Source organism: Ascidiimonas aurantiaca, from assembly GCF_037646345.1.
GTDB classification, from domain to species: Bacteria; Bacteroidota; Bacteroidia; order Flavobacteriales; family Flavobacteriaceae; genus Ascidiimonas; species Ascidiimonas aurantiaca.
Genome location: NZ_JBBEWR010000002.1, coordinates 1 through 115,343 on the forward strand (window position 1 = coordinate 1; position 115,343 = coordinate 115,343).

A 115,343-nucleotide genomic window follows, 5' to 3' on the forward strand; every position below is an offset into this window, starting at 1 on the left:
TCCGGAAAGGTAAGTACTTTTATTAAGATGCAAAAAGATAGTTTCCCTGGGAAGTTTAAAGAAGTTAGTTAAGGGTTCTATGATCTTTTCCTGATCGAAGTTCTGTTGGCCGGATATTCCAAGACACGTAATGAAAGTAAAAAAAAGTGTAATAGCAATTTTTTTCATAATGCAAAAAAAGAATCTTAATTCATTAAATTTCCTCTTTCCCTGTTTTCAGTTTTATACAAGGGGTTTTATTAAAGAACAGAAATCGCCTTAACCCCAATTTTAGATATGAAAAAAGTACCTTAACAGTATAAACTTTCTCTAAGGAATCATATTTCCGGATGAAACACTAAGTGTTTTCACGGTTGAATAGAGACTTCCGTCATCTCCCATACCTTCTATAAAAAAGGTCATGTTTTTAATACCAATATTAGGAATGGTAAAAGAGGCTTCCCCTTTTTTATTAATGAGCACTTCGGGCAACCAGTATATTACCCCATACTCTTCAAAAACACGACTCTGATAACTCGTATATTTGGGAACATAATATTTTTTGTTTTGCTCAAACCCGTTTTTTACTTCATAAGTAAATACAGGTTCTTTCTTCTCGCCATCATGCGCAAAAGGAAGGATCTCATCGCGGTTAGTATATATTCTAATAACTCCGCCGGCACCTCTTACACCTTCAGAAGATCCTGATTTGTCAATAAAAATGCTGTGTATTTGTGAAGTGGGTAGATTATATAAAAAATTAGAGAATTCTTCCTGCCCAATTAACCGCATATCATCAAAATAAATAATAGGTCGGGCTCTTCCAGAATTTTCAGCTCCCAGGCTAAATGATTGGGTGAGCCTGTTCAATATATCTACACCCAACGGGCCAATAAATACTTCATAACCACGAGATTGAATAAGATCTGTTACTAACGGATATTGAAAAGCTACATTTTTTGTAACCCTTAAGAGCCGGTTTCTGTAAATTTTCGGAACAAAAACATCATCTTCGGGTTTTTTCTGCCACTCATCTTTGGTAATTACTACTTCTTCCAGGGCTATGGTATTATCCGGTAAAATAAATGTAGGTATCGTTTCCTTTTTTTCACCGGCCTTTGTTACGGGATTGCTGTACAGTCCTGAATATGCCCATGTATTTTTTAATCGGTCTTTTTGATTTTCAGATGTCAGATTTAAGTACATATTGGGCCGTACGAGATCTCCATTCTTTTTGGAAATGGAGAACGTTAACTTTTCTCCATTTTCGGGAAAAAAGTCCTTTATGGAAAATGTATTATTGGGAACAGAAAGGTCAACCGTCTGAGAGGAGTGATTTTTAGTAGCATGCATGAGTACCTGAGATTTGGCACCTATTTCCATATTCATACCGCCTTTTAGAAAGATACCTCTTTCAAAAATATATTTTTGTTTGGGGGGGCTGGTGGTAATTACATTCCAGTCATACTTACTCCAACCCTGTGTTAGTAACAGCAGATCGAGTTCATATAGTTTTTTTGGAGTGATATTCCTAAAATAATATACTGCATTTTCAATTACTCCTTTTACGTAAGGTTTCAGGTGAAAGGTACTGTAGATATTATCGCGATGCTGATAGGAGATCGTAGTTTCAGGTAATACGGATATACTAAGATTTTGTAGTACTTTAGGAGCTCCCGGTATTCTTGCTGAAAACCAGAGAGTATCTTTGTTTACCGATGCAATGTTTATATCTACCTGTTTAAAATTAACGGAACGGGCATTGAAAAAGAGCCTTTCCAGTATCGGCGCACCATTCTCATCAAGTAAGGTAAAAATATTCATGCCTTTGTGTAAGAGGTCTTTAGCAATGAGATAGGAGCTTTCCAGTTTGCCCTTTTCAAAAACAACATCAATCTTTCGTGCCAGTCCATCTCTGTGTATAATGAGATAAAAAGGTTTATTCTCTATTTTGGCATAGGTAGCTGCATTGGTACGGAAGGTAACAAACATATCATCGGTATCTTCACCCGTATAAGCGATATTGATGGTAATACCTTCTGCCTGTGGTAACGGTAGGGGATAGGTTTTTTCTTTTCCATCGTTAAATGTAAGGGTAGCATAATACCGGGTATTGGTTTCAGAAGTCAAATCAAATTTGCCATGGCCATAGGGTGAAGTGACGAAATCGGTAATAACATCTCCTTTGTTATTTTTAATAATACCCTTGTTTATGTTTACCCCCTGTCCCAGGTTATTAAGCACCTTAACGGCTAGGGTATTTTGAGTTCCTGCTATAAAATTTCCTCCTTCCGGCATAAACTGTACATCATATTGGGTCACCTTATTGTTGGCAGAAGGTAAGGGAGATTCATTTAATATGGTTATTTTCTGAATAAATGCTCCTTCCTCATTGAAATTTTTCATCCAGTTGGTGGAAGCTTTCATATAGTAGTCTCCGCTGGTAAGCGTTGAGTCTAAGGCAAAACTACCTTTTACATAGCCATTTTTGGCGAGAAAGAGTTTTTTATCGATTTGTATGCCCAGGCTGTCATAAAGCCCCACGTACACGTTGGAAGTCTCATAAAAAACAGTATCTTTTCTGCGATTGTAGATGTAACCTTTAAACCAAAGATCTTCTCCGGTAACATAGGTACTTTTATTAAGGTGCAAAAAAATAGTTTCTCTGGGGAGTTTAAAAAAACTGGTTAAGGGTTCTATGATCTTTTCCTTATCGAAGTTTTGTTGGCCATATACCCCAAAACATGTAATGAAGATAAGAAAGAAAATAACAGCAAATTTTTTCATAGTATAAATATACGGCTTACGTAGCTGTAAAATTGTTAATTTTTTTTTAATTCAAACAGAGTACTTTTGTTTTTAATGTAAATAATTTAGCTTTTGATTAAAAAGATTAATGTATTTTCTTTTTTTTGCTAAAAAAATAAGAATTTCTTCATAAAGGTATAGTTAGAGTTGGAAAGGTGCTTACAATAGATATATATGTACTTTTAAAACGTTTTTACGTATATTGACCATAAAAAAATGCTCCTGATAATCATGGTCATACTGCTAAGTCTGTTCTTGTCAGGTATTTTTTTGTTCTTTTTTCTGGAAGCAGTATATGCTAAAATATGGAGGAAACCTTTTTTAACATATACCCATATTTTTTTACAAACGCCACTTACCAGTGACATTGAATTTATTCACAAAAACTTTCCCTTTTATGAGAAGCTATCACCACGGAAACAAAAAATTTTTGGACACCGGCTGGTGAGGTTTATCAAGAGTAAAGAGTTTATAAGTAGAGGAGGGGTGCCTATAACACGAGAAATGAAGTTGCTTATTGGCGGTACGGCCATAATGCTCACTTTTGGTATGCGAAAGTACAGTATGCCCTCGGTTAAAAGATTTGTGATCTATCCATCGCAATATGAATCCGTTATAAGCCGTGCAGAGCATTTGGGAGAATTCAACCCGGGATTAAAAACAATTGCTTTTTCGTGGCGGGATTTTATGAACGGGCATAAAGTAGCCCATGACAATCTTAATTTGGGCATTCATGAAATGGCCCATGCACTTAGTTATGAAAGTTTAAGACTAAACCATATAAGCGCAGTGTTGTTTGCTGACGGTTTATATAAAATTGATATGTTGCTTAAAAATAATGCCTTTATATCACGTTTAGAACGATCATCATACCTAAGACCTTATGCACGTGTAAATAAATATGAATTCTTTGCAGTAGCCCTGGAACATTTTATTGAAACACCCTACGATTTTCACCAACAATACCCGGAACTTTACAGAATTCTGCATGAAATGCTTAATTATAAGTTTGAAAAACCACATTTTTCAGTATAACATTATTTGTAATATCAGGGTTTACAATAAAATAATTATGGTTATCACGTTTTGCTACATACTTAAATTTTAACAAAAAAATAGTAAAATATGAGGTTTTCCGTAATTTGGTATTCCATTTTAAGCCTTTTGATGAGGTTTTCCCGTATAAATCACACTAATACCAAAAAAGCTGTTTTTAAAGTAGGAAAAAAATGGCCAATAATTTAGCTTTGAAATAAGGTAAAGCGGACTTAAATACACATTAACAGAAATAAACGTGACCTCTACACTTTACATTCTGTTTCAGTGTTCATAAAATGCTTGGGGGCTTATAAAAGGGTTTATATTTGAACCCTATACTTCCTTATATTTATAATGTACACTGTCTAGTGGATTACCAGTTATCGCTGCCGGTAAATACATCCGGACGTTATGCAGAAAAATATGCCGGTTTTACAAATGAATAGGAAATGTTTACGATCCTAGGTCCTATCGGTTTTCGAGCTTTCCGATGGGGCTGATACTTCAGGGCATTCGTGTAATTACGGATGTCCTGATTTTTTATTTGAGCATCAGTTTTTTGCCTATGTCATTGATAATCAAACCGGCATGTATTCTTGAATTTTCAATGAACCATTTATGTGTATCCATACCTCCACAGATCACTCCTGCAAGATACATATTTTCTATATTGGTTTCCATAGTTTCAGGGTTATAGTGGGGATATTTCTTTCCATCGTTTGACAGATGTATGCCCGTGTTTTCAAGAAAACTGAAATCCGGCCTGTACCCTGTAAGAGCCAGTACAAAATCATTTTCAAGTACCGTATTTCCTTCCGGAGACTGAATATGTACTTTATCAGTTGCTATATGTGTTACGTGGCTTTTAAAGAACACTTTAATGCTCCCTTCGGCAATACGGTTTTCAATATCGGGCTTCACCCAATATTTTACCCGATCCCCAATACCCTCTGCCCGCACTACCATTGTTACCTGTGCTCCTTTTCTATAACATTCTAAAGCAGCATCTACGGCAGAATTACTGGCGCCTATAACGACCAGTTTACTATGAGCATAGTAATGAGGATCTTTATAGTAGTGCGATACTTTAGGAAGCTCTTCTCCAGGTATATTAAGTGTGTTGGGAATATCATAAAAGCCTGTGGCTATGATAACGTTGCGTGCCTTATAAGAATCTTTATGGGTGCATACTTCGAAGAGTTGTTCTTTTTTAGTAACAGATATGACTTTTTCAAAAAGCCTGACATGTATTTTGTGATCGCTGACAATCCTGCGGTAATACTCGAGAGCTTCTGCTCTTCTAGGCTTATTTTCTTTACTAATAAATGGGATATGGTCTATTTCCAACTTCTCTGAAGTTGAAAAGAATTGCATATTGGACGGGTAGTTAAAAAGGGAATTTACAATACATCCTTTTTCGATGATCACTGTATTGAGCCCTTTTTTTTGAGCCTCCAGGGCACAGGCAATACCAATAGGGCCACCACCTATAATGATCACATCAAATACCCTCATGGGGAAATCAGGCTTTTAAGCTCTGCTATGGTTTTATCAGGATATTCACTTTTAAAAACAAAACTTCCGGCCACCAGAACATCAGCGCCTTTTTCTGCCAGAGCTTCTGCATTGGCAGAGGTGACACCTCCATCGATCTCGATAAGTGTATTTGCTTTTTTCGCTCTTATTATTTCTCGTAACCGGGTTACTTTGTTATAGGTATTTTCTATAAAAGACTGTCCTCCAAACCCGGGATTAACGCTCATTACACATACCAGGTCAATATCGTTTATAATGTCTTCTAAAAGATGTGCGCTGGTATGGGGGTTTAACGCCACTCCAGCCTTCATTCCGGCTTTTTTAATAGCTTGCAGGGTACGGTGCAGGTGGGGGCAGGCTTCGTAATGCACAGTCAAGATGTTAGCTCCTAAACTGGCAAATGTATTGATATAACGATCAGGATCTACAATCATTAAATGCACATCAATGGTTTTTTGTGCGTGTTTGGTAATGGCTTCCAGTACGGGCATGCCAAATGATATATTGGGTACAAAAACTCCGTCCATAATATCAATGTGAAACCAGTCTGCCTGGCTGTGGTTTATCATTTCAATATCCCGTTGCAGATTTGCAAAATCGGCAGCAAGAATAGAAGGTGCTATAATTTTAGAATCCATTTTTGAGGAGTTGACAATTGCCCTGCAAAGATAGGAAAGCCGGAGCAGAACGTAAAAAGTAAATTAAATGGCTGGCAATTAGATTTTTAAATACAATATGTGAAAAACCCCGGTAATCAGCCGGGGTTCATTCATCAATCAAAAAACGAACAGTTATGATAAACTGTTGTAGTTGTAAATATTGTTAAGATATATTTCATGCAAAAATGACTTTCGCAAAATACGAAAAATAGTTCATATTACGTAATCTGGATAAAATTATCCGAGGTATGTTTTCAGTATTTTACTTCTTGAAGTGTGTTTTAACCTTCTAATGGCTTTTTCTTTAATCTGCCTTACACGTTCACGCGTAAGGTCAAAAGTTTCTCCTATTTCTTCCAGTGTCATAGGGTGTTGATCTCCCAGACCAAAATAGAGCCGTATCACATCTGCCTCTCTGGGCGTAAGTGTTTCCAGTGCTCTTTCTATTTCAGTTCTAAGTGATTCGTGTAACAATTCCCTATCTGGATTTGGCGATTCACCACTTCTTAAAACATCGTAAAGGTTAGAATCTTCTCCTTCTACCAAAGGTGCATCCATAGAAACATGACGCCCGGAGTTTTTCATAGATTCTTTTACGTCGTTTACGGTCATATCCAGTTCTTTCGCAATCTCCTCTGCAGAGGGAACACGCTCATGCGCCTGCTCAAGAAAGGCGTAGGTTTTATTGATCTTGTTAATAGAACCAATTTTATTAAGGGGAAGACGTACTATCCTTGATTGTTCTGCCAGTGCCTGAAGAATGGATTGACGTATCCACCATACGGCATACGAAATGAATTTAAAACCACGTGTCTCATCAAACCTTTGTGCTGCTTTGATAAGGCCCAGGTTGCCTTCATTAATAAGATCAGGCAGGGTTAAGCCTTGATTTTGGTATTGCTTGGCTACAGAAACTACAAATCGTAAATTAGCCTTGGTAAGTTTTTCCAGTGCTCTTTGGTCTCCGGCTTTTATCTTTTGTGCTAATTCTACTTCTTCATCTGCGGTAATTAAATCAACTTTTCCTATTTCCTGAAGATATTTATCTAAAGATGCAGTTTCTCTGTTGGTAACCTGCTTGGTAATTTTGAGTTGTCTCATGTATTATTTCTCCTTCAAATTATGTTTATCACAATTGCTATCATATATTTATACGTAGAGTGTAACCAAAATGTTACATAAAAACCAAATTATTTTTAAAAATTACCTGTAGGCTGGTTTTTTATTTTTCCAGAAGTATTCTTGTTTGAGAAAGTTTTTTTGAGTTAACTACTTGATCTATAAAGAAGTAAATTTCCTGCATTCTGTCAAAAGGTATTTTGAATATATTGTGGCCTGCTCCTTTAAAACTATAAAACAAAAAACTTTGATCAAGGTCTTCCAGTTTTTTTACAATGGTAGCCGAACCGTCCAGCATGATGTATCCCGGAGTATTTTGTTCACAATAATGATGAGGTGCAGAATCATAAGGCACCAGAGGGTCTGCGGTTCCGTGAAAGAATACACCGGGAACAGCATTTTCTTTGGTGATATAGCGTATATCTAAAAGTGCCCCGGCAAGGCTCACCACAACAGCAGGCTTTATATGGGCATATTTTTTATCGGCATTGACCACCTCACGATTATAGGCAGCGATAAGGATACCTTCTGCACCGGCACTGCTCCCGGCCAGAATGATACGTTGTTCATCAATTTGTAGTTTCTCTTTTTGGTTCACCAAAAACAAAAGTGCATCCAGAATATCTGTAGTAACGGCCCTGAAAGTTTCTATTTTTTCAGAAGCCGGGCAGTCACAGCTAAAGCTTTTTCCTTTTCTGGTAAGACGGTAGGACAATGAAGCAACGGCATACCCTCTGGAAGCGGTACTATATGCCAGTTTTACGATCTCCTTATGATCGCGCTTTCCAGATGAAAATCCGCCCCCGTGTACAAAAACAAATAGCGGTCTTTTTGAGAGAGTATCTTTAACCGGTTGATAAAAATCCAGGTCCAGTGAGATACCGTCTTTTTGTATATAACTCATGGTTTCTACATGAATATTTGAAAATACGGAATCTATATAGCGTTCCTGTGCCGATAAGAAGGTTACTGCTAAAAAGAACAGAATACTTATGAATTTTGTCATTTAAAAGTGTATTTATTACGAAAATAGCTATTATTCAAACTTTTGTTGTACAAAGAGTATAAAAAAAGCGCCTTTATACAGGGCGCTTTTACATAACATTTTACATACAGTTATTCTTTTCTTCTTCTATCATTGTTGCCTCCCCTGTGATCTTTGGGTTTGCGATCGCGATCATCCCTTTTGGGTCTGTCTTGATATGACTTTTCACTTCTGGGCGGTCTGGGAAGTAAAGCTTTTCTGGAAACTTTCGGTTTTTTGGTTCTGGGATCCAGACCAATATATTTCACATCAAGCACATCTCCAACTTTCATAACATCTGCAGCATTTTCGGTACGTTCCCATGCAATCTCAGAAACATGAAGAAGTGAATCTTTACCGGGTACAAACTCTACTACCGCACCAAAGTCCAGTACTTTAGTTACTTTAACGGAGTATGTTTCTCCTTCTGTGGGTTCAAAGGTATAGGCATCGATTGCGGCAATAGCTTTGTCAATACCTTCCTGATTTACTCCCAGGATCTCTACAATACCAAGGTTTCCTTCTTCTTCTATTACAATGGTGGTTTCGGTATCAGCCTGTAATGCCTGAATATTTTTGCCTCCCGGCCCAATAACGGCACCGATGTAATCTTTAGGGATCTCCACCTTAACAATTTTGGGAGCATAAGGTTTAACTGTTGAAGCGGGCTCTGCAATGGTTTCCACGAGCTTTTCAAGAATATGAAGCCGCCCGTCCCTTGCCTGATTTAGTGCTTTTTCCAGAATTTCATAAGAGAGTCCTTTGATCTTGATATCCATCTGGCATGCTGTAATCCCTTCCGATGTGCCTGTTACTTTGAAATCCATATCTCCAAGGTGGTCTTCATCTCCCAGTATGTCAGACAGAACTGCATAACGATCACCATCTGTTATAAGCCCCATGGCAATACCGGAAACGGGTTTTTTTAGTTGGACACCAGCATCCATTAAGGCCATGGTTCCTGCGCATACGGTGGCCATTGAGGAAGATCCGTTAGATTCCAGAACTTCTGAAACTACTCTCACGGTATATGGGCAGTCTTCAGGTATCATGTTTTTGAGGGCGCGTTGGGCGAGGTTTCCATGTCCAATTTCACGTCTTGAGGTACCCCGAATAGGGCGTGCCTCTCCTGTAGAAAAAGGAGGGAAGTTATAGTGTAAATAGAATTTCTCTTCTCCCTGATCGGTTGGTAAATCAATAACATTGGCTTCTCTGGAGGTACCTAAGGTAACGGTAGCCAGTGCCTGGGTTTCTCCTCTGGTAAAAATAGAGGAGCCATGAGTAGAAGGCAAATAGGCAACTTCACACCAGATGGGGCGTATATCGTTATTTTTACGCCCATCGAGACGTATATTTTCATCGAGAATCAGGTTTCGAACGGCTTCTTTCTGTGCTTTGTTGAAGTATTTTGAGACCAGATCTCTTTTTTCTTCCAGTTCTTCTTCCGTAAAGAGAGCTTCACACTCTTCTTTAAGAGTTGCAAACCTTTCTCCTCTTTCCTGCTTTGAAGTATCTTCATGAGCTATAGCATAACATTTGTTATAGGCAAGATCGTGTATTTTCTGCTCCATAACTTCATCTTCCAGCTCGCCTTCATAGGTACGTGTAGCTTTTTTGCCAACTTTGGCTACTAAACGTTCCTGGGCTTCGCACTGCTCTTTAATGGCTTTGTGGGCTATTGCTATTGCTTCTACCATTTCTTTTTCAGAGATCTCGTGCATTTCTCCTTCTACCATAGCAACAGAATCTGCAGAGGCGCCTACCATCATATCGATATCTGCTTCTGCCAATTGGGTTTTGCTCGGGTTTATAATAAACTCTCCGTTTACGCGGGCAACCCGTACTTCCGAAATGGGATATTCAAAAGGAATATCGGAAAGTGCAATACAGGTAGAAGCGGCCAGCCCTGCTAGGGCATCAGGCATCACGTCGTCATCATGAGACATAAGCTGTATCATTACCTGCGTTTCGGCGTGGTAGTCTTTCGGGAATAAAGGCCTTAAAACGCGATCTACCAGGCGCATGGTCAATACTTCAGAATCACTGGGCCTTGCTTCTCTTTTAAAGAACCCTCCCGGAAATCTTCCGGCGGCAGCAAACTTCTCCCTATAATCTACCGTTAAAGGTAAAAAATCAATGTCAGGTTTTGCTTCTCTTGCTGATACTACAGTAGCCAGCAGCATGGCGTCACCCATTTTTACTACAACTGAACCATCGGCCTGCTTTGCCAGTTTTCCCGTTTCCAGAGAGATGGTTCTTCCATCTCCCAAATCAATAATTTCTTGTGTTACTTCAGGAATCATAAAATATTTTAATTAATTAAACAAAGGGCGTTGTGTTGTGTGTTGCGGTGTTGTGTAATCCCAATGAAAAACTAATAGTATAAACTTTTTCAAAAGCTCTTACGCTTCATTATTGAACTACTGTTCAATTTTTTTTGGCAGTTGTACTGCTGTATGTTGTAAAAAAAAAGAGGCATGAAGCCTCTTTATATTATTTTCTAAGTCCCAGTTCCTTAACAATAGCACGGTATCTTTCAATATCCTTTTTCTTAAGGTAGTCCAGCAGGCTTCTTCTTTTACCTACCAGCTTTACCAAAGAGCGCTCTGTATTAAAATCTTTTCGATTGTTCTTAAGGTGTTCTGTAAGGTGGTTGATTCGAAAAGTAAACAGGGCTATCTGCCCTTCTGCAGACCCGGTGTTATTTTCAGCACCTCCGTGCTTTTTAAAAATGTCTTCTTTAATTTCTTTTGTAAGATACATGCCAATATTATTTAAATGATTTTTATGTATGTTGATAAATTTATATCAGGGCGCAAAGATAGAAATAATTTTAAGATATAGAATAAATATTTACCACTGGTTTAAACTTTCTGTAACTATGGAGGTCTTACTATCACAAACCTTAAAATTAACAATTATGAAATCGTTTTTAATAAGAAATGCCTTTTTATGTTTTTTAGGAATAGGCCTGATCACGGGCTGTAGTAATGAAGAACTTTCCCCGGATACTCAGCAGGCAATCTCTGAAGTTGATGTGGTAGCTATAGATGAATCTGAACAAATAGCCGAAGAGATACATATGATAATTGAAGATATCTATGCTACTGATGAAATATTGACACTCTCCAGGGAAAACTACCAATCAGATCATTTACCCGAATGTGTTACGGTAACTACAGGGGTAACAGAGACTACCCGGCAAAAGACTATAGATTTTGGAGAAGGGTGTGAATTGAGAAATGGTAATACGGTAAGTGGAAGTATTCTGTTTCTGTACTCTATAAATATGGAGCTTATGAGTAAAGAACTTTCTTTTGTTTTAAAGGATTTTACTTTTAACGGAGTACAGGTAGAAGGAGAAAGTACAGTGACCAGGGTACGTGACAACGGGAGTGGCAATCCGCAGTCTAATGTGCTTTCCAGTTTTACACTTACCTGGGAAAGTGGAGCAGAGGCTTCTCTGGCTCTGGAGCGAACCCGGGAATGGATAGAAGGTTACGGAAGCGGTTTTTGGGCTGACAATGTTTTCCTGATAACCGGAACAAGTGTATATACCAATCGTCTGGGAAATGTCTGGCAAAAAACGGTGGTAACCCCGTTACGCAGGGAGATGGCCTGCCGGTTTTTAGTTAGCGGCGAACTGAGGCTGTCACGAAACGAAAACAGCATGATGCTGGATTACGGTGACGGAACCTGTGATAATAAAGCACTGTTGACCCGCGTTGATGGAACTACTGAAGAGATTAATCTGAGGCGGTTTAACCGATAATTACATAAAAAAGCAGCCTTCAGGCTGCTTTTTTATGTAATATTAGGTGTTTTTAAATTACTTAATGGGGATACCTTCTATAGGAAGATCTCCGAGGTCACCGCCACCGCCGCCGCCGAAGCCACCACCTCCGCCGGAAGAAGGATAAGGAGGAACTACCGAGATGGTAGCGAATTTTACATTAATAGAAGAAACCTTGTCGGCCCACTTGTTAAAAATGCCTATAGGAATGCTTCTGAATTTCCAGTGTCCACGGTGCTCATCACCATAAGAATGACTGAGACTGTTAGCAAATGGAAGGGATATATACTTACAATGGGGAGTTTCTAACTCACATTTAAACTTCAATACTTTTCCTTTAAAATCTTTATGTTCATATAGTGCAACTTCATCATTGTTATAAATGTTTTGATACAATGTGTTAATGCCAATGGAACTCATAATGTCATTAAAACCCACAAGGGTAAGATCACGTAACTGATACCCCTGGGTAATGTTAAGTTTTTTACCCTGAAAGTGGTCATGCTCATATGCCAGTACATTATGGTTAAAAAGGGTTACATTAAATGAGGTACGGCCTACTGAGGCGGTTGCTTTTTGTTGCATACCATCAATGGAGTTGAATGCAAAGTAAGCATCGGCTTCTTCTTCCGAATCAAAAAAGTAGATATATTCTCCTGAAACTACGGTGGCTAAGTTTTCCACGGCTTCCAGGTTTTCAAGCTCTTTTGGAAATACTTCAGGTAATACCATATCACCATTCGCATCTGTAGTGGTGGGAATTACAAACTGTTTCCCTTTGTAATACACTGTTAGTGTGGTTTCTTCAATGGTATCTAAAGCAGATGCTTCTAACGGATCTAAAGTTTCTTCATTGCTGCAGGAAACCAGGAGAGCCAACGATAAAAACATAAAAAATACAGATAGACTTTTAATTTTTCTCATAATTAGTGTTTAATTAAGTTATGAGATAAATTTATTAAAAAAATGTTAAAAAACATTAATTAATTGATGGTATTTTCTTTCAAAAAAGAAAAGATTTTATTGTATTGATATAATAAGAAGTTTTTAATCAAATACCATTAGGATAAAAAAATGCATTTCAATTTTGAAATGCACTTGTCTAGATTGGTGATATAATGTTTTTAGGCACGTACAGGCCGGTTTTGAATTAGGTCGAGGTACAAATTTATTTTGTTCTTAAGATCTCTTCTGTGTACAATGAAATCCAGAAACCCTTTGTCCAGAACAAATTCTGACCGTTGAAAGCCTTGCGGTAATTCTTTTCCGGTAGCTTCTTTTACCACTCTGGGGCCGGCAAAGCCTATGAGTGCTCCGGGCTCGGCGATATTAATATCTCCCAGCATGGCATAGGAAGCAGTAGTACCTCCTGTAGTGGGATCTGTACATAACGAGATATAAGGTATGCCGGCTTCGGCCAGTTGGGCGAGTTTTGCAGAAGTTTTTGCCAACTGCATTAAAGAAAGGGCAGCCTCCATCATACGTGCCCCTCCTGACTTTGAGATCATAACAAATGGAATCTTGTTTTTAAGTGAATGATCAATAGCCCTTGCTATTTTTTCACCCACAACACTTCCCATAGAACCTCCAATAAATGCAAAGTCCATACAGGCTACTACCAGGTCCTTGCCTTTTGATTTTCCTACGGCGGTACGAACAGCATCCTTTAAACCGGTTTTCTCTTTGGCATCCCTGAGTCGGTCTGTATATTTTTTAGTATCTGTAAACTTCAAAGGGTCTTTTGAGGTAAGCCCGGCATTAAGTTCTTTAAATTTATTATCATCAAAAAGTATCTCAAAATACTCTTTGCTGCCAATTCGCACATGGTAATCATCTTCCGGACTTACATAAAAATTTCTTGCAAGCTCTTCAGCTTCTACTATTTTACCGGTAGGGGATTTGTACCACAATCCTTTGGGAGTGTCTTTTTTCTCTTCTGTAGAGGTTTGAATTCCTTTTTCTTTTCTCTTAAACCAGGTCATGTAATCTTGATTTAGTTTTTATGCTTCCGGCAATTCGGGGGAATTGAATAAAAGTTGTCCGAACGTTTGGAAAAAGTAATATTCGCTCTTTTCTTACAGGGTATTTACGTTATTAAGATCTTCGAAGGCTTTCTTTAAACGTTTTTTAAATGTTTCTTCACCTTCTCTCAGCCATTTCCTGGGGTCATAATGCTTTTTGTTGGGCTCATCTGCCCCATCTGGATTCCCTATTTGGGTCATGAGGTATGGTTTTTTTGATAACATATAATCTCTTATACCTTCAGTAAAAGCAAATTGAAGATCAGTGTCTATATTCATTTTTATAACTCCGTAGTCTATGGCTTCCCGTATCTCCTGTAGGGTTGAACCTGATCCACCGTGAAATACAAAATCCACAGGATTATGCGCAGTATTGTATTTGCGTTGAAGATGTTCCTGAGAATTCTTAAGTATTTTTGGGGTAAGTTTTACATTTCCGGGTTTATATACCCCATGTACATTTCCAAATGCGGCTGCTACGGTAAATTGATCACTTATTTTCATAAGTTCTTCATATGCATAGGCTACTTCTTCGGGTTGTGTATAGAGTTTGGAATTGTCTATATCGGTATTGTCAACCCCGTCTTCCTCACCTCCGGTAATACCCAGTTCTATTTCCAGAGTCATTCCCATTTTTTCCATACGCTCCAGATAGTTCTTACAGATGGAAATATTTTCTTCTATGGGTTCTTCTGAAAGATCAAGCATGTGAGAGCTAAAAAGCGGTTTTCCGGTCTGTTTGTAAAAAAGTTCACTGGCATCAAGAAGGCCATCTATCCAGGGCAGTAATTTTTTAGCGCAATGGTCTGTGTGTAATATTACCGTTGCACCATACGCTTCTGCTAGCTGATGTACGTGTCTGGCACCCGCTATAGCACCGGCTATGGCTGCTTTTTGATTTTCATTACTAAGTCCTTTACCTGCATTGAAATGGGCACCGCCGTTAGAGAATTGAATAATAACGGGAGCATTTAAAGAGGCAGTAGTCTCTAAAACGGAATTAATACTGTTAGACCCCACTACATTAACCGCGGGAAGGGCGAATTTTCCTTTTTTGGCATGAGCAAAAATTTCCTGAACTTCTCTACCGGTAGCTACGCCGGGCTTGATCGTATGACTCATATTGTATTTGGGTTAATTGACAGGCTACAAAAGTAATAAATTAAAATGCTTAAAAAGGATAATTTATTCCAATATTAAAAACGGCATTGGCAAAATTGTATTCCCTAAACCATCTTTTGCCTGCTTCGTTTGCCGGATTATGGGTTTTAAAACCGGTATCAAAACGAATTACAAAGAAATTAAAATCGTATCGTAGTCCAAAGCCGGTACCCAGTGCAAGTTCTTTAAGGGATGAAAAGTTCTCAAAAACAGCCGCTTCGTCTGTTACATTGTCAAAAGCATTCCAAATATTGCCGGCATCTGCAAACAGGGCCCCGTTAAGACTTCCAAAAAGATTGAAGCGATATTCCAGATTAAATGCAATTTTTAAATTAGCTTCATTAAAGTCATTAAAGTTCCTTGTAGTACCCGGCCCCAGGGCGTAGGCTTCCCAGGCGCGATTATCATTAGAACCACCCCCAAAATAACTCTGTGCAAAAGGTATGTTGTTAGCATTGCCAAATGGAATGGCGAGACCGAAAAAGCTACGCAGGGCAAGCACTTCTTTATTACTGATTTCCCAGTATTTTATATAATCAAATTCAGTTTTAAAATATTCGGAATACTGAACACCAAATACCAGGTTATTGCCATTTTCATCCTTATTAAAGTCAATTACTTCTGAAGCTACGGTGAGTAATGTTCCTGCTGATTCCAGTTTTAACCGGAATTGGGAAAAATTATTATCTTCAAAGTTTACCCGGTTATTTCTGGTGTGGGTAAAACTGGCCGCCAGGATAAGGTTGTTTTCTGTGAGTCTTTCCTGCCGTTCACTTATATTGATCACATTTCTGAAATTATCAGAACCTACAGGGATCTCGGGTACATTGTTATTGATAACGTCATCAATAAACTGATTGGTTTCCTGAGGGATCTGTAAATCCCCCTCCAAAGGATAATCTACTTCCCGGGCTATGGAATTCAATTGGTTATAGGTGTCTTCATAAACCCTGAAAAAATTATCAATATTCACATTTCGAATGAATTGTACATTTAGCAATTCGAGTATATTACGCTTATTTTGAGTCGGGTTCCATGTGTATCGCAAAGAGTTGTTAAAACTTTGTTTATCCAGACCAATATTAGTCTGGATACTGGTACCAACAGATATACGTGTTTCAGGCAGCATATATTTTGGAATGATCCCATCTGTTTTAAAAGGGAGGAAAATACGCGGGAAATTAAGCCGTATATCACCCCCTATTTCCGAGATGTTGAAAAAACGATCTTCTGCATTGTTGGCTTCTCTCGATGATCCTAAAGTGCCACGGGCAGCTAATTCAAGGGTTTCTGCCCCTCTAAATACATTCCTGCTAATAACCGATGTACTAAAAGACACCCCAAAATCCTGGATGTTTGAATGCGAAACATCCGTATTAAAACCTAACGAAAACCGGGGCCGTGCGGTTAGATAAATATTACTGTTAAGTTTATTATCAGTACTATCGGCATATACATATCCAATGTTAGGATATTTAAATGTACGCAAATTGGAGATCTGCTGCGTGGTAAAAGAGCGGTTCTGTTCTTTAAAAACATCACCTGGAGTAATAGCAACGGCATTGGTAATGGCTTCTGGCCGGTACTTCAACTTGTCTTTATAATATATTTTATACCCGTCGTGCTCAATATAACTCAGAGAGTCTTTATTATCGTTAAAATTATAATCGGCATAAATATTAACATCTTTTATGGTGTGTACTTTATATTCCGTTTCTACGAGAGACTCATCTACACGTTCCAGATAATTCTCTATGCGCAGAGTTACCGGCAATTTTCGATCGTTACTTCCCGGAGTACTATCAATTTTTACATCAAAAGTAATAGAGGTAGGCTGAAAACGATAAATACCTGAATTTGCAAAGATCTGTGTAAGACGGTTTCGCTCTGCCTCAAAATTAAAAAGATTAAACTGATCTCTCCTTTTTAACAGAGATTCTGCTTTGTGTAACTGGTACAGAGAGTCGAGATCTTTGGAGGCAATACTATGAGAAATAGTATCCAGGAAAAAAGGTTTACCGGTTTCTATACGATACTTAATTTCGGCTCTTTTTTCCTTCTTACCGGCAGTATCAATCTCATATTCCATAGAACTGTTCAGATAGCCGCGTCCATCATAATAGAGTTTAAGTCTTTTTAAAGATTTCTCTGCTCTCGATCTGTCCACAATTACCGGAGCTTCTCCTGTTTTTTTGATCCAGTTATTGATACCGGTTACCGAACGCTGCATCTCTTTTACCTGTTTACCTGAAATAAGGCTTTTCCATCTTTTTTCTCTTTTCGGTTTTCTGTGTAACCAGTTCTGAAAGGATGAATCAGGGTGCTGAGTAGCCAGGTTATAAATATGTAACCGCATTGGAATCCCTAAAACTTTATTATTGGGTTGCTGATAAAGAAGATTTTCCACTTCATCATTTTTCTCTTTATTCCCATTAATAACAATAGTGTTTCGGGTGAGCAACAATTCATTGTCCTGAACCCGTTTAATGGTATTGCAGGCACTAAGACCCACAATTAAAAAGATTACGGCTATTTTTGTAATTAGTTTTGTCAAGTTGTTTAAGGAGATTTTGAAAAAATCTGAATCAAAAATACATTATTTGAATGGTTAGCAAAAACCAGACCAGACTAATACGCAGTCTGGATCAAAAAAAGTACCGTAATAAATACGGATTGTTTGTGGCTGAAGGATTAAAAGTAATTGAAGAATTATTAAAATCCTCCATTAAACCTAAAGTATTATATACCACACAGAGTGATTTGTACACAAAAGTTACCTGCGAAGTATGTGTAATTACCGAAAAAGAACTTCAGAGTATAAGTTTTCTTTCAACGCCCAATACCGTACTGGGCCTTTTTGAAATACCCGTTCCTGAAAAACCTTTACCTCAGGGTTTGCAAGTAGCGCTAGATAGTGTGCGTGACCCGGGAAATTTAGGCACAATTATTCGCTTGTGCGACTGGTTTGGTGTAAATCATCTTATATGTAGTCTTGACACGGTGGATTGTTACAACCCTAAGGTGGTTCAGGCCACTATGGGTTCTCTTTCAAGAGTTCAGGTACAGTACACTTCTTTAGAGAGCTACCTGTCTTCCTCTTCCATTCCTGTTTTTTCTGCGGTTATGGAAGGAGCAAATGTATATACTGCCAGTTTACCCCATGAAGGTATTATAGTAATGGGAAATGAATCGAACGGGATCTCGCCGGAAATAGCCGGTTTGTGTGACCATCAATTAACTATTCCCCGTTTTGGCGATATGAAACAAACAGAAAGCCTTAACGTAGCAATGGCAACTGCTATTTTGTTAAGTGAGTTTAGAAGAGGTACTATTCAAAAGTGAAATTAATAAAAATGGCCCGTGTAAACATACCGTTAATGTTGGATGTCCATGGACTGTTGGGATCTGCATCTGGTACCAGTTCGTCATTAAAGGCAAACACCCCGCGAATAGAAGGTGAGAACTTGAAGTAGAACAGGTAAAAATCGATCCCGAAGCCCAATTCGTAATAGTAGGTAGATCGTTTCATACGAAAGTTTCCGTTACTATTATCATCCAGGCTGTCTTCATTGCTGCCCAGGTTGATGGAAGTAGATACCCCACCCACAATAAAAGGTTTAAAGTTCCCCAGCCGCTTGGTACTGGCTTTTATTAATAAAGGGAAGTGAATATAGGTAGAGCGTACTTCTCTGAAAAAGTCTCTTTGGTCTGTAAACCCTGGAAACCCGAGATCTCTTTGAGTATAATACAGGCCCGGTTCAAACCTAAGATCAAAATAATCATTAATACGTAGGTTTCCAATGAGCCCTACATTGAATCCTACCGTTTTCGATACCAGAACATCTCCGGTATTTTCATTGTAATCAAATTTAAAATCATATTGATTGAAGCCAAGAAAATATCCCCAATGTACCCTTTGTTTGTCAAAGTTTTCCAGATTAAGGATCGGATTTTCATTAAATTGACTATACACCGAAGTCACCAGGCCAAAGGCGGTAAGTATTGAAAAAAAGTATTTTTTCATGGGCATACGTTTCATGAGCTATTTTGATGCAACATATATGGTGGCTACCCCAAAAGTCTGAGGATGATCTTCCACACTTATAAACCCGATTTTACGTAAAATATTGTTGAAGTCCTCCCCACATGGAAAAACAGAAGCAGATTCTGATAAATAACGATAGGCAGATTTATCTCTGGAGAACATTTTACCAATGAGAGGCATTACAGTACCTGTATAAAGCCGATAACCCTGTTTGAATGGGGTTTTTTGAGGTACAGATGTTTCCAGTATCACCAATTTCCCCTTATCCTTAAGAACGCGTAAGATCTCAGACAAACCCTTTTCCAGAGTTTCAAAATTTCTCACTCCAAAAGCTACGGTTACCACATCAAACGTTTTATCATCAAAAGGCAGGTCTTCACTGTCGCCCACTACCATGTCAATCGTGCCCGACAGGTTTTTATCAGTTACCTTTTGCCGTCCTACCTCCAGCATGCCCTTTGAAATATCGAGGCCCACAATTTTCTTTGCTCCCGTGGCAACCATATGAATGGCAAGGTCTCCGGTACCTGTAGCAATATCCAGAATATTCTCTGGTTTTGAAGCGCTAACCATACGCACTACTTTCTTGCGCCAGTTTACATCAAAACCAAAAGATATAACACGGTTAAGCCCATCGTAATTCTCTGAAATAGTATCGAACATTTGTGTAACCTGTTCTTTTTTACCCAGATCAGAATCCTTGTACGGAGTAACATTTTTGGCCATTCTCTTAATTTTGAGCAAAGATACTATATTGAAACCGGTTTTAAATAGCATCTGTCTCAAACTTCTTTATGCAGTAATGTTTTAATTTTCACGTATATTTGCAATGCAAATAGTGCTTATTTCAGATGAAGATAATAATTGCGGGCGCCGGTGAGGTTGGATTTCATTTGGCAAAATTACTCTCCTACGAATCACAGGATATAACCCTTATCGATACTCATAAAGACAGTTTAGCCTATGCCGATACGCATTTGGATATAAAAGTATTGAAAGGAGATGCTACTTCCATAAGTATGCTTAAAGAGGCCAAAGTAGCCTCTTCAGACCTCGTCATAGGAGTAACCTCATCAGAAACCACCAATATCACTTTATGTGTACTGGCAAAGCAATTAGGCTGTAAACGAACTATTGCACGAATATCAAATACAGAGTTTATTGATAACAAAGAGCTGATCAAGTTTTCAGACCTGGGTATAGATGAGCTTATCTCTCCTGAAGAGCTCGCTGCAGAAGAGATACAGTTGTTGCTGGACCAGTCTGCTTTTAATGACAGCTATGAATTTGAAGATGGGGCCCTGATCATGGTAGGTACCCCTTTACAGCGAACCGCTCCTTTTGTAGGTAAATCGGTAAAAGAAGCCGCCAGGATATTTCCTGAACTTCATTTTATCCCTATAGCCATTCAGCGTTTTGGAACACAATACACATTAATACCCAGGGGTGACACAGTGTTTAAAGAAGGGGACCAGGCATATTTTATTACTTCGAGAGAAGGCGTAGATGACCTCTATAAACTTACGGGTAAAACACGTGAGGAAATCAAGAATGTGATGATCCTGGGGGGTAGTAAAATAGGATTTAAAACAGCCAGAGACCTTTGCTCCAATAAGTTTAAGGTAAAACTTATTGAAAAGGACAGAAATAAAGCATTTGATCTGGCAGATGAACTCCCTAATGCTTTGATCATTAATGGCGATGGCCGAAATGTAGAGTTACTGGAAGAAGAAAATCTCGAAGAGATGGACGCGTTTATATCAGTTACCGGTAATTCGGAAACCAATATTATGTCCTGCCTGGTAGCCAAATCAAAGAACATTAAAAAAACCATTGCCCTGGTAGAGAATATGGATTATTTTCAGTTGTCACATTCTATCGGTATTGATACGCTGATTAATAAAAAACTGCTCGCTGCCAATAATATATTTCGCTATATCAGGAGAGGAGAAGTTGTGGCGCTTACGCGACTTAACAATTTGAATGCAGAAATACTGGAGTTCATTGTAAAGCCTTCTTCTGCAGTTACCGGAAAACAGATACGGGATATTGATTTTCCGCGTTCTGCCATTATTGGAGGGGTTATTCGTGACGGGGAAGGGATTATAGCCTTAGGAGATTTTCTTATAAAAGCGGGAGACCGCGTAGTAGTTTGTAGCTTGCCCCGATCCATAACTAAAGTTGAAAAACTTTTTCTCTAGTTATGTTAAAACTAAACTCCAGGATCATTTTTCATATAATGGGACTTTTGCTCCTGTTTAACGGGGGGTTTATGCTGCTCGCTGCCCTGATAAGCGGTATTTACAATGATGGAGTTACCTTAGATATTTCCCTGGCAGGTATTGTAACCATATTCTCAGGAACACTCCTCATGTTCGTAACCCGGGAGCATGATAAAGAACTTAAAAAACGCGAAGGATACCTCATTGTTACCTTTGGGTGGATATGTATGTCACTTTCAGGCATGTTACCCTATTTGTTTTCAAAAGAGATACCAGATTTAACGAATGCCTTTTTTGAAACCATGTCTGGTTATACCACTACAGGTGCTTCCATTTTAAAAGATATAGAATCACTTCCTGAAGGGATACTTTTCTGGAGAAGTACCACGCATTGGATAGGAGGTATGGGTATTATAGTACTGGCCATAGCTATTTTACCCTTGTTAGGAATTGGGGGTATGCAGTTGTTTGCCGCCGAAGCACCTGGCCCCAGTGCCGATAAGCTACACCCGCGAATTACCGATACAGCCAAACGTTTATGGCTCATATATTTTGGATATACCCTGGCCGAAACTATTTTGTTAATGGTTGCCGGGATGTCTTTTTTTGATGCCATTAACCATTCAATGGCCACATTATCTACCGGTGGATTTTCAACCAAAAATGCGAGTATTGCCCATTGGAATGATCAGCCTATGATACAGTATATTATTATGCTGTTTATGTTCCTGGCGGGTACCAACTTCATCCTGAGCTATTTTGCTTTCAAAGGAAGGTTCCGTAAGGTCATTATGGATGATGAATTTACCTTTTTCGGAAGGTTTATTCTCGTTTTTGCCATTATTTGTGCACTGGTTATTTACTTTCAGGCAAATGTTCCGGTTTCTGAGTATCATCCGCAGGTATGGGGCAGATTGGAAAGTGCCGTTAGGCACGGTTTGTTCCAGACACTCGCTGTAATTACTACTACCGGTTTTGTTTCAGCTGATTATACAATGTGGACCCCTTTCCTTACAGTTGTATTTTTTGGTTTTATGTTTCTTGGAGGGTCTGCAGGATCTACTTCAGGAGGTGTCAAATTCGTAAGGCATTTGCTCATGATTCGCAATGGACTATCTGAGTTTAGAAGAACTTTACACCCTAATGCGGTAATTCCCGTACGGTACAACCGAAAATCAGTTTCCGGAGGTATTGTTTATAATGTTTTAGGGTTTTTTATAGTCTATATGCTTATGTTTATTATCGGAGCCCTTGTATTAGGGTTTATGGGGCTGGATTTTGAAACTGCGGTAGGTGGCGCAGCTTCTTCCCTGGGAAATGTAGGACCCGCTTTGGGAGACCTTGGGCCACTTGATAATTACAATGCATTGCCCGCTTCCGGAAAATGGTGGTGTGCCTTTTTAATGCTTTTAGGAAGGCTTGAACTTTTTACCGTACTTATTATTATCACCCCGTACTTTTGGAAAAAGATCTGATACCTGAAAAATCACCATCTGTTCTGCTTAAAGTGTAAACAGCAGGATATATTTCCGGCGAATTATGCTCTTAATTTCAACAACACTTAGATGCTGTTTTTTTATAACAAAAAAATCTTTTAATTAAGACAATGAAGAGGAATGACATATTTATAAAAACAGATATATTGTGTAGTAAAACATAAAAAAATGCTAAAATATCTGATTTTTAATAAAAAATTACTAATTTTAAAAGTCTTCAAGTCTTAATTTGCCCCGATTCGACTTATTTGAATCACCTTTTTTGCGAGTAACTAAGGAAATTTTAAATTTTATATAAAATGGAGGCAAATATTTTCAGCGGCAATAGTATTCTGGAGTGGTTCCTTAAGCTAGTTGTTTTTCTGCTTATTTCATTTCTATCTCTTGTGGTAGTTGCGGCAGTAATTAAATTGGTTGGGTTTATTGTATAAAACTACTTTCAAACCAGATATCGAAGTTTTATAAAAAGGAATGCAAAAGCATTCCCTTACCCGTTTATGCCTAGACGTAAATCCCCACGCAAAAAGGTTGTTATGAAATACTGCCTTAGGGATAGGTTAGAGTTGATGCTCTGTTAAGTCGGTCATTAATAGCCTTTCCTACCCCTTCTTCCGGTATCTTCTCGATAATAAGTATGTCAATTCCTGAATGATCCATTTCATGCATACTTTTATACAAATTTCGGGCAATCTCTTCAAGGCTACCGGTTTCAGAAAGAATGATTTCTTTAAATATTCCTTTTGTTCCAGGTTTATGCATCGCATAGATAATCCCGATCTTTTTGCCAGCATTGTGAGCTATAGCTCCTTTCACATCATTGGTAACGATTGTAGGTGTTCGCGGCGAATAGTGAGAAGTAAGCATGCCGGGGGCTTCCAGTGTTTTTATCCGTGCATCTGCAATTAAAGGCTTTTTGTTTAAAACTTTCTGTATCTCTTCTGCCGTTATACTTCCCGCTCTGTAAATTATGGGCCATTGGTTCTCATCCCATCCCAAAATAGTAGATTCAATACCTTTTTCACAAGGGCCACCATCTAAAATAAGAGGAATACGCTCTCCAAGTTGTTTTTCTACATGTTCCGGCAGGGTAGGACTTATATAACCAGATGGGTTTGCACTGGGGGCCGCTAACGGATATGATATTTTTTCGAGTAATTCTCTGGTAAGCGGGTGTGCAGGAATACGAACTGCAACCCTGGTATTTCCGGCGGTTATTATTTCCGGTACTTTACCGGTCTTGGGTACTAAGAGGGTAAGGGGCCCCGGCCAGAAAGCATTTGCCAGTTTAAGGGCATCATCATGTAAGGGCCCGGTATAAGGTACCATAGAAGGCAGATCCGGGAAATGAAGGATCAAAGGGTTGTTGGCAGGCCTGTTTTTGGCCTGAAAAATTTTTTGTATCGCTTTTACCTGCGTGCCATTAGCCGCGAGCCCATACACCGTTTCTGTTGGGATGGCTACCAGTTCATTAGTATTTAAAAAAGCAATTGCTTTTTTCAGATCCTTTGTAATCAGAGCCATGGCACAGTTTTAGCAATTGCAAAATTACAAACTTAAATCAAAGTTTTAGCTACAATTATACACTGAGCTAACACTCAAATGTACTAATCTGACTTTAAGTCTTCCAATATGGCATCTGCATCTCTCAATACATTCTGGTAACACCTCATCACCCAACGTGTAAAAAGAACAAACAACAGGATGCCCACCGGAATGAACCAAAGTAGTTTTTGATTGATCTCTAAGTCTTTTCCGAGGAGTATTTTTGCCATTACGGGAGCAAGGGTAAACATAAGTACAAAACCCAGATACATACTCAGCTTTTGGGCAAAAACAAATTGTTTTTTGCCTTTGGCAAATGCCAGTAAGGTTTCTTTATAGGTGAGCTTTAAAGGCGATATCCGTTTCATTCTTTTTATAGTAGTCAGAGACCATATTGGCAAAATGATAAGGATGCCTATAGAGACCATTGCCATAATGCGATAAGAAAGAGTGTCCAGTTTTGACAGGTTTGCCAACAAATAAAATCCTGCGACAAAACAAACTATGCTGCTCAAAACTTCGGGTATAGCGATCCTGCTTAAACGGTCTTTAAATTGTAACTGAGTCATTTTAAGGATCATTTCATTTGTTAATTGCTTTTGTTGTTCCAATTGTTCGGCCATTTCAGACCATACATTTTTCATCTCATCTAGCTCCATTTTACTTGTTTTTAATAATACGTGTCTTGAGTTTTTCTTTTATTCGCGATAAACGAGTTCCCACATTAGAAAGCGTTAGACCGGATATTTCGGCAATTTCTTTATAACTGCGGCCTTCCAGATACAGAAGTACCAATGCCTTTTCCAGATCATTTAATGTTTTAATACCAGCATACATTTGTTTCAAACGTTCTTCAAAAACCTGGTCGCAATGTTCTACCTGTTTTAGTATCAGTTCATTTACGGTTACTGAAGGGCCTCTTCTCTTTTGTTTTTTAAATTGTGTAATGGCCGTGTTTAGGGCTACTCTGTAGATCCAGGTACTTATTTTTGATTCATTTCTAAAAGAGTCAAAAGCTTTCCATAGTTGGTATATAATATCCTGATAAAGATCCTTTTGGTCATCTCTGTTGGAGGTGTAAATGGTAGTTACCTTAAAAATAAGTCCTTCATTTTCTTTTATGACTTTGGTAAACCTTTCTTTTTTGTCCATACGGATCCTGTTTTTCACATTAGTAGCTGTTTATAGTCAAAAATCACAAAAAACTAAAAAAAACATAGAAGGATATATAAGCTTACTGAGGTTACGACTTCATCATTCTTCTCAAAATATATCTGCAGTTAGTTAGATTATTGTTTAGTGTTTAAACAATATAATTATTTGGGTTTTGAGGAACAAAACCTGCGATATTCAATTATTATGATAACTTTGGAGTGTTATTTATAGATAATTATTTGTTTGCAATCATCTGAAAGGTAATATGTAATGATTCCGGAAAGCAAATACGCCATAAGTGAATATATGGCAAAGGAGCCTGATAATCTTCTTATTAAGAGTATATATAAGATGCATTGTGAGAGTGTGGATTATCATTTTTTCCTTCCGGATGGTTACCCTGAAATTATGCTTTCAAGTGCTCCGCTTTTAGTATTAAACGCAAATGGGATGGTACTAAAACCTGTGAATAGTCTTTTTTGGGGGCAAAACCGATTCTGTGGATGGCTTAAACCACGACAACCTTTCAGTGCGGTTGGGTTAAAATTTCAACCCTGGGTTTTGTCTAAAATATCCAAAAACACATCTTTTTTAGTAGATACCGTAAAAGATGCCAAAACTCTGTTTTCCTATCAATTTCTAAAGCAAATTGATAAAATAAATACGGTTAACTGGGAAATTGAAGATAACAAGGCCAATCTAATCAGCGTACTTTGTGAGATGTTTCAAGATCACTTTGGTGAAAACTATATGGTTAAGAGCAATTTCTGTTCTACCGTAGAACTATTAAAGAAAAAAGAAGGGAGTGCAAAAATACATGATATTCTTCCCGTGTACAGGCAATCTATACGTTCGCTCGAGGTAGATTTTCGAAAATATGTGGGCATTACTCCCAAAGAATTTCAACGTCTTATCCGGATCAGAAAAGCAGGCAGAGATCTCATAAATGGTAATGATATATTGGGAACCGCTTTAAAAGCGGGATATACTGATCATTCTCATTTTACACGAGATTTCAAAAGCTTTAGCTTAAAAACGCCAAAACAGTTTGTCAACGAAAAGGTAATTCTGCTTTCTGAAATATAACCACTGCGCTTTTTTACAATTTTTTAAATGTAATATTTAGTTCTTTTGTCAGTGTCAATTTCATCTATTCACTAACTATCACTGTCTGCATAGATATCTATAGCATTTGGGGAGATGAAAAATCTTTTTTCTGTAAATGAATAGGTAAGTATCTATTAATCTTAAGTTTCATTACAAGCGTTAAAGAATTAATTATTTACAACAGGCAAATTTTTTATGAAAAAAGCTTTTTGCATTACGGTATATATTTTGGGTATTCTGGGAGGATCGGCTCAAACTACAAAAGGATACTTATCCCGTATGGATGTTTTTAAGGAATTTTGCATGACGTTTCAGGAAAACTATGCATTTTCTGAAGAGAAAAATGTAAACTAGGATACGATTTTTAATGATAATAAGGATAGAATAACAGATAATACTACTGATGAAGAGCTATTTAAAATGATGGTCGAATTAGTAAAACCATTAAATGATGCTCATGTAAAGGTTGGAGTTCCGGTAGATATTAAAGTTGAAAATAAACTTACAGACGTTGAGAATAACTCAGATAGCGTATTATTAAGAGCATTGCAGCACATAAAAAAGTAAGCAACTTTTTGTTAGTAGCTGCACCTGAAATGTAGAATTAGAAGAGAGATAAATTTTTATACTGCGTTTAATAGCAGAAACAACTTAAAACGTACTTATGATGTATAAAGACCGGTATTATAATCATTTTACTGGTAAGGGTACCATTTTGCCACCTCAGTTTAGTAATAATGAGAACTACCTCATGCGTTTTATGGCACCACTATCAGATTATATCTATGAAGAGAATAACCTCACAGTTATTTATTTCAAAAAAGGAACGGGAGAGTTGCACTGGCATGACAAAAAAGTTTTTTTACAAGATGATAAGTTTGTCATTACCAATCCCGGAGAAGGCTGGGTATATCACAACCGGTCAGGAGATTATATAGATGTATTGAGCTTTGTTATGTGTGATAGTTTTAAAGAGGAATTCGATTTTTATTTGAAGTCCTCTTCAAAGCAATTGTTAGACACCCCCTTTGAAAGATACCGGGCAGATTCTTTTTTTCTGGAATGTCCGTTGAGTGCCAGATATTACACTTCCGGTAAATTACTACAGAATATTTATTTTGTGAGTGGTACAAAGAATTACCAATACCTCTCTCCTCAGGAAATCACTATAGAGGTTTTGCAGGCTTTGTGTAAGGACCAATTACGCGCCTATTCTAAAGCGCAAAAGATAGAGGTTGCTAAAAGTTCTACTAAAATGGAAACTTTTCGAAGACTGTTAGTTGCTTATGAGTATATACACGATAATTTTAACAGGAGTTTTAACCTGGAAGAATTATCTAGGCAATGTTGTCTTTCAAAATTCCATCTCTATAATTCATTTAAATGTGTTTACGGGAGAACCCCGCATCAGTATATTAACAGGGTAAGGCTCAATAAGGCAAGACATTATCTAAAAAACAAAGGCTTAACAGTGACAGAGGTTTCTGATGCTCTTGGATTTGCTGATATAGCCTCTTTTAGTAAGCTTTATAAAAAAATGTATGGCGAATCTCCTTCTGTTTTAAAATATAGGAACGCAGAAACTATAAAGAAGCTGAATTGAAAAAGTCTTTGTTTTATTTCTGAAAAAAATGATTTTTGGACAAATGTGCGCTACGAAGTGTCTGCAAATTTGTTTTCGGTAATCAGCTTAGAATTAAAATAATAGGCTGCAATATATCAATTCTGTATTGTGGTCTATTTATATAATAAGTAATGAACTTTGTAAACATTTGTCTTTAAAATTCACCTGAACCCCGCAATAAAAGCTGATCTTCAAATTACGTTTTTCCAAAAATGAACTTGTCGCTACAGATGGGTGCTTTATATCAAAACATCATTTTATGAATTTAGCAACGTCCTAAAACGGGTAAGGCTACAATGTCATCTAGCAAACTTTTCAAAAAAATATACGGCAGGCCCCTTTGGTATTGAAATGAAAATACGCAAGTTAAAAAATTAAGAAGAATATATGATAAATTGCTTATTTACAATTGTAGGGTGAAAATTTTAAAAATTGATTTTTTGACAATCTATCGATTCAGCGTATATATATCTTTGACCTGGTTTTGGGTTTTCCATATACAGGTGAACATATTTTTGCTCCCTCATCTTCCAAACATGAGAAGAAGTTTTTTGTGCAGTTTCAAAAACTAAAAACACATGGAAACCAATTCGAAATCGTACTTAGTAGTTTTCTAAATCTAAAAATGCTTTGTAATTATGAACAATGGTTTTTGATTGTAAAGGTAAATAGTGGTATGACATTAATTTTAGGAATTCTTCTTTTTTGTACTTTTTTTTAAGCTTTTAATGTACATGATGTATATGGAAGTAGGCTGAATCTAACACCCAAGGGATTGCCATTAACATCAATAAAAAGTAGAATTCCTTTTTTATCCGGTTGTTGAAAATACAAAACAAAATATGTGAAAGTGATCTGTATATTCCGTTGAAAACAAATACAAACATATCTGTTAAACGAAACCTGGGAATAGATGTTCTCAGAGGATTCTGTATTCTCGCGGTTATTCTTTTGCACCTGAACATTCAGGTGGATTTTAAGGAAACGTTTTTAGGAGCAATTTTGCCCCGACAATGGTTTAACCTTTTTTTCTGGAGCGGATTTTACGGGGTAGTGATCTTTTTTACACTATCGGGATATCTTATTACTAATTCAACTATACAAAAGTGGCATGTACTGGGTCAAATAAATATGAGAGGATTTTATATGATAAGGTTTGCCCGAATCATGCCACTTTTAGTTGTATTGTTACTGGTTCTTATTCTTTTACACCTCCTGGATATTCCGGGTTTTGTGATCAATGACAAACAAACTTCATTAGGAAGAGCTGTTTTTTCAGTACTTACCTTCCATATCAACTGGTTACAGATAGAAGTAGGGTATCTACCGGCTAATTGGGATGTTTTGTGGTCCATTTCTATTGAAGAAACATTCTATCTCTTTTTTCCGATACTATGCTTTTTTATTCGAAAAGAATGGCAGTTTATTGCTATAGTTTCTGTATTTCTGTTTATTTCCCCCTGGGCACGGGTTGCCCTGTTTCCCGAAAATGAACTGGGTGATCGCAACCATTTGGCATTTATAGACTCTATAGCTCTGGGGTGCATTACAGCAATTCTGGCACATAGAGTCCGGTTCTCAAAAATATACCGACTCCTTTTTTTAATAATAGGGAGTATATGTATGATTCTGGTACTTCTCTTTCGAGGGTGGGTGTACCGGTCCGGTCTTGTGGGTATAGGTTTAAATATTACATTACTTTCACTGGGAGTAAGCCTGGTAGTGCTCTGGATGCATAACAGACATATATCAGGTAAGGAAAAAGATCTGTGGATATTTAGAGGGATTGGGAAAATGGGAAGGCTCAGCTATGAAATATATTTAACACATATGTTTATTATTATAGGCCTTGTAGGCATATTTAAGAAACTAGGTTTATCAGGAGCCTGGACGTATATATTGTATGTGTCAGTTATTTTGGGATCATATTATTTTGCCAGACTCTTACATTTCCGATGTACTCAGCCGCTTAACCAATGGTTAAGGAATCGTTATCTAAAAAAATGGGAACTAGTTGATAAATTATGAGTTTGAGTACTGTCTTTTTGAGTATATGTCACAGAATTAAAAAAATAAGATGATAAAGCCAATAAAGTGTAAAATTATGGACAGTAAGGTAAATCGTATTTAAAAACAAAATAGCAGGCTTATTTCAATAGTTCGTTAGTTTGAGTGTGTTTATTTTTCAGCAAATTGGGTAGTCATTTTGATTACCCAGTTTGCATTTTATAGAAAAAATCAATTGTCCTGATTTAGGAAAAACAGTAAAAGTACTTAATCTATAAGTAGTTAAGAATATGGATGTTTTTTTCAAACAAAAATCATAATCTGTGTTTATGTACAGGACAATATATTTAATACGTATTTACTTGTTAATGATGTAAATTTAATAGATATCAGGAGAATTAATGTGTAGTTGATTAGGAGCGCCTGTAAATATTTAAGTATTTTAGGCCCCTGCAAAAAAGAATAAAATTTTATTTTAACCAAACTCATTTTAAAAAGGCATGAAAAAAACATTTTTCTTATCGATTTTATCGATATGCTCATTTTTTGCTTCGGCACAAATAAGCTTTAATACACCAGATGAAGGGGGAATTAACTCTTTTGTAACCATGAACAAGGATTATTCAGATGTGAAAGCCACTGGGTCTCCTTTCCTTGAAGATGATCTTTTTAAACCGGGAGTTGTTCTGATGAAAGGAAAAAAACAAATGGATGGAGAATTCAGGTTTAATGCATACAAAGGAGAACTTGAAATATCAAAAAGCGAAACCAAATATTCAGTAGTACTTAAAAGAAGTTATATCTCAGTAAAAATAGAAAATACTCTTTATCAATTACTACCTTATAAAGATATTCAGGGCAGGGTAAAAGTGGCGTATTTTAATCCTCAGAATGAAGGAATGGTTCAGTTACTTTTTAAGCCCGAGATTAAATTAAAAAGAGGAAGAACACCGCAAACAGGCTATGACAGATATGTACCTCCCAAATACATAGATGCCAGCAATTATTATATAAAAGTAGGTGATAAACCAGCTGTTAAAACCAGTCTAAAAAGAAAAAAGATTCTTAAGTTTTTAAAAGATCATGAAGATAAAGTATCAGGTTTTATAAAAGAAAACAGCCTGAACCTAAGAAAGAAGGAAGACATTGTTAAGGTGTTAAACTTTTATAATGAGCTTTAATAGTGGATTACTTTAGTTAATTAGGAAAAAGCGTATCTCCTTTTACGTTTATATTAAACATATATTATTTAAAGCACATAAGCAAAAAACCGCTTATGTGTTTTTTTTTGAAGATATGTAAAACTCCTGTATATGCCTTTTTTATTACTGGCTTTATCTTATAAAATCCTGTTTCATCATAAATTTTCATCATACATCATGAGTCAGAGATAGTTTTGAACAAAATATAAACTATGAGAAAAACAGTTTTGATTTTGTTCCTTTTCTTCACCTCCCTGATGTTTGCTCAGGAAAAAGAGTTTACCCTTAGTGGTTTTATAAAAGAAAAAAGCTCGGGAGAGCCCATGTTTGGTGTTAATGTATTAATTGGTAACACAGGTATTACCACCAATGAATATGGTTTTTTCTCATTATCTCTTCCTATGGGTTCTCATACTGTGACCATAAGCTATCTGGGCTTTAAAACACTGGTAAGAACGATCAGGCTTGAAGCTAATATAAAGGTAGAACTGGAACTGGAAGAAGAAGCTAATAAGCTGGAAGAGGTAGTGGTTACTTCAGAAATTGAAAGAAATACCGCTGGGATACAAACCAACGAGATGAGTGTGGTTTCCCTGAGATCAGAAACTATCAAAAAATTACCGGCTATTCTGGGAGAACCAGATGTTCTTAAATCCATTCAGTTATTACCGGGGGTTTCAAGTGTAAATGATGCGGCTAACGGATTTAATGTTAGAGGTGGCTCAGCTGATCAAAATTTAGTACTGCTTGATGAGTCCATCATATATAATGCCTCGCATTTGTTTGGTTTTTTTTCTGTTTTTAATACTAATGCGGTTAAAGATGTTAAGCTGTACAAAGGAGGTATTCCTTCTACCTACGGAGGAAGACTTTCATCAGTACTTGACATAAGACAAAGAGAGGGAAACAGTAAAGCATTTAACGGGCAGGCTGGTATTGGACTTATAGCAGGAAATATTCTTTTAGAGGGTCCTATTAATAAAAAGGACAGGGAACAGGGAAAAGGATCGTATATGTTGGCTGCAAGACGTTCCTGGGCAGATCTGTTTACATTCCTTTCTGATGAATTTAGTGATACCAAACTTTTTTTCTATGATCTCAACCTAAAAGTGAATTATGAATTGAATGAGAACAATCGTTTATACCTCTCAGGATATCTTGGACGTGATAATTTTGAGATAGAAGACTTTCTGGGAACCATTTGGGGAAATGCCTCAGGCACTTTACGCTGGACGAGTATTTTAAATGAAAAACTTTTTTTTCAGACCTCGGCTATATTCAGTAATTATGATTACAATCTAGATAATCTGCGTTCCGGTTCAGAATTTCGATGGAATTCAAACATTACTAACTTTAATTTAAAACCAAGACTTTCGTGGTTCATAAATGCTCGTAACACCATTCGTTTGGGAGGGGAAGGGATTTACTACCATTTCAGGCCCGGAAACATATCACCTCTTCAAGGGTCGGCCATAACCCGCCAGAAGTTTGCAGATAAATTTGCATTAGAAACAGCGGTCTATGCCGATGTCGAACAGAAAATAACTCCAAAACTTAGCCTGAGATATGGTTTGCGATGGTCTTCTTTTTATAGACTGGGTAAAGAAAATATTCGAGTGTACAAAGAAGGCAGGCCTCTTACCTATGATCCTGAACAGGATCAATACAACAACAATGCTGTTATTGATACAAGAGCTTTTGGTTCTGGAGATGTAATTGAACGTTTTCACGGCTTAGAGCCCCGTGCGACCATAAGATATCTCTTTAATAAAAGCAATTCAATAAAACTGGGATATAATCGTATGTATCAGTATTTGCACCTTATCTCTAATACTACGTCTGCTACTCCTTTGGATGTATGGGCTCCCAGCGGCCCTTTTTTAAAACCTCAAAGCCTTGATCAGATAGCTTTGGGGTACTTCCGGTCTTTTAAAAAGAAAACCTATGATTTTAATGTAGAGGTGTATTACAAAAGATTAAATAACGTTACTGATTTTATTGATGGTGCCGATCTTTTGTTTACTGAAAACATTGAAACCGAAGTGGTTCAGGGACAAGGAAGAGCTTATGGTTTGGAATTACAGATAAATAAAAACTTCGGAAAACTTACCGGTTGGCTAAGTTATACTCTTTCCAGAGCAGAGTCCAAAGTATTAGGGATAAATCAGGGAGCATATTACCCTGTAAATAATGATCAACGTCATGAACTTAATCTGGTGGGAATGTATGATTTGGGCGGACGTTGGGAGTTAAGCGGAAACTTCGTATTTGGCTCAGGAAGGCCCATTACGTATCCGAGTGCTCGTTATGAGCAAAAAGGTTTGGTAGTGGCAGACTACAATAGTCGTAATGACAACCGTTTACCTGCCTACCATCGTTTGGATATTGCGGCTACTTTAAAACCCAAACCTGATGCCCGATGGAACGGAACCTGGATATTTAGCATAGCCAATTTATACAACAGGCAAAATGCAGCGTCTATTTTCTTTAGAGAAGTTGGGGAGGTTAATGACCAGGAAGTGGCTACTGGCCGAACAGAAGCTATTAAACTATCTTATTTTGGAATTGTACCCAGTGTTACCTTTCAATTCAATTTTTAAACTTTAACTTATGAGAACTATTTATAATATTTATTTTATCATTTTAAAGATCTTGTTTTTTTGCATAATATTGAGTTGCGAAACTGATGTTACCGATGATATTACTATTAGAAGCAGTGAACCCCGCCTGGTAGTAGAAGGTGGTCTGGAACGTAACGTTCGTTTTCCCGATCGCCCACAACTGGTAAGATTGACAACTACCCGTAACTTTCTATCTAATGAGCCAAATCCGCCAGTAACAGATGCGGTCATTCTAATATCTGATGGTGATCAGGACTGGGAACTTGTGCACACCGGTGAAGGATACTACGAAGCTGCCGGTTTGCAACCAGAGCTTGATACAACATATACGATTACCATTTCATGGAATGGATCCGTTTACCAAGGAAGTGATACCTTGTCAGCGGTACCTTTGTTTGATCGTTTTTATTTTGAGTTTGAAGAGGAGACTTTGGTGACTGATGAGGGGTACTTTCTGCGTATTGACACTCAGGATTTTCAGGGAATAGCTAATTTTTATTATTATCGGGTCTTTAAAAATGGAGAGTATATTATTGTACCAGATCCGGGAAATTCTATCGTTTTGGTAGTTTCCGATGAGTTTTTTGACGGGCAATTGAGAGTAGGGGTAAACCCTAATGATGAAGTGAGTTTTGAACCAGGGGATCTTGCCGGAGCTCAACAGTTAGGCATATCAGAAGCGTATTACGATTTCCTTTTTCAGGTATTTGAACAGACCGGAAACTCGGGGGTTTCTTTTGTTGGGAATCCTCCGCCTGCGTCAATTAGAGGAAATATTATTAATTTAACGGATAGTAAAAACAGAGCTCTTGGCTTTTTTTATACGGCAGATGTAGAAGAACAAACCATTATGATTACCGAATAAACCATATGCACCAAAAAAATTGAAAAATAACAGGTTAAAAATATATTTTTTAGTTTCCTTTTTTACCAACGCACTTATTTCTATTGTAAAGTTATTATTGGATGAAAATTTATGGCTGGTGATTAAGGAAATGATCATCACTTTTCCTGTAATTTTTGGGTATTTGTGGCTCATATATTATCTGAGAAAAAAACTTATCCTTTTAAATGTGTTTCCTTCAATATCCGGAAAGCACTATTTACAGCGGTGGCTTATTTTTGGCGGGATAATTATTGTCAAAGCCTTTGTGTTAACTATTCCGTTGCGAATGGTTATTCTTTTTTTCTTTGCAGATGATAATGAGGATGCCCTTTTTGATCTTAGTTTTGCTGCATTGTACGCCGGTACCTTTCTCACTATTTTCTTTGTGTATCCGTTAGAATCGTCTATGGAAGAACAAATAGAAAAACAGCGAATGAAAGAAGAACTGGCAAAGTATGAATATGAAAAATCACTCGCCAAGTACCTGTCTCTCAAGAAACAGTTAAATCCGCATTTCCTGTTTAATAGTTTTAACAGTCTGGCCGGTTTAATTTCAGTAGCTCCAGGTAAAGCAGAGCGGTTTGTAGAAGAGTTATCCAATGTTTACCGATATACTTTAGATAAAAGTGATGAAATAGTGGTGCCGCTTCAGGAGGAACTACATTTAGCACTCTCCTATATGAATCTTCAAAAATACCGGCATGGTAATGCCATTCAGTTAAAACAAGAAGTCGATGCCTGTTATCTTACATGGCTTCTCCCACCCATGACGCTTGAACTCATTTTGGAAAATGCTATTAAGCATAATACGTTTGACCGTAAAAAGCCTTTGAAGATAAAAATGATAACCCGAGATCAAAATATAATCATTACAAATACATATTCGCCCAAATCCAAACCCATTGAAAAGGAATCTGTAGGTATCGGGCTAAAAAACTTAATAAGTCAATATTCTTTTATTTACGATCATATACCTGAGTTTACTATAAACAAATCTTTATATATTGCTAAAATTCCCCTTTTACCGCCTGAATCATGATTAAAGCAGTTATTGTTGAAGATGAAAATATTGCAGCAGAGCGCTTACAGCGCTTATTGCAGGTGTATACTGATCTTATTTACGTAGATGCTGTTATTCATACCTTAAAAGAAGCTATAAAATATTTTTCAAAGCATACCCCCGACCTTATTTTTCTGGATATTAATCTTACCGACGGTTCTGCTTTCGAAGTATTTAATCAGTGTAAGATCACTACACCAATAATATTTACTACAGCGTATTCTGAATTTGCTTTGAATGCATTCGAGCATTTTAGCATAGATTATCTGTTAAAACCAGTGACTGCTGAAAAGCTAGAAAGAAGTTTAGAGAAGTTCGGGTCTTTTCGGGATCTTCAGTTAACTGATTACAATGATTTATTAAAAGCTTTTAAAAAAGAATACCGAAAACGGTTTCTGGTGAAGTTAAACCATCAGTTATATACCATCCCTACCCAGGAGATCGCTTATTTTTATTCAGAAGATAAACTTACTTTTATACAATGTTGGAACGGGAAAAGATATCCTCTGGATGAAACTTTAAAAAACCTTGAGTTTTTAGTAGATCCTCATGCTTTTTTCCGCATTAATAAAAAATATCTTATCCATAGTACTGCTATAAAAGAAATGTATCATACTTCCAGGTCAAGAATCAAGATCATTTTAAAACCGGAACCTGAAGATACTAATGTAATGGTAGCTCTGGAAAAGTTTGGCAGATTTAAAAAGTGGTTATCAACATAAATAATGGAATAATACCTTAAAACGCTGGTTTTTATGGGTCTAGAAAGTTGTTATAGCTCCCATAAATCTACTTGTAAACCTTTGTGCTATCGTACTTACTATTTTTACTTTTCCATAATGAATTAGTCGTCGTTTTTTAATATGTTAGTGGTTTATTCAGACCATTTACCTGTATAAGGATCATATCCGCATTTGAGTGGTTTGCTAAAATCATTGATTGGTTCCTCCACATATGCCCTACAGTCTGTACATATATATCTAAATTCGCAATCTTTGCATACTTGTACTGTATCTTTGGTAACTTTCCAATATTTTTTAAACTGCTTGTGTGCCAATACCTCTTTGAGCGATAATTTGGAAATATTACCAAAAGTATCGGGCATTGAAGGGCAATTTCTTATTTCTCCATGACGGTCAACAGAAATTTTTCCATTTAAACATGAATTGTGGGTATGTGACTCGGTGAATGTTTTTATATTGATAGAAAAAAGAGCGGGGTCTATACATCCACAATCTTTCTCAGAGGTAATATGAGCAGCAGTGTGTATATAATATCCCAGTGATTTTAATTTTTCAATGTGTTTTCCTTTAGGGGAGTTATAAACAATTAAAGAATTAAGTCTTTTATACTTTTCAAATAATCTAAGATGTTCCCTTTCAAGAATCTTTTTGTTAAAAGGAATTAAAAGATCTATACCAATTGTATTCGATTTTATTTTTTCCAGATAATGGAGAATAGTATTAATATTATTATAAGTAATGTTTTTGTAATAACGGAGTTGAACGAATTTACATTGTAAATCACTAAGTTGCTTTAATGCATCTTCGACACTATAACTTGATTCATTGCTTATATCAAGAATGGCATTGGTAACTTCAAAAGGTTCTTTCCATTCCAGACTAAGATCAGGAAAAAGATCAGGGGTATCCGTATAAAAAGCAAACTCATTGTCAACCAGTACCTTGAAATAATCATCAATAATATCGTTATACTGATTTTTGTAAAATACTTTGATCTCCTCGATAGTTTTATGTTTGTGATCTTTCAAAATAGTATATAGGTCCATGGGTATGTAAACATAATTATGTCTTTGAAGATCACAAATAATACTTTTTGATGCTCCTTTTACCGGGACACAACTAGCATATAGAATACAGAATTTATTATCCATTTCAGAACCTCAAAATTTTAGATATTGGCCTGTAAAACTCCTGTTTGTTTATATGGGTACTTTCATAGTTGGACGCAGACATACCTTTGGTAGATGTTAATTTTGCCTTGCTTAGTATTTGTGCATTTTGAAAAGTTATAGGAAAACTTTTCTTTACTTTATGAAAACTAAGTTTTTTCATCAGCTAAAAATTTGGCTATTTTTTCTTCAATATAATAGTTACAGTTGGCAGAAACCCAGTGAAATTGGCCCATAGGGTTTATTTCCAGAAAATAATACTCGTTCTGAGGAGTTACTATCAGGTCAATAGAGCCGGTGTTCATATCTGTCCGATCCATAAAACACCATATTTTTTTTTCAATACTTTTAGGAAGTAAAACAGGCACACACCTATTAGGTTTTTGTCGATTATAGTTTCGATAATCTATTTGGGTTTTTTTATCATTCTGTGAAAATATGGCCATAGAGAACAATTGCTTACCTATAACAAACACTCGAACTTCATACTGCTTTGCTATGAAATTCTGAACATAAATAGGAATAAAAGTTTTGTTGAGCTTTGCAATCATCTGTGAACTTACAATTTTCACGCCGGTAGAAACAAAGTGTTTATTTCTTGTTTTAATATCTATCGGTGCCCGCAGATCTTTAGTAATAATTTTTTTATACTTGTTGTAAAAGGCCTGCAAAGCCCCTTTATCCGATGTAATCAGGGAAGCGGGAATTTTTAACCCTACTTCTTTTGCTATCTCCAGATTGATAAGTTTATTGTTGGTATGTATTTCCTGATCAAGTGAACCAATGTAATTGTCTTTTAGCTTCTTTTTCAAATGATCTTCCAGGTAAGAATTGTAAACACTCAATTCTTTGTTGAAATAATTAAGAAAAACAGATCGGTTTGAGAAATTTTGAAATAGAGTATCAGGTATAAAATTTGCTCCACCTCTGCGTTGCCATATTTTCGAAGCATTTTGGAACACTGAAGTATTAGAAAAAGATGCTTGTATTTTTGAAGTACTGTTTACAAAAGTATCATCATTAATTCTTATGAATTTTTTTTTCTTGCTTATAAGCCATTCGGTTACAAGATCGGTTACAAGATCGGTTTTCTCTGAAATAATGTATATCATGGCTCTGGAAATCAGGTGCCCGAAACAGTTTTGTATTCCAGGCACCTAATTAAAATACTGTTAGAGATAGATTACCCGGTCGAGGTCTTTGTCGTATTTGTCCAGCCCTCGATTTCCATTACCATCTACCCATGTGGTATCTTCTGTACCCGCAATTGGGCTAGTATTTGTACCACCAAAAATAAGATCTTGATCTTCGATCTCGAATTTCTTAAACTTTTCCATGTTATTTGATTTTGTTAAGTTTAATTATTCCTACTCTATTTAAGGATTTTCGGCTACTCCTATTATAAACTGTATTTAAACATGTATAGAGTGATACTGCTGAAAGTATTAATTATCAGCACTATAGCTTTACAAACTATACAGTTCGTTTTTAGTGAGACTTTTTTAGGAGATTAACCGTAATAATGTTGATTACTACGGATGTAAATTGTGCGCGATTTTAAATTCTTTAATAACCTCAGCCGAATCTAACATGATCCCGGCATGGGTGCCAAAAATTTGTTTATTGGTCTTTCGCCAATGGTATCTGTCTGCCAGGAGTTTAAATGCCTGATTATCTATTTCTTTATTTTTAAAAGCCTCGGCTATCACAGGAAACCATTTCTCTAAAAAACATATATCTTCAGTATGTTCGATAATGATACTGGCATAATTACAATATTTTTCACCTACCAGTGATTTTCCCGGATAACCATAAGTGTTAAATATTTGTTTTAACTCCTGAGTGTTTTTCTCGTCCAGTATCCGTTGTTTTTCAATCTTATTCGGATCATTCAAAAAGGAGGCATGCGATCTGTAAAACTGATCTTGTTTCATGAGGGTTATCAGTTTCGTTATGACTTTAAAGTTTTTAGAAGTATCCTGATTAATTGTATAATATTCTGGAGAATTACGAGAACTTGCCGGGATCTCTTTTGGAAGGTTGTATCCTTTAATAATAGTTAGATATTCCTGTCCTAATACTTGATAAAAGACGGTATTCTCTATACCGTTATAAGCTTCGATAAAGTAATTGGTAATATTCATGAATTTTTGGGTATTCATTTCTTTACTCTTTTCGAGATTATAGCGAATGAGAGTTTTGTCATTTCCCAGTAAGGAGTAAGCCATAGCCAGGTTCCAATGGTCTGCATAGGTAGTATCTTTGGTTTTTGACAAAATATCAAGTGTGTTTTCAAGGATAGTTTCACCTTTTCTTCTCGATTGCTCCGCAGTTAGAGGATTTTGTGCCATAAGGATGCTGAGATTAAGAAATACAATGACGGCCAGTGACAGCTTCATAATAGTTTTGAGTTGGTTAGTAATAAAAAACTTATGAATTATTTGTGGACAGTGTATGGCAGTATAAGCCGGTCAAGATCGGTGTCATATTTATCTACAGGAAGTGGAGTAATAATGGCAGTTGGGATTAAGTCTCCTCCTGAAATAAGATGTAGATGCGCAGGGGGTAGTTGTTTCAGTTTTTTCATGACACGAATATTATAAGTTGTAAACTATTATTTTCAAATTGCTGTAAAGAAAAGTAAATAACTATAGTTTACTGATTGTTTCTTCCTGTAAATGTAAGAAAAAAATTAACTTTTAGAAATAAAATTGTAGATTTTGTTTCTTTTTTTAGTTTTTAAATATTTGATTTTAATGTGTTTATTGTTTTTTAAACAAAATATGAGAGGTATATTAAAAAGGATATGCTTTTAAAAATTATAGTTTTTACAAGCGTGTATAGTTTTTATTGAGGAGTGCGGATTTACAGATGACTTTTCCATGCGTTTTATATTCCAGATAAAAATAATGGTGATGTACCTAACTATACATTATTCTAAAAAAGAATCTTCTTTATTTAAATGTAACGGTACGTATTTTTGAATGATATAAGGGGTTATTTCTTTTAGTGTTTTTCCATAAACAGGGTGCAGTCCCGGTGCGGTAAAATACTCTATTTCTCCTTCTTTATTTTTGTAGTACCAAATCAAAGCCTGGTTGGTATCTTGGGTAAAAAAAGTGGTTGTCATAGTTACGTTTACTTTTTTAAAGTTGTCCAGTTTGGCTTTATTAAGAGGTTCTATTTTGGTACCGTACTTTGAAAAAGGCACTAAGCTACATGCCACTTTTTCATAGTGTGTATTTGCCCAGGTCATACAGTATTTTTCTGTTTGTGAGGTGGTCTCTGGCTCCTTTATAATTGCCTTGTAAATTTTAGTTCCGGCAATAGTAAAAATCAGGATTAATAAAACAGTTATGATCTTTGATTTGAATATTTTTAGTAAAGGAGTGTGTTTCTCTTTTTTTAATGATTTTATACTGGCATGTTGAACTGCACCGGGAGAATCCTTATTTTTGTCTGGGTTATTGGTAATATAGTCTTCATAACTCTCATACCCCAGATATTTACAGAACAAATTAACACTTTCTGACAGAGGGGCACCGGTGTCTTTCCCGTCAATATACCGGTCATAAGCTCTTTCCAGGGTTTTGTAGCTTAAACTAATTTCTTGTTCTATATGACGGGCCAGTGCATATTTGGAATCTGAGACGCACCTGCTTTTTGACGTTTCAAACATCTTTTTGACGATTTCTCCAATTCTCTTTTCATCCATAATTTGAAAACACACAGATTTCACACTTGAAAAATAATAATAAGTATTTGATAATCAAATATTTATTTCGTGTCCAAAACATGTCTAATACAAGTCGGGCCCATGTCTGTAATTTTATTTTGAATACGCATTTACTTTGTGCCAAGATTGATTTAGTTGTGTGTTGCTAACATAGCTTTTCTAGAAAAATCTTTCTTACGGAAATCTGTAATGTAGATAGTGTTCAGCCCGGTGGAAAGTAGCTGGTACTGTCACTTACAATTTTCACTTTCCAAAAAGCAAGGAGTACTCCAAACACTTGCGGGTGATTGATAAAACGCCGGAAGAATTCCGTGCAATCGCCCTATTGTTTAATCATAAAATTTTAGAGACATGAAAAAAGTTATCGTAACACTTACGATATTGGTTTTTAGTACTTACTTATTTTCTTGTGAGAATGAAACCGTTACAGACATTGATTCTTTATATCAAACCCGCTCAACGGAAGGTGACGACGGACAAGTTAAACCGCCACCTCCGCCTCCGCCTCCGGCTGGAGTAGGAAGTTAGTTGAAAATAGACTCTTTAAATTTGAGCCATGTTTTAATACATGGCTCTTTTTTCAATATATTTAATACAAAAAAATAATTGTTTTGAAGAGCGTTTTTATTCTTGCTTTCATAAGTATATTCCTATCCTGCAAAACTGAAGAAAAAAAATGGGTTCCTAAGTTTGAAAAGGTTAAGGATAGCGCTCTTTTTTATTATAATATTTCTACCGATACAGAACTTTCTGTAAACCAGCGCTTAGACGCCATAAACAAATCTTTTCTTTTTGTTAAAGAGATCGATCAGGATACTCTTTTTTCCAAAGTACTGTATCAGAAAAATTTAATATATTTTTCTTTAGCACAATATGATAGTCTCAAAAGATTAAATGATGTTTTAGTACATCATGCCATACAGGCAGAAGATTGGCTAATTTTGGGAAGGCAATATTATTTAATGGCTCGTTATTTTGATGATGTTCTACATCTTCCGGATAGTGCATTCCATTACTATACCTTTTCTAAAAGTTATTATAATCAGTATGGAGAAAGAAGTTGGGTAGGCATTAACCTTCTGTGTATGGGGTTAATTCAGCAAAATCAAAATGACTATTTTGGAAGTAAAGAAACCATCACAGAAGCCTTAACATATCTTGATCCCTCAAGAGACTATAGGTCTATAGCATCTTGCTACAATGCATTAGCCACTAACCATAGAAAACTTTTAAATTATTCAGATGCTATAAAGTATTACAAGAAAGCAATTAAAGTAGCTCATGGTAAAACAGATACGCTTATTTACCAAAATAACATGGCTGCTACTTATATAGACAGTGGGGAGTATAGTAAGGCTATTACCATATTAAGAAGCGTTGCACAAGATTCTATACTCAGACAAAATCAGAAAGAATATGCAAGAGTTCTGGATAACCTGGCTTATGCCCAGTGGCTTTTTGGAGAAGAAATAGCAGCTAAAGCTTTCTTAATCCCTCTGTATTTGCGTAAACAAAAAAACGATAAGCGTGGTTTAATAGCCAGTTATACTCATCTGGGAGAATTTTATAGTAAAAAAAAGTCAAAAAAAGCCATTTCTTATTTTGATTCAGTAATTAAGTTATCTAAAAAACTAAAAATACCGCGTGCAGAAAAAGATGCTATTAAACACCTCGTAGCGATACAGCCTCAAAGCCTTAAACTGCGTGATCGTTACATATACTTACAAGATAGTCTTTACGCTCAGGAATTAAAAGTAAAAACCCAGTTTGCCAAGTTCAAGTATGACGATAAGTTAAAACAAGAAGCTATACTGCGTTTACAAAAAGAAAATGCAGAAAAAGAATTAGAACTTGCTCAACAGCGTAATCAGAAAATAGTTTCTTATTCTGGTTGGGGGCTGCTTTTTATGACGTTTGGTTTTGCAACCTTTTTTTTTATTCAACGAACCAGGCGTTTAGAGCAGAAAAACAGAACTGCAAAACTGGAAGCGACTTTTGAAACAGAAGAAGCCTTATCCAGAAGGCTTCATGATGATTTTGGCGGAAAGTTAAATCATACCATGTTATTACTTCAAAACAATACAGCTACTTCCAAAGTACTTGATGTAGTGGAGGAGCTATACAATCAGAGTAGGGATTTTGCCAGAGAAATAAATGATGTAGATACGGGGCCTAATTTTAAAAATCTGCTTTTTGGGATGCTCTCTGCCTACAGTAAAGATATAAAGTTAATCGCTACCGGTAGTACAACAATTCATTGGGATAACATATCAGCTATAACCAAGAAAACACTTTACAGAGTATTACACGAATTAATGAAGAATATGCAAAAACACAGTAAAGCTACCCTGGTTAGTATAGACTTCAAGCAGAGCAAGAAACTGCTTAAAATTGAGTATTCAGATGATGGGGTGGGAGCCTCAGAAGAAAGTTTGTACTACCGAAACGGACTGTGGAATACGGAAAAGCGTATTGAGGCAATAGATGGAACCATTACTTTTGATACTGAAAAAGAAAATGGTTTTAGGGTTCAAATAGAAGTGCCTACGTAAAAACATCATGCTATGTTCAAAAAAATATTGATAGCCGAAGACTTTCAGGACACGAATAAAGGTATTGTAGAAGCCTTAAGAAAAAGGTTGCATATTCAAAATATACAGGAAGAACTTTATTGCGATAAAGCCTTTAACAGGTTTAAATTAGCATCTAAAACCAAAGAACCTTTTGATTTACTAATAACCGATTTATTTTTTAAAGAAAGCTATATGAAACGTAAGCTCACCTCGGGTAAGGCACTTATAAAAGCTATCCGGAGCATTACCCCTCATATAAAGGTAATTGTCAATTCTATGATCGATGATCCTGCACAAATTAATTTGTTGTTTGCCGAACAAAAAATAAACGGCTACGTATGTAAAGGGCGTAACAGCCTTACCGAATTAGTGCATGCCATAGAAAATGTACACCAAAATAAAACATACATGTCTCCTCAAATCAGTTTAAGTACAACGACCAATGTTCTTGAACTGGATCCATATGACCTAATGATCTTAAAAGAGCTCGCAGAAGGACTCACCAAAAAAGAGATATCAAAAAAGTTCAAAAAGCAAAACATCACTCCCAATAGTGAAAGTACTATTGATAAAAAAGTGGGTAAACTATTCGATGCTTTTGGAGCAAAAAACACACATCATTTAATTGCCAAGCTTATACGAGATGGTAAAATTTGATTAACTTTTACTTTATCCATATATCTTTTCAATAAAAAAATAAATCCCTTACAGATATCTGTAAGGGATTGGCTTTTTATAGGCTTAAGTTTGAAAAATAAACATATCTCGAAATTAAAAATACTCTTTAAAAACATTATGGAAAAATATTATGTAAGTAAAAACAAGCAAGACAATGGTGACCATGAAGTGCATAAAGAAACATGTGACTGGTTACCCAAAGTTGAAAACAGAATTTACCTGGGTTGGCATTCATACTGTGTAAGTGCAGTAAATGAGGCAAAAAAATACTATTCTCAGGTTAATGGATGTTACTACTGTTCGATTAATTGCCATAATTCATAAAACCATAGTCGCATCATATCATTCATTGCGAACTTAAAACATATGCAATTATCGGGTAAACAGGAGATAGAACATGAATATTCACAACTGAAAACAATTTACAATGAACACGTTTATTACCTTTTTGGGAGTTTTATTTTTTTTCTTAAACGAAATTATTACCATAGAAACCAGGGTTTACATTTGTAATGGTAAAGGGAGTAAACGTTACCATTATACCAAATCGTGTCGCGGACTGGCACGTTGCTCTACAGCAATAGACCAGGTAACCTTATCCAAAGCCAAAGAAATGAGACGTACCCTATGCGGCTGGGAGGATTAGAAACAGACTGTAATTATCTTTCAAACACGCCTGCCGGTATTCAGACCTCATAAATTGAACACTACTTATTCGGGTTTAGTTAAATAACAGCTAAATCATAATCCAATTTGCCCGACTTATTTAAAACTGAATTTTAAAAATACGGGTAGGTGATCTGATAATTTTCGGGATTTCTCAAGTCTGTCGCAGAATCGAACAAAATCTATAATTCCTCCTTCTACCTTTTCAATATTGTCAGAGTAAAAAATATTGTCTATGGGGTAATTTAAATAATCTTCTCGTTGACAGGTTCTTTTTAAAGTTGTTTTTTGGTTTGAAACTGCAGGCTTATAGCCATGATCTTTTAAAAAGTCGAACACGGTATTTTTTTCATCTACATTAAAATCACCTGCTAAAAGTAAGGGCGTTTTCAAAGAGCCTATTATAAAATGACTTAAAACTTTTATCTCGCTTTCGGGATTTTGATCATAGCGGCGAGAATGATAATTCAAGATAGTAAGCCTCTTTGTATAAATGTAAAAATCCAGTAAAAAAGGTTCTCTGTCTATCTGTTCTTCTAATTCCGAAAGCAACCAGCCTCTGTTTTTGATCTTAATGTATTTTGTTTTCCAGATAAAGGCATAACGTTCTGTTTTATATTTAGGGCTCCTGGTGGGGTTACTAACAACATAATCCCATTTGTTTCCTTTTCTGTTTAAAATATCAGTGAGTTTTGCAACGGCTTGTGCACCGCCATATCCTGATACTACTTCCTGAATGGCCAGGATATCAACATCTTTAACAATATCAGCTATTTGTTCCAGTTCTTCATTATTTTTTGATTTCCCAAAATCACGAATGTTCCATGATGCTAAAACAATAGTATCCGATTGAGAGAAAGCATTAAAACAGAAAAGCAGAAAAAATAATGTGAATCTTTTTTTAAGCATTAAAGTACACTTTATAGAGAGCTTGCAAAATACTCAAAAAGAGTAATGTTTTTTTACAGATATCTGCAATGAAGAATATTGTTTAAACAAAAAAGCGAGCTTTAAGTTTGCTAGCTTTTACATTTAGTTTTCAAATTTTGGATTTAGCGGAGTCGGAGGGATTGATATATACCTTTTTCCGTTGAACCAATATTGCAAATGAGAGACCACAAAGCATACGCTTTTGCTTTGTATTTTGTCACATTCCATAAACGGTATTTTTGGCTTATTCTAAAATAAAAAACCACGCTTTTAAGCGTGGTTTCCCAAGTGTTGTGGAGTCGGAGGGATTCGAACCCTCGTCCAAACAAGCAATTAAATAGCTTTCTACATGCTTAGTTCCCGTTTTATTTTCAACGTATAGCTGACCGGCAACCGCCTACTATACGCCTAGCTTCTTAAGGTTTGAAATGTGGCCGAAGCAACTACATTTCTATGTTGACTTTTATGGTGTCTCCAAACCGATCGCCGTCAACAAGGGCTATCAGGAGACATCCAGCTTTCCCGCCTTGCGGGACGAGGCCAGGACCTACTATAATTCAGTCAATTAGGCAGCTAGAGCGTAGTTATTCTCGCCATTTAAAAGTGTGAAACAGATATTTACGAGCATTAGCTTCATAGCTCGACATGCTTACTATTCAATTCGACTCGCTGTCAAAACCAGTCGACCCCATATTTTTAAGAACGTTTTTCTCTCGTTTTTTGCGAAGGGCAAATTTACAATAAAAATTAATTAAAAACCTTTGCAAGCCACTTCTACAACTGTTACATTTGAAACAAAATCTATACCAAACTGTTAATAAATGAAATTTGGAATCATTAAAGAACGCAAAACCCCGCCAGATCGCAGAGCAGTATTGTCTCCGGAAGCCTGTCAGGAAGTCATGAAGCAATTTCCTCGGGCAACTTTTAAAGTAGAACCTTCACCTTTACGGGTATTTAAAGATGAAGCATATACTGCCGCAGGTGTTGAAGTATCTCATGATCTCTCTGATTGTGATGTTTTATTAGGTGTAAAAGAAGTACCTGTAGAAGCACTTATTCCAAATAAAAAATACTTTTTCTTCTCACATACCATAAAAAAACAACCGTATAACAGAAAGTTGTTACAGGCTGTTTTGGAAAAGAATATTGAATTGTATGATCATGAACTCATCACAGATCAAAAAGGGCAGCGTTTGGTGGCTTTTGGAAGGTATGCGGGCATAGTAGGTGCCTATAACGGCATACGTGCCTATGGGCTTAAAACAAATCAGTTTACCCTGCCAAAAGCAGAAACGCTTCCAAATCAGCAGGCACTTGTAAATGCTCTGAGAAATATAACGTTGCCCCCCATACGTATTGTTTTAACCGGAAAGGGCAGGGTAGGGAATGGTGCCCGGGAAATGCTGGAAGGTATGAGTGTTAAAGAAGTAGATGTTCAAACATATTTTACCGGTACTTTTGAAGAAGCCATATATTGCCAGATCGATGTGCAGGAATATAACAGCCCACTTAACGGGCTCCATTTTGATAAAATGGATTTTTACAAAGACCCTACGGCGTATGTCTCTGATTTTATGAAATTTGCCGTAGTAAGTGATCTGTTCATTGCAGGACACTTTTACGGTGACGGCGCGCCTTTTCTTTTTACACGTGAAGATGCGCGTTCCCCCGCATTCAAAATAAAAGTAGTAGCAGACATTAGTTGTGATATTGACGGTCCCGTAGCTTCTACTATCAGAGCATCCACCATTGCAGATCCCATTTACGGTTATGATCCCTATACCGAAAAAGAAGTAGATTATTTAGCTCCCCATGCCATAGCCGTTATGGCAGTAGATAACCTTCCCTGTGAACTTCCCGCAGATGCGAGTGAAGGTTTTGGTGAAAGCTTTGTAAAGTATGTTATTCCTGCTTTTTTTAACCAGGATAAAGATGGTATTCTGCACCGGGCACGAATGACCCTAGATGGAAAGCTCACCGAAAAATATCAGTATCTGCAGGAGTATGTCTCAGGAGAGTAACCTTTTTGAAACCTAGAGTTTAATGAGTGATTTACAAATCTTTATAAATCAGATAATTTTCAAACAGGACGCCTTTTTTAGATTTTTGTTGCTTTTCGGTAATGAGATATCCGTTTTTCAGAAAAAATGGCAAAGCCGTAATACTTACATCTGACCGAATGATGGCAGATCTGTTATTCCTGGCTCTCTCTTCAATTTTCATAAGAAGTTTTTGGGCAATACCCTTTCTCTGAAAATCTTTATGCACAAAAAGTCCGTCAAAATAATCATTTCCGGCTAAAAATGCGAAGCCTGCCAGCCTTTCCCCATAAAAAGCGAGCGAAAAATAGTCATCACGTATTCTACTCAGCCATTTTTCGCGATCACTGGCACCGGAGGCCCATACTTTAATTTGTTCCGGCGTGTAATCTTTTTTGTTAATGTGCGTAATGGTTTCTTTAAAAAGTTCAACGATCAAGTTGAGGTCCTTTGGTGTGGCAAGCCGAAAGGATATATCCATTACAAACGGGTAATGGTTTTGCGAATGGCACTAAGGTTTCCAAGCAGTTTTTCAAGGTGATCTATGTGTAGCATATTAGCACCATCACTTTTAGCACTAGAAGGATCATAATGCGTTTCCATAAAAAGACCGTCTGCACCTACCGCTATTCCTGCTCTTGCAATAGTTTCGATCATGTCAGGACGACCTCCCGTAACACCGGAAGACTGATTGGGTTGCTGCAAGGAGTGGGTGACATCGAGTATAGTAGGGGCATATTCCTTCATAGCAGGAATACCTCTAAAATCCACAATAAGGTCCTGATACCCAAACATGGTGCCTCTGTCTGTAATCATTACCTGTTCATTTTGGCAATCCAGTACTTTCTGAACAGCGTGTTTCATACTTTCCGGACTCATAAATTGGCCTTTTTTAAGATTGACCACTTTACCGGTTTTGGCGGCGGCCACTACCAGGTCGGTTTGCCGTACCAGAAAAGCCGGTATCTGGAGTACATCTACAAATTCAGCAGCTTTTTTGGCATCATCTACTTCATGAATATCGGTAACCGTGGGTACTTTAAACGTTTCTGAAACTTTTCGGAGTATCTTTAGCGCCTTCTCGTCACCTATTCCCGTAAAAGAATCAATACGGCTTCGGTTGGCTTTTTTAAAACTGCCCTTAAAAATAAAAGGTATCTGTAATGCATCAGTAATGGTGAGAATGCGTTCAGCTATTTTCATAGCCATTTCTTCACCTTCTATAGCACAGGGCCCGGCAAGAAGAAAAAACTGATTGGCATCAGTATGTTTTATGTGGGGGATAAGTTCCAGTTGCATCGCTGAATTTTTCCGGCAAATATACATTTTTATTTCTCAGCATACTAAATGGCAAAATCCTTATTACACTAAAAGGCTCTGCTATTAAGAGGTTATAAACCAATTGCTTATCATGTTTTAAAAAAACAGGAAAAGCTGCTTTCTTCAGCTAAATAAATACTACCTTTGCACGCTTTAAAAACACTAGGTATGTCATCTATTAGAAATATTGCCATTATAGCACACGTTGATCACGGGAAGACCACATTGGTGGATAAAATTCTGCATCATTGTGAATTATTCCGCGAAAATCAGGAAACAGGAGAGCTTATTCTGGATAATAACGACCTTGAAAGAGAAAGGGGAATTACCATTCTCTCCAAAAATGTATCAGTACGATTTAAAGATACTAAGATCAATATTATCGATACTCCCGGACACGCCGATTTTGGCGGTGAAGTAGAACGTGTTCTCAATATGGCAGATGGAGTTTTACTGCTGGTAGATGCTTTTGAAGGGCCCATGCCGCAAACCCGTTTTGTATTGCAAAAAGCGATATCCATGAAATTAAAACCCATTGTGGTTATCAATAAAGTGGATAAGGAAAATTGTACCCCAGAGGAAGTGTATGAAGCGGTTTTCGACCTTATGTTTGAACTGGGAGCTGAGGAGTGGCAGCTTGATTTTCCGGTAGTTTACGGAAGTGCCAAACACAACTGGATGAGTGAAGACTGGAAGAAGCCCACCAATTCTATTGAACCGCTACTGGATATGGTGGTAGAGCATATACCCGAACCCAAAACAGAGGAAGGATCTTTACAAATGCTTATAACCTCACTGGATTATTCATCCTATACCGGAAGAATAGCCATTGGAAGACTACAAAGAGGAGTACTTACCCCGGGAATGAGTGTGTCTCTTGTTAAACGCGATGGCAGTATTGCCCGTTCCAGAATAAAAGAACTCCATGTTTTTGACGGCCTAGGAAGGAAAAAGGCCGAAAAAGTACATGCAGGAGATATCTGTGCCATTGCAGGGCTGGAAGGTTTTGAGATTGGAGATACCATTGCCGATATTGAAAATCCTGAAGGACTTCCTACCATAGCTATTGATGAGCCTACTATGAGTATGCTTTTTACCATTAACGATTCGCCGTTTTTTGGGAAAGATGGCAAGTATGTTACCTCAAGACACGTAAAAGAACGTTTGCAGAAGGAACTGGAAAAAAACCTGGCACTACGCGTTGAAGAAACCGATAGTGCCGATAAATTCATGGTGTTTGGAAGAGGGGTATTGCACCTTTCGGTTTTAATAGAAACTATGCGCAGAGAAGGCTATGAGTTACAGATTGGCCAGCCTCAGGTGATCATAAAAGAAATAGAAGGTAAAAAATGTGAACCGGTAGAAGAACTTGCTATAGACCTTCCTGAAGAAGTAAGTGGTAAAGCCGTTGAAATGGTGACCCAACGTAAGGGCGAAATGTTGAGTATGGAGCCCAAAGGAGAACGTATGCTAATGAAATTCCATATTCCTTCACGAGGTATTATTGGTTTACGTAACCAACTGTTAACCGCTACAGCAGGAGAAGCGATCATGAACCATCGTTTTCTTGAATACCAACCTTATAAAGGAGATATTCCGGGAAGAATAAACGGATCCCTGATCTCTATGGAAAAAGGAACTGCCATCCCGTATTCTTTAGATAAACTGCAGGAACGAGGAAAGTTTTTTATACACCCGGGCGAAGAGATCTATACCGGCCAGGTAATTGGAGAAAATACCAGAGGAGATGATATGGTGGTAAATGTTACCAAAACCAAAAAACTCACTAACATACGTTCTGCCGGTGCCGATGATAAAGTGAAACTGGCACCACCTATTAAGTTTTCACTGGAAGAAGCATTGGAATATATTCAGAAAGATGAGTATGTAGAGGTAACTCCCAAATCCCTGCGGTTACGAAAAATATATTTAGATGAGAACGAACGTAAGCGTAAGGAAAAATCTTTTTAGTAACGCGATACACACAATAAAAAGTAAAACAAAAAAGGCAGTAATTTTTCTATACTGCCTTTTTTGTTTTACTTTTTAAAGGGTTTCTACAAAGCCGGTTCTTCTTTTTTTACAAGCTTCATCCCAACGGGATCTTTACCAAATTCATATAAAAAACCATTCAAAATAAAATTGTTTTCCGTTTTGAGCTCAAGCGTTCCTTTTGAGTCTCTAAAAGCCTTAAATACATCGCTGTAACTTTTCAATTCCACTTCAAACTTTAAAAATCGGTCATCTATAAACAGGCCGGCTCCGGTAATTTGCCCTACCAGGCGTTCATTTTCAAGATAATCAATGCGAACGATTATCTTTTCCCCGTCTAAAGTAAGATGGCCTTCTCCCATACCTACATTATTGATATAAAACTTATAGACACCGGTAATATTGGAAGCAGTGAGTATTTGGTTGTGAAAATTGTAAATATTCGCGTAGCGCTTTTTCAGGCTGTCTTTTTCTCTTCGGTAATCCGGCAGTTTGTTTACACAATAGAAGGCACTGTCCAGCACCTTATTTCCAAAACTGGCCGTTTTACCCAGAGTGTATTCATTAAGTGCCCAGCGCTCATATAACCTTGCCAGATGAATATAGCGGTTCTTACTTTGGTCTGCTTTGGCCAATTGCAGGTGTGCCACAGTGTACTCTCTTGCTTTACCGGGATTAAAAACAGGAGAGGAGCGTTCCATATATATTCTTTTCAGGCTGTTGAGTGCATGCACTTTTATTTCGGCTGCTTCCGTGTTGGCCAGAACATGCTCAAATAGCTGTGCGGCTTCTTCTTTCTCATTAAGCATTTCCCGGTTTCGTGCTATATGAATAAGTACATCAGGTTCAAGATTGAGCAGCTCTTCGGGAGAGGCCAGTGTATAAACCCGGTCTAGAAGTACCCGGGCATTCGTTTTAAAAATTAACATGGCATTGGCGGTTTCCGCTTCCAGTGCTTCCGGATGAAAAGCTACCTGCTTATATATTTTTTCTTCATTAATAAGGGTGGTAATGTGCATTCGTACCGAGTCTAGGCGCGCTTCCAGCACTTCTTCGGGGGTAGGAGGAGGGAGCTCTTCTGATGTTTCACGATTTTTATTCAGACTAATAACAAGGGCCGTAATACTCAACCCCAATGCTAACGCTATAGGAAGATATTTAATACTATTCTCCGTGAGCTTTTTTTGAGTGTTTTTTGGGACTTTCATAGAGTGCTAATATACTAAATACCGGTTTTTTATATTTTTTGAAACAGAAGCTTTTTGAGAAAAATAACCGAAAAAACAATTTTAGTGGTAATATTGCTACTAAAAGTAATATGGATTTTCTTGGCATTTCAGGCACAGAATGGGTAGGGTACCTGGCTACGGCAGGTGTGCTCATTTCATTTTTAATGAAAGATATTGTACGATTACGAACCCTCAATATGGTAGGGTGTTTTTTCTGGGTTTTGTATGGGTTTATGCTAGATATTGCCTGGCCGGTGATCATTACCAATACCGCTATTTTCTGTATTAATGCATACTATCTGTACAAAGCCGGAAAAAAAGGTTTTCGGTCAAAAACCCAAAACCCTTAAATACTTTTTTGTACTACTTCAAACACTTTACTGCCATCGCATTTTAGTGTTTTTGAGGGAAATTTGAGTAAAAGAGCATAATCGTGTGTAGCCATCAGTATGGTACGCCCTGTTTTGTTAATTTCCTGTAGTACACGCATAACTTCCACACTGGTCTGAGGATCCAGATTTCCCGTAGGCTCGTCAGCCAAAATTAGCTCCGGATCATTCAATAAGGCCCGGGCAATAGCTACTCGCTGCTGCTCTCCTCCCGATAATTGGTGCGGGAACTTAAACCCCTTGGTTTTCATACCTACTTTAGAAAGTACTTCCTCAATTTTGAAATTCATTTTTTCAGGGTCTTTCCACCCGGTAGCTTTCAGTACAAACTTAAGATTTTCATTTACGGTCCGGTCAGGAAGCAGTTTAAAATCCTGAAAAACAATCCCCAGCTTTCTTCTTAAAAAAGGAATGTCTTTTTCTTTGAGTGTTCGCAGGTCAAAACCCACAATAGCACCCGATCCCTGAGTAAGCGGCAGATCTCCGTACAGGGTTTTCATAAAACTACTTTTTCCACTACCCGTTTTCCCAATTAAATAAACAAACTCGCCTTTTTTTACGTTTAGGTTTATTTCACTTAGTACAAGGTTCTCTTTCTGGAAAATGGCAACATCTCTGAGTTCTAATATCGTGTGGTCCATTCAACAATAATATAGATACAAAAGTAATAACAAAAAAAAGCTTTTAAAATTATAGTAAACTTCAAGTTATTAATCATTTTCAACAATTGTATAATTATTAGAAAAAGCCATCGTTATAGTATATGGTAAATCATCTAATTTTGATCTAACAATTTCATTTGACATGTATCGTACGCTAGTTGTGTTTTTTACTGTGCTCATTGGGAGCATTTCTCAGCTCCATGCCCAACAATCACAAGTATATACTCATTACAAAAAAGATTTTCAGGAAGCGCTGCAACTGTATAATAACAAACAATACCAGGCTGCACAAAGCATTTTTACTAAGGTAAAAACAGAAACCGAAGACTATGAAACCCGAGCAGACTGTGCTTATTACATAGCCAATTCAGCTATTCGTCTTAACCAGTTAGGAGCCGATAAGCTTATGGAGAGCTTTGTTACCGATTATCCTACCAGTACCAAGCGTAATACTGCCTTTATTGATGTAGCTGATTATTATTTTGACAATGGGAAATACGCCTATGCACTCAAGTGGTACGATAAGGTAGAAGATCAAAACATGAGCCGAAAAGAGAGAGAACAGTTTAACTTCAAAAAAGCCTATGCTCTTTTTACCGCCCGAAAGTATAAAGATGCCGAGAAATACTTTAACAAAGTACTCGAGAGTGCCGAGTTTGGTCCTCAGGCCAAATATTATTTGGGGTATATGGCCTATCAAAAAGATAATTACAAAACAGCAAGCACTTACTTTGATCAAATCACCAATGAAAAGGAATTTAATGAAAAACTCAGCTATTATCAGGCTGACATGAATTTTAAACTGGGCAATTTTGAAAAAGCCATCGCTATGGCCAAAGAACAAATGCCCAAAGCAGACCGTAAAGAAAAGTCAGAGTTAAACAAGATTATTGGCGAAAGCTATTTCAATCTTGAACAATATGAAGCGGCCATTCCCTATTTAAAAGAGTACAAAGGAAAACAGGGTCGCTGGAACAATACAGATTTTTACCTTCTCGGGTACGCCTATTATCAACAAGGCGATTATGAAAATGCCATAAACCAGTTTAACAAAATTGTAGATGGTACCAATGCGGTTTCGCAAAATGCATATTACCATTTGGCAGAGTGCTACCTGAAAACCGATAAGAAACAGCAGGCGTTGAATGCTTTTCGCAATGCTTCTCAAATGGATTTTGATCTGCAGATACAAAAAGATGCCTCTCTTAATTATGCCCGCTTGAGTTATGATATCGGGAACCCCTACACAAGTGTACCTCAGGTGCTGACTTCCTTTCTTGAAAAATATGCTGATTCTCCTTATGTACGTGAGATAGAAGAATTACTGATAGATTCTTACATCACTTCCAAAAATTATGAAGCGGCTTTAGAGGTATTGCGAACCAATAAAAATTATACCAGCGGGGAGGCGTATCAAAAAGTTGCTTTTTACAGAGGCCTTGAGCTTTATACAGAAGGGAACTATAGGGAAGCGGCTAATTTCCTGGAGAAATCTCTTGAGCAGCCCAGAGACCCCGTTTTTGCCGCACGCGCTATCTACTGGAAAGCCGAGAGCGACTATCTTCTTAATAACTTTGAGGAGGCCCTTATAGGGTTCAAACAGTTTAAAACCAACAGTACCGCTCCGCAAACCGAAGAATTCAAACATTTGGAATACAACCTTGCCTATACCTATTTCAAACAAAAAAACTATGCTGAGGCGATAACGTACTTTAAGGATTTTACATCAAAGAATGATGCCGTAGATCAGGTAATGTTAAATGATGCCCATTTGCGCCTTGGTGACAGTTATTTTGTTTCTGCACAATACTGGCCCGCAATGGAATCGTATGACAAAGCCATTGCCATGAATGGCCCCGATACTGATTACGCAGCTTTTCAAAAAGCGATTAGTTACGGTTTTGTAGATCGTAACCAGAAAAAAACAGAAGCACTAAGCAGTTTTATACGTGATTATCCAAGATCAACACTGCGGGACGATGCCCTGTATGAGTTGGGGAATGCATATATCACAGCAAACAATATTAATGAAGGCATGGAGGTGTTTGACCAACTGTTAGCATCTTACAAAAAGAGTTCCTATGTGCCAAAAGTATTGTTGCGACAGGGCCTTACTCATTATAATAAGGGTGATAATGCCAGGGCACTGGTTAAGTTTAAAACTGTAGTAAGAGACTTTCCCAGCACTACCGAAGCAGTACAGGCAGTATCTACCGCAAAACTTATTTATTTGGATGAAGGGCGGGTAAACGAGTACGCTTCCTGGGTCAGGAACCTGGATTTTGTAGAGGTTTCAGATGCCGAGCTGGATAACGCATCTTACGAAGCAGCACAGAAACAGTTTGCACAAAACAAAACAGAAGCCGCGATCAAATCTTTTGAGAGTTATTTAAAACAATTCCCAAATGGTTTGCACGTACTTGAAGCCAATTTTTATCTTGCTCAAAGTTATTACGGCAAAGGAGAAAAAGATACCTCAATCGGGTATTACAGCTATGTTGCATCTAAAGAACGTAATGAATATACAGAGCAGGCACTGGCACGTCTTAGCGAGTTATATATAACAAATAACAACTACACGGCAGCCATACCTGTATTGGAAAGGCTGGAGGTTGAAGCCGATTTTCCCCAGAATGTCATGTTTGCGCAATCCAATCTTATGAAAATAAATTATGAGCTAAAGAATTATGCGCAAACCGTTGCCTATGCCGAAAAAGTACTTGCCAATAACAAGATAAACGACCGTATTCGCAGTGACGCACGAATTATGATCGCCCGTTCGGCTATCAGTACCGGTGATGAGGGCAAAGCCCGTAAAGCCTATACCGAAGTACAAAAAACAGCTACAGGAGCCCTAATGGCCGAAGCGCTGTATTACGACGCATATTTTAAAAATAAGGATCAGGATTACGAAGCGTCCAATATATCGGTACAAAAACTGGCAAAAGAATACTCAGGCTATAAAGAATATGGTGCAAGAGGGCTTATTCTAATGGCCCGTAACTTTTATGCGCTGGATGATGCTTTTCAGGCCACCTATATTCTGAATAGCGTAATTGAAAATTTTACAGAGTATCCTGATATAGTAGAGGAAGCAAAAACAGAACTCGCCAAAATCAAAACAGAAGAAGCAAAACGCAATGCCTCGGTAAACCCCGATGGTAATGAATAGCCCATTCAAAAATAACATTGATCAAAGAACAATTCATAAATCATTCACATTCATGCAAAGGCAATTCTTATTTTTATTAATACTGTTTATGGGGGCTTTCACTTCCGTGTTCAGTCAGGACGATAAGAAAAAAGAAATAGGTACAGAGGTAGTTAACGTAGTAAAACCTTATACTCCCAGTGTTTCAGATGCATTTAAAGTAAAACAATTACCTGTGCTGAACGATTCAGTCACTACTGTGAAAAAACAAATAAAATACAGTATTTTTTCAGTACCCGTAGCATCTACGTTTATTCCTGCCAAAGCAAAACCCAATCAGGTAAAAAAAGCCAAAAAAGAAGTTTTGTATAATACCTATGCTTCCCTCGGGTTAGGTAATTTCAGTACGGCACTGGTTGATTTTTATACGAGTCGCACCTTTAACCGTAATGAGACCCTTGATCTGTATTTAAATCATCATTCTTCGCAGGGAGGTATTGACGGGGTGCAACTGGACGATGCTTTTTTCAATACACGCTTAGAAGGAAATTATCGCAAAAAAAGCAGATATCTCAATTGGGGTGTAGATGCTGGTTTTCAGCATCAAATATACAATTGGTATGGTATTCCGGTACAACCGGGCTTTGATGAAAGCGTTCTCAATAATATAGATGAAAGCCAGACCTATTATACCGCGTTTGCCAGTGCCCAACTCAGTACACCCGATTCATTTTTTAAAGAAGGGAGTGTATTGCTAAGGCACTTCTGGGATGGTGCTGATTCCGGTGAAACCCGGGCCTATTTTACGCCTACTTTGGAGATCCCAATTTCCGGTGAGTTAATAACGACCCAGTTTACCGTTGATTATGTTACCGGTGCTTTTGAGCGTAATTTTTCCGGTACCGGAGAGATAGATTACAATTCACTGCTTTTAGGAGTATCCCCTTCACTCGTAGTTTTAAGGGATGACCTTACTGTTAACTTAGGTGCGTCTATTTTTTACTCAGTAGATCAGGACAACAATACATTCTTTATTTACCCTAATGTTACCGCAAGTTATCGGCTGGTTGATGAGTTTGTGATCGCCTATGGAGGTATAGAAGGGAAACCGGTTCAAAATTCATATTATGATTTCGTTCAGCAAAACCCTTTTGTGTCGCCCACTTTAAATATAACACCTACCGATCAGCAATATAACTCCTATGTAGGGGTAAAAGGTAAATTCCAGTCCAATATTGGTTATAACCTGAGAGGTTCGTACATAGCCGAAAATAATAAACCATTGTTTAGAACCAATTCAGTAAATGCTATTGCAAGCCCTAATGAAGGGTATGCCTATGGAAACTCATTTGATGTAGTGTATGATGATGTTAAAACCATTTCAGTTTTTGGAGAACTTACTATAGATATTAACCGGGATTTTTCACTGGGGGTCAATGCAGAGGTATTCGAATTCACCACAGATGAAGAAGATGAAGCCTGGAACCTGCCTACCCTTACCGGCTCTTTATTTGCAGATTATCAGATCTCGGAAAAATGGTTTGCCGGAGCCAGTATTTTTTATGTAGGTGAGCGTGAAGATATTTTTGTGCCAGACCCGGGAACAACACCGGTAGTACCTGATTCTGAGCGTTTAACATTAGATAGCTTTTTTGATATAAACGCCCATTTGGGATATAGGTTTGACAATCAATTGTCTGCTTTTTTAAGGTTAAATAATATAGCAGGTAATGAATATGCCCGTTGGGCCACTTTTCCGGTACAGGGTTTCCAAATACTGGCAGGAGTTACGTATAAATTTGATCTCTGATCCAAAAGAATAAGTTTTTAATCACTATTTATTAAAAATTTTTTTGCAAACCAGATTATAAAATTTTCATGAAAACAATACATTTGTGCAAAGCTTAATTCATGAAATATATCCCCTTACTACTAGTTCTTATGCTAACATCCTGTTCTCCAAAGAAAGAACAGGTAGATATGATGTTGTTTAATGCAAACATTTATCAGGTAGATAAAGATTTTACCAATAGCCAGGCATTTGCCATAAAAGATGGTAAATTCATTGCTATAGGTACTACCGAAGACATTTTGAATGCATATGTGTCAGATCAAATGTTTGATGCAGAAGGTAAAACCGTTCTTCCCGGTTTTTATGATGCCCATTGCCATTTTTACCAGTTAGGGCTCAATAAGCAGAAAGTCGATCTTACGGGAACCACCAGTTATGAAGAAGTACTGGAACGTACGGTGGCTTTTCAAAAAGAGCGCAATACCCGCTTTATCCTGGGCCGGGGCTGGGACCAAAATGACTGGGAAGTAAAAGAATTTCCAACTAAAAAAGAATTGGACGCTCTTTTTCCCGATACTCCTGTGGCGCTTGAAAGAGTAGATGGCCATGCATATTTGGTAAACCAAAAAGCACTGGATCTTGCCGGAATAGACAAAAACACCCGTATTGAAGGTGGTGAGATCGAAATAAAAAATGGCGAACTTACCGGTATTTTGATAGATAACCCTATGGCTATGGTAGATGCCGTGATCCCTTCTCCTAACAGAGAAACGAAAATAAGAGCTCTGCAAGATGCCGAAAAAATATGTTTTTCTTACGGGCTCACCACAGTAAACGATGCCGGCTTAAGCAAAGAGATCATTTCTCTGATAGACAGTTTACAACAGGCAGATCTTTTGCAGATGCAGGTATATGCTATGGTAAGTAATACTCCCGAAAACCTGGATTATTACCTTAATAAAGGAGTGATTAAAACAGATAAACTCCACGTGAGATCAGTTAAAGTATATGGTGATGGAGCCTTAGGTTCCCGTGGTGCTGCTTTAAAAGAACCTTATTCAGATAAACCGGGACACCACGGTGCGCTGGTTACACCTGCCTCAGAAATTAAAGAACTGGCTCAACGTATTGCGGCCTCAGAATACCAAATGAATACACATGCTATAGGAGACTCTGCGAACATTGTGGTTTTAAGAGCGTATAAGGAAGCGCTGAAAGGAAAAGAAGACCGGCGGTGGAAAATAGAACATGCACAAATTATAGATACTATAGATTTTGATTATTTTGAAAACGGTATCATCCCGTCAGTACAGCCTACCCATGCTACCAGTGATATGTATTGGGCAGAAGACCGTTTGGGGCATGAACGAATAAAAGGAGCTTACGCTTTTAGAACTCTTCTTGGCAAAGCAAAGATAGTGGCACTTGGAACCGATTTTCCGGTAGAAAAAGTGAGCCCTTTTTTAACTTTTTATGCAGCGGTAGCAAGAAAAGACGTTGAGGGATATCCTGAAGGTGGTTTTTTACCACAGGAAAGCCTGAGCCGGGAAGAAGCTTTAAAAGGAATGACCATATGGGCGGCATATTCAAATTTTGAAGAGAAGGAGAGAGGAAGTATCGAAATAGGGAAGAAAGCCGATTTTATAATTCTGGATGAAAACATTATGGAAGTTCCCGAAGAAGAAATTCCTAATATAAAAACACTCCAAACATTTATATCAGGAAAAAAAGTGAATTGATATTATAAAAATCCCCTTCCGTTTGAGAAGGGGATTTTTTTATGTGTATATCTAACCTGGTTTCTACAGGTCTATAGGAATAGCTACGCGGGTAGTGTCCCATCCCAGAACCATATGCACACCCTGATCTACCGGTTTAAAAGCAATAGAGAAGGCTTCCAGCTCTTTTTCATCGGTTTTTGATGGTACTTTAATGCGGGCCACATCCAGCTTTTCTTCATAGGAATACGCACCCCAAACATCTAACTTGGAGTTTAAGATAATGGTCCATTCATTTTCACCGGGAATAGTATGCAATACATAAGTACCTGCTTTCACATTTTTGTTCCCAAATTTTACATTCTTATAAAACGTAATTTCTGTAGCTTCATTGGCACCCGTTCTCCATATCTGGTTATATGCAACAATACCCCCAAAGATCTTCCGCTCCTTCTTCTGCGGTCTTCCATATACCACTTTAATAAGAGGTGGTGCATTTCTTTCAGTACGATAATACGTAATGTCATGCGGGCTTTTATCAAGTCCGCTAAACTTTTGGGCCTGGGTTTCGTTCATAAAGGCAAAAGCCAGTGTTGTGAAAATAAGTGCTGTGATTCTTCTCATGATACTAATATCTGTTTTATGTGTTAAAGCTAAAAAATGAACTTCTTATGATTTTGTTAAACATTGGTAGGGAATTGTTAAAGTTACCTTACACTTACACATCAAAAAAAATACTTCATACAACAGTTTTTATAGTTTTATATTTTAATATTATAACTAAATAAAGTTTTAAAATGTAATTAAAATAGCTTTTAATGTTTTAATAATAAAAATATAAGTGCAATTTTGATATTCAATTATAACTTAAAAAATTATGTGCGGAATTTTAGCAATTATTGGCAAAGAGAAAGATCCCGGGCTGGTAAAAAGTATATCAAAGAGAATGCATCATCGCGGACCCGATGAAAGTGATATACATATTACCGATAACGGATACGTATTGAGTCATGAACGATTGTCGATCATAGACCTTCATACAGGTAAGCAACCTATACAGGGAACAGATACCGCCTGGATGGTGCATAATGGAGAAATATATAACCATCAGCATTTAAGAGAAACCGTTTTGAAAGAGCACACTTTCCGCACCACTTCCGATTCTGAAGTCATAGTTCATCTTTATGAAGAATTTGGTTATGACTTTTGTAACAGGCTTGACGGGGTTTTTGCTTTTGTAGTTGTAAATGGAGATGATTTTATGGCCGGACGTGACCCTGTTGGTGTAAAACCTCTGTATTATGGAAAAGATAGTGAGGGTACCATGTATTTTGCTTCAGAAATGAAGGCCCTTGCAGATCAATGTATTGAATTTACCACTTTTCCGCCGGGGCATTTCTATACACCTAAAACCGGTTTTGTGGCTTATTACAAGCCTGCCTGGTTTGATCCGGCAAAAGCAACCCAAAACCTGGATCTTAAAACACTTAGAGATGGACTAATTAACGCTACCAAAAAACGCCTCTTGGCAGATGTGCCTGTTGGAGTTTTACTATCAGGCGGACTCGATTCGTCGTTAACCTCTTCTATTGCCAGCAGGTTACTAAAAAACACTAACAGCAAGCTGCATTCTTTTTCTATTGGTCTGGACTCAGAAGCACCTGATTTGCTGGCGGCAAGAAAAGTGGCCGACTACCTGGGTACAGAACACCATGAAATACATTTTTCAGTAGAAAAGGGCATAAGTATATTGGAAAAGCTTATCTGGCATCTCGAAACTTACGACGTTACTTCCATAAGAGCTTCTACCCCCATGTATTTCATGAGCAAAGTGATCACCGACATGGGGATCAAAGTAGTTCTTAGCGGTGAAGGGGCCGATGAAATATTTGGAGGATATCTTTATTTTAGAAATGCCCCATCTGATCTGGAATTTCAAAAAGAAACTATTGAAAGAGTACAAAAACTGGCTACGGCCGATTGTTTGAGAGCCGACAAAAGTACAATGGCTCACGGCCTCGAAGTCCGCGTACCGTTTCTCGATAAAGACTTTCTGGATATTGCCATGCATATAGCTCCCGAATACAAACAGCCCAAAAACTTTAAAGACATAGAAAAATATATACTTCGAAAAGCTTTTGATACTCCTGAGAAGCCATTTCTTCCCGACGAAGTGCTCTGGAGGCAAAAAGAACAGTTTTCAGATGGAGTAGGCTATGGTTGGATAGATCAGTTGATCGCTCATTGCGAATTAAAGGTAACCGATGCACAAATGGCCGAAGCAGCGGTTAAGTACCCTGTAAATACCCCTGCCACCAAAGAAGCTTATTATTACAGAGAGATATTCAGCCGTCACTTTCCTCAAGACAGTGCTGCGGCTACCGTTCGGAAATGGATACCCAAATGGCAAAAAAATACAGATCCGAGTGGGAGAGCTAATGCCGCACATGTGAATGCCGATACTACTATTGCACAACCGTCGCAAAAAGTTTTTACAGAGGCTTTATAGGTGTGTTTCCGTTACATATAACCGATAAAACCCACGAAAAGAGGAGTGTTTTTTAGCACTCCTTTTTTTATGTATTTTTTCACATGAAATTGTTAATAACTTAACAAGGTAAAAGTGCTTCAAACCCGCAAAATGACTAATGTTTTGTTATATTTGTTCGTTTGGTAATTTGTTAAAAATAACCTGAGAGATATGAGTGAAGAAGTAAATAAAAACAATTATTCTGCAGACAGTATCCAGGCCCTTGAGGGTATGGAGCATGTAAGGATGCGTCCTTCCATGTATATAGGTGATGTAGGCCCCAGAGGATTACACCATTTAGTGTACGAAGTTGTTGATAATTCTATTGATGAAGCGCTTGCCGGTTACTGTGATTCTATTAAAGTCGTTATAAACGAAGATAACTCGATTACCGTTGAAGATAACGGTAGGGGGATCCCGGTAGATATGCACAAAAAAGAAGGGGTTTCTGCTCTTGAAGTTGTAATGACCAAAATTGGGGCGGGAGGTAAGTTTGATAAAGATTCGTATAAAGTATCCGGGGGTCTTCACGGTGTAGGGGTGTCCTGCGTAAATGCCCTTTCCGATCATCTTAAAGCTACCGTTCACAGAAATGGCAAAATATGGGAGCAGGAATATGAAAGAGGAAAACCCCAGTATCCCGTTAAACCTGTTGGAGAGACCAGCATTACAGGTACAATTGTCACTTTTAAACCAGATGAAAGCATATTTCAGCAAACCATAGAATACAATTACGATACCCTGGCAGGGCGTATGCGTGAGCTTTCTTTTCTCAATAAAGGCATTACCTTAGAGCTGGTTGATAAAAGAAATAAAAAGGAAAATGGAGAGTTTGAAAGAGAAGTCTTTTTTTCAGATGAAGGACTTAAGGAATTTATACGCTTTCTTGATGGGAACAGAGAACCGCTTATTGCCGATGTTATTTCCATGGAAGGCGAAAAAAACGACATTCCCGTAGAGGTAGCCATGATATACAATACCTCATTTAATGAGAATTTACATTCGTACGTTAATAATATTAATACCCATGAAGGGGGTACACACCTTTCCGGTTTCAGAAGAGGGCTTACCTCCACTTTAAAAAAATATGCAGATGCTTCCGGCCTTTTAGATAAGCTTAAATTTGAGATATCGGGAGACGATTTTCGGGAAGGTTTAACAGCCATAGTATCCGTTAAAGTAAGTGAACCGCAGTTTGAGGGGCAAACAAAAACCAAATTAGGTAACAGAGAAGTTACTTCTGCCGTTTCACAGGCCGTTTCAGAGATGCTTGAAAACTATCTGGAAGAACATCCCAATGATGCCAAAACCATCGTGCAAAAGGTAATTCTCGCAGCGCAGGCAAGACATGCCGCCAGAAAGGCCCGTGAAATGGTGCAGCGTAAAACGGTTATGAGCGGTGGCGGACTTCCGGGAAAACTTTCAGACTGCTCAGAACAGGACCCCGAAAAATGTGAAGTGTTCCTGGTAGAGGGAGACTCGGCAGGCGGAACCGCCAAGCAGGGCCGTGACCGTAATTTCCAGGCCATATTGCCATTAAGAGGTAAGATATTGAACGTTGAAAAAGCAATGCAGCATAAAGTTTTTGAAAACGAAGAGATCAAAAACATTTTTACAGCATTAGGAGTAACCATAGGTACCGAAGAAGATTCAAAAGCACTGAATCTTGAAAAACTGCGATATCACAAAGTGATCATCATGTGTGATGCCGATGTGGACGGTTCTCATATCTCAACCTTGATCCTTACCTTCTTTTTCAGATATATGCGCGAACTCATTGAGAATGGCCATGTCTATATCGCCACCCCTCCTTTATATTTAGTTAAAAAAGGAAATAAAAAAGAATATGCGTGGAACGATAGAGAAAGAGATGTTTTGATCGAGCAATTTGGTGGTAGTGTCAATGTGCAACGTTATAAAGGGCTTGGAGAAATGAATGCCGAACAGCTCTGGGAAACTACCATGAATCCTAATGGGCGTACCTTGCGCCGGGTAACCATAGAAAGCGGAAGTGAAGCAGACCGTATTTTCTCCATGCTAATGGGTGATGAAGTGCCGCCTCGCCGTGAATTTATAGAAAAGAACGCAGTTTATGCCAATATAGACGCATAGATGTATAACTCCCATTATCAAAAAACCCGTGGAAAAACCTTCACGGTTTTTTTATTTTTTTACTATTTTGCATACCTCAAATCTGACAAATTATGAAAAACAAATTATCATTACTTATTTTACTGCTATCGGCAACAGGAAGCTATGCACAGGAGAATATTGATAACCTCCTGGCTGCAGGTATAAATGATGCCCGCACCTTTACAAGAGCTTACCTTGAGCCGGCAGGTGACGGAATTATTCACAACCTTAATAATGGATGGTTTAACAGCGGAAAAGCCAAGAAACTTTTTGCTTTTGAAGTATCTGTTATAGGAAATGCTTCTTTTGTGAAAGATGAAAACAAATCTTTCATTCTTAATACCAGTGATTATGAAAATTTGCGTTTTCAGGACGGCAGTACTTCAAGAGAAGTATCAACAGCCTTTGGAGATATAGAGAATGTAAATGTAGTAGTAGAAGGACCCCTTCCCGGAGCCGTAGATGATGCTGTTTTTGAATTGCCTACCGGTTTAGGCTCGGCAGATGTTAATTTTGTACCCAGCGCTTTTCTTCAGGTAAGTGTAGGGCTTATAAAAGGAACCGAAGTAAAAGCGCGTTTTTTTCCAAAAATTACAACTAATGACGTTGAAGCCGGATTATATGGTTTCGGTATTCAGCATGAGTTTACTTCCTGGCTTCCCGGAGACAAAATATTTCCCATAGCCATATCAGGACTCATAGGGTTTACACAACTTGACGGAACCTACGAATTTACCGATACAAATATCGTAGAAGGTGAAAATCAACGCCTTGAGAATAATACCCAGTCATGGGCCTTTCAGCTTATAGGCTCTACCAAATTCCCCGTTTTCAATATTTACGGAGGGCTAGGGTATATTACCGGGACTTCTGAAACCGATTTAAGAGGTACCTATCGGGTAAGATCTGGTGTACTGGCCAATGAGACCGTAGTAGATCCTTTTTCAGTAAGCAGTGATGTGTCCGGAGTGAGAGGTACCCTTGGCGCACGACTTAAACTGGGCTTTTTCAGGCTTAATACCGATCTTACACTGGCTGAATTTACCACAGTTTCTTTGGGAATGAGTTTCGGATTCAGATAATTTGCTTTTTTTTAATAGATAGAATCCTTTCGCGTTGCGACTATTTCAGTAATTTTGTTAAAACAAATTACTAATCTGTTAAAAAATAAATACATGAAAGTTACGATAGTAGGTGCCGGTAATGTGGGTGCCACCTGTGCAGATGCCATTGCTTATCGAAGAATAGCAAGTGAAGTGGTTCTACTGGATATTAAAGAAGGTTTTGCGGAAGGAAAAGCACTTGATATTATGCAAACGCAAACCACTCTGGGTTTTAATACCAGAGTAACAGGAGTAACCAATGATTACAGCAAAACCGCAGGTAGTGATGTAGTGGTAATTACATCCGGCGTACCCAGAAAGCCGGGAATGACGCGAGAAGAGCTCATTGGAATTAATGCAGGTATTGTTAAAACAGTAGCAGAGAATATACTTGAGCATTCTCCCAATACTATTATCGTAATGGTATCCAACCCTATGGATACCATGACATATCTTGCTTTAAAAGCTACCGGTCTTCCCAAAAATCGTATTATAGGTATGGGAGGCGCTCTGGATAGTTCACGTTTTAAAACCTATCTCTCCCTGGCACTTGAAAAACCGGCAAATGATATTCACGGAATGGTAATAGGTGGTCATGGCGATACCACTATGATCCCTTTAACCAGGCTGGCTTCTTACAATGGCACACCTGTTTCTCAGTATTTAACAGAAGAAACCCTTGAAAAAGTAGCAGCCGATACTATGGTGGGAGGCGCTACTCTTACCAAACTTCTGGGAACTTCTGCCTGGTATGCTCCCGGAGCCTCCGTTTCCTATCTTGTTGACAGTATCCTTAACGATCAGAAGCGAATGATCCCCTGTTCAGTTTACCTTGAAGGAGAATATGGTCAAAATGATATATGTATAGGAGTACCCTGCATTATAGGTAAAAATGGTTTAGAGTCAATTGTTGATATACAACTTGATGATAAAGAAAAGGCACTTTTTGCAAAAAGTGCAGAAGCAGTTCGCAATATGAATACGGCTTTAGCCAATTTGGTATAACAATCACATCTTCTAAAATACATATTCAAGCCGCCTTTCAGCGGCTTTTTTTGTTAAACAAAACCTGTAAATAAATTGGTTAATCTTCATGTAAATTTTATATTTGCTCGTTTTTAAATCGACTTTATAAATTAACTAAGAATGCAAAATAAGGGACTTATCAGGCTATTTGCCATTTTGTTCGGTATTGTAAGTATCTATCAGTTATCATTTACTTACTTTACCAATAAGGCAGAAGAGGAAGCAAAAGAATTTGCATCCGTAAAAATAGCTGATTCAGAAGATGATTATGTGGCTAAGAGGGAAGCAGAAGAGGTAAAATACCTTGATTCTATTGGCAATCTTAAGATTTTTGATCTGGGATTTACCAGTTTTACCTATAATGAAGCAAAAGAAAAAGAGCTCAACAAAGGTCTCGATCTGAAAGGAGGTATTAATGTGATCCTTCAAATATCGGTAAAAGATATTTTAAAGGGACTTGCTAACAACTCCAAAGATCCGGTCTTTAACAAAGCTCTCGCAGATGCCGATCTCGCATCTAAAAACAGTGATGAAACGTATATAGACCTTTTCTTTACTGCTTTTGACGCTATTAAAGGAGATACAAAACTCGCTTCTCCCGATATTTTTGCCAATAGAACATTAAGTGACGAAGTTAATTTTCAAATGTCTGATGAAGAAGTAAGGCCTATTATCAGAAGAAAAGTTGACGAGTCCGTTGTATCTGCATTTGAAGTATTGCGTAAGCGTATCGATAAATTTGGGGTAACCCAACCCAATATTCAACGTTTGGGTACATCTGGACGAATTCTTGTAGAACTTCCGGGAGCCAAAGATGTAAACCGGGTAAAAAAGCTGCTTCAAAGTACTGCGCAACTCGAGTTTTGGGAAACGTATAAATCAGAAGACCTGGCCACTTTTATGGTAGCGGCTAATGCCCGTTTGGGAGAACTTCTTAAAACAGAAGAAACTGCACGCGAAGAAATACTGGAAGAAACCGAGTCTGAGATCGATTCACTTTTGTCAGATATAGAATCAGATTCACTCGAAGTAAAAAATGCCAATCCGTTATTTGATCTTATTATCGGTGGCGGGCAGCAGGGATCTCCCATAATTTCAACCTTTGCCACTAAAGATACGGCTACCATAAACTCATATTTGAAAATGCCGGAGATTAAGCAACTGCTTCCGGCAGAGCTGCAATATGCGCGTTTTGTATGGGGTAAAGCCATTGAAGACTCTGAAAGTATAGACCTGTATGTACTAAAATCAAACAGAGAAAATCAGGCTCCTTTAAGTGGCAGCGTAGTAGTAGATGCACAGCAAACATACGATCAGTTCAACAAACCGGCAGTTTCCATGCAAATGAATGGAAAAGGTGCCAAAGCATGGGAAGAACTTACCGGGAAAGCATATAATGAACAGGGTAATATTGCCATTGTACTGGATGATATCGTGTATTCGGCCCCAGGTGTTTCCAGAGGGCCTATTTCCGGAGGTAACTCTGAAATTACAGGACAGTTTACGCTCAATGAAGCTACTGACCTTGCCAATGTATTACGAGCAGGAAAATTACCTGCTTCCGCCGATATCATTCAATCAGAAGTAGTAGGGCCTTCTTTAGGCCAGGAAGCCATTAACAGTGGATTTACTTCCTTTATCATAGCCATGTGTATTGTACTTTTATGGATGGTATTTTATTACGGAAGAGCCGGGGTCTTTGCAGATGTGGCACTCGTGTTCAATATTGTTCTCATATTTGGAGTGTTGGCAGGGTTGGGAGCCGTGTTAACTCTACCGGGTATTGCAGGTATTGTTCTTACCATAGGTATGTCTGTAGATGCCAATGTACTTATTTTTGAGAGAGCCAAAGAAGAGCTGAGCAAAGGAAAAGGTGTAAAACAGGCTACCGCCGATGGTTTTAATAATGCATTATCCTCTATTCTTGATGCCAATATAACCACCGGTCTTACCGCATTGATCCTTCTTATCTTTGGAACAGGACCAATTCAGGGATTTGCAACTACGTTATTAATAGGTATTGCAACATCACTTTTCAGTGCTATTTTCGTGACCAGACTTCTGCTTGAAGGGTACATTAAAGAAGGTAAGCGCAAACTGGATTTCTCGACAGCAATTACAAAGAATCTGTTCCGGAATATGAACATCAATTTCCTGAACAAACGAAAGATATCATATGTAGCTTCAGGTATTATTTTAGTAGTTTGTATCATTTCTCTGGTTACTCAGGGACTTAATCCCGGAGTAGATTTTGCCGGAGGGCGTTCTTATCAAATTCGTTTTGAGAATCCGGTAAGTCCAACAGAAATATCAGAAGACCTTAATCCTGTGTTTGGAAGTGTGGAAGTGAAAACTTTTGGCTCTGCCAACCAGGTTAAAGTCACCACCAAGTACAAAGTAGATGTTGAAGGGGCAGAGGTAGATGAAGAAATACAAGAAAAGCTTTTTACGACATTGCAAAAATATCTTCCCGCCGGTATAACTTACCAAAGTTTTGTGGGAGGTAGTGATGAGGCTAAACTGGGCATTCTTCAATCAATTAAAGTAGGCCCTACTATTGCCGACGATATTAAGAAAGGGGCTTTGTGGGCCGTATTGGGCTCTTTGGCTGTAGTGTTTATTTATATTTTATTCAGGTTCCGAAGATGGCAGTTCTCACTGGGAGCAGTAGCTGCCGTATTCCATGATATTCTTATCGTATTGGGTATTTTCTCCCTTACTTATAAGTTTATGCCTTTTAATATGGAGATAGATCAGGCGTTTATAGCAGCGATCCTTACCGTAATTGGATATTCTCTTAACGATACTGTGGTCGTTTTTGACCGTATTCGGGAAATCATTAATGAGAAAGGATGGCGAGGAGGCGATAATACCAATTCTGCATTGAATAGTACTTTAGGAAGAACCTTAAATACCTCACTTACCACCTTAGTCGTGCTACTTACGATCTTCATATTTGGAGGTGAGTCATTAAGAGGGTTTATGTTTGCCATGATCGTAGGTATTTTAGTAGGTACTTATTCATCACTGTTTATAGCTACTCCGGTAATGTTTGATACACTTAAAGAAAAAGGAAAATCAAAATTAACCGAAGAAAAAGAATAGCTATTTAATAATTATTTTAGTGTTCAAATGATAGAAACCATCCCCGCAGGCGGATGGTTTTTTTATGATCGGCCGGCTTCTTTTTCAATCCACTTTAAAGAAGAAGCCCACAAAGATTTTCTGAAATTTTCCCTGAAAAAGCCAAAGTGTCCTATCTCAGGAAGGCCTTCATTTTCAGGAATAATATACCTGTTTTCAACCTGTGCCGAAGAATAACGGGAAGCGAGCCACTCAATAGCTTCTTTGGGGGCAAAAATATCTCTGGGGAACCCCAGAAATAGCATGGGGATATTTATGTCTTTGAAGTAAAGGTTTTCAGGGCTTACAGACCCAAACATATAGTCTTTATGTTTTCCCCATTTTTTCCATTCATACGCCACATTTTTAGGAAGGTTTTCAAACAGCTTTATCTTTTTTGCCGGAAAATAGCCAAAAACAGGCGTAAGCGCAGGGATCATTACATGCCAGAACAACCACATTTTAGGAGAGTGAATGCCTTTGTAATACTTCCAGTAACCGCTTTGGGAGGCTACCATGATAGCTTTATTTACCATATGGTAATTAGGGTTTAAACCAAAAAGTTGTCCGCCAATACTGTGAGAAATAAGTGTAAGTTCTTCTGAAGGATGTTCATTTCTTGCCAGGGCCAATACGGAAGCCTGGTCATTATTTCCCCACTCACTTAAGGTTATGGTATTACTTTTTAATTTTTTGATAGAATCTCCTGTTTTACCTATCCCATAATAGTCAAATGTATAGACCGTAAAACCATTTTGATTCAGGAAAAGGGCAAATTTGTAATAATAATTTTGTAGAACTCCCGTAGCTGATGATATAATCACAGCCCCGCGTTTGGAGCTGCTTTGAAATTGACGCACCTGTAGTGTATGTCCAAGCGAGGTGACCAGTGGTATTTCGCGAAACAAAGCATTAATCTTTTACGTATTCAATACGATCTCCTACTTCTATATTCCATTCAGAGATAAGCCCTCCGTTTATTTCAAGTACGTATTTCGCAGGTACATTAGAAGGTAACGAGGCTTCATCTAAAGGAGCTGCGTTTTCTACAAAACTAACGATTTCCAGTGCATTGTTTATATAGATGATATCAAGGGGGATCTCAGTATTTTTCATGTAAAAAAAACGGGGTTCTTGCTTTGGAAAAACAAAAAGCATGCCGCGGTTCTCCTTCATACTTTTGCGATACATGAGCCCTGTTTGTATCTCGTAATCATTATCAGCGATCTCAATTTCAAGCTCCCTGATCAGGGTACTGTCTTTCTTTAGCAGCTTCAATGAACCCTCTCTCTTAAAGCTAACTTCCTGGGTTGTTATGCTTTTCTTTTTATTTTCCGTATTACAGGAGTACATACCCAGGGCTGCCAAAAAAACAACTATATACTTTTTCATTAGGATACGGTTGAAGGTTTGGGTTTGAATATAAGATACAGACCAAGTACAATAAACGGAATACTTAGCCACTGGCCGGTAGTGAGCATATTGCCTAAAGAAGACTCGAACCCTCCCTGGCTTTCTTTTACAAATTCTACCATAAAACGTACACTCCAAAGGGAAACGAGATAGGTGCCGAACAGGAACCAGGGTTTTTCGCTTTTATTGGTTTTCCAGTAAATAAACCAGAGCAGAAGGAATACAAAAATATAGAAAAAGGCTTCATACAGTTGAGCAGGATGCCTAAAAGGAATACTGTTCAATACCTCTGCATAGCCTGGATCGGCCGCAATGAGGTCATAGGCTTCTGATACGGAATTTTCACCGGTAATGGAAAGAGCTTCACGTTCGCTTATTTCGTCCTGAAGAAAACGTACTCCAAAAGGATGGGAGGCTTCTACCACTTTACCATTGATCTCTGAATTCATAAAGTTACCGAGACGTACAAAGATACCTCCGCAGGCTACAGGTATAACTACCCGATCCAGTATCCAGGACAGACTTATATCTGGATATTTACGCTGATAGAGGTACATGGCAAAAATAGCCCCTATCGCGGCACCGTGGCTGGCCAGCCCGGTGAAACCGGTAAATTTAAATTCAGGAGAAAACCTAAAGGGCAGTATAATTTCTGAAAGATGATCCTTGTAATACGCCCAGTCATAGAAAAAAACATGTCCTAAACGCGCACCTATTAAAATAGCGAGCACCATATAGATAAAAAGTGTATCTAATCTTTCAATGGGTTGCTTTTCTTTTAGAAAAATACGTTTCATGAGATACCAGCCTAATGAAAAAGCAATAACAAACATAAGGCTGTAGTATCTGAGTTGAAAAGAACCCAGGTCAAAAAGGGCTTTATCGGGATTCCAGGTAATTCCTAAAAAATACATAAACATGTTTTGTTTTAAAGCATAAATATAAGTATTTGAATATAATTCTTCCCGTACCCTAAAATTTTCCTGAATGTTTTTTACAAAGAAATAATGAAAGGTAAACCTATTCTTAAAGCTCTTCTTCCTGATACATTTTGCGTACTTTTTTAAAGAGATCAGAAGAGTAAACAAAGTTGGTAACTGCTTCGTTGTCGGTTTTAAATATTTCTTTATTGGTGCCTTCCCAGGCTTTATAACCGTCTTTGAGAAATACGATCTTTTCGCCTATTTGCATTACAGAGTTCATGTCGTGCGTATTGATTACCGTAGTGATATTGTATTCTCTGGTAATTTCCAGAATGAGTTCATCTATCAAAATAGCAGTTTTAGGATCTAATCCTGAGTTGGGCTCATCACAAAAAAGGTATTTTGGATGATTAACGATAGCTCTGGCAATGGCTACTCTTTTCTGCATTCCGCCGGAGATCTCAGACGGATACTTTTTGTGAGCGTCTATCAGGTTTACTCTTTTCAATACAAAATCAACCCGTTCCTGCATTTCTTCTTTGTTTTTATCTGAAAACATCTTTAACGGGAACATCACATTTTGTTCTACGGTCATAGAGTCAAAAAGAGCACTGCCCTGAAAAACCATTCCCATTTCCTGTCTTAGATCTCTTTTTTCATCTACGCTTAGTCCGGAATATTTACGTCCGTCATAAATTATGTTTCCTTTTTCCGGTGTAAACAGGCCAAGCATCGATTTTAGAAAAACTGTTTTCCCGGAACCGCTTTGCCCAATGATAAGATTAGTTTTTCCCTCTTCAAATGAAGTAGAGATCCCTTTAAGAATATGGGCTTCTCCAAAATATTTATGAAGGTCTTCAACTATTATCATTATCCTAAAAGCATTTGGGTTAGCATATAATTCAAAATAATAATAGCCACACTCGTCCATACAAATGAGGTAGTACTGGCCTTTCCAACTTCCAGAGCACCGCCTTTCATATAAAATCCGTGAAAGGAAGGTATGGTGGCCAGTATAAATGCAAATACAAATGTTTTGGTAAATGCGTAAAATACGTGAAAAGGCTTAAAATCTACCTGTAATCCCTGAACAAATTCTGCGCTGGTGCTAAACCCTCCAAGGACGGCAGCTACCCAGCCGCCCAAAATACCCAGGAACATACCTATTGATATCACAAACGGATAGAAAAGCAGCGCAATGATTTTTGGAAAGATGAGATAGTTAAGTGCGTTCACTCCCATTACCTCCAGAGCGTCTATCTGTTCGGTTACGCGCATAGTGCCAATACTGGAAGTGATGTATGACCCGACTTTTCCCGCCATAATAATGGAAGTAAATGTAGGTGCAAATTCTAAAATGACCGACTGTCGGGTGGCAAAACCAACCAGGTACTTTGGAATTAACGGATTGTCAATATTTAGGGCAGTTTGTATAGCAACTACTCCTCCTACAAAAAAGGAAATGAATATTACGATACCCAATGATCCGTAAATAAGATCATCAACCTCCTTTAAAATCAAATCTTTCATGATAGACCATTTGGTAGGTTTTTTAAATACCTGCCTGATCATCAAAAAATAGCAACCAATGTTTTCCAGATAGTTCATGTGTAAAAAACAGCGCCACTAAAGTATAAAAAATCTACCGTTCTTTTAACCTGAATTTAAAGTTTAAAATATGTGATTCCTTATTTTTGTACGGATTAAAAATTAACCAGGACTTTTAGCGGAATCCCGCCGGGACCTTAAACACTTTTATATTTTGAATACATATTCGTTTAAAATGTTTTTTGTGAAACGTTTTTTATTAGCAACATTATTTCTGGTACCTGTATTTACAGTATTTGCCCAGCAAAACCTTTTACGAAATACATCCCGTGAGAATGACAGGGTTTTGCAATTGAAGACATTAGGAACTCAAAACTTAATGGTGAGACCAAAACTGGTGGTAGGCATAGTGGTAGATCAAATGCGTTATGATTATCTGACCCGTTTTTGGGCACATTACGGAGAAGGAGGCTTTAAGCGTCTGGTAAATGAAGGGTTTAATTGTAAAAACAATCATTTTAATTATGTGCCTACTTACACGGGGCCGGGCCACGCTTCGGTATATACGGGTACTACCCCGGCAAATCACGGTATTATAGGTAACAACTGGTTTGATAAAGGAACCGGTAAAATGGTGTATTGTGCTGAAGATGAAAGTTATAACTCGGTAGGGAGTAGTTCTGAGGCTGGTAAAATGTCACCTTCCAGAATGATGACCACTACAGTTACCGATGAGCTGCGCCTGGCCACACAGAAAAGAGCCAAAGTGATAGGCATAGCCCTTAAAGATCGCGGGGCCATACTTCCTGCGGGGCATATGGCAGATGCCGCGTATTGGTTTGAAGGGCTTGCCCATGGAAAATGGATCACCAGTGACTATTATATGACCAACCTTCCCGATTGGGTGAAAGCTTTTAATGCCTCGGGGAAAGCTAAAAGCTACCTGAAAGACTGGGATACTATGTATGATATTAAAACCTATGTGGAAAGTGGCCCTGATGATACTTCTTTTGAGATGCCTTTTAACGGAGAAAAAAGACCTGTATTTCCCCATCGTCTGGGTAAACTTAGTAAAGACAATAAAGAGTTTGATATTATAAAAAACTCACCTTTTGGTAATAGCCTTACATTAGATTTTGCTTTGGCCGCTATTGAAGGAGAAAAGCTGGGTGACGATGAAATTACCGATTTCCTGGCAATTAGTTTCTCCAGTACCGATTATATAGGTCATAAGTTTGGGGTAAATAGTAAAGAGGTTCAGGATACATATATACGCCTCGATAAGGACCTGGAAAAACTCCTTACTACCTTAGATAATAAACTGGGTGAGGGTGAATATACCGTTTTTTTAACGGCAGATCACGGGGCGGTAGATGTTCCTGCGTATCTGGAGTCTGTAAAAATCCCGTCCGGTTATGTAGATACCCGCGCGTTTGAAAAACGTTTATCAGAACACCTGGAAAAAATATACGGGGTTCCGGGGCTGGTACTCAAAGTTTATAATGATCAGGTGTTTTTAGATCGTGCCAAAATAAGAGAGAACACTCTTGTTTATACAGAGATACAAAAAAAAGTTCTGGAAGCTTTAACGCAATATGAGGGGGTAATAAGTGCATACACAGCTCAGGAACTCATTTCTGGTAATTACACTTTACCTTTCCAGTCTCTTTTACAAAAAGGATTTCATTTTCAACGTTCGGGAGATGTAGTTTTTGTTTTGCACCCTGCCACCATATCGTATTACAAAACAGGATCTACACATGGTTCCGGGTTTTCATATGATACACATGTTCCCTTACTCTTTTTTGGAAAAGGCATTAATTCAGGAAGTACAGTTTCCAGAACAGAAATACCGGATATAGCTCCTACTATTTCAGCACTGTTGGGCATTGCTTTTCCAAATGCAACTACAGGGAACCCTATAGAAGGAATTTTAGAATAAACGCAGTTTTTTAAGTACCCCTTTTAGTCGATACGCTCGTATAAAAGTACCTTCCTGCTTAGTAACTATGAAAGGAATATTGTTTTTTATGGCAGTAAAGAAACCTTTCATATTATCGGCAAACAAAACGGTTGATCGCAGTTTCCATGCCATTTTTAGCGAGGAGATCACCGTTAATAACAAACCATACCGCATTTTATACATGGCTTCTCCCTGCAAACGTCTGGCCTTTTCTGTATATTCTTTGCCTGTGGGCCTGAGATGCTTTACCTTTAGCTGTATATCGGTATGGGTTTTAAAACCGTGATAGCGTGCCAGTAACTCATCTACTGTATCCCATCCAATAGAGGGTTTGAGGCCTCCTATTTTATCAAAGCATTTTTTTGAATACAATTTAACCGGACCTCTTACTTTAGTTTTCGCGGCTATCGGTTCATACACCCATTCATTATTTTTCTCAATATAGAGGAGTCCGCTGCACATACCGAGATCTTTATCATTTTTGAAGTGATATTGCATTTTTTCAAAATAATCTTCCGGCAGAATAAGGTCAGCGTCAAACTTTCCGATAAGGTCATAACATGTGTCCAGTTGTGCTAACCCTTTATGGAATGCATGCACCACCTTACTACCCGGCATATGCTCGGGAGAAGAGGAGATGGTTAATTTCTCAATAAATGTATAGCGTTGTGCATAGGTATCAATTATCTGCTCTGTTTTATCGGTAGAATGATCATTTACTACAAGCACTTTATCGGGCACAATTTTTTGTTTGACTACCGATTCCAGCATGAGATCCAGAAATTGTTCTTCATTATGAGCGGGGATGATAATATAGCACTTCAAGGAACCTATGTTTGCTTTTTAATGGCATACACGGCATAATACCGGGGAGTAAAGCTTCTTAACAATGGTCTGAATCCCAATTTTTTAACGGGGTTTGTCCATTTTTTTCTGGCTACGATCTCCCAGCCGGCTTTTTCAAGCAACCAGTCAAACTGCCAGTCTTCAAACTCATGAAAATGACGATCCCATTTATCAGTTTTACTGCGGTAGGCCGGAGAAAACCATAACCTAAGCGGTATGGTAGCGACAAGTTTCTGAGCTTTAATTTCACGAAGAATGTTAAAAGGTGCTACCATATGCTCAAATATCTCAAAAGCGGTTACAGCATCGTAATCGTCTTTTTCTACAGCCTTGGTAGATAAATCCAGATCCTCTCCCCAGGTGTTTTCAACCTCATACCCATTTTTTATCATGATCTCTGAAAACGGGTTTTTAACCCCCAGATCCAGAATGGTTGCAGGAGCAGGTAGGTGCTCTTTTAAGAACTCAAGAGTTAAACGATAGCGTTTTTCGGGAAAATTATTTTCGTACATTATCAATATTTGTAAACCACGGCGTTTATATTCATTCCTGCGCCAACACTTGCAAATATAATAACATCTCCTTTATGCAATTCTTGATTTTTAAGCTTACCTTTCCGTACCATATCAAACAAGGTAGGTACGGTAGCGACCGAACTGTTTCCTAACTTATGAATATTCATAGGAGTTATAAACTCAGGAACCTCCTCATCGTATAATTTGTAGAAGCGTTTTACGATGGCTTCATCCATTTTTTCATTGGCCTGATGAATAAATATTTTTTTAAGATTGGATAGTTTTTCACCACTCTTTTCAAAACAGGCCTTCATGGCCATAGGCACCTGGGTGATCGCAAATTCATATATTTTTCGGCCGTACATTTTAATAAATCGGGTATTCTGATTTATATTTTTGTTGTAAGAACTTCCAAAAAATATATAAAAGGCTTCATCGTAAGAGCAGGTAAGGGTTTCATGGGCCAATATTCCATGCCCTTTCTTTTTGTTTTCAAGAATAGCGGCTCCGGCACCATCAGAATAGATCATAGAATCCCGGTCATGTATATCTATTACTCTGGAAAGGGTTTCGCATCCTATAACCAGGCATTTTTGGGCCATTCCGGCTTTCATGAAAGCCTGAGCCTGGATAATAGCCTCTATCCAGCCCGGGCAGCCAAACAATAAATCGTAGGCTACACAGTAATTATTTTTGATACGAAGAAGATGCTTTACTCTGGAAGCAATACTGGGAACGGTATCTGACTGGACTGAGCCATGAGCTATATCACCGTAATTATGAGCAACGATGATATAATCGAGTTTTTCTTTATCAACATTGGCATCGGAAAGTGCTTTTTGCGCCGCTTCAAAAGCAAGATCTGAAGCTTTAAATTCATTTTTGGCATATCTCCGTTCCCCAATCCCTGTAATGGCTTTAAACTTTGAAATAATGGTCTCATTATTTTGCTTAAAAGGGATGCCTTCTTCGGTTAAAAAAATATGATCCAGGAAATCATTATTCTTTTCAATAATTGAAGGAATAAAAGAGCCGGTCCCTGTTATTTTTATATTCATAAAGTTGTCGTTTGTAGTGCTCTTGCCAAAGCTACATATTGAAAATTAATTTGTTATGCATGCATAATAAAGATTACGATGCCCAAAAAGTTGTTTTGTATTTGTAAAATGGACATTCAATAAATTAACTCTATAACAAAGGCTCTTCAATCTTTTGAAGAGCCTTTGTTTATAGGATATTTTGTAAAACATTATGCTTCTGCATAGGCTTCGATAGGAGCACATGTGCAAATGAGATTACGATCTCCATACGCGTCATCTGCCCGCCTTACCGAGGGCCAAAATTTGTTTTCGGCTACATAGCCTAAAGGATAAGCTGCTTTTTCTCTGCTATAAGGAAAACTCCACTCATCACTGGTAACCATCTGCATGGTATGGGGCGCATTTTTTAGTACGTTATTCGGTTCTTCAGGCTGAACTTCTTCAATTTCTTTACGTATAGCAATAAGCGCATCGCAAAAGCGATCTAATTCTGAAAGATTTTCACTTTCGGTAGGCTCGATCATAAGGGTTCCTGCTACGGGAAAGGAAACGGTTGGGGCATGAAATCCGTAATCCATGAGTCTTTTAGCAATATCTACTACTTCAATTCCTTTTTTCTTGAAGGGGCGGCAATCCAGGATCATTTCATGAGCCGCTCTGCCACGCTCTCCTGTGTATAGTACAGGATAATGCTGTTCCAGCCTTGTTTTCATGTAATTAGCATTGAGAATAGCATATTTGGTAGCTTCTGTGAGCCCTTTAGCTCCTAACATGGAAATGTATCCGTAAGAAATAAGACAGGCAAGTGAGCTTCCCCAGGGAGCTGCCGATATGGCGGTAATAGCCTGTTCTCCTCCTGTGGGGATCACGGGGTTTGAAGGTAAAAAAGGAACGAGATGTGCGGCAACACAAATAGGGCCTACACCCGGCCCACCACCTCCATGAGGAATAGCAAATGTTTTATGGAGATTGAGATGGCATACATCTGCTCCAATAGCAGCGGGATTTGTTAAGCCTACCTGTGCATTCATGTTGGCACCATCCATATATACCTGTCCTCCGTTTTCATGAATGATTTTTGTGATCTCTCTAATGGAAGATTCAAAAACTCCGTGGGTAGAGGGATAGGTAACCATTAAGGCGGAAAGCTGATCTTTGTATTTGAGTGCTTTGTCTCTCAGATCTTCGATATCTATATTTCCTTTTTCATCGGTTTTGGTAACAATCACTTTCATGCCGGCCATAACGGCAGAAGCAGGGTTGGTACCGTGGGCTGATGAAGGGATAAGGCAAATGTCTCTGTGCTCTTCTCCTATAGATCGTTGATAGGCCCGAATGACCATAAGCCCTGCAAATTCACCCTGAGCCCCGGAATTGGGTTGTAATGAGGTGCCGGCAAAACCTGTAATGACGTTTAATTGTTTTTCAAGCGCTTTCAGGACGGTTTGATACCCCTTTGCCTGTTCTACGGGAACAAAAGGATGAATATTGGCCCATTGTGCCCAGCTTAGCGGAAGCATTTCAGATGCTGCATTAAGCTTCATGGTACAGGAGCCTAACGAGATCATGGAATGATTAAGTGCCAGGTCTTTGCGCTCCAGTTTTTTGATGTAACGCATCAATTCTGTCTCTGAATGGTAGGAGTTAAAAACTTCATTTTCCAGAAAAGGAGAAGTGCGCTCGTTTAATAATTTATGAGTGTTGGTAACCAGACCTGTGATTTCAGGCATATCCTTCTTGGCAGCCCTGGCGAAGATCCCTACAATGGTTTTAATATCATGCGGAGAGGTAGTTTCATTTAAAGCTATGGAAAGTGTTTCGTTATCTATATAAAGAAAGTTCACTCCGTTTTCCTGCGCAATAGAACGTATTTTTTGACTGTCTGCTTTTACCACAAGGGTATCAAAATAAGCGGTATTGACTTGTGTGTATCCCAAGCTTTCAAGATAATTGGCCAGTGTTACTGCCGAGCTATGCACTTTTCGTGCTATATATGTAAGTCCCTTAGGACCGTGATATACGGCATACATACCCGCCATTACGGCAAGCAGTACTTGAGCGGTACATATATTGGAGGTAGCTTTATCTCTTTTAATATGTTGTTCGCGGGTTTGAAGTGCCATGCGCAGTGCCCGGTTGCCACTCGTGTCTTTGGTGACACCAATAATCCTGCCGGGAATGTTGCGTTTAAATTCTTCATGAGTAGCAAAATACGCAGCATGAGGGCCACCGTACCCGAGAGGGATACCAAATCGTTGTGTGGTGCCAATTACTACGTCTGCGCCTAATTCCCCGGGGGGAGTTAGCAATACCAGGCTTAATATATCAGCAGCGAATGCAACACGTATCTGGTTGTCTTTTGCCTGTGAAACAAAGTTTTTATAGTCAAAGATCTGACCGTATTTACCGGGATACTGAAGCAGAGCGCCATAAAAATCAGTGTTGAGATCAAAAGTATTATGATCACCAATTACCAACTCAATTCCGAGAGGGGTTGCTCTGGTTTTTAAGAGGGAAAGGGTTTGAGGTAATATTTCATCGCTTACAAAGAACTTAACGGTCCCGTTTTTTTTCTGTTCTCTGGTTCGTACATCATAAAGCATGGTCATGGCTTCTGCAGCAGCGGTACTTTCGTCTAACAGGGAAGCATTTGCTATTTCCATTCCGGTAAGGTCACAAACCATAGTCTGGAAATTTAAAAGCGCCTCCAGCCTTCCCTGGGCAATTTCTGCCTGATAGGGTGTATATGCGGTGTACCATCCCGGATTTTCAAGAATGTTTCTTTTAATCACGGATGGAGTGAAATTCTCATGATATCCGAGCCCTATATAAGATCTAAAGATCTGGTTTTGAAAAGCCAGTTCCTGAATATGTGTAAGAAACTCATTCTCACTGAGGCCTTCGGGAATATCAAGGTCCTCTTTTAATCTAATATCATCAGGAATAGTCTCATAAATAAGTTGCTCTAAAGTGTCAACTCCTATGGTTTCCAGCATTTTAAAAGTATCTTCTTCTCTGGGCCCTATATGACGCAACGCAAACGAATCTGTTCTCATTAGAATAGTATCAAAATAAGTTGTGTTTAAGGCTGCAAAATTACAATTAAAATTTGTGAAAATAACGTTTTCGTAACAAAAGGGAATGAAAGTTTTTAACGGGTTTTAAGCATTGAAGATGGTTTGGTTATTTTTGTTACATGCGAGTATTCAGGCTTTTATTGAATTTTTATCTCGATGCCAGTATTCATGTGGCTCTTGCAGTGTATGCGCTAGTGAGAGTTACATACCTTAAGTTCTCTGTTCCTGACACAAAAAACATGAGTTTTGTGATATTTTTATGCACACTGGTGATGTATAATTTTATTAAATATGGAAGCAGGGCCAAAGCATATATCATTCTGAAAAACACCTATGAAAAATGGATTCAGGCTTTGAGCTTTATGGCTTTAGGGGCGGCATTGGTATTCATGGCTGCTTTCTCAATACAACAATGGTTGTATTTAATGATATTAGGAGTTATTTCGTTAGGATATATTATTCCTTTTACCAATAAAGGTAAAAGCTTTAGAAGTTATGGGATATTCAAAATACATATGGTTGCTTTGGTTTGGGCCTGTACTACGGTTTTATTGCCTTTTTCAGAATATCCTGAACTACTTACCCGGGATATTTTTATTGAATGTATTCAGCGTTTTGTTTTTGTTCTGGTAGCTATTTTACCTTTTGAGGTACGGGATCTTGATATTGATGGCCCTTATTTGATCACGCTTCCCAGGTTGGTAGGAATTCGAAATACTAAAGTATTGGGAGGAGTACTTTTAATGGTTTTTGTGGGCTTAGAGTTTTTCAGAAGCTATTTGTCATGGGAGATCTTTGGTACCTCAATACTGGTAGCTTTGGTATATGGTTTTTTCTTATGGCGTACCAGAGAAGTACAATCGCATTACTACAGTGCTTTGTGGGTAGAAAGTGTTCCTTTATTTTGGTGGGGGCTTCTTTATGCTACTCTTTAGTGTTTTTTAAGGCTGTTTCCAGGTTTTTTTTCATGTCGGTCTTCATTTGCTTATCCATAGTTTTGAGATTTGCAGAACTGCAAAGTGAAGTAAGTTTGGCATTTTTAATACTATGAGCGTTGCAAATCTTACAAAATAGATTATGAAACCGAAGCTTGAATATATCCCATGATGATGCTTCTTTGTATTGTGCTCTGTTGCAAATATCTCTGGCATCATTACAATCTACAAACAACGTTTTTATTGTTTTCTGCTCTTCCATATCAGGTATGTCTAAAACCAATTATTTTCAAGACAGCCTATTAAGGATGTCCTGGCTCTATGTATAATTACCCAAAGATTAGACGGGGTAATGGATAATTCATTACAAATTGTTTCGGTGTCATATCCGTCCAGGGTTTTCATTTTAAAAACCTGTGCCTGTTTATTGGGTAGTTTTCCTATACATTCATGAATAGCGAGACCCAGTTCTGAATTTTCAATTGAGTCTTCGGCATTCATTTCGAATATATCTTCTACTCTTTCTTCCAGCCAGTTGCCGGAATGGTCACCATTATCATCATAACCAAATGACATTCTAACTTCGGCTTTTCCTTTTTTTGAATTGGTTTTTCGGTAATGGTCTATAATTTTTCTTTTTAAAATAGCAATGAGCCAGGTGCGTTCTGAAGCGGCCCCCTTATAATTCTCTGCCGATTTAAGTGCTGCAAAGAATGTTTCCTGCACGAGATCCTGAGCCATTTCAGCATCATTGATCCTGGAAATGGTATAATTGTAAAGATAATCTGCATAGCGGTCTACCCAGAGTGCCGGATTCAGGGAGTTCTCCTGCATATCATTCTATTTTAATTCAAAAATAAGGTAAATTATGAAAACTTATTCGGGATATAACTGTTTTACATAGTTTTATAACTTCCTTACACAAAAAAAGCTAATGATCATATTTTAAAATTGTTAAAGAGTTGCCTTTGCGATGTTTATCTGTAAATGCCTTTTTCTGTATAACGGTTACAAAAATTTTGCTCATTGGCAGGCACCCTTTTTTAGTACATTATTCGGCATCTATAAGCCCTGCTCTTTTTAGCAAAGCATCCGGAGTGGGTTTTTTACCTCTAAAACGAACGTAGAGGTCCATAGGGGGTTCAGTACCTCCTTGTGAGAGTATATGGTTTTTAAACGCATTGGCCACTTCCTGATTAAAAATGCCCTGTTCTTTAAAGTAATCAAATGCATCAGCATCGAGTACCTCTGCCCATTTGTAGCTGTAATAACCGGAAGAGTAGCCTCCCTGAAAGATATGAGAAAAGGCGGTACTCATACAGGTTCCCGGTACCTCGGGATAAAGATCGGTCATGGCAAAAACCTCATTCTCCAGCGCTTTTACCTCTGTATTTTCGTCGGGGTAGTTTGTATGCCACTTCATGTCAAGCAATCCAAAGCTTAACTGTCTGAGGGTTTGCATACCTTCCATAAAACTGGCAGATTCTTTGATCTTGTTTATGTATTCCATTGGTAACTTTTCACCGGTTTCAAAATGCGTGGCAAAGAGTTCAAGTGCTTCTTTTTCATAGCACCAGTTTTCAAGTACCTGGCTGGGGAGTTCTACAAAATCCCAGAATACGCTGGTACCGCTCAGGCTTGGATATGTGGTATTTGCCAACATACCGTGTAATGCATGACCAAACTCATGGAACAGGGTAGTAACTTCATTAAAGGTAAGCAATGAAGGCTTGGTAGGGGTAGAGCGTGTAAAATTACAAACGATGGATACATGTGGTCTTTGGTTAATCCCATCTTTTTGATATTGCGATTTAAAGGAAGTCATCCAGGCACCACCTCTTTTTCCGGGCCTGGGATGATAATCTGCATAAAATATGGCAACTAATTCATCTTTGGTATCCAGCACTTTAAAAGTATGTACTTCTTTATGATATTTGTCTATATCAAAAACTTCTTCAAACCTAAGGCCGTATAGTTTTCTGGCAATGGTAAACACGCCTTTTATTACGTTTTCAAGCTTGAAATAGGGCTTTAACTTTTCATCATCCAGTTGAAACAATTTTTGTTTGAGCTTTTCAGTATAAAAAGCACTGTCCCATTTTTGAAGTTGCTCAATCCCATCGGTTTGTTTGGCAAATTCGGCCAGCATTTTAAATTCTTTCAGGGCCGCAGGTTTTGCTTTTTCCAGTAATTCATGTAAAAAAGCCATTACCTTTTCAGGTGTTTCGGCCATGCGTTCTTCCAAAACATAGTGTGCATGCGAATCAAAACCTAGAAGTTGTGCTCTTTCATGACGAAGCCGTGTTATTTTAAGAACATTCTCTTTATTGTCTGTGGCATTTCCATGAAAACATTTACTGCTAAAGGCAAGAAACAGTTTTTTACGAAGCTCTCTGTTTTCTGCATAGGTCATAAATGGAATATAGCTGGGATGCTCTAATGTAAATATCCATCCTTCTTTTCCTTTTTCTTTAGCTTTCTGAAAGGCGGCTTCTCTGGTGCCTTCTGGAATCCCGGCAAGGTCTTTCTCACTGGTTATAAAAAGTTCATATGCATTGGTATCTGCCAGTACATTTTCGCCAAAAGTAAGGCTTAATTGCGAAAGGGTTTTGTCTATTTCGCGTAGCTTTATTTTTTGGCTGGCTGCAAGGGTAGCTCCATTCCTGAAAAACATTTTGTATTTTTTTTCGAGAAGCGTGTTTTGTTCAGGGGTTAATTTCAGTGTTTCTCTTTGGTCATACACGGTCTTTATTCTTTGAAACAAAGCTTCATTTAACCGAATGTCGTTTTGAAATTCAGACAATAAAGGCGATACCTGTTGGGCAATTTCCTGTATTTGTGCGTTTGTTTCGGCACTGTTGAGATTAAAGAAAATACTGGTAATACGGTCTAGCTGCATTCCTGTAAAATCAAGTGCTTCTAAGGTATTCTCAAAAGTAGGAGGTACTTCATTTGCTGTTATTTGCTGAATTTCGGCGAGTGTATTCTCTATTTCCTTTTGAATGGCCGGAAGGAAGTCTTCATTTTTAATTTTAGAAAAAGGAGCTGTATCGTATGGTTTTGTAAATGGATGATTTAAGATGGTATTCATAGTATGCATTTTGTCGATTAAAAAAGTTTTCTGCCGATGAAAGACATCTGTTCTTTTACATTGATCGTATTTATAGAAACTAAAAAAACAAGCGTATAGAACATTTTTACACGCCGCTCGAATTTTAACCTAATTATCTTAGTAAAATCATATTTTTTGATTAGTAGCAACAAACCTCTGTTTTTCAGGGGTTTTGTTTTTTTACCTCAGCGGCTCCTTTAAGTACTTTTTCTTTAAGTCCTTCTTTGTAAAAGATTATTTTGTCTAGTACACATTTATCTGCACTTCCTATAATTTGCGCAGCCAGTATTCCTGCATTTTTAGCCCCGTTAAGCGCAACTGTGGCAACGGGCACACCGCCAGGCATTTGTAAAATAGAGAGTACAGAGTCCCAGCCGTCTATGGAGTTACTGCTTTTTACAGGTACGCCTATTACAGGAAGAGGAGAAAGAGATGCGATCATACCGGGAAGGTGAGCGGCACCTCCGGCTCCGGCAATAATTACTGAAATTCCTCTGGTATGGGCCTGTTTCCCAAAATCAAACATTTTCTCAGGAGTACGATGTGCAGATACAATATCGACTTCTACCTCAATATCAAATGTTTTTAGTACCTCTATGGCATCCTGCATAACGGGGAGATCACTGGTACTTCCCATAATAATGGCAACTTTACTCATAATTTCTGGGTTTATCCGGAAATTTCCGGTTTTTGTTCTTTACTTGTTTTCAGGGGTACTATCAGATATTACCCGAATGGTGTTTTTTACTTTTTCGGCAGTTGTACGAGCCTCGTTCATATTCTCATTAACAATAGTTACATGACCCATTTTCCGGAATGGGCGGGTTTCTTTTTTTCCATAAATATGGGGAGTAACCCCTTTAAGAGTGAGTATCTGCTCCATATTTTCATAAACTACGGGGCCCGTGTGTCCTTCACTGCCCACAAGGTTTACCATAACCCCCTGTACTTTGCTCTCGGTTTTTCCCAACGGCAGGTTTAAAACAGCCCGTAAATGCTGCTCAAACTGGTTTGTATATGATGCTTCAATACTGTAATGCCCGCTGTTATGGGGTCTGGGAGCCACTTCATTTACCAATATTTTGTGGTCTTTGGTAAGAAACATTTCAACAGCAAGAAGCCCCACATGTTTTAATGCATTTGATACTTTTAGGGCGATGATCTGTGCCCTTTCGGCTATTTTTTTGTCTATTCTGGCAGGACATATTACATATTCTACCTGATTTGCCTCGGGGTGAAATTCCATCTCTACTACAGGATAGGTACTCACATGCCCTTGTTCATTTCGCGCTACAATTACGGCCAGTTCACTTTCAAAAGGAATAAGGGTTTCGGTGATACATTCTACATTGGGTAATCCTTCAAGATCGGAATAGGTTTTAACGATTTTCACTCCCTGTCCGTCATATCCAAATTGTGTACTTTTCCATACAAAAGGAAAAGCGAGGGCTTCATTTTTAATAGCAGTTTCAATACCATTGGTATAGGCAAAACGTGTGAAAGGGGCCGTAGGAATATCGTTGTCTATATAAAATAGCTTTTGCTTGGCTTTATTTTGTATAATTCGCAGTGTGTTTGAAGAGGGGTACACCTGTAAACCTTCTGATTCCAGTTTTTCAAGTGCTGCCACATTTACATGTTCTATCTCAATGGTGAGTACATCGGCTTTTTTGCCAAATTCATAAACCGTTTTGAAGTCCATGAGGTCTCCCTGAAAAAATTCGTTGCAGGCAATTTTACACGGTGCATCCGGGGAGGGGTCCATAACCAGAGTATATACATCAAATTTTCGGGTTTCGTACAACAGCATTTTTCCCAATTGTCCGCCTCCAAGAATTCCCAATTTAAAATCGGAAGAAAAATAATTCATCTGTTCAAAGTATTTAGTTTAAATACGGTATAAAAGTAAGGTATATTACGGTATTTGCCATCTAAAAATTAGGATACTTCACAGAAAAGACCAGTAAAGATACAACCAATAGTTACTCTTTTTATACCTGGGGAATATGGATGTTTAAGGAGTTTAAAGCATAGGGTTCTCACATGTAATTACTATCTTTGCGGTTTTAATTTACCAAGCAGGTGATAAAACTTCATGATACATACTTCACGCCTTTTATTAAAAGTGATGAGATTGACAAAGCAGTAAAGCGGGTTGCTCTGGAAATTGCTGATGACTTTAAAGATGAGGTTCCTATTTTTGTTTGTGTACTTAACGGGGCCTTTATGTTTATGTCAGACCTGCTTAAAAATTACCCCTATCCCTGTGAGGTAAGTTTTGTAAAACTAAGTTCGTATAAAGGATTGTCTTCTACCGGAATTGTAAAAACGTTGCTGGATGTGTCAGATAGTGTGGAAGGACGCAGTGTCATTATAGTTGAAGATATAATTGATACAGGAAGAACACTCAAAGAACTCATTCATCTGTTTTCAGACAGTAATGTAAAAAAGTTTAGGGTGGCTTCTATGTTTTACAAAGCAGATGTTTATAATGGTGAATATAATATTGATTATATAGGCATTACTATTCCTAATAAGTTTATTGTAGGTTACGGACTGGATTATGACGAGTTGGGAAGGAATTTGCCGGAAGTGTATCAAATAAAACAAAAAACACATATGATAAACCTTGTACTTTTTGGAAAACCCGGAGCCGGTAAAGGCACACAAGCGGCCTATTTAAAAGAAGCATATAACCTAGTGCATATATCTACAGGAGATGTGTTTCGATATAATATCAAAAACGGAACAGAGCTAGGTAAAAAGGCCAAGGAGTATATAGACAGAGGAGATCTGGTACCTGATCAGGTTACCATAGGAATGCTGGAAGATGAAGTGCTAAAGAACAAAGATGCCGGGGGTTTTATTTTTGATGGTTTTCCAAGAACACGGGCACAGGCACAGGCATTGGATGACCTTCTGGAGTCCCGGGATATGAAAGTAAATGCTACCATTGCACTGGAAGCGGACGATGAGATACTGATGAAACGTTTACTGGAACGCGGAAAAGTAAGTGGGCGAAGTGATGACCAGGATGAACATAAAATACGAAATCGTTTTGAAGAGTATTTAGTTAAAACGGCTCCTTTGGCAGCTTATTACAAAGAACAGGATAAGTTTTACAGTGTGAACGGAGTGGGATCTGTAGAAGAGATTACAGATAAGCTCAAATCTATTGTAGAAGACCTTTGACACTGATATCTTAACTTCAATATTTTTTATTTAAACACCAAATACCTGATTCATGACGGAGGGTAATTTTGTAGATTATGTAAAGATTCATATTGCATCCGGAAAAGGAGGGCAGGGATCTACGCACCTTCATCGTGAAAAATATGTTGCCAAAGGAGGCCCTGACGGAGGTGATGGTGGCCGGGGTGGGCATGTCATCATTCGGGGTAAAAAGAACCTTTGGACGCTCTATCATTTTAAATTCAAAAAGCATTTCAAGGCAGGACATGGAGAAAGTGGTAGTAAAAACCGAAGCAGTGGTGCAGGTGGTGAAGATGTGTATGTAGAGGTACCTTTGGGAACGGTTGTGAAAGATACTGATACAGGCAGGGTACTTTTTGAAATTACCAGTGAGGGAGAAGAAAAAGTATTGGCCCAGGGCGGAAAAGGAGGATTGGGAAACTGGCATTTTAAGAGTGCTACTAACCAAACGCCCCGGTATGCACAACCGGGATTACCCGGAGAGGAAAAGAATATAACCCTTGAACTTAAAGTACTGGCCGATGTAGGCCTCGTAGGCTTACCCAACGCAGGAAAATCAACCTTATTGTCTGTAGTTACATCTGCTAAACCCAAAATAGCTAACTATGAGTTCACTACCCTAAAACCAAATCTGGGCATTGTTGAGTACCGAGATTTCAAGACATTTGTCATGGCAGATATACCCGGTATTATTGAAGGTGCTGCTGAAGGCAAGGGCCTGGGGCATTATTTTCTAAGACATATTGAACGCAATGCAGTGTTACTGTTCCTAATACCCGCAGATAGCCCTGATATTTCAAAAGAATATGAGGTTTTATTAAACGAACTGCGAAAGTATAATCCTGAATTGTTGGATAAGGGCCGGCTGATAGCAATCTCAAAAAGTGATATGCTTGATAATGAATTGAAAGAAGAGATGAAAGTGTTACTGGATGAAGACCTTGATGTTCCTTATCTTTTTATTTCGTCTGTCGCACAACAGGGACTCACAGAATTGAAAGATCGCCTCTGGCAACTTTTAGCTCCGGTGGAAGAAAACTAGTTACTGCCCTCACGGTTATACCCTTCATTACCACACGCATATTTTTGCCTTTGTAAAAACGTCGCCTTTGCATAGTTTTGATTAATTTAGATGATAAAATTGAGAAGATGAGACTATTGCCGTTTCTTTTAGTATTGTTTTTCGTGTCCTGTTCTTCCCCCAGAGTAGTGTTTGATTATGACAAAAAGGTAGATTTTACCAATTATAGGTCTTACAATTATTACCCTGATATGGAAACAGGAATGAACCAATTAGATGATAAACGTTTGGTAAGGAGTATGGATTCTATATTACAGGAAAGAGGATTTTCCAGGGTAAAAGATCCGGACATATATATCAATATAATAAGCGAGGAATATGAAAGTCAGAACCCTGCATCTATTGGTATTGGTTTAGGCAGTGGCGGAAGAAACTCCGGGATAGGTGTCTCGGGAGGTATTCCTGTTGGGAGCGTTTCTCTTACGCAGGAACTGGTATTTGATATTATTGATGTAAAACGAAATGAGCTTTTATGGCAAGCTACTGCCAAAAGTAAGGTTAGCAAGACCTATACGCCTTTACAGAGAGAAAAGTATTTCAGGAGTATTGTAGAGAAAGTTTTTAACCAGTTCCCTCCAAAAAATTGAAAGGCTGCCGGTACTTTTTTCCCGGCAGCTTTCTGGTTTACTCGTTGGGGGGTAACGAATAATCAATAGGTTACTCTACGTTAAGAATAACAAACTCACTTCTCCTATTTAATTCGTGTTGTTCCTGTGAACAATTGTTTTCTTCGCAACCTATTAAGGGTCTCCTTTTTCCGTAACCTTTGGCCGACACACGATCTGGAGTGATTCCCTGTGAAATAATATAGTTACGGGTACTATTAGCACGTTTTTCAGAGAGTTGATCATTATAAGCATCGGTACCTCTTTGGTCGGTATGGGAACCAATAGTTATTTTCATTTTAGGATATTGTTTCATTTTTTGCACTACACTATTCAGTATGGTCTTAGCGTCATCCCTAATGTCCCATTTATCAAAATCAAAATAAATATTATCTACTTTGATCAGGAGTTTTTCTTCTACTTTTACCAGGTCATTATCTACCTGATCATATGAGGTAAGTTCAAAATTCTTTCTGTTAACCACGTTTCTGCGGTCATCCAGGGTTAAGGTATCTGTTGCTTTCAGGTAGTTTGATTTCTCAATCTGTAACACGTAGGTATTAGCTGCATTTACCTTGAGACGATAGAGTCCCTGCCGGTCGGTCATAATTTTGTTCACGGTGGTACTGTCTGCACCTGTTACGGTAATAGAAGCACCGGCAATAGGTTTCCCGGTGTCATTTTCACTTACGATTCCTTCAACGGTTTGAACAGGTGTAATAAATGGCAGGTCTTTTATCTCTTTAATACGATAGATGTCATCATCACCTTTGCCACCAGGTCTGTTGGAGGCCATGTACCCTATGCTATTTTCCTCATTTATGTAAAATGAAAAATCGTCATATCCGCTGTTTACGGGAAGTCCGATGTTTATGGGTTTTTGATAGCCCTCAGTATTAGGAGCGCTTACAAAGATATCGAGTAGGCCAAAACCGGCATGGCCGTCTGAGGAAAAATACAGCAGGTTACTTTCTGAAATGAAGGGGAACTGCTCTCTTTTGGATGTATTTACATGGGGCCCGACGTTTACAGGTTTTCCAAAGGTACCATCTTTAAGGATCTCTACGGCAAAAATATCAAAGGAACCAAAAGATCCCGGCATGTCTGATGCAAAGAATAAATATTTTTCATCCGGAGACAGCGCCGGGTGCTCTACAGAATAGGTTTCACTGTTAAAAGGTAGTGGTTCGATATTGCTCCACTCACCGTCTATAAGTATGGCTTTGTATATTTGAAGATGTGCAATTTTTTCTTCATCTTCTCTTTTGCTGTTTCTGGTAAAATAAACCGTTTTTCCATCTTTTGTAAACACGGCATTCGATTCGTGAAGGCCGGTGTTTATTTGTTCGGAAAAACCGGAGCTAATACTGTCGGTTGCAATTCGTTCACTCGCTTCAATGATATACAGATCGAGATACGGTTGGTTGTTCCACTTAAAACTCTTTGACAAAAAGCCCGTTTTTTTTGTGGGGGTTGTGTACACTATGGACCTTCCATAGGGAAAGGCACCAAAATCTGAAAAAGACGTATTGATGGCAAGATTGGTTATTTCAAAACGATTGCCTAAAGCTTCTACTTGATCAAGCAGAGCCCATTCTTCCCGAAAGGTCTCTGTCAGGTTATTTTGATCTGCATATATTTGCATCCACTTTCGGGCTTCTGCTTTTTCACCCTGTGCCAGTAAAGTGTGTGCATAACGAAAATAATAGTCACTATCTATTTTGTCCTTATAACGGTCAGTAAGTATTTTATAATAAGATAAAGCATTCTCCATATCACCGGTATAATAGTAACTATCAGCCAGTCTTTTCAGTATATATGGGCTTTTATTTTTTGCGAGGGCATCAATATACAGAGGTATCGCTTTGCTGTAAAAGGTTCTTTCAAAATATCTGTCGGCTCTTAAGGTGTTGCTGCTTTGTGCACTGGCCAATACACAAGAAAAAAGTGATATAAATAGAAATATTTTTTTCATGATGTCATATTTAAAAGAATCTTGGCGACTTGTTATATCCTCTGCTCAATCCCAGCAGATCCAGATCAAAAAGAAGGAACACTTCGTGTGTACCCGAATTGAAATCTCCCAGATTGGTGGTAGTATAGTCATAGGCATATCCTATTCTTAAACCGGGAGTTACTTTTACGTTAAATAAAGCACTTACGGCATCATCCAGACGGTATGAAAGACCTGCTTCAAATTTTTCATTAAAGAGTACATTGGCTGAGATATCAAGTGATAAAGGTGCTCCAGATACGGCTCTCGTCATGAAAGAGGGCTTAAATTTAAGCTGGCTGTTAATATCAAAAACATACCCACCGGTAAAAAATACGTGAATATTTTCAGCTCCCAGCCTGCGTATCCCGTTTTCTCTGTCAAGGTGTTTATTATTAAAAAAGTTAGGTGCCGATAGCCCCAGATAAAAACGGTCGTTGTAGAGAAAGGCACCTGCACCAAGATTAGGAAAGGTTTCACTAACATTTTGAGCAAAGGCAGGGTCTGTTGAAAAATCTCCGGAGTTGAGTTGTACATCATCAAACCTCGTGTTGAAAAGGGTAACTCCTGCTTTTACTCCCAGAGACAGGTAAGTAAACTGGTTTATCTGCAATACATAGGCAAAGTCACCATAAATATTATCTTCATTCACCAGGCCATCCCCAATTTCGTCATGAACTACGGAGATTCCCACTTCAATACGTTCATTTAAAGGGGTATGTGCAAAAAAGGTAGCGGTTTTAGGTGCACCTACGGCACCTACCCACTGAGACCTGTAAAGAGCTCCCATATTTATCACACCGGCATCTGCTGTGGCATAAGCCGGGTTAATAACGCTCATGTTGTACATATATTGAGTGTACACAGGATCTTGCTGACCAAAAGCTTTGTAACTCACAACAGCGACCATGAAAAGCAGGCATACAAGATCTTTTATGTTTCTTTTTTTGAAAGTCATTTTTCGGTTCTTTTATCTGTTTAGATATAGCCTTCCCTGTTTGGGGGCGAGGTTATCTCTGTTGAAGTTAATTATGTAGAAATATACACCGTTAGGAAGGATATTGTTACCTACGGTCCTGCTTTGGTTGGAGGTGCCATCCCAATGCGGAGTATCCCGGTTGCCCTGATATACCAGATTGCCATAACGATTATAGATCTCTATGGTGTAATCAGGAAAAAGAAATTCAATATCGTTTAGTTCATAAGTATCATTAAGGTTATCGCCATTTGGAGAAAACCCATCCGGAATAAAAAGAGTAAACTCATCTGGGTCACAATTGGTTAGATCTACTATGACCGGGAGCCGGTCTGAGCTTTCGCAACCGGTACCTGAATTAAAAACGGCTGCATAATAGGTTTCATTCTGTACCAACAAAGTAGTAAGACTCAATACATTTCCACCTTCGGGTGCATCGTACCACAGGATGGAAAGGGAGTTGTCAAAAATAACATTTGCTTCAAGGTCACTCAATGTAGGATCGCTTATCCCACAGAAATTGGCACCGTCAGGTACGAGGGTAGGTGCGGGATCATTATTTACGATTACTGATATGGCTACCCGTGTAGTACTAAAACAACCATTGGCATCTTGTTCTGCCGCATAGTAAGTACCGGTAACTAAAGGATCGGAGCTGTTATATGCCAGTCCGTTTTGAAGTGAATCAAACCATACCGGATTGGTTCCCTGGTCAATAAAGTTATTAAGATCACCTACTACAGGACTGTCAATAAGACAAAAACCGGCTGTAGTGGTGGTAAGGGTGGGTACAGGTGGATTGTTTATACTCACGGTAACGGCCAACCGATTAGTACTTTCACAACCTGAAGAAGTATCGGTTTCTGTGACGTAGTAAGTTGTACCGTCAATTAAAGGATCGCCGGGAGACAAAGTATTCCCGCCATTTTGTGCATCATATACGGTGATGGTACCATTGGTCTCAGCATTTATATTGTTAATAAGGTCTGCAATAGTGGGATCATTGGTTTCACAAAATACCTCACCATTACTGTTAAGAGTGGGGTTAGGGTTGCTAATAGATACCTCTACGGTGGCTACAGCATCTGCGCAGGTGCCTGCTCCGGGTACCGTATAGGTATAGGTACCTGTGGTATTAGAAGAAGGGATAAAGGTACCCTGGTCTCCATTTGTAAGAGTGTCGGGGCCCGTCCACGTACCCCCAGAATCTGCATTGGAACCCAGTAAGCTAAAAAGGTTAATGGCCGGGTCATCTCCACAAAAGGAAGCAGAGGTGCTAACTCCGGCATTGGGTGCGGTTGTGACAGAAACGTTTACCGTGGCGGTATCATTCCCGCATAAGGCACTTCCTGTTACGGTATAGGTATATATGCCCTGAGGGTCTGTTGCAGGATCAAAAATGCCACTGCCGCTGGTTAATGCCGGACTCCAAGAACCTCCGGTATCGGGGTTATCACCCAAAAGCGTAAAGAGGTCAACAGCAGCATCGTTACTACAAAGATCAACTGAACCATCAGTACCGGCATTAGGCGGGTCTATGTCAATGGTAACTGTTATGGTGGCAGTATCATCAGGACAGGCATTTTGCCCTTCTACGGTATAGGTAAAAGAAAAAGAACCTTCATTTAAAAGGGTAGGGTCCAGTGTTCCCAGATCACCATTGGTGAGTGTTACCGGGCCTGTCCAGGTACCTCCGTTATCTGGAGAGCCGCTTAAAAGGCTAAACAGGTTTACCGGTGTAGTTTCATTTTCGCAAAGGCCGAGGGTTCCGTCTTCTCCGGCATCTGGTGCCGTATCAAAACGTACTATAGTTCTGAAACGCCCTTCACTTTCACAGGGAAAAGAGGTTTGTGAGGCAAAATAGTCTTCGTTTTCTGTTAGAGGTAATGTTGGATCCAGGGGAGAAGTGGAGACCGCCGATTCATACCAGACAATCTCGGTACCGTTGGCAGTAAGGTCGGCAACAGTAAAAACAGTTGGGTTATCTGGATCGATACAGAAAAACTGCTCGGGATCTCCTGTTGGGGCTCCGGGATCAATAATGGTAACGGTTGTAGGCAGTCTGCGGCTAATACATCCGTTTTCTGTTTGTTGTGCCCAGTAGGTAGTGCCATTCACGAGCTGGGTAGATAGAGGGAGCAGGTTACCACCATTCTGAGAATCAAACCACTCAATGTTGAGTCCGTCTGCACTTAATTGAGCAATGGTGTTAACATCTGAAGAACACCTGGAAAGAGCCACATCTACATTGGTGGGAGGCAGTCCCTGAATAGTCACCAATACCTGAGCTCTGGTACCGCAACTGCCGGTGTTGTCATCGGCAAAATAAATTGTATTGTTCTGAAGGGGGGTGTTGGTTGAGAGTGGGGTACCTCCGGTAGCAGTTACGTACCAGGCAATACCACTTCCGTTGTCTGTTGCTGCCAGAGAAGATATTCTGGGAGAATCTGTATCGCAAAAAAACTGATTGTTGTCTGCCACGGTTGGGCATTGTGCTTTTGCAGTGTTGGGGGGGAGGAAAAGGGCGAGAATGAAAATAAAATTTCCAAAAGCCAGTTTCCAAGTTGTTCTTTTCATAAAGGTAATTTATTAATTACAAAAACTCGGATGAAGTACTTTTGGAAGGTAAAGAAGCAATAAATCGCCCGAATTACGGTTTTATTGTTGAAATTTTCGACAAAAAGCGTAAATTTTCGGATGAAATTGTCATAAAGTTTAATTTTATTTTAACAGAACATTAATATAACTTCACTCTTATTTTTTTCATTTTGCACGCCTGAGATAAGTAAATGTATGATGAAAAACGCAATTATTCTTTTCTGTTTGTTCCCGTTTTATTTTTTTGGCCAGGAGGCTTTGGTATCCCGGGCAGACGCTCTTATATCTGAGAAGAAATATGTACAGGCAGAAGCGGTTTTAAAGAAAGCGTTCCAGGATGGAAATGATAGCTCAGCTTTACTGGAAAAACTGGGAGATGTTTATGGTCATCAGAAAAATTGGGGAAAAGCAGCAGTTTACTATAAAAAATTAAGAGATCGTCACCCAGATGTGGCAAACTACCACTATAAATATGGTGGTGTTATAGGCATGAAAGCCCTTGAAAACAAATTAAAGGCTATTGGCCTCATCGGGGACATTAAATCTTCTTTTATCAAAGCTGCTGAGTTAGATCCTACACATATTGAAGCCAGGTGGGCCCTGGTGGAATTATATATGCAGTTACCGGGAGTTTTAGGTGGCAGTAAGAAAAAATCATTGAAATATGCTGAAGAACTGGAGGCACTTTCAAAGGTAGATGGCTTTTTAGCCAAGGGGTATATTTATGAGTACGATAATGAACCCGTGAAAGCAGAAGAATATTATAGAAATGCGGTAAGAGTAGGAGGGTCTGTTACCTGTTACGAAAAGTTAGCTACTCTTTATGAAAAGAAAACAGGAGAGCCCGATAAGGCTATTCAAACTATGGAAGAAGCGCAAAAAAAGCATAACCGTAACGCTTTGCACTATCAAATAGGAAAGGTGTGTGCCGATTATAATATTCAGTTAGATAAGGGCATACAGTGCCTAAATACGTATATTGAAAATTATTCGGTTAAGGACGGTGTTCCTGTAGAATGGGCCTATTATAGAATTGCACAAATATACAGGCACAAAGGCGATAAAGCCAATGCGCTTAAATGGGTGGACAAAGCTTTGGATAAACACCCCGGATTTGAAGAAGCTGCCAAAGAGAAAAAGCGCATCAGCACTATTTAGTATTTTATATTTAATCTTGTGTTACTTCGTTTTCCACTTTGCTTATACCAATTAAAATATCTTCATCCTCTTCCATTTCTCCTATAAAATTTATAAGGTCTGTGTGATTGTAAACTGAAGGATACAAATGTTCACCTATTATAAATGCCGGTGTAAACATGAGTTCGTTAGTAAAATTCTGATCTCTTTGCATTTTTAGAAGATTGTTTATACCCTCTGCATTCTTTTCATCTGGTTTTCCATATTCAGAAAACCAATTATCTATATTTTTATTGTTAAACCATGTGTCCATAGCTGTTAAGAGCCCTTCTTGTCCTTCATCACGATAAATTTCCACAAGACGTTGATGAATACCCAATGAATTTTCATCGGCGTTTTCAGGGTCAACGCTAAACCGTATATTAATACGAACATTTTTCCCGTATCGTTTAAGGATTTTGTGTACAGACTCATGAGCACCTTTACAATACCCGCAAAAGGGATTAGTAACCATACTAAGTTTTAAGGGGGCATCGGGATTTCCCAGTGCCAGGGTTGACTCTAATGTATGGTATTCTATTTGTCTTGAAGAAACCAGAGTGTTTTTAAACAGAGGATAATTTCTTTTGAAACGTACTGCTGCCATATTAGCTGATTTCAGATCAAAATATTCTTTAATATAAGGTTTCAGACCCATCCATACCATAAGAGAGGCAAGGTTTATCAAAACAAAAACAGAAATGGCCGTAGCCTGTACCGGGATACTCACGGGGGTGCCGGCCAGAAAAAGAAACAGTGCCTGTACATAGAGTGTACCGGCAATACCTAAACATATTGGGCACCACTTTTTAGCAATTCGGTATTGGTAGTAAAAAGAATATATGGTAACAGGAATAGCAATTAATAGACTTAATAGGGATAATTGTGCAAAGTATCCTGCCAATACTCCGGTTCCTATAAGAGCTATGTTGAGTAATTGAGCGGAAAAGAATGAAATACTTACATCGCTGAGCCCTATTACTCCCAAGAATTTGGCTTTTACTGAGGTGATAACCGATTCACAATCGGTAGTTGAGGAAACAGTACAAACTCCAGAGGTAAGTGTTTTGGTCATGCCAAACTCCTGCTTAAGAGCCTCAACTGCCAGGAAAATACCCAGAAAAGTAAAAAGAAAGAAGGAAGTAAAGGCCCAATTATTACTTAGTATAAATACTGCTATTAAAGCAGGGATCGCAAGAACAGGGAAAAGTATTCCGAAAGGGATTTTACTTTTTGTTTCCGATGTTTGTGTATCTTCTGTTTTTTCGGCAATGAGAATGATCCCTGTCCATTTTTTGGTAAAGGGTTCTTTGTCAAGATATTGCATGTTACCATCGTAATAATAACTAAAGCCGTTGCCTTCCCGCGATACGAAAGTAAGGTATTGCGATCCGTTTTTCGCATCGAGCAGCGCAATAAAATTATCAGGTAAAAGATCTATCTGATCTTTTGGTACCTGAGTGGCAACATTATCAATATTAAAAAAGCTTAAAGACTCACTAAACGAGAGAAGAGAAGGATAGTCGGGATGGGTTTCTGTCTGAAATTTATATTCTTCAAAATCAATAAGTATTTTTTCCTTTTTAAGATATCGAATCATAAATTCGAAAGGACTTGCATTTTTCATAGACTTTACAAATTAAAAGGGCAGATACCGAAATAATGTAAAACAGCTTGTATAGTGCCTGAAATGAATGGGTTTTTCAATACATTTGGTTATATACAATGTTTGACAGCCTCATTTATATACCTGAGAGGTTAAAAAAGTATTTAGCTGCCAATAAACAAAACCCACAGTTTCATATCTTTAAAAACATTACGAGATACATACCTTCTTAGAATTAAACTACATCTAATATATAGAAGATTTTTTACAAACTGACAGCTATTTTAGTTAATGTTTCTAAAAGGAAATCGCATGGGTTTTAGAAGTACAAAAGCAAAGAAACTGAATTTTGAATTTTTCTGTCTTTCAGTTTCTAGCATTTGTTCCAACATTCTGAGATGGACGTTACACATCCAAAATCTTTGCCGTTACAGGTACATTTAAAACTTCCTTCAGCGCAATCGGAATCAGCGTTTTCGGGGGCCAGCCCTATTTGGCGACCACCTGATATTTTACGCATTTCGTTTTTGGGAATACTGGTTCCTATGTTTTTAATGCTTATTTTTTTCATTTCTCAGTGTTTTAAAGTTTTTTACGTTTAATATGCTAGTCAGGTTACGAGTTTACAGTGGGAGGCTAGCATATTGAAAGGAGGAGCAATCTCCTCCTTTCATAAGCTTTGGTTAATTAGCACTTATTCCAGCAACTTTGGATAGAAGATACACATCCAAAATCTCTTCCGTTACAAGTACATTTGAATTGTCCTGAAGGACAACCGCCACCTGAACCTCCAGTAATTTTTCTCATGGCATCTTTGGAGATCACGTTTTTAACGTCTTTAATACTCAACTTTTTCATTTTAATTTTTATTAGAATTAGGCCTACTCTTTTAAAGGTTTTTCGGCAATCACCTAAAAGCTACGTAACTTATATTTTGAGTGCTATCACTTTTTTTGCTATTAAGTCATGTAAACGGTTGTTCATTAGCATAATGAAATCCCCTACCGTGTTTTCGGGGTTTTCCATATCTACGTATTGTAACATTTTGTCGAGAAATTCACTGTACCTGATTGGTTTTTCCAGTTCTTCCAGTATTACCTGGTCAATCTCATCAATAATATACTCTGAAGTGTGGCCGTCTATTTCGCATACCAGTACTACGCATGCATCACTTACCAGATCAACTTTTGTTGAATTATTAACCGCCAGTGGCGAGATTTTCTCCATAAAATCAACCTCTACCATGGCATTTTCCTGAAGCTTGTAGAGCAGAAAATCTTCTTTTTGTTCTGTAATTTTCAAAAATGTATGACATCCTATTTTGCTGGCAACATCTCTGCCAAGCAGGTAGGTAGAAGAAGGGGATTGATTTTTCACATAAGCGTTTAAGAATTCATTGTCTATTTGGTTAGGCATGGGAGCCACTATAGTTTTTTCCTGCTGAATGGCTACTTCATAAAAGGAGGAGAGGATCTCTTTATCTGATAGCTTTTTTAAAGAAAAGAGATTTTCGTTACCATTTAGGTAGGTGAATGTTTTTGGCATTAACTTCGAAAGTCTCTCAAGGTATTCCGGGTATTCATGAAGAATATAAGTTTCCATGTTTCTGCAGATATTCACATTTCTTTTGAAATCACCCAAAAGATGCAGATAAGTACGCCTTAACGGTACTTCCTCAAAAGCTCCCAGATCTTTATATCCGTAGCCACTGTCTTCTAATACTTTTTTAATCAGGCATCCCACTTCCCGGTTTTCTTTTTGAGCCAGACAATAAAACAAAAGTTGTTCAAAGAATATATTGAAGTTAAACCGGCATATTTTATCAAGTACGGGAGCGTTTTTATCTACAAAATCAAAGGCTTTCTTTACATATTCTTTAAAAAAAGCAATGTTGTTCCCGCCCGTAATCCCCATATTGTACATTTTGACGGTCTCTCCTTTATCAAATTCCTCCTGAATTTCTGGGGGATAAAAAAGAATATGTTTGTTAAGCCCCTCTAACATTTTTTTGTAGTGTTTGGTTTCCCTTTCCAGGTTTTGAGCGATAAGGGGAGATGTTAACAAGTCATCTGGAAATCGTTCCCAAACAAATACATCACCATCTACATGTAAAAACGGCTCGTCCTGAAGGCTGTATGTGTATATTTTAGGAAGGGCCCAGAGATCAGAATCGTAGGTGTTTAATTCATCAAGACCTACATGAACTTTGGTGTAGGGAAGCTTCAGTTTATTAATGAGTATATCGTATCCCTGTCTGTCGGTATAGAGTTCTACTTCATCATAATACTTGATAAGTTGATTACTGCTTAATATCCAACCAAGCCAATGATACTTGGGGGCTGCCCAGCCATAATAGGATCTCAGTGGATCTGGTTTTTTTCCCGACCAGAAAGTCTGTACTATCCTCATGATGCTTTTTTATACTATTAAAAAAATTATTTTCTTTCTTTTTTGAAAGAAAAGACCGCAATTTTGTAAAATTTAAATAACCTTCCAATATTTTAAGAATAATTTAATAATATTCTTAATCAAAATGTAGCTTTATACGTTTTAAAAGAAATAGTTACTTCCTGATCTTGCTTTTTATAGCTGGTATTTGTTATGAGTCTCGAATAAAAGTGATTCACAGAGAAAATAAAGTATGATATTCTATGTGTTTTGAATGTACGTATTACAAAGCATCGTCCTATATTTGCAGAGCAAAATGATCGTTATTTCATGAAAATCCATTTTATTTCAATTGGCGGAAGTGCCATGCACAATCTCGCACTGGCATTGCACGCTAAAGGATATATAATTACCGGAAGTGATGATACCATTTTTGAACCTTCCCGGTCACGCCTTTTAAAAGAGAACCTGCTACCTGAAGAAGAAGGGTGGTTTCCTGAAAAAATAAATGAAGATCTGGATGCAGTAATTGTAGGTATGCATGCACGTGCAGATAATTCTGAATTGCTGAAAGCCCAATCTATGGGGATTCGTGTTTTTTCTTACCCCGAGTTTATCTATGAACAATCGAAACATAAAACGAGGGTAGTTATTGGGGGAAGCCACGGTAAAACAACGATTACGTCTATGATACTCCATGTGATGAACTATCATGAGCGGGAAGTAGATTATCTGGTTGGCGCTCAATTAGATGGCTTTGATACTATGGTACACCTAACAGATGAAAATGATTTTATTGTATTGGAAGGAGATGAATATCTGGCATCTCCCATAGACCGAAGGCCCAAATTTCATTTGTACCAACCTAACATAGCACTTATAAGTGGCATAGCCTGGGATCATATTAATGTGTTCCCTACATTTGAAGATTATATAGATCAGTTTCGTATATTCACAGATAGCGTTGTACGCGGAGGTATTATGGTGTACAACCTGGAAGACGAGATCGTTAAAGAAGTAGTAGAGACTTCTCAGAATACGATTCGTAAACACGGGTATATTACCCATAACTATCGTATTGACAATGGACAAACGCTTATTGAAACTTCTGAAGGAGAACTTCCTGTTGAAATCTTTGGCAGACACAATCTAAATAATCTTTCCGGTGCAAAATGGATATGCCAGCACATGGGTATAGACGAAGCCGACTTTTACGAAGCTATAGGCTCATTTAGAGGAGCTGATAAACGACTTGAAAAAATAGCTGAAAACCCAAAAACGGTAATTTTTAAAGATTTTGCGCATGCGCCAAGCAAAGTGGGAGCTACCGTGAAAGCAGTCAGGCAGCAGTATCCTGATAAAAAACTACTGGCGTGTCTGGAGTTGCATACCTATAGCAGCCTTAACCACTCTTTTATTGACCAGTATTCGGGAATGCTTGACCAGGCAGATGAAGCAGTTGTTTTCTATACACCCGAAGCACTAAAAATTAAAAAGCTCGAAGCAATTACTCCGGAGCGTATTACCAGTGCTTTTTCAAGAAAGGATCTTACCGTCATAACAGATGCCCGGGGTTTTAAAACTTTTCTTTTAGAGTACCCGTTAGAAAATACAGTAGTATTGCTTATGAGTTCAGGAGACTACGGAGGTCTGGACTTTGATAACCTGAGATCGCTGCTATAATCATATTTTTCCGAATGAGAACCTGGCTGTGAAGCCTTTTCAGCTATGTATTAAACTGGGTTAGATGATGATCCAGATGTTTGTATTGCATTTTACCCCATTGCTCTGGTGTGAACTTCCCGAAAACAGAATGCACAGGCCAGTCTGTTTTTGTTCTTTGTTGGTGGAACAGTTCTATAAGTTCAAGTAGTTTTGCTTTTTCTTCAGCAAAGTCTTTGGCGTCACTAATCTTGAGTTCTTTGGCAGTGGGTAGGTTTTTCTTCCAGGGCTTGTCGTTATAAAGTGTTTTTTTGAAAAGAGAGAACATGAATTTTTTGAAACCGCTTATTTTGGATGTAAATACCCTATCGCCCAGAGAAATACGTAAAGGTACCTGACAATGTGCCAACATTTGAGATACTGTCATCTCTCCCCAGGAAGGCGTACTATTTTCCGACAATGTATCAATTCGGTTTTTTATCTCCTGTATATCAGTATCTTCAAAAAGTGATTTCATAAATAAAAATTAGAAGTTCTAAATTACAATAATTTTTATATCTTCCCTGATAAAAAAGTGAAGGAAAAAACGTCACATTATTCCATAAAAGACTGGCATGAAAGTGATAGGCCCAGAGAGAAACTCATGACCAAAGGGAGAAATGTTTTGACAGATGCCGAATTGCTGGCTATTCTTCTGGGTACCGGGAGTCCATCTGAAAGTGCGGTATCTCTGGCAAAACGTATTCTTCATTACACACAAAACAACTTAAATGAACTTGGGCGGCTCAGTATTGAGCAATTACAAGAATTTCGTGGTATAGGAGAGGCTAAAGCGGTTACCATTGCTGCAGCACTGGAGTTAGGAAGAAGACGAAGGTATGAGGTCTTACCCGAAAGAGAACAGATTAATTCGAGTAAAAAAGCTTTCGGACTTTTGTACCCCATATTAGGTGAATTACCTCATGAAGAATTTTGGATAATACATCTTAACAACTCTAATAAAGTGATACGGTACCTGCAATTGAGTAAAGGAGGGATTACGGGAACCTTGGTGGATGTACGGCTGGTACTTAAGCAGGCATTGGAGTTGAACGCCACTTCTTTAATAATGGCACATAATCACCCTTCAGGAACTTTAAAACCCAGTGATTCGGATAAAAAACTCACACTTAAAATAAAAACGGCTTGCGAGAGTCTGGATATTAAAGTGCTGGATCATATTATTATTGCTGAAAAAGCGTATTTTAGCTTTGCCGATTCAGGTATGCTCTAACTATCGGGTTATAACGGTATCCTGTAAAGGTTTATGTACTGTATGCTTTTAATCTACACTCATAAGATCACACCGCGTTTTGTCTATATCATGAAACATATCTTTGTACGTATGTTGGGTATAGACGTTACTTTTACTACTCGGGTAGAAGATTTTATAGCACATAGCGGCCCTAAGATAACTTATTCCAGACAGCCTTTACAAAAAGAATTTTTTATTCGCAGCCATGAATTATTATTTGAGCAGGGAATAACCGATCAGGAAGTTACGGTATATTCTTGGGATGGAACCCCCTGCTTCTTCCCGACCAATCAGCGAAGCGATATTCCCTACGATCTATTTGCGGCTAGTTTTTACATGTTGAGCCGTTATGAAGAATACCTTCCTCATGTAAAAGACAGTCATGGGCGTTATCCGGCCACGGAAAGTATGGCATTTAAAGAAGGTTTTCTGGAAAAGCCTGTGGTGGACATATGGATACAAAAACTGCGTTTGGCGCTTGAAGAACGTTTTCCCGAAGCTGTTTTCAGTCAAAATACGTTTTCTTTTGTTTCGCTGGTAGATGTGGCTATTTCACATTGTTTTAAACATCGCGGTATTATACGGTCCACAGGAGGCACACTCCTTGACTTTTTTACTTTTAAATGGAGGCGCATGTTTAAAAGGTTTGGTGTTTTATTAGGTCTCCAGAAAGATCCCTATGACAATTTTACAGATTTATTGGAGCTGCATAAAAGGTATGGTATCCCATCTGTTTTTTTTGTGCTGATAGCAGATTATTCACAGTACGACAAAAACATTTCCGTATTTAACCACCGTTTCAGATCATTGATCAAATCTATTGCAGATTATACTATTGTTTCACTCATGGCTTCTTATGATTCTTATGAAAACCTTGAAGTGTTGAAAAAGGGAAGATCAAGGCTCATACAGGTGATTAACCGTCCTGTAAAAAGAGCACGTCTTAGATACAACCGCGTTAATATACCCGAAACGTATAAGCTGTTAGTAGAGGCAGAGTTCAATGAGGATTATACTATGGGATATACACATTATCCCGGTTTCAGGGCCGGTACCTGTTCTCCTTTTTATTTTTATGACATTAGTTACGAAGTGCAGTTGCCGCTTAAAGTGAACCCGTTTTGTATTCAGGACTACTCCTTTATCAACCAGACATCGGTTTCTCAGATCATGGAAAAAATCACCACATTAGCAGAGGAAGTAAAAAAAGTAAATGGTACTTTTATGACAGTGTTTTCAAACGAAGTATTAGGCGGAAGTTCCGGGCCCCGGTATATAAAAGTGTATGAAGAACTTGTAAAGAAATTAGGAAGTGAAAGATAAAGTGACTGATATTTTTTTTGATCTTGACCATACCCTTTGGGATTTTGAAAAGAACTCTCAAAAAGCTTTTGAAAGTATTTTTGATGATTTTAACGTAAATCTCAGTATTTCTGATTTTCTGGAAATATATTCTCCTTTGAATTTTAAGTACTGGAAACTGTACAGAGAAGAGAAAATAAGCAAAGAGTTATTGAGATATAAACGCCTTAAAGACACTTTTGAAGCTTTAGATTTTCAGGCAGAAGATGATTTTATTTACTGGCTGTCAGACATCTATATTAAGAGGTTGCCGCAGGCAAACCATTTGCTCGAAAATGCAAAAACCGTTTTACAATACCTAAAACCCAGATATACGCTGCATATTATTACTAATGGCTTTGAAGAAATACAAGAAGTAAAATTGAGAAATACCCATATCCGGGAGTTTTTCTCAAAAGTGGTTAATTCGGAAATGGCGGGAGTTAAAAAACCAAACCCCTTTATTTTTGAACTGGCCCTTTCCAAAGCCAATGTGCCTCCCGAGAGGTCTGTAATGATAGGTGATAATCTGGAGGCTGATATTCTTGGAGCACGAAATGTGGGTATGCATACTATTCACCTCAACTCAAATAAGGAGCCTCTTCACGCGCATGGGGTGATTATTAATGATCTGATTGAAATTAAACAGTATCTTTAAATAATGAATACAGAGATCATAAAACGGTTTATTTTTATGGGCGCACTAATGCTGAGTAATTTAGTGTTTTCCCAACGAGACGTAAATGCCTATAAATATGTGATAGTGCCTGAACGGTTCGATTTTCTGAAATCGGCTAATCAATACGATTTAAATGCACTAACCGGGTTTCTTTTCAAGAAGTATGGTTTCAACACAATCTATCAGGAAACCTATCCTCCTGATCTTAGTTCCGATTATTGTCTGGCGCTGAAAGCAAATGTTACGGATCGCTCCAGCATGTTTGCAACCCGATTAACCGTTACCCTGGAAGATTGCAAGGGAAACATTGTTTTTACTTCTAAAGAAGGAAGAAGCAAAGAAAAGGACTTCAAAATCTCATATCACAATGCACTCCGGGATGCATTTTTGTCGGTTGAGGAGCTTAACTATACCTATTCGCCACAAACCTCCCAGGTAGCTTTATCTGAAAACGAAGTAAATACAAAAGAGATCGCTCAGGAAGAAATAATTCCTGAAGTGCAAGTAGTTGCTTTTCCGGAAGCAGCCGGTACATACCCTTTACTATATGCTCAATATAAAGGGACAGTATTACAGTTGGTTGATACTACCCCCAAGGTGGTTTTTAGTCTGTTAAAAACTTCTATGAACACCTTGTTCATTATAAAGAATAAAAAAGGGGTTTTTTATAAAAAGGGATCGATATGGATAGCTGAGTTTTATGAGGGAGACCACATGGTACAGGAGTCATACGATGTGAAATTTTAATACGAGTATTTGTCTTTCCAACGCGACTTTAAAAATTCTTTTACCGCAGTTTCTCTTGGAGATGTACCCGGTATATAAAAAATGGTTCCGGAGAGTTCATCAGGCAGGAATTCCTGTTCTGCGAAATTGCGCTCATAATCATGGGCATATTTATACTCTTTTCCATAACCAAGGTCTTTCATTAATTTGGTAGGAGCGTTTCTAAGATGCAACGGAACACTAAGGTCTCCGGTTTCTTTTACATTTCTTATGGCTTCATTAACAGCAGTATAAGTAGCATTGCTCTTAGGAGAAGTGGCTAGGTAAATGGCACATTGACTTAAGATGATCCTTGCTTCGGGATAACCTACAGCAGTAACTGCCTGAAAAGTATTATTAGCGATTACCAGCGCTGTAGGGTTGGCGTTACCAATATCTTCAGAAGCAGCTATGAGCATTCTTCGGGCAATAAATTTAACATCTTCTCCGCCTTCGATCATCCGGGCAAGCCAGTAAACGGCCCCATTGGGATCACTACCCCTTATAGATTTAATAAAGGCAGAAATAATATCGTAATGCTGTTCGCCTGTCTTGTCGTATAAAACCGTATTTTTTTGTACTTTTTGAAGTACCATTTCATTAGTGATTACAATATTCTCGTCCTGATGCCCTGTATTAATGAGTAATTCAAAAATATTGAGAAGTTTACGGCCATCTCCTCCCGATAAACGCAATAAAGCTTCCGATTCCTTTATTTCAATTTTTTCCCTTTTTATTTCAGGGTCGGTTTCCATAGCCCGTTGTAATAAAGCTAAAAGATCGTCTTTGTCAAACGGTTTGAGCACATACACTTGACACCGGGATAACAATGCAGGTATAACTTCAAAACTGGGATTCTCTGTAGTAGCCCCAATAAGAGTAACCCATCCTTTTTCTACGGCACCTAACAGGGAGTCTTGTTGTGATTTACTAAATCTGTGAATCTCGTCTATAAAAAGAATAGGGTTGGCTGTAGTAAAGAGCCCGCCACTAGTTTTGGCTTTTTCAATGACCTCTCTTACATCTTTCACCCCTGAACTAATGGCACTGAGTGTATAAAAAGGTCTTTTAGATTCATTCGCAATAATATGGGCAAGCGTAGTCTTGCCTGTTCCGGGAGGGCCCCATAAAATAAGTGAAGGAATACTCCCTTTTTTAATTTGCATGGTAAGCACACCTGTTTCACCCACCAGGTGTTTTTGACTTACATATTCACTCAGGCTTTTAGGCCGTACCCGTTCTGCTAAAGGTTCATTCATATTTCAAATGTACTAATATTTACATGACATTTTTTCACATGTATTTTTTTGGAGTTGTTTTTGATTATTATTAGAAAAATAATGCCTATGAAAGAGGTTTCCGGTTTTACATTTTCAAACAGAGTGATCGTATATCCTTTCCTTGCCGTTTTATGTATTTGGGTAGTATATTGGTTTGAAATACGCTTTGGTTTTGACTTTACCAGTTATGGGATACGCCCCAGGACAATCTCAGGACTAAAAGGGGTGGTTTTTAGTCCTTTTATTCATAGCTCAGCCGAACATTTATACAACAATACATTCCCTTTGTTATTACTTATGGGGTCTCTTATCTATTTTTATCGCAGTATTAGCGAGAAGATTATTTTATACGGGATATTATTATCGGGAATACTTACATGGCTCATAGGTAGGGATGCATATCATATTGGGGCCAGCGGACTGATATATTTGCTTACGAGTTTTATGTTCTTCAAAGGTATATTTACCGGATACTACCGCTTGATAGCGGTTTCTTTAATTGTTGTTTTCCTTTACGGAAGTCTTATCTGGTATCTTTTCCCTATAGATGACGGTATCTCCTGGGAGGGCCATCTTGCAGGTTTTGTTACCGGTCTGCTATTTTCACTGGTGTTTCAAGGAACACATTCTGTAGAAACGATCCCAGATCAGGAAAATAATAGAGAAACAGAAGATGCCTTCTTAAAACATTTTGATGAAGACGGTAATTTTATACCCACCAGTGAACTGGAGAGAAGAAAAAATGAAGACTCTCATGATGTAGGCTGAATTATCTGACGCGGCACTTTCTACCGGAAGGTATTACAAGCAACAAAAATGTTTAAATAACTCACGGATATGCTTATTGAGTATTGCCATTTCAAAATGCATTGGTAACTACATTTACTTAAAGATTTTTTAATTGTCGTAGTGGCGTAAAAAAACCACCTAAATTCAGGTGGTTTTAAAGACTAATTTAAAAGAATTAAATATAATCAAATAGTGAGTTTTACAACTATAAAACGGTATAATTGTTTGATATTGACAAGACCTATCGAAGTAATCATCCAGAGCAAAATTCTTTGCATGGGCTACCACAGGCAGCAATACCGTTACTCAGTTTACAACACAGAGAAATAAAGATATTGGTACTCTTAAAGCCCTGTTGTGTTTTCCCTTTTGATATGTTTTTTTTCGTACAAAGAAATTTCCCGCTTGCAGAAATATTAAGCAGGATGTTTAGCAATATTTTGAAATTCAATATTTTAGTTTGCTAAACATCCTGCTTTTCTTGTTTTAAGAATGAGTTTTTTATATAGAACTCATATTAATTCTGATCATTATTAGTTAGGTTTGGATTGGCATCAATTTCTCTTTGAGGGATTTTAAAAATCCACTCATTATTAACTGATGGTCTTTCCTGTTGAAAACCAGCCTGGTAAAGAACTTGTGATGCCCCAGAACCTCCATCGGCGGCATGGTCAATACCTTCGTCCCAACGTATTTTATCGGTATATAAAAATCCTTCTCCCCATAGTTCTACACCGCGCTGAAACTTAATATGATCCATCAATGCCGATTGAGTGTTGTAAATAGAAGCATCATAATTACTATCCCGGGCAGAGCCTAACACATCAAGTGCTGCCTGGGCGGGCCCGATATTACCTAGCATGGCATGGGCTTCGGCTTCAATAAGATACATTTCAGAAGAACGCATATAAATAATGTCATCCGGTGCATTAGTACCAGGGGTTTCCTGACGGAATTTCACGTGCATATACGGGTGAAGATTATGTCTGGAGGATATATTATATGTTGCTCTTATTTCCGCGTCCCTTTGATTAAAAAGATCCTCATCTGTATAATTGGGATCATTTCCAAACCCGCCTTCGCCATTGGCTGCAGATGTATTGGTGTTGGGAGCATCTGCTAAAAACAGATCTTTTCTATAATCTGTATCAGGTATTTGGTTATACAATCTTCTGTCAATGATCTTTGGATTATTCCTGATCTGGCTTCCCTGGAAATCGTTAGATATCCAATAAAAATAGGAGCGGAAAAATACGGTTTCTGTTTCAATCACCTCACTTCCCCAAATAACCTCGGGAAGAGAGAACGAATTGAAGCCTGACTTGTATTCTGCTTCATTCATTAACCGGAAGCCAGCACGTGCCTCCACAGCGGCATCAGCAGCCGTTTGCCAGTCACCCATAGATAAAGCTACTCTTGCCAGTAACCCGTAAGCAACGTTGATATTAAGCTGTTCTCTTCGTGATGGAGATCTTTGAGTTGCGTTTTCAAAATAGGTAATGGCCGTATCAAGATCATCAAGTATTTGATCATACACTTGCTGTACAGTAGATCTCGGTTCACTGGTAAAAGGCGACTCTGTGGTAAACAGTATTGGCACACCTGCATCTGATTGCGGGTTCCCGATCAGGTATCCTCTGGCATAATGCGTAACTAAGGAAAAATAAGCAAAAGCTCTATAGGTATGCGCCTGGCCCAAAACCTCTCTTAATCTTTCATCTTCTGGTATATTACCGATGGCAGCAGCATTAATTATTTTATTAACGCTACCAATAACATGGTAACGCTGGTACCATAATTGCTCGGAAGTATTTGAAAATTCCTGTGTATGCGATATCCATTGCAATTCATCCTGCCAGCCTAAATTATTTGCCCGGGCGCTATGAATAACACCTCCGGACATATTATCGCCCAGGGGTACCCAATAGTGGTTACCGGACCGTGCACTGGTACTCCCGGGAATTAAGGTCTGAGGTTGTGCATATTGAAAACGATGCAGCCCGTCAATAATACGTGACATATTTTCAGCGGTTGCTAAGGCATCTTTTTCCGAAATAGCATCCGTAGGGGTTGTTTCTAAAAAATCTTTAGAACAGGAAGTAATAGCCAAGGCTATACTTAACAATAAAGGAATATATTTTTTTCGTAACATGATCATTTTTTTAATTTTTACATTCAAATTAAAATGCGACATTTATACCTAAAGAGAAAATCCTTGGAGGATTAAAGGCGTTTCCTGCGGGATCTCCCTGCAAATTAAATTGCGGATTTAATCCATCTCTTTTACTTTTTATAAATAAGTTTTCTCCGGAAAGATTAATACTTATACTATCAACATCAATAGCTTCGGCAATACTACCATCAAAAACATAGCCTATGTTTACATTCCGTAGTGACCAGAAAGAGGCATCGGTTAAAAACCTGGAAGATTCTGTTTGAACCAATGTTACGTCTCCATTTTCCATTCTTGGTACATTAGTAATATCACCCGGTTGTCGCCATGCATTCAAAATATCAGGGTGTAAAGAGCGACCGAAAGTACCGCTATGCATCATGGCAGCATAACCTCTGTCAAGAAACTTACCTCCTATACCATAAGTAATTAAAAAGCTAAAAGAAAAACCTTTGTAAGAGAAATTGTTTAAAACCGAGCCAAGAAAATCAGGAATAGAACGATCACCCGTGTAGGCTCTTTCGGTCTCCCGCCAGTCATTAGTGGTCTCCTGGTCCCCATTCTCATCCAGAACCGGTACAGTGTTACCATCGGCATCTGTCTCATATAGGTAATATAACTGATCGCCGTTTTCAGGATCAACACCTGCCGTACGGAACAGGAAGAAATCAAATCTTGAGCGGCCTTCTTCCCAACGATTAATGTCTTCAATAACAATGGGGTTAGGGATACGGGTGATCTCATTTTTGAATGTTGATCCCTGTAAGTTTAGGTCCCACTTAAAGCCGTTTTTATTTACTATATGCCCTGTTAGATCGATTTCCCAGCCAGAGTTAAACATATCTGCTGCATTATCAGGGAAAATGCTCAGCCCGTTACTTAAAGCAATGGGTACATTGAAAAGCAGATCGGTAGAGCTTCTTTTATAATATTCAACAGAACCGTCCAGGAAATTGTTAAACATCGTAAATTCTACTGCAACATCAAAATTCTCAATAGTTTCCCACTGCAAATCTTCATTTCCTATATCAGACCACACGATTGCCGGGCTGCCGGCATTGGAAGTCAATGTATATCTGGCCTGAGATATAAAGAAATCCAGTAGATCATCATTTCCTACTTCACCATAAGAAGCTCTTAGTTTTAAGAAGTTAACAAAAGGAACTTTTTCCATAAATTTTTCCTGGCTAAGAATCCAGGCTCCACCTACAGAGTAAAATGTACCCCATCTGGATTTGGCATCAAATACAGAAGAGCCATCTCTTCTTACTGATGCGCTTAAAAAATATTTATTGTCGAAATTATAATTGGTCCTTAAAAAATACCCTTCGAGTGTCTTGACTGTAGTAGATCCGCCTATACTTACAGGTTGAGCGAAGTTGTCAAACTCAAAAATACCTTCTGCTACCTGCTCTATTGCCAGGGCATTATTACTTGAAAATGTTCTTTCAAAGCTTTCGTGCCCCGCAGTAATATCTAAATTATGATCGCCAAAACTTTTTACGTAAGTTAAGATCTGATTAAAGTTTTCAACATCTCTTCTAAATCTGGTTTCACTATATCTACCTGTAGGGTCAGCATCTCCAATACGGGCGTTTTCATACTCTTTTTCGAGACCTTCATTAATATCTCTACCGTAATTAACCCTGAAGTTTAAACCTTCTAAGAGCTTAAAGTCTGCATACAATCTCACACCATAGGTATTGTCTTTATCTCTTTCATCATTTAAAAGGAGTTCCTGAATGGCATGACGTCCCTGGAAGACGGGCCTGGAGCCTATATTAAGTTCTGAGAAGCCTTCTCCATTGTCAAAAACCGGATTACCGGCAGCATCACGGATTAGATTACCCTGTTGGTCGTTAACAAAAACAGGATATATGGAACCTATATTTTTTGCAAAACCGAAAGGGTTGGCAATATTCCCTGTTCCTGCAGCAGTAGGCCCTACAGCTTCTGAGAGAGTAATGTTGGCGCTACCTCCAAGAGTGAGCCATTCCTTAGCATCAAATTCTGCATTCAGACGCATAGTCAAACGCTCAAAGTCTGCTCTTCTAATAAATGATTCTTCACTTAAATAAGAAGCAGAAAAGAATACTTTGCTTTTTTCGCTACCGCCACCAACATTTACATTATAATTTTGACGTACGCCCGTTCTTTCTAAAGCATCATACCAATCTAGTGATTGATATACAACTTGTGCATTAGGATTTAGCCTTCCGTCTGTACCAACAATCTGGTCATTTGGTACGTTAAATGGATTGTATCCCAATTGGGTATAGATGTTTTCTGATGCAAAAGCAGGATCGCCACCACCAGCTCTTGAATTTCTCAGTGCTTCCCACATGGTTTCATAGTATTGGCCGGGTGTTACCTCTTCATACCATGGCAGTGCCCTTGTAACTATACCTGTCTGTGCAGAAAAATTTACTTTGATCGCACCTCCTTTAACTCCGGATTTAGTAGTGATCATGATAACTCCGTTAGCAGCTCGTGACCCATATAAGGATGTAGATGCCGCATCTTTAAGAACCGTAAATGATTCAATATCTTCCTGGTTAATAGTATTAAGATCACCCTCGTATTGAATACCATCTACTATGATCAATGGGTCTGATGAACCATTAAGGGTACCCACACCTCTTATCACAATATCAGGCGAAGAACCTGGTTGTCCATTTGCAGCTATAAATTGTACTCCGGTGGCCCTACCTTCAATAGCAGCAATAGGCGAAGTAACATTTCTTGTAAGAAGCTCTTCTGCACCTATTACATTAGCAGAACCGGTAAATGCTTCCTTGGTAGTGGTACCGTAAGCCGTTACAATAACTTCATCTAGAGCAGCTACGTCATCTTCCATAGCTACATTAATAACATTAGATGTACTTACTGCTCTCTCCACACTCTTCATACTTACATATGAAAATAACAGAACATCACCTACATTTACAATAATAGAGTAGTTTCCGTCAAAATCTGTTTGGGTTCCCTTAGATGTTCCCTTTACAACTACAGAAACACCCGGTAGCGGTAAACCATCAGAGGCTGAAGTAACGTTCCCTGTTATGGTTTTTTCCTGCGCCGATAAAAAATTAAGCATTAGCGTACACACCGCTAATGATGCGAAAAGCTTTAATTTCATAAGATCGATTGATTTAAGTTAATTTTAACAAAAATCGCAAAAAAAAAGAAAAAAAAACTCTTTTTATTCAGGTTTAACATTATTTCAGTGCGCAATTGTCAAGCCCACAGGTGTTTAGAACTAATGGTAAAAGGTTAGACTACCGGTTTTACCGCTACGGTAATCTACTCTGTGTATTTCCAATTGTGTTATTAAACCAAAACCCGGAAGTTTGCTTCTGGTGTTGGTGTAATTGTATTTATAAGCACAGTATAGCTAATATATGCAATGTAAATAACTGACGGATACAAAGTCGTAGCCTTTGGATTGAAGGTAAGAAAAAGTGAATGCCATCACTAGGTAAGCAAACTTCTCTGGCGCAGTACTTCGTATAAGAATGCACCGCATGCTACGGAAACATTTA

Annotated in this window: 95 protein-coding genes and 1 other RNA gene (1 of these 96 running past the window's edge); 41 read left to right on the plus strand and 55 right to left on the minus strand. The window is 38.1% G+C overall.

Annotated features, from left to right (window positions below):
• Positions 1-309: 309 nt before the first annotated feature.
• On the minus strand, positions 310-2,766 hold the full coding sequence (locus tag WAO84_RS02490; RefSeq protein ID WP_340063450.1) for a hypothetical protein: 2,457 nt from the start codon (positions 2,764-2,766) through the stop codon (positions 310-312).
• A gap of 252 nt (positions 2,767-3,018) precedes the next feature.
• Here WAO84_RS02490 and WAO84_RS02495 point away from each other — a divergent pair, with 252 nt between their 5' ends.
• Positions 3,019-3,822 (plus strand): zinc-dependent peptidase, encoded by an 804-nt coding sequence (locus WAO84_RS02495; protein WP_340063451.1) that lies wholly within the window; start codon positions 3,019-3,021, stop codon positions 3,820-3,822.
• Between the two features lie 543 nt (positions 3,823-4,365).
• Here WAO84_RS02495 and WAO84_RS02500 read toward each other — a convergent pair.
• From WAO84_RS02500 to rpsO, 6 genes are all read right to left on the minus strand, one after another.
• Positions 4,366-5,340, minus strand: coding sequence for a YpdA family putative bacillithiol disulfide reductase (locus WAO84_RS02500; protein WP_340063452.1), 975 nt, complete (start codon positions 5,338-5,340; stop codon positions 4,366-4,368).
• On the minus strand, positions 5,337-5,999 hold the full coding sequence (rpe, locus tag WAO84_RS02505; RefSeq protein ID WP_340063453.1) for a ribulose-phosphate 3-epimerase: 663 nt from the start codon (positions 5,997-5,999) through the stop codon (positions 5,337-5,339). Before rpe ends, WAO84_RS02500 begins: the two co-directional genes overlap by 4 nt.
• Positions 6,000-6,257: 258 nt before the next feature.
• Positions 6,258-7,121 (minus strand): sigma-70 family RNA polymerase sigma factor, encoded by an 864-nt coding sequence (locus WAO84_RS02510; RefSeq protein ID WP_340063454.1) that lies wholly within the window; start codon positions 7,119-7,121, stop codon positions 6,258-6,260.
• A 121-nt stretch (positions 7,122-7,242) separates the two neighbouring features.
• Positions 7,243-8,145 carry an alpha/beta hydrolase gene (locus WAO84_RS02515; RefSeq protein ID WP_340063455.1) on the minus strand — a complete coding sequence of 301 codons (903 nt, stop codon included), beginning with the start codon at positions 8,143-8,145 and terminating at the stop codon, positions 7,243-7,245.
• A 110-nt stretch (positions 8,146-8,255) separates the two neighbouring features.
• Positions 8,256-10,466: a polyribonucleotide nucleotidyltransferase gene (locus tag WAO84_RS02520; protein WP_340063456.1), complete on the minus strand. Its 2,211-nt coding sequence runs from the start codon at positions 10,464-10,466 to the stop codon at positions 8,256-8,258.
• Between the two features lie 190 nt (positions 10,467-10,656).
• The gene (gene rpsO, locus WAO84_RS02525; RefSeq protein ID WP_340063457.1) at positions 10,657-10,926 is read right to left on the minus strand and encodes a 30S ribosomal protein S15; all 270 of its coding nucleotides are present in this window, start codon (positions 10,924-10,926) and stop codon (positions 10,657-10,659) included.
• Between the two features lie 157 nt (positions 10,927-11,083).
• Between rpsO and WAO84_RS02530 the strand changes: the two genes are divergently transcribed.
• On the plus strand, positions 11,084-11,935 hold the full coding sequence (locus WAO84_RS02530) for a hypothetical protein (protein WP_340063458.1): 852 nt from the start codon (positions 11,084-11,086) through the stop codon (positions 11,933-11,935).
• 57 nt (positions 11,936-11,992) lie between these two features.
• Here WAO84_RS02530 and WAO84_RS02535 read toward each other — a convergent pair whose 3' ends face one another.
• From WAO84_RS02535 to tamL, 4 genes are all read right to left on the minus strand, one after another.
• Complete coding sequence (locus tag WAO84_RS02535) at positions 11,993-12,880, minus strand: hypothetical protein (protein ID WP_340063459.1); 888 nt, start codon at positions 12,878-12,880, stop codon at positions 11,993-11,995.
• Between the two features lie 200 nt (positions 12,881-13,080).
• The gene (accD, locus tag WAO84_RS02540) at positions 13,081-13,938 is read right to left on the minus strand and encodes an acetyl-CoA carboxylase, carboxyltransferase subunit beta (protein ID WP_340063460.1); all 858 of its coding nucleotides are present in this window, start codon (positions 13,936-13,938) and stop codon (positions 13,081-13,083) included.
• 93 nt (positions 13,939-14,031) lie between these two features.
• On the minus strand, positions 14,032-15,099 hold the full coding sequence (gene fbaA, locus WAO84_RS02545; protein WP_340063461.1) for a class II fructose-bisphosphate aldolase: 1,068 nt from the start codon (positions 15,097-15,099) through the stop codon (positions 14,032-14,034).
• Positions 15,100-15,148: 49 nt separating this feature from the next.
• Positions 15,149-17,692 carry a translocation and assembly module lipoprotein TamL gene (tamL, locus tag WAO84_RS02550; protein WP_340063462.1) on the minus strand — a complete coding sequence of 848 codons (2,544 nt, stop codon included), beginning with the start codon at positions 17,690-17,692 and terminating at the stop codon, positions 15,149-15,151.
• Between the two features lie 50 nt (positions 17,693-17,742).
• Between tamL and WAO84_RS02555 the strand changes: the two genes are divergently transcribed.
• The gene (locus tag WAO84_RS02555) at positions 17,743-18,480 is read left to right on the plus strand and encodes an RNA methyltransferase (RefSeq protein ID WP_340063463.1); all 738 of its coding nucleotides are present in this window, start codon (positions 17,743-17,745) and stop codon (positions 18,478-18,480) included.
• Here the strand turns inward: WAO84_RS02555 and porT are convergent.
• Positions 18,467-19,162 (minus strand): type IX secretion/gliding motility protein PorT/SprT, encoded by a 696-nt coding sequence (gene porT, locus WAO84_RS02560; RefSeq protein WP_340063464.1) that lies wholly within the window; start codon positions 19,160-19,162, stop codon positions 18,467-18,469. The two genes, WAO84_RS02555 and porT, sit on opposite strands and share 14 nt — an antisense overlap.
• A gap of 18 nt (positions 19,163-19,180) precedes the next feature.
• On the minus strand, positions 19,181-19,909 hold the full coding sequence (gene ubiE, locus WAO84_RS02565) for a bifunctional demethylmenaquinone methyltransferase/2-methoxy-6-polyprenyl-1,4-benzoquinol methylase UbiE (protein WP_340063465.1): 729 nt from the start codon (positions 19,907-19,909) through the stop codon (positions 19,181-19,183).
• A 125-nt stretch (positions 19,910-20,034) separates the two neighbouring features.
• Between ubiE and trkA the strand changes: the two genes are divergently transcribed.
• Both trkA and WAO84_RS02575 read left to right on the plus strand, forming a co-directional pair.
• Positions 20,035-21,384 carry a Trk system potassium transporter TrkA gene (trkA, locus tag WAO84_RS02570; RefSeq protein ID WP_340063466.1) on the plus strand — a complete coding sequence of 450 codons (1,350 nt, stop codon included), beginning with the start codon at positions 20,035-20,037 and terminating at the stop codon, positions 21,382-21,384.
• Positions 21,385-21,386: 2 nt separating this feature from the next.
• Positions 21,387-22,880, plus strand: coding sequence for a TrkH family potassium uptake protein (locus tag WAO84_RS02575; protein WP_340063467.1), 1,494 nt, complete (start codon positions 21,387-21,389; stop codon positions 22,878-22,880).
• A 567-nt stretch (positions 22,881-23,447) separates the two neighbouring features.
• Here the strand turns inward: WAO84_RS02575 and WAO84_RS02580 are convergent.
• The 3 genes from WAO84_RS02580 to WAO84_RS02590 all read right to left on the minus strand — a co-directional run bounded on the left by WAO84_RS02580 (position 23,448) and on the right by WAO84_RS02590 (position 25,595).
• Complete coding sequence (locus WAO84_RS02580; RefSeq protein WP_340063468.1) at positions 23,448-24,422, minus strand: L-threonylcarbamoyladenylate synthase; 975 nt, start codon at positions 24,420-24,422, stop codon at positions 23,448-23,450.
• Positions 24,423-24,505: 83 nt separating this feature from the next.
• Entirely contained in the window at positions 24,506-25,102 is a 597-nt protein-coding gene (locus WAO84_RS02585; RefSeq protein WP_340063469.1) for an MFS transporter, read from the minus strand.
• A 1-nt stretch (position 25,103) separates the two neighbouring features.
• Positions 25,104-25,595, minus strand: a complete 492-nt coding sequence (locus WAO84_RS02590; RefSeq protein WP_340063470.1) for an RNA polymerase sigma factor — start codon at positions 25,593-25,595, stop codon at positions 25,104-25,106.
• Positions 25,596-25,868: 273 nt separating this feature from the next.
• On the opposite strand from WAO84_RS02590, the gene WAO84_RS02595 reads away from it, so the two are divergent.
• From WAO84_RS02595 to WAO84_RS02640, 10 genes are all read left to right on the plus strand, one after another.
• A complete protein-coding gene (locus tag WAO84_RS02595) occupies positions 25,869-26,684 on the plus strand; it encodes a helix-turn-helix domain-containing protein (RefSeq protein ID WP_340063471.1) in 816 nt (271 codons plus the stop codon).
• Positions 26,685-26,900: 216 nt separating this feature from the next.
• Positions 26,901-27,059 (plus strand): hypothetical protein, encoded by a 159-nt coding sequence (locus tag WAO84_RS02600; protein ID WP_340063472.1) that lies wholly within the window; start codon positions 26,901-26,903, stop codon positions 27,057-27,059.
• Between the two features lie 66 nt (positions 27,060-27,125).
• Positions 27,126-27,272, plus strand: coding sequence for a hypothetical protein (locus WAO84_RS02605; RefSeq protein ID WP_340063473.1), 147 nt, complete (start codon positions 27,126-27,128; stop codon positions 27,270-27,272).
• A 97-nt stretch (positions 27,273-27,369) separates the two neighbouring features.
• Positions 27,370-28,308 carry a helix-turn-helix domain-containing protein gene (locus tag WAO84_RS02610; RefSeq protein ID WP_340063474.1) on the plus strand — a complete coding sequence of 313 codons (939 nt, stop codon included), beginning with the start codon at positions 27,370-27,372 and terminating at the stop codon, positions 28,306-28,308.
• Between the two features lie 888 nt (positions 28,309-29,196).
• Positions 29,197-30,357 carry an acyltransferase family protein gene (locus WAO84_RS02615; protein ID WP_340063475.1) on the plus strand — a complete coding sequence of 387 codons (1,161 nt, stop codon included), beginning with the start codon at positions 29,197-29,199 and terminating at the stop codon, positions 30,355-30,357.
• A 479-nt stretch (positions 30,358-30,836) separates the two neighbouring features.
• Positions 30,837-31,517: a hypothetical protein gene (locus WAO84_RS02620; protein ID WP_340063476.1), complete on the plus strand. Its 681-nt coding sequence runs from the start codon at positions 30,837-30,839 to the stop codon at positions 31,515-31,517.
• 233 nt (positions 31,518-31,750) lie between these two features.
• Positions 31,751-34,138, plus strand: coding sequence for a TonB-dependent receptor (locus tag WAO84_RS02625; protein ID WP_340063477.1), 2,388 nt, complete (start codon positions 31,751-31,753; stop codon positions 34,136-34,138).
• Between the two features lie 10 nt (positions 34,139-34,148).
• Positions 34,149-35,024, plus strand: a complete 876-nt coding sequence (locus tag WAO84_RS02630) for a DUF4249 domain-containing protein (protein WP_340063478.1) — start codon at positions 34,149-34,151, stop codon at positions 35,022-35,024.
• A 19-nt stretch (positions 35,025-35,043) separates the two neighbouring features.
• Positions 35,044-36,084, plus strand: coding sequence for a sensor histidine kinase (locus WAO84_RS02635; protein WP_340063479.1), 1,041 nt, complete (start codon positions 35,044-35,046; stop codon positions 36,082-36,084).
• Positions 36,081-36,827: a LytR/AlgR family response regulator transcription factor gene (locus WAO84_RS02640; protein WP_340063480.1), complete on the plus strand. Its 747-nt coding sequence runs from the start codon at positions 36,081-36,083 to the stop codon at positions 36,825-36,827. The genes WAO84_RS02635 and WAO84_RS02640 overlap by 4 nt, the downstream gene beginning before the upstream one ends.
• 152 nt (positions 36,828-36,979) lie before the next feature.
• Here WAO84_RS02640 and gwsS read toward each other — a convergent pair whose 3' ends face one another.
• The 6 genes from gwsS to WAO84_RS02670 form a co-directional block, all read right to left on the minus strand.
• Complete coding sequence (gene gwsS / locus WAO84_RS02645; protein ID WP_340063481.1) at positions 36,980-37,999, minus strand: grasp-with-spasm system SPASM domain peptide maturase; 1,020 nt, start codon at positions 37,997-37,999, stop codon at positions 36,980-36,982.
• Between the two features lie 167 nt (positions 38,000-38,166).
• Positions 38,167-39,174 carry a grasp-with-spasm system ATP-grasp peptide maturase gene (gene gwsG, locus WAO84_RS02650; protein WP_340063482.1) on the minus strand — a complete coding sequence of 336 codons (1,008 nt, stop codon included), beginning with the start codon at positions 39,172-39,174 and terminating at the stop codon, positions 38,167-38,169.
• A gap of 15 nt (positions 39,175-39,189) precedes the next feature.
• The gene (locus tag WAO84_RS02655; RefSeq protein WP_340063483.1) at positions 39,190-39,354 is read right to left on the minus strand and encodes a hypothetical protein; all 165 of its coding nucleotides are present in this window, start codon (positions 39,352-39,354) and stop codon (positions 39,190-39,192) included.
• 195 nt (positions 39,355-39,549) lie between these two features.
• Positions 39,550-40,416, minus strand: coding sequence for a DUF6624 domain-containing protein (locus tag WAO84_RS02660; protein ID WP_340063484.1), 867 nt, complete (start codon positions 40,414-40,416; stop codon positions 39,550-39,552).
• 38 nt (positions 40,417-40,454) lie between these two features.
• The gene (locus WAO84_RS02665) at positions 40,455-40,604 is read right to left on the minus strand and encodes a hypothetical protein (protein ID WP_340063485.1); all 150 of its coding nucleotides are present in this window, start codon (positions 40,602-40,604) and stop codon (positions 40,455-40,457) included.
• Positions 40,605-40,949: 345 nt separating this feature from the next.
• Positions 40,950-41,732, minus strand: coding sequence for a hypothetical protein (locus tag WAO84_RS02670; RefSeq protein ID WP_340063486.1), 783 nt, complete (start codon positions 41,730-41,732; stop codon positions 40,950-40,952).
• Positions 41,733-42,364: 632 nt separating this feature from the next.
• Between WAO84_RS02670 and WAO84_RS02675 the strand changes: the two genes are divergently transcribed.
• The 3 genes from WAO84_RS02675 to WAO84_RS02685 all read left to right on the plus strand — a co-directional run bounded on the left by WAO84_RS02675 (position 42,365) and on the right by WAO84_RS02685 (position 45,650).
• Entirely contained in the window at positions 42,365-44,305 is a 1,941-nt protein-coding gene (locus WAO84_RS02675; RefSeq protein ID WP_340063487.1) for a tetratricopeptide repeat protein, read from the plus strand.
• A gap of 12 nt (positions 44,306-44,317) precedes the next feature.
• The gene (locus WAO84_RS02680) at positions 44,318-44,983 is read left to right on the plus strand and encodes a response regulator (protein ID WP_340063488.1); all 666 of its coding nucleotides are present in this window, start codon (positions 44,318-44,320) and stop codon (positions 44,981-44,983) included.
• A gap of 448 nt (positions 44,984-45,431) precedes the next feature.
• A complete protein-coding gene (locus WAO84_RS02685) occupies positions 45,432-45,650 on the plus strand; it encodes a hypothetical protein (RefSeq protein WP_340063489.1) in 219 nt (72 codons plus the stop codon).
• A gap of 116 nt (positions 45,651-45,766) precedes the next feature.
• Here WAO84_RS02685 and WAO84_RS02690 read toward each other — a convergent pair whose 3' ends face one another.
• Together WAO84_RS02690 and ssrA are read right to left on the minus strand one after the other, a co-directional pair.
• Complete coding sequence (locus WAO84_RS02690) at positions 45,767-46,579, minus strand: endonuclease/exonuclease/phosphatase family protein (RefSeq protein ID WP_340063490.1); 813 nt, start codon at positions 46,577-46,579, stop codon at positions 45,767-45,769.
• Positions 46,580-46,891: 312 nt separating this feature from the next.
• Positions 46,892-47,290, minus strand: a transfer-messenger RNA (tmRNA) gene (gene ssrA, locus WAO84_RS02695).
• A 131-nt stretch (positions 47,291-47,421) separates the two neighbouring features.
• Here ssrA and WAO84_RS02700 point away from each other — a divergent pair.
• Positions 47,422-48,624: an NAD(P)-dependent oxidoreductase gene (locus WAO84_RS02700; RefSeq protein WP_340063491.1), complete on the plus strand. Its 1,203-nt coding sequence runs from the start codon at positions 47,422-47,424 to the stop codon at positions 48,622-48,624.
• 31 nt (positions 48,625-48,655) lie between these two features.
• On the opposite strand, the gene WAO84_RS02705 is transcribed toward WAO84_RS02700, so the two are convergent.
• Positions 48,656-49,123, minus strand: coding sequence for a GNAT family N-acetyltransferase (locus tag WAO84_RS02705; RefSeq protein WP_340063492.1), 468 nt, complete (start codon positions 49,121-49,123; stop codon positions 48,656-48,658).
• Positions 49,123-49,941, minus strand: coding sequence for a 3-deoxy-8-phosphooctulonate synthase (kdsA, locus tag WAO84_RS02710; RefSeq protein ID WP_340063493.1), 819 nt, complete (start codon positions 49,939-49,941; stop codon positions 49,123-49,125). The genes WAO84_RS02705 and kdsA overlap by 1 nt, the downstream gene beginning before the upstream one ends.
• A gap of 189 nt (positions 49,942-50,130) precedes the next feature.
• On the opposite strand from kdsA, the gene typA reads away from it, so the two are divergent.
• Positions 50,131-51,933 carry a translational GTPase TypA gene (typA, locus tag WAO84_RS02715; RefSeq protein WP_340063494.1) on the plus strand — a complete coding sequence of 601 codons (1,803 nt, stop codon included), beginning with the start codon at positions 50,131-50,133 and terminating at the stop codon, positions 51,931-51,933.
• Positions 51,934-52,019: 86 nt separating this feature from the next.
• Here typA and WAO84_RS02720 read toward each other — a convergent pair whose 3' ends face one another.
• The gene (locus WAO84_RS02720) at positions 52,020-53,162 is read right to left on the minus strand and encodes a hypothetical protein (RefSeq protein ID WP_340063495.1); all 1,143 of its coding nucleotides are present in this window, start codon (positions 53,160-53,162) and stop codon (positions 52,020-52,022) included.
• A 38-nt stretch (positions 53,163-53,200) separates the two neighbouring features.
• On the opposite strand from WAO84_RS02720, the gene WAO84_RS02725 reads away from it, so the two are divergent.
• Positions 53,201-53,533, plus strand: a complete 333-nt coding sequence (locus WAO84_RS02725; RefSeq protein WP_340063496.1) for a hypothetical protein — start codon at positions 53,201-53,203, stop codon at positions 53,531-53,533.
• Here WAO84_RS02725 and WAO84_RS02730 read toward each other — a convergent pair.
• Positions 53,530-54,213: a cell division ATP-binding protein FtsE gene (locus tag WAO84_RS02730; protein WP_340063497.1), complete on the minus strand. Its 684-nt coding sequence runs from the start codon at positions 54,211-54,213 to the stop codon at positions 53,530-53,532. The genes WAO84_RS02725 and WAO84_RS02730 overlap by 4 nt on opposite strands.
• Positions 54,214-54,376: 163 nt before the next feature.
• Here WAO84_RS02730 and WAO84_RS02735 point away from each other — a divergent pair, with 163 nt between their 5' ends.
• The 3 genes from WAO84_RS02735 to WAO84_RS02745 all read left to right on the plus strand — a co-directional run bounded on the left by WAO84_RS02735 (position 54,377) and on the right by WAO84_RS02745 (position 60,916).
• Complete coding sequence (locus tag WAO84_RS02735; protein WP_340063498.1) at positions 54,377-57,406, plus strand: tetratricopeptide repeat protein; 3,030 nt, start codon at positions 54,377-54,379, stop codon at positions 57,404-57,406.
• On the plus strand, positions 57,399-59,195 hold the full coding sequence (locus WAO84_RS02740; protein WP_340063499.1) for a TonB-dependent receptor: 1,797 nt from the start codon (positions 57,399-57,401) through the stop codon (positions 59,193-59,195). Before WAO84_RS02735 ends, WAO84_RS02740 begins: the two co-directional genes overlap by 8 nt.
• Before the next feature lie 101 nt (positions 59,196-59,296).
• Positions 59,297-60,916, plus strand: a complete 1,620-nt coding sequence (locus tag WAO84_RS02745) for an amidohydrolase (protein WP_340063500.1) — start codon at positions 59,297-59,299, stop codon at positions 60,914-60,916.
• A gap of 63 nt (positions 60,917-60,979) precedes the next feature.
• On the opposite strand, the gene WAO84_RS02750 is transcribed toward WAO84_RS02745, so the two are convergent.
• Positions 60,980-61,519 carry a DUF2911 domain-containing protein gene (locus WAO84_RS02750; RefSeq protein ID WP_340063501.1) on the minus strand — a complete coding sequence of 180 codons (540 nt, stop codon included), beginning with the start codon at positions 61,517-61,519 and terminating at the stop codon, positions 60,980-60,982.
• 253 nt (positions 61,520-61,772) lie between these two features.
• Between WAO84_RS02750 and asnB the strand changes: the two genes are divergently transcribed.
• The 5 genes from asnB (at position 61,773) to secDF (ending at position 70,792) form a co-directional block, all read left to right on the plus strand.
• A complete protein-coding gene (asnB, locus tag WAO84_RS02755; RefSeq protein WP_340063502.1) occupies positions 61,773-63,404 on the plus strand; it encodes an asparagine synthase B in 1,632 nt (543 codons plus the stop codon).
• A gap of 192 nt (positions 63,405-63,596) precedes the next feature.
• Positions 63,597-65,537 carry a DNA topoisomerase (ATP-hydrolyzing) subunit B gene (gene gyrB, locus WAO84_RS02760; protein WP_340063503.1) on the plus strand — a complete coding sequence of 647 codons (1,941 nt, stop codon included), beginning with the start codon at positions 63,597-63,599 and terminating at the stop codon, positions 65,535-65,537.
• Positions 65,538-65,629: 92 nt separating this feature from the next.
• The gene (locus WAO84_RS02765; RefSeq protein ID WP_340063504.1) at positions 65,630-66,640 is read left to right on the plus strand and encodes a DUF6588 family protein; all 1,011 of its coding nucleotides are present in this window, start codon (positions 65,630-65,632) and stop codon (positions 66,638-66,640) included.
• Positions 66,641-66,733: 93 nt separating this feature from the next.
• Positions 66,734-67,666 (plus strand): malate dehydrogenase, encoded by a 933-nt coding sequence (gene mdh, locus WAO84_RS02770; protein ID WP_340063505.1) that lies wholly within the window; start codon positions 66,734-66,736, stop codon positions 67,664-67,666.
• A gap of 141 nt (positions 67,667-67,807) precedes the next feature.
• A complete protein-coding gene (gene secDF / locus WAO84_RS02775; protein ID WP_340063506.1) occupies positions 67,808-70,792 on the plus strand; it encodes a protein translocase subunit SecDF in 2,985 nt (994 codons plus the stop codon).
• A gap of 62 nt (positions 70,793-70,854) precedes the next feature.
• On the opposite strand, the gene WAO84_RS02780 is transcribed toward secDF, so the two are convergent.
• From WAO84_RS02780 to WAO84_RS02800, 5 genes are all read right to left on the minus strand, one after another.
• A complete protein-coding gene (locus tag WAO84_RS02780; protein WP_340063507.1) occupies positions 70,855-71,718 on the minus strand; it encodes an alpha/beta hydrolase family protein in 864 nt (287 codons plus the stop codon).
• 4 nt (positions 71,719-71,722) lie between these two features.
• Positions 71,723-72,202, minus strand: coding sequence for a DUF192 domain-containing protein (locus WAO84_RS02785; protein ID WP_340063508.1), 480 nt, complete (start codon positions 72,200-72,202; stop codon positions 71,723-71,725).
• Positions 72,202-73,137, minus strand: coding sequence for a prolipoprotein diacylglyceryl transferase (lgt, locus tag WAO84_RS02790; protein ID WP_340063509.1), 936 nt, complete (start codon positions 73,135-73,137; stop codon positions 72,202-72,204). Before lgt ends, WAO84_RS02785 begins: the two co-directional genes overlap by 1 nt.
• A 112-nt stretch (positions 73,138-73,249) precedes the next feature.
• Entirely contained in the window at positions 73,250-74,017 is a 768-nt protein-coding gene (locus WAO84_RS02795; RefSeq protein ID WP_340063510.1) for an ABC transporter ATP-binding protein, read from the minus strand.
• Positions 74,017-74,754, minus strand: a complete 738-nt coding sequence (locus tag WAO84_RS02800; RefSeq protein WP_340063511.1) for an MlaE family ABC transporter permease — start codon at positions 74,752-74,754, stop codon at positions 74,017-74,019. Before WAO84_RS02800 ends, WAO84_RS02795 begins: the two co-directional genes overlap by 1 nt.
• A gap of 184 nt (positions 74,755-74,938) precedes the next feature.
• Here WAO84_RS02800 and pafA point away from each other — a divergent pair, with 184 nt between their 5' ends.
• The gene (gene pafA, locus WAO84_RS02805; protein ID WP_340063512.1) at positions 74,939-76,636 is read left to right on the plus strand and encodes an alkaline phosphatase PafA; all 1,698 of its coding nucleotides are present in this window, start codon (positions 74,939-74,941) and stop codon (positions 76,634-76,636) included.
• Here pafA and WAO84_RS02810 read toward each other — a convergent pair.
• The 4 genes from WAO84_RS02810 to gcvP form a co-directional block, all read right to left on the minus strand.
• A complete protein-coding gene (locus tag WAO84_RS02810) occupies positions 76,628-77,482 on the minus strand; it encodes a glycosyltransferase family 2 protein (RefSeq protein ID WP_340063513.1) in 855 nt (284 codons plus the stop codon). The two genes, pafA and WAO84_RS02810, sit on opposite strands and share 9 nt — an antisense overlap.
• A 5-nt stretch (positions 77,483-77,487) precedes the next feature.
• Entirely contained in the window at positions 77,488-78,015 is a 528-nt protein-coding gene (locus WAO84_RS02815; protein WP_340063514.1) for a class I SAM-dependent methyltransferase, read from the minus strand.
• 2 nt (positions 78,016-78,017) lie between these two features.
• Positions 78,018-79,076 (minus strand): 3-oxoacyl-ACP synthase III family protein, encoded by a 1,059-nt coding sequence (locus WAO84_RS02820; RefSeq protein WP_340063515.1) that lies wholly within the window; start codon positions 79,074-79,076, stop codon positions 78,018-78,020.
• A 191-nt stretch (positions 79,077-79,267) separates the two neighbouring features.
• Positions 79,268-82,114: an aminomethyl-transferring glycine dehydrogenase gene (gene gcvP, locus WAO84_RS02825; protein WP_340063516.1), complete on the minus strand. Its 2,847-nt coding sequence runs from the start codon at positions 82,112-82,114 to the stop codon at positions 79,268-79,270.
• Between the two features lie 140 nt (positions 82,115-82,254).
• On the opposite strand from gcvP, the gene WAO84_RS02830 reads away from it, so the two are divergent.
• Complete coding sequence (locus tag WAO84_RS02830) at positions 82,255-83,070, plus strand: UbiA prenyltransferase family protein (RefSeq protein ID WP_340063517.1); 816 nt, start codon at positions 82,255-82,257, stop codon at positions 83,068-83,070.
• Here the strand turns inward: WAO84_RS02830 and WAO84_RS02835 are convergent.
• The 5 genes from WAO84_RS02835 to WAO84_RS02855 form a co-directional block, all read right to left on the minus strand.
• Positions 83,060-83,332: a hypothetical protein gene (locus WAO84_RS02835; protein ID WP_340063518.1), complete on the minus strand. Its 273-nt coding sequence runs from the start codon at positions 83,330-83,332 to the stop codon at positions 83,060-83,062. The two genes, WAO84_RS02830 and WAO84_RS02835, sit on opposite strands and share 11 nt — an antisense overlap.
• Before the next feature lie 11 nt (positions 83,333-83,343).
• Positions 83,344-83,904, minus strand: coding sequence for a sigma-70 family RNA polymerase sigma factor (locus tag WAO84_RS02840; RefSeq protein ID WP_340063519.1), 561 nt, complete (start codon positions 83,902-83,904; stop codon positions 83,344-83,346).
• 217 nt (positions 83,905-84,121) lie between these two features.
• Positions 84,122-86,161 carry a M3 family metallopeptidase gene (locus WAO84_RS02845; RefSeq protein WP_340063520.1) on the minus strand — a complete coding sequence of 680 codons (2,040 nt, stop codon included), beginning with the start codon at positions 86,159-86,161 and terminating at the stop codon, positions 84,122-84,124.
• 184 nt (positions 86,162-86,345) lie between these two features.
• The gene (purE, locus tag WAO84_RS02850) at positions 86,346-86,840 is read right to left on the minus strand and encodes a 5-(carboxyamino)imidazole ribonucleotide mutase (RefSeq protein ID WP_340063521.1); all 495 of its coding nucleotides are present in this window, start codon (positions 86,838-86,840) and stop codon (positions 86,346-86,348) included.
• Positions 86,841-86,879: 39 nt separating this feature from the next.
• Positions 86,880-88,052 (minus strand): 5-(carboxyamino)imidazole ribonucleotide synthase, encoded by a 1,173-nt coding sequence (locus WAO84_RS02855; protein WP_340063522.1) that lies wholly within the window; start codon positions 88,050-88,052, stop codon positions 86,880-86,882.
• A 212-nt stretch (positions 88,053-88,264) separates the two neighbouring features.
• Between WAO84_RS02855 and WAO84_RS02860 the strand changes: the two genes are divergently transcribed.
• From WAO84_RS02860 to WAO84_RS02870, 3 genes are all read left to right on the plus strand, one after another.
• Positions 88,265-89,374, plus strand: a complete 1,110-nt coding sequence (locus WAO84_RS02860) for an adenylate kinase (RefSeq protein WP_340063523.1) — start codon at positions 88,265-88,267, stop codon at positions 89,372-89,374.
• Between the two features lie 52 nt (positions 89,375-89,426).
• Positions 89,427-90,437: a GTPase ObgE gene (obgE, locus tag WAO84_RS02865; RefSeq protein WP_340063524.1), complete on the plus strand. Its 1,011-nt coding sequence runs from the start codon at positions 89,427-89,429 to the stop codon at positions 90,435-90,437.
• Between the two features lie 107 nt (positions 90,438-90,544).
• Positions 90,545-91,063 (plus strand): DUF4136 domain-containing protein, encoded by a 519-nt coding sequence (locus WAO84_RS02870; protein WP_340063525.1) that lies wholly within the window; start codon positions 90,545-90,547, stop codon positions 91,061-91,063.
• Positions 91,064-91,133: 70 nt separating this feature from the next.
• On the opposite strand, the gene WAO84_RS02875 is transcribed toward WAO84_RS02870, so the two are convergent.
• The 3 genes from WAO84_RS02875 to WAO84_RS02885 are packed head-to-tail and all read right to left on the minus strand — an operon-like array spanning position 91,134 to position 96,627.
• The gene (locus tag WAO84_RS02875) at positions 91,134-93,056 is read right to left on the minus strand and encodes an OmpA family protein (protein ID WP_340063526.1); all 1,923 of its coding nucleotides are present in this window, start codon (positions 93,054-93,056) and stop codon (positions 91,134-91,136) included.
• 10 nt (positions 93,057-93,066) lie between these two features.
• On the minus strand, positions 93,067-94,032 hold the full coding sequence (locus tag WAO84_RS02880; RefSeq protein ID WP_340063527.1) for a PorP/SprF family type IX secretion system membrane protein: 966 nt from the start codon (positions 94,030-94,032) through the stop codon (positions 93,067-93,069).
• A gap of 12 nt (positions 94,033-94,044) precedes the next feature.
• The gene (locus WAO84_RS02885) at positions 94,045-96,627 is read right to left on the minus strand and encodes an Ig-like domain-containing protein (protein ID WP_340063528.1); all 2,583 of its coding nucleotides are present in this window, start codon (positions 96,625-96,627) and stop codon (positions 94,045-94,047) included.
• A gap of 216 nt (positions 96,628-96,843) precedes the next feature.
• Here WAO84_RS02885 and WAO84_RS02890 point away from each other — a divergent pair, with 216 nt between their 5' ends.
• The gene (locus tag WAO84_RS02890) at positions 96,844-97,806 is read left to right on the plus strand and encodes a tetratricopeptide repeat protein (RefSeq protein WP_340063529.1); all 963 of its coding nucleotides are present in this window, start codon (positions 96,844-96,846) and stop codon (positions 97,804-97,806) included.
• Positions 97,807-97,816: 10 nt separating this feature from the next.
• On the opposite strand, the gene WAO84_RS02895 is transcribed toward WAO84_RS02890, so the two are convergent.
• From WAO84_RS02895 to WAO84_RS02910, 4 genes are all read right to left on the minus strand, one after another.
• The gene (locus WAO84_RS02895) at positions 97,817-99,451 is read right to left on the minus strand and encodes a vitamin K epoxide reductase family protein (protein ID WP_340063530.1); all 1,635 of its coding nucleotides are present in this window, start codon (positions 99,449-99,451) and stop codon (positions 97,817-97,819) included.
• 352 nt (positions 99,452-99,803) lie between these two features.
• Complete coding sequence (locus WAO84_RS02900) at positions 99,804-100,001, minus strand: hypothetical protein (RefSeq protein WP_340063531.1); 198 nt, start codon at positions 99,999-100,001, stop codon at positions 99,804-99,806.
• 116 nt (positions 100,002-100,117) lie between these two features.
• Positions 100,118-100,288 carry a hypothetical protein gene (locus WAO84_RS02905; RefSeq protein WP_340063532.1) on the minus strand — a complete coding sequence of 57 codons (171 nt, stop codon included), beginning with the start codon at positions 100,286-100,288 and terminating at the stop codon, positions 100,118-100,120.
• Positions 100,289-100,357: 69 nt separating this feature from the next.
• The gene (locus tag WAO84_RS02910; protein ID WP_340063533.1) at positions 100,358-101,839 is read right to left on the minus strand and encodes a DUF6734 family protein; all 1,482 of its coding nucleotides are present in this window, start codon (positions 101,837-101,839) and stop codon (positions 100,358-100,360) included.
• Positions 101,840-102,148: 309 nt separating this feature from the next.
• On the opposite strand from WAO84_RS02910, the gene WAO84_RS02915 reads away from it, so the two are divergent.
• Complete coding sequence (locus tag WAO84_RS02915; protein WP_340063534.1) at positions 102,149-103,501, plus strand: UDP-N-acetylmuramate--L-alanine ligase; 1,353 nt, start codon at positions 102,149-102,151, stop codon at positions 103,499-103,501.
• Positions 103,502-103,544: 43 nt separating this feature from the next.
• Here the strand turns inward: WAO84_RS02915 and WAO84_RS02920 are convergent, their stop codons facing one another.
• Complete coding sequence (locus WAO84_RS02920; RefSeq protein ID WP_340063535.1) at positions 103,545-103,997, minus strand: DUF1569 domain-containing protein; 453 nt, start codon at positions 103,995-103,997, stop codon at positions 103,545-103,547.
• A gap of 57 nt (positions 103,998-104,054) precedes the next feature.
• Between WAO84_RS02920 and radC the strand changes: the two genes are divergently transcribed.
• The 4 genes from radC to WAO84_RS02940 are packed head-to-tail and all read left to right on the plus strand — an operon-like array spanning position 104,055 to position 107,541.
• Positions 104,055-104,753, plus strand: coding sequence for a RadC family protein (gene radC, locus WAO84_RS02925; protein ID WP_340063536.1), 699 nt, complete (start codon positions 104,055-104,057; stop codon positions 104,751-104,753).
• A 42-nt stretch (positions 104,754-104,795) separates the two neighbouring features.
• On the plus strand, positions 104,796-106,097 hold the full coding sequence (locus tag WAO84_RS02930; RefSeq protein ID WP_479686283.1) for a polysaccharide deacetylase family protein: 1,302 nt from the start codon (positions 104,796-104,798) through the stop codon (positions 106,095-106,097).
• Complete coding sequence (locus WAO84_RS02935) at positions 106,087-106,773, plus strand: YjjG family noncanonical pyrimidine nucleotidase (RefSeq protein ID WP_340063538.1); 687 nt, start codon at positions 106,087-106,089, stop codon at positions 106,771-106,773. Before WAO84_RS02930 ends, WAO84_RS02935 begins: the two co-directional genes overlap by 11 nt.
• Positions 106,774-106,776: 3 nt before the next feature.
• Positions 106,777-107,541, plus strand: coding sequence for a hypothetical protein (locus tag WAO84_RS02940; RefSeq protein WP_340063539.1), 765 nt, complete (start codon positions 106,777-106,779; stop codon positions 107,539-107,541).
• Here WAO84_RS02940 and WAO84_RS02945 read toward each other — a convergent pair.
• Complete coding sequence (locus tag WAO84_RS02945; protein WP_340063540.1) at positions 107,538-108,818, minus strand: replication-associated recombination protein A; 1,281 nt, start codon at positions 108,816-108,818, stop codon at positions 107,538-107,540. The genes WAO84_RS02940 and WAO84_RS02945 overlap by 4 nt on opposite strands.
• Before the next feature lie 87 nt (positions 108,819-108,905).
• Here WAO84_RS02945 and WAO84_RS02950 point away from each other — a divergent pair, with 87 nt between their 5' ends.
• The gene (locus tag WAO84_RS02950; protein WP_340063541.1) at positions 108,906-109,607 is read left to right on the plus strand and encodes a rhomboid family intramembrane serine protease; all 702 of its coding nucleotides are present in this window, start codon (positions 108,906-108,908) and stop codon (positions 109,605-109,607) included.
• A 538-nt stretch (positions 109,608-110,145) separates the two neighbouring features.
• Here the strand turns inward: WAO84_RS02950 and WAO84_RS02955 are convergent.
• The 3 genes from WAO84_RS02955 to WAO84_RS02965 form a co-directional block, all read right to left on the minus strand.
• Positions 110,146-111,780 (minus strand): RagB/SusD family nutrient uptake outer membrane protein, encoded by a 1,635-nt coding sequence (locus WAO84_RS02955; RefSeq protein ID WP_340063542.1) that lies wholly within the window; start codon positions 111,778-111,780, stop codon positions 110,146-110,148.
• A gap of 28 nt (positions 111,781-111,808) precedes the next feature.
• Positions 111,809-114,940 (minus strand): SusC/RagA family TonB-linked outer membrane protein, encoded by a 3,132-nt coding sequence (locus tag WAO84_RS02960; RefSeq protein ID WP_340063543.1) that lies wholly within the window; start codon positions 114,938-114,940, stop codon positions 111,809-111,811.
• 335 nt (positions 114,941-115,275) lie between these two features.
• Positions 115,276-115,343, minus strand: the 3' end of a protein-coding gene (locus tag WAO84_RS02965) for a TrmH family RNA methyltransferase (RefSeq protein ID WP_340063964.1). It continues 130 nt past the right edge of the window; only the last 68 of its 198 coding nucleotides appear in the window; its start codon lies beyond the right edge, outside the window; its stop codon occupies positions 115,276-115,278.

Bases quoted from the DNA above. Each gene is read 5' to 3' on its own strand.
- WAO84_RS02590 (WP_340063470.1), bottom strand. From the start codon at position 25,595: ATGGACAAAAAAGAAAGGTTTACCAAAGTCATAAAAGAAAATGAAGGA.
- WAO84_RS02890 (WP_340063529.1), top strand. From the start codon at position 96,844: ATGATGAAAAACGCAATTATTCTTTTCTGTTTGTTCCCGTTTTATTTT.
- typA (WP_340063494.1), top strand. From the start codon at position 50,131: ATGTCATCTATTAGAAATATTGCCATTATAGCACACGTTGATCACGGG.
- WAO84_RS02820 (WP_340063515.1), bottom strand. From the start codon at position 79,076: ATGAATATAAAAATAACAGGGACCGGCTCTTTTATTCCTTCAATTATT.
- WAO84_RS02735 (WP_340063498.1), top strand. From the start codon at position 54,377: ATGTATCGTACGCTAGTTGTGTTTTTTACTGTGCTCATTGGGAGCATT.
- WAO84_RS02585 (WP_340063469.1), bottom strand. From the start codon at position 25,102: ATGGAGCTAGATGAGATGAAAAATGTATGGTCTGAAATGGCCGAACAA.
- WAO84_RS02930 (WP_479686283.1), top strand. From the start codon at position 104,796: ATGCTTTTAATCTACACTCATAAGATCACACCGCGTTTTGTCTATATC.
- WAO84_RS02845 (WP_340063520.1), bottom strand. From the start codon at position 86,161: ATGAATACCATCTTAAATCATCCATTTACAAAACCATACGATACAGCT.
- WAO84_RS02765 (WP_340063504.1), top strand. From the start codon at position 65,630: ATGAAAAACAAATTATCATTACTTATTTTACTGCTATCGGCAACAGGA.
- WAO84_RS02915 (WP_340063534.1), top strand. From the start codon at position 102,149: ATGAAAATCCATTTTATTTCAATTGGCGGAAGTGCCATGCACAATCTC.
- WAO84_RS02580 (WP_340063468.1), bottom strand. From the start codon at position 24,422: ATGGCTCTGATTACAAAGGATCTGAAAAAAGCAATTGCTTTTTTAAAT.
- porT (WP_340063464.1), bottom strand. From the start codon at position 19,162: ATGAAAAAATACTTTTTTTCAATACTTACCGCCTTTGGCCTGGTGACT.
- WAO84_RS02575 (WP_340063467.1), top strand. From the start codon at position 21,387: ATGTTAAAACTAAACTCCAGGATCATTTTTCATATAATGGGACTTTTG.
- WAO84_RS02950 (WP_340063541.1), top strand. From the start codon at position 108,906: ATGAAAGAGGTTTCCGGTTTTACATTTTCAAACAGAGTGATCGTATAT.
- obgE (WP_340063524.1), top strand. From the start codon at position 89,427: ATGACGGAGGGTAATTTTGTAGATTATGTAAAGATTCATATTGCATCC.
- WAO84_RS02900 (WP_340063531.1), bottom strand. From the start codon at position 100,001: ATGAAAAAAATAAGCATTAAAAACATAGGAACCAGTATTCCCAAAAAC.
- WAO84_RS02905 (WP_340063532.1), bottom strand. From the start codon at position 100,288: ATGAAAAAGTTGAGTATTAAAGACGTTAAAAACGTGATCTCCAAAGAT.
- WAO84_RS02530 (WP_340063458.1), top strand. From the start codon at position 11,084: ATGAAATCGTTTTTAATAAGAAATGCCTTTTTATGTTTTTTAGGAATA.
- WAO84_RS02750 (WP_340063501.1), bottom strand. From the start codon at position 61,519: ATGAGAAGAATCACAGCACTTATTTTCACAACACTGGCTTTTGCCTTT.
- WAO84_RS02680 (WP_340063488.1), top strand. From the start codon at position 44,318: ATGTTCAAAAAAATATTGATAGCCGAAGACTTTCAGGACACGAATAAA.
- WAO84_RS02665 (WP_340063485.1), bottom strand. From the start codon at position 40,604: ATGAAAAAACTGAAACAACTACCCCCTGCGCATCTACATCTTATTTCA.
- WAO84_RS02895 (WP_340063530.1), bottom strand. From the start codon at position 99,451: ATGAAAAATGCAAGTCCTTTCGAATTTATGATTCGATATCTTAAAAAG.
- WAO84_RS02955 (WP_340063542.1), bottom strand. From the start codon at position 111,780: ATGTTACGAAAAAAATATATTCCTTTATTGTTAAGTATAGCCTTGGCT.
- WAO84_RS02500 (WP_340063452.1), bottom strand. From the start codon at position 5,340: ATGAGGGTATTTGATGTGATCATTATAGGTGGTGGCCCTATTGGTATT.
- WAO84_RS02730 (WP_340063497.1), bottom strand. From the start codon at position 54,213: ATGGACCACACGATATTAGAACTCAGAGATGTTGCCATTTTCCAGAAA.
- rpsO (WP_340063457.1), bottom strand. From the start codon at position 10,926: ATGTATCTTACAAAAGAAATTAAAGAAGACATTTTTAAAAAGCACGGA.
- gyrB (WP_340063503.1), top strand. From the start codon at position 63,597: ATGAGTGAAGAAGTAAATAAAAACAATTATTCTGCAGACAGTATCCAG.
- WAO84_RS02555 (WP_340063463.1), top strand. From the start codon at position 17,743: ATGGTTAGCAAAAACCAGACCAGACTAATACGCAGTCTGGATCAAAAA.
- WAO84_RS02875 (WP_340063526.1), bottom strand. From the start codon at position 93,056: ATGAAAAAAATATTTCTATTTATATCACTTTTTTCTTGTGTATTGGCC.
- accD (WP_340063460.1), bottom strand. From the start codon at position 13,938: ATGACCTGGTTTAAGAGAAAAGAAAAAGGAATTCAAACCTCTACAGAA.
- WAO84_RS02740 (WP_340063499.1), top strand. From the start codon at position 57,399: ATGAATAGCCCATTCAAAAATAACATTGATCAAAGAACAATTCATAAA.
- WAO84_RS02490 (WP_340063450.1), bottom strand. From the start codon at position 2,766: ATGAAAAAATTTGCTGTTATTTTCTTTCTTATCTTCATTACATGTTTT.
- WAO84_RS02815 (WP_340063514.1), bottom strand. From the start codon at position 78,015: ATGTACGAAAATAATTTTCCCGAAAAACGCTATCGTTTAACTCTTGAG.
- WAO84_RS02625 (WP_340063477.1), top strand. From the start codon at position 31,751: ATGAGAAAAACAGTTTTGATTTTGTTCCTTTTCTTCACCTCCCTGATG.
- secDF (WP_340063506.1), top strand. From the start codon at position 67,808: ATGCAAAATAAGGGACTTATCAGGCTATTTGCCATTTTGTTCGGTATT.
- WAO84_RS02745 (WP_340063500.1), top strand. From the start codon at position 59,297: ATGAAATATATCCCCTTACTACTAGTTCTTATGCTAACATCCTGTTCT.
- WAO84_RS02920 (WP_340063535.1), bottom strand. From the start codon at position 103,997: ATGAAATCACTTTTTGAAGATACTGATATACAGGAGATAAAAAACCGA.
- kdsA (WP_340063493.1), bottom strand. From the start codon at position 49,941: ATGCAACTGGAACTTATCCCCCACATAAAACATACTGATGCCAATCAG.
- WAO84_RS02910 (WP_340063533.1), bottom strand. From the start codon at position 101,839: ATGAGGATAGTACAGACTTTCTGGTCGGGAAAAAAACCAGATCCACTG.
- WAO84_RS02795 (WP_340063510.1), bottom strand. From the start codon at position 74,017: ATGATAATAGTTGAAGACCTTCATAAATATTTTGGAGAAGCCCATATT.
- WAO84_RS02830 (WP_340063517.1), top strand. From the start codon at position 82,255: ATGCGAGTATTCAGGCTTTTATTGAATTTTTATCTCGATGCCAGTATT.
- WAO84_RS02510 (WP_340063454.1), bottom strand. From the start codon at position 7,121: ATGAGACAACTCAAAATTACCAAGCAGGTTACCAACAGAGAAACTGCA.
- WAO84_RS02595 (WP_340063471.1), top strand. From the start codon at position 25,869: ATGATTCCGGAAAGCAAATACGCCATAAGTGAATATATGGCAAAGGAG.
- WAO84_RS02610 (WP_340063474.1), top strand. From the start codon at position 27,370: ATGATGTATAAAGACCGGTATTATAATCATTTTACTGGTAAGGGTACC.
- WAO84_RS02870 (WP_340063525.1), top strand. From the start codon at position 90,545: ATGAGACTATTGCCGTTTCTTTTAGTATTGTTTTTCGTGTCCTGTTCT.
- WAO84_RS02655 (WP_340063483.1), bottom strand. From the start codon at position 39,354: ATGGAAAAGTTTAAGAAATTCGAGATCGAAGATCAAGATCTTATTTTT.
- WAO84_RS02520 (WP_340063456.1), bottom strand. From the start codon at position 10,466: ATGATTCCTGAAGTAACACAAGAAATTATTGATTTGGGAGATGGAAGA.
- purE (WP_340063521.1), bottom strand. From the start codon at position 86,840: ATGAGTAAAGTTGCCATTATTATGGGAAGTACCAGTGATCTCCCCGTT.
- gwsS (WP_340063481.1), bottom strand. From the start codon at position 37,999: ATGGATAATAAATTCTGTATTCTATATGCTAGTTGTGTCCCGGTAAAA.
- WAO84_RS02670 (WP_340063486.1), bottom strand. From the start codon at position 41,732: ATGGATGAAAAGAGAATTGGAGAAATCGTCAAAAAGATGTTTGAAACG.
- WAO84_RS02785 (WP_340063508.1), bottom strand. From the start codon at position 72,202: ATGAAAAAGTATATAGTTGTTTTTTTGGCAGCCCTGGGTATGTACTCC.
- WAO84_RS02660 (WP_340063484.1), bottom strand. From the start codon at position 40,416: ATGAAGCTGTCACTGGCCGTCATTGTATTTCTTAATCTCAGCATCCTT.
- WAO84_RS02630 (WP_340063478.1), top strand. From the start codon at position 34,149: ATGAGAACTATTTATAATATTTATTTTATCATTTTAAAGATCTTGTTT.
- rpe (WP_340063453.1), bottom strand. From the start codon at position 5,999: ATGGATTCTAAAATTATAGCACCTTCTATTCTTGCTGCCGATTTTGCA.
- WAO84_RS02835 (WP_340063518.1), bottom strand. From the start codon at position 83,332: ATGGAAGAGCAGAAAACAATAAAAACGTTGTTTGTAGATTGTAATGAT.
- WAO84_RS02705 (WP_340063492.1), bottom strand. From the start codon at position 49,123: ATGGATATATCCTTTCGGCTTGCCACACCAAAGGACCTCAACTTGATC.
- trkA (WP_340063466.1), top strand. From the start codon at position 20,035: ATGAAGATAATAATTGCGGGCGCCGGTGAGGTTGGATTTCATTTGGCA.
- WAO84_RS02495 (WP_340063451.1), top strand. From the start codon at position 3,019: ATGGTCATACTGCTAAGTCTGTTCTTGTCAGGTATTTTTTTGTTCTTT.
- WAO84_RS02605 (WP_340063473.1), top strand. From the start codon at position 27,126: ATGATGGTCGAATTAGTAAAACCATTAAATGATGCTCATGTAAAGGTT.
- lgt (WP_340063509.1), bottom strand. From the start codon at position 73,137: ATGTATTTTTTAGGAATTACCTGGAATCCCGATAAAGCCCTTTTTGAC.
- WAO84_RS02700 (WP_340063491.1), top strand. From the start codon at position 47,422: ATGAAATTTGGAATCATTAAAGAACGCAAAACCCCGCCAGATCGCAGA.
- gcvP (WP_340063516.1), bottom strand. From the start codon at position 82,114: ATGAGAACAGATTCGTTTGCGTTGCGTCATATAGGGCCCAGAGAAGAA.
- mdh (WP_340063505.1), top strand. From the start codon at position 66,734: ATGAAAGTTACGATAGTAGGTGCCGGTAATGTGGGTGCCACCTGTGCA.
- WAO84_RS02885 (WP_340063528.1), bottom strand. From the start codon at position 96,627: ATGAAAAGAACAACTTGGAAACTGGCTTTTGGAAATTTTATTTTCATT.
- WAO84_RS02620 (WP_340063476.1), top strand. From the start codon at position 30,837: ATGAAAAAAACATTTTTCTTATCGATTTTATCGATATGCTCATTTTTT.
- WAO84_RS02880 (WP_340063527.1), bottom strand. From the start codon at position 94,032: ATGACTTTCAAAAAAAGAAACATAAAAGATCTTGTATGCCTGCTTTTC.
- WAO84_RS02840 (WP_340063519.1), bottom strand. From the start codon at position 83,904: ATGCAGGAGAACTCCCTGAATCCGGCACTCTGGGTAGACCGCTATGCA.
- WAO84_RS02800 (WP_340063511.1), bottom strand. From the start codon at position 74,754: ATGAACTATCTGGAAAACATTGGTTGCTATTTTTTGATGATCAGGCAG.
- WAO84_RS02855 (WP_340063522.1), bottom strand. From the start codon at position 88,052: ATGAATTATTTTTCTTCCGATTTTAAATTGGGAATTCTTGGAGGCGGA.
- asnB (WP_340063502.1), top strand. From the start codon at position 61,773: ATGTGCGGAATTTTAGCAATTATTGGCAAAGAGAAAGATCCCGGGCTG.
- WAO84_RS02515 (WP_340063455.1), bottom strand. From the start codon at position 8,145: ATGACAAAATTCATAAGTATTCTGTTCTTTTTAGCAGTAACCTTCTTA.
- WAO84_RS02720 (WP_340063495.1), bottom strand. From the start codon at position 53,162: ATGAAAGTCCCAAAAAACACTCAAAAAAAGCTCACGGAGAATAGTATT.
- WAO84_RS02945 (WP_340063540.1), bottom strand. From the start codon at position 108,818: ATGAATGAACCTTTAGCAGAACGGGTACGGCCTAAAAGCCTGAGTGAA.
- WAO84_RS02685 (WP_340063489.1), top strand. From the start codon at position 45,432: ATGAACACGTTTATTACCTTTTTGGGAGTTTTATTTTTTTTCTTAAAC.
- ubiE (WP_340063465.1), bottom strand. From the start codon at position 19,909: ATGGCCAAAAATGTTACTCCGTACAAGGATTCTGATCTGGGTAAAAAA.
- WAO84_RS02640 (WP_340063480.1), top strand. From the start codon at position 36,081: ATGATTAAAGCAGTTATTGTTGAAGATGAAAATATTGCAGCAGAGCGC.
- WAO84_RS02940 (WP_340063539.1), top strand. From the start codon at position 106,777: ATGAATACAGAGATCATAAAACGGTTTATTTTTATGGGCGCACTAATG.
- fbaA (WP_340063461.1), bottom strand. From the start codon at position 15,099: ATGAGTCATACGATCAAGCCCGGCGTAGCTACCGGTAGAGAAGTTCAG.
- WAO84_RS02600 (WP_340063472.1), top strand. From the start codon at position 26,901: ATGAAAAAAGCTTTTTGCATTACGGTATATATTTTGGGTATTCTGGGA.
- WAO84_RS02535 (WP_340063459.1), bottom strand. From the start codon at position 12,880: ATGAGAAAAATTAAAAGTCTATCTGTATTTTTTATGTTTTTATCGTTG.
- WAO84_RS02960 (WP_340063543.1), bottom strand. From the start codon at position 114,940: ATGAAATTAAAGCTTTTCGCATCATTAGCGGTGTGTACGCTAATGCTT.
- WAO84_RS02690 (WP_340063490.1), bottom strand. From the start codon at position 46,579: ATGCTTAAAAAAAGATTCACATTATTTTTTCTGCTTTTCTGTTTTAAT.